The following is a 115,343-nucleotide window of genomic DNA, read 5'->3' as shown; positions in this document are numbered from 1 at the left end:
CATGGTTTCAATTTAAATTATGAAAATAAATTGTTTATAGGTATTGCAATGGGAATTTATGGATTATTACAGGCTATATTGCAAATTCCATTTGGTATGTTATCGGATATAATAGGAAGAAAACCTGTAATTATTTTATGTTTATTACTGTTTTTTTTTGGTAGTGTATTAGGAATATTTAGTGAATCTATTTTTCAATTTATTATAAGTCGTTCATTACAAGGTTCAGGAGCTATTTCTTCAACTATTATGGCTTGTTTCTCTGATATTGTATCTGAAAAAAATAGAACCAAAACAATGTTTTTTTTAGGTGTTTGTTTTGGAATATCTTTTTATTCATCTATGATTATAGGCCCATTAATTTTTAATTTATTTAATATTAGTGCCTTATATTGGTTAGTTTCAATACTATGTTTTATTTTGATATTGATGGTAATATTATTTTTTCCTTCAACTGTAAGTATAAAAAAGAACTTTTTTAATAGAGATTTTTTTAATAATTTTCGATTAAATATTAATGTATATACATGTAGTTTGTTTGTTAGTATTTTTTGTTTGCATTTAGTATTAATATTAAATTTTATGATTATTCCTAAAACAATGTTACTATTAGGAATAGAGTTATGTGATCATTGGAAAATTTATTGTTTTGCAATATTTTTATCTATGTTAATTTTTTTGTTGAATATGAACTATTTAGAAAAAAAAATTGTTAATAAATATTTATTGACATTTTTTATTGTTTTATTAATTATTTCAGAATTTTTATTACTATTATCGAATAATATTATTTCATTATTTTTGTCTATTCAAATATTTTTTATATCATTAACTTTTTTGGAATCTTTTATTCCTTCTATGTTGATTAAATCTATTTCTATTTCACATAGAGGAAGTATCATGGGGTTTTATTCTACAAGTCAATTTTTTGGATCAGCTGTAGGTAGTATACTTGGAGGTTGGATATTACATTTTTTTCAATTAAAAATAGTATTATATATTTTAATTTGTATTTGTTTTTTATGGTTAACATTTATATTAATATTTTTTAATAAAAAAAGTAAATGAAGGATTGATATTGTCATTATAAATATTTTTTTTTATTATATTATTTGTGAAATAATTAGTTAATTAATATAATTTTATGTAGTATAAATCAATAATTATATTTTAATTAAAAATAAAATATTATTAATTTTTAATTATTGAAATTTATTTTTTTTAAAAAAAAATTTTTATTATTTTTATAAAAATATATGTGTTTATTAAAAGTAATTTCATTAAATTTTATTTTTGTAAAATTTATATTTTATTCTATTATGGAATTATTATAATTATTTTTTTATATTTAATTAAGTATATATTATTAATAATAATTCATATTAAATTAATTAATTAATTAATAGTAATTTTATAATTTATTTAATATAAATAATATTATATGGAAATTCTATATATGAATAGTCTGTATTCTATACAGAATAAATTAATAATTTTAATACTGTGTATCATAAATTAATGATTTTAAACAAATAATACTTTAATTTATTAATGAATAATAATGTATAGTATGTATAATGTTAATTATTAAATGTATTTAGTATAAATATCTATTTTAAATTTTATTTTTTTTTATATTAAGTTCATATTTTATTTAATAATTAAAAATTAAATAAATTAAATTATTTTTATAATTTTTATGATATATATTAAATTTTTGATTATTAAATATATGTTAATACAACATATATTGTATTACACTTAATTTTAAATTTATTAAATATAGATATATAATATTTTTATATATATAAAAAAATGTATTTATTCATTATTTTTTAATAATTTTTATTATTGATATTTCTTGTATATATATTATCTTATTTAATAATAATTAAATATTATTAATTTTATTTATGGTTATGTATCCTATATTTTATTTATATAAATATCACAATACATAGAACTATTAATTTTATTTAAAATAATAAATATATTAATAGTTATTTTAAATTTAATTTGATATTAATTACTGCTTTGTCTAATACTCCATTAATGAATTTATGACTATCTTTAGATCCAAACATTTTAGCTAATTCGATACCTTCATTAATTGAAACTTTATAAGGAATGTCATTTCTTTTAAATAATTCATAAAAAGCAATACGTAGTATAGTTTTTTCTATTAAATCTAATTGTTTAGCTGTCCGAAATAAGTATGGTTGTATTTTTTTATCTATATATTGATAATTTTGTGAGACTCCTATAATTAAATTTTTAAAATATTCTAAGTCAACATTATTCATATTTTGTTCTTCTAAAAAATGAGATTCAATATTATTTATATTATTTCCAGAAGTTTGCCATGCATATAATGCTTGTATTGCTTTTTCACGTGCTTTTCTTCTAAACAAGGGTTTCATATAAATTTCCTATAATTAGTTAATATAAAAATGATTAATTGATTTAATTTTTATTATATATTTTTTTTGAAACATTAAATTTCAAAGTATATATTTTATGTATTATATTTTATTTGTATTGTGTAAATGAAATATTATAAGTTTTATTTTTTTTTAAAATAATTCTGATATCTGTATGTAATTTGTTAACTTGAGCAAAGTAAAATTGTTTGATTTGATTAATTTTAAACATTTTTTGTAATATAAACATAGGTTTAGCTGTTTGTCCTAGTATTTTAGGTGAAATATAAAGAATTAATTCATCAATTAAATTTTGTTCTATTAATGCTCCGGATAAAGTACCACCAGCTTCAATCCATATTGAATTAATGTTTTTTTTTCTTAGTAATAAAAATAATTGTAGTAAATTAATTTGTTTGTTTGATTCTAATGAAACGATTTGTTTTACATGATTAGGCCATTTTTGATTATCTTTATATAATCTAATCAACCATATATCTCCAGTATTTATTTTAATTGTTGGATGATTTGGTTTTATTCTATTTTTGCTATCTATAATTATTCTTATTGGTTGCTGATATTTTTTTATATTGTTTTTAGGATTGGTATTTATATATCTTATATTTAATGATGGATTATCTCGTATAATACTAATACTAGTACTCAATATTGCTTGATTTTGAGATCTGAAGTTATGAACATCTTTCCTTGATTCGTGAGAGGTAATCCATTTGCTATCTCCATTATGTAAAGCGATTCTTCCATCAATAGATATACCTAATTTTAGTTGTAACCAAGGAAGACCTGTTATCATTCTTTTAAAAAATCTTTGGTTAATATTTTGAGCTTCTTTTTCTAATATTCCGTAAGATACCAGAATTCCATTTTTTTTGAGAAATGTTATTCCCTTTCCAGATACTTCAGGATTAGGATCTATAGTAGCTATAACAATTTTTTTGATTTTAGAAATTAATAATTGTGGACAACAAGGAGGAGTGTTTCCATAGTGATTACAAGGTTCAAGTGTCAGATATACTGTTGATCCATGAGCAAGATCTCCAGCCATTTTCAGAGCAATAATTTCTGCATGTGAATCTCCTTGTTTTTTATGCCAACCTTTTCCTACAATTAATCCATCTTTTACAATAATACATCCTACATTTGGATTAGGATCTGTAGTTAATTTTCCTTTTACAGCTAATTGTAATGCTTTTTTCATATAAAACATATCATTCATATTTTCCTCTTTTATAAATATAATTAATATTATAAAAAAATGTTATATTTTTATTTTTCTTTTTTTATATATATTAAATATGGTTGATTAGTATCATATATAGATAATTAATAGTTTATTTCACTCTTATATTATTTATTAATTTTAATAAAATATATTAATTTGTTTAATAATATTAGTATTGATATTTATTAGAAATCAATACAAAAAAAATAAATTTATTATATTATATTTAAATAAAATTTAATTAATTATTATTAATATTAATATTTGTATATTTAAAAAATTATTTATTGATATATTTCAAATATTATTTTTAACATATACAAGATATTTTATTAATATGAAATATTTCAATAAAAATATTGATATATATATTTATAACAATTTTAAAAAATTAAATTTAAAAATATATATAGTTTAATACATATTAAATGAATATATATATTCAATTCTTTATCTTATTAGTATCATACAATATATATTTATATATATATATCAATTAAGTATTATTATTTTTTTATTAAAAATTAAATTAATACTGAAATTATTTTAATATAAAGTATATAAAATTTTATTTTTATTTTTAATAAATAGATTTATTAATTCATAAATAAATACTATAAATATATATTTTTTAAAAAAAAATCAGTTATATGATAATTTATTTTTATTAATACATATTTTTATTTGTACTATAAAATATAGTGTATATCATATATAATTTTAAATGATTTTTATAGTAGAATAAATTATTATTTATATAATAAAATTGTAAATTATTTATTTATGTATATTTTTTTTGATTAATTATTTTTAATAAATTAATCATTTCTAATGCACATAAAGCAGCTTCATGACCTTTGTTTCCCATTTTTAGACCTGCTCTTTCTATAGCTTGTTCTATATTATTGGTTATCAATAAACCACATGCAATAGGAATAGAATAGTCAATACTAATTTTTGTCAAATTACTACTAATTGCACTTGTAATATATTTAAAATGAGAAGTTTCTCCTTTAATAATTGTACCTAAAGTAATAATTGCTTTAAAATAATTAGTTTTAGCTATACTATTAGCAGTAATAGGTATTTCGTATGATCCTGGGACTTGAAAAATTTTAATTTGTTTTTCTTGTACTTGACCTAATCTTGTTAAAGTATCTATAGTCGATGATAATAAATTTTTGTTTATAAAATCGTTGAATCTTGAAATGATAATAGCAATTAATTCGTTTTGAACAGTAATTCCTGCTTGTATAACATTCATATATTTTCCTTTGTTAGTATGAGTAATAGAGATTCATATTTAATTTACATTAAAATTATGATTTTAAATTTGAACATAATATTTTATTATATACTAATAATGTATTTTGTTATGTATATAATATATCATTAATGGTATTGTACAATAAAAAAAAATTTAACATATAATTTTATTATTGATAAAAATAACTATTGCATTTATACATAATATATAGTATATATAAATGGCGGGGTGGAGCAGTCTGGTAGCTCGTCGGGCTCATAACCCGAAGGTCGGTGGTTCAAATCCGCCCCCCGCAACCAATTATTTTTATTTATTATATAATAAAAAATCCAAAATTTATTTTATTTTCATATTTTATTCATTTGTTGTTCATATACTTCTTTTTTTTTAATAATCCCTAATTCTTAAATTGTAAAATTATTTAATGTTTTAATATAGATTTTTTTTAGTAATAAAATTTTTATATTAAAAAGTATTAATACTATTTTATAGTAATTGACATATTTTTATTATTAAATGTAGGTATATTCATGAAAATCAGAAGTACAGAATTGGTACAAGGATTTCGTCATATTGTTCCATATATTAATATACATAGAGGAAAAATATTTGTAATTATGTTAGGAGGGGAAGCTATAAAACATGAAAATTTTTCGGAAATTATTAATGATATTGGATTATTACATAGTTTAGGTATTAATTTAATTGTTGTATACGGAGCATCTCCTCAAATTAATGGTAATTTATATAAATCTAATATGAAATCAGTTTACCATAAGTATACTCGTGTTACAGATATTCATTCTTTAGAATGTATTAAGCAAGAAGCTGGTAGATTACAATTAGAAATAACAGCTAGATTATCGATGAGTCTTAGTAACACTCCTTTACAAGGAGCTGATATTAGTGTAGTTAGTGGTAATTTTATTATTTCTCAACCTTTGGGAATTGATGATGGAGTAGATTATTGTCATAGTGGTCGAGTAAGAAGAATTAACAAAAGAGCAATATATAATCAATTAAGTAATCGTTCTATTGTGTTAATTGGTCCTGTCGCGGCATCAGTTACAGGAGAATGTTTTAATTTAACATCTGAAGACATCGCAACTCAATTAGCAATTCAATTAAATGCAGAAAAAATGATAGGATTTTGTAGTGAACAAGGAGTATTGGATAATAATAGTTGTATTATTTCTGAATTATTTCCTAATGAAGCTAAAGAAATAATACTCAATTTTGAAGAAAGAAATGATTTTTTTTCAAGTACAGTTCGTTTTTTACGTGGTGCAATTGAGGCATGTCAGAAAGGTGTAAAAAGAAGTCATTTAATTAGTTATAAAGAAAATGGAGCTTTGTTACAAGAATTGTTTTCTAGAGATGGTATAGGAACACAAATTGTTATGGAATCTACTGAAAAAATTAGATCTGCGACTATACATGATATTAGAGGCATTTTAGAATTAATTCGTCCGCTAGAAAAAAAAGGTATATTAATTCGGCGTTCTCGCAAACAAATAGAAGTAGAAATAGATAAATTTACTATTATTCAACAAGATAATTTAATTATTGGCTGTGTAGCATTGTATCCTTTTCAAAAAGAACAAATAGGAGAAATGGCTTGTCTAGTTGTTCATCCTGATTATCGTAGTTCTTCTAGAGGGGAAATATTACTAAAAAAAATTATATATAAAGCAAAAAAATTAAATTTAAATAAAATTTTTGTATTAACTATTAAAAGTGTTCATTGGTTTCAAGAACGTGGTTTTTCTCCAGTAGATATAAATTTACTACCTGAGAGTAAAAAGAAAATATATAATCATCAAAGAAAATCTAAAATTTTAATGTTAAATATTCTTGATTCGTAAAAATGATGAAATTTTATTAACATAAGAAAATATTTAATTTCATATAGTTATTTTTTTTTTATTTTTAAAATTTATTAATTAATATATAATATTTATGTTTAATATTTTTTTTAAACAATTGATTTAGATGAATTAATTAATATTTTTTGTCTAATTTGAGAATACCGATTGGTTTTTTTTATCATGGATTGTAAAAATATTTTTTGTGACGCATATATTACTAATGTTTTTCTTGATCTTGTAATTGCGGTATAAATTAGTTCTTTTGTTAAGATGGTACTCATAATATTAGGTAATATTAATATAGAATGTATAAATTCAGATCCTTGTGCTTTATGTATAGTCATAGTCCAAGCTGTGTTATGTTCTGGAAGAATATTTGCAGGAATTATTACAATTTTCTCATTAGCTATTTGAAAATAAGTAACTAAATTATTATTTTTATCTAATTTCATAATTCCAATATCACCATTCAGTAATCCTAATGTTTTGCTGTTTTTAGAAATAATAATTGGTTTTCCAATATATCCTTTGTATCCATTTCTAATTACGTAATTAATTAATCTTTTTTGTTTCATTAATTTTTCTATATTTTTATTAATTTCTTCCATTCCAAATATTCCATTTTTAATAGCTACTAATATTCTACAGTTATAAAATATTTTTATACAATTTTGTATTGGTTTATTTTGTAGAATTGCTTTCCAATAATCTTTGTATTGTTGAATAATATTCTGTAACATTCTTATATATTGATATTTTGAATGAATTGTATATAATTTGATATTTTTAAAATGTTTATTTTTTATTTTATAAAAAATTAATGGATCTTCTTTCATTAATGCTGTAGATAATTGATGAATTCCAGAATTATTTTCAAATCTATAATTTTTATTTAGTATACAAATGTGATTGTTAAAAAAATGGGAATTTACATTACTTACAATGTTATAATTAGTGATTTTATTTAATATTGGAATTATATTATTAAATGTATTATTCGCAATGTAACATATATCTTTTAATAAATTTCCATTTCCTATAGAAGGTAATTGATTAATATCACCAAAAAATATTACTTTAGTATGTTTTGGTAATGCATTTATTAATTTCTCCATTATAAATAAATCAATCATAGAACTTTCATCAATAATTAATAGATCCAGATCTAATACATTTGTTTTATTATAATATGTTAGTGATGAATCAGGTATAATTCCTATTAACTTATGAATAGTTACAGCTTTGTATATTTTTTTTTTATTATTTTCGTTTAATATTTTTTGTAATGATATATTTTTATTTAAAGATTGTGTTAAATGTGCTGCTGCTTTTCCAGTTGGAGCAGCTAATTTAATTTTAATTGGTTGTTTATGAATTTTAATCATAGTTATTAAAATTTTAGCAATGACAGTAGTTTTACCTGTACCTGGTCCTCCAATAATAAATGTTATTTTTTGAATAATTGCCATTGAAACGGCTATTTTTTGAAAATTTATAAAATTAGTAGAATCGAATAAGCTATTAATGACTAATTTACATTGTTTAATATCATAAATAAATTTTGGATTCTGAGAAAATATAAAATTTAGTACAAGATTTTCAGCTTTCCATGTTTTATATAGATATACACAATTATTAGAAAAAATTAATGGTCTTACTACAGTATCGTTTCCTATTATTTTACTTTTTAATAAAATTTGGTCCCAGATTTGATATGAATCTAGAAATTGAAATATTTCATGATATTTTGTTATTGTTTTTTTTAAATCTATAATGTATTTATATAAAATATTTATGGGTAAGCAAATATGTCCATTTCCAATTGCATAACTTGTAAAAGCTGCAGTAAGTGTAACAAGATAATGTTGTTTTTTTGAAATATACAAAGCGAAATTTAAATCAATGCATCTAATCTTGTTTTTTTTAACTGCTTGTTCTAAAATGTATTTTATTTTCATTTTAATTTTATATTTTTGTTGGAATTTTAAAATTATATTATTTTGTCTAATTGTTGTATTAATTTTATTGGTTGTGGTTGATAAAAAATACCATTATTTTTGTTATTTCCATCTGCTGATCTAATAAAGAAATAAAAAATTCCTCCAAAATGTGTTTCACATTTATAATTTTTTATTTTATTTTTTAAATATCTATGTAGAGCTACAGAATATATTTGATATTGTAAATCATATCTATTTTTAATTATTTCATTTTTAATATAAAATAAATTATAATATTCATTATTTTCTCCTAACCAATTAGATTTATAATCTAATATGTAATATTTTTTGTTCCAGGAAAATACTAAGTCAATAAATCCATTAATCATTCCTTGTTTATTGTAAAATTGTATTTTTGGTAATATTTTTGATAATGGATCTGATTTTATAGTAATACTATTTAATTTTATGGAGTTTAATATTGTTTTTATAGGTAAAAAGAATTCTAATTCTTTTATATATTCGTTTTTTTTTAAATTAGATAAAGAAAAATTTTTATTTTTAAATAGTTTGGTATGATAAATATCATATATCCAATTTGATAACATAGACAGTAATTGAGTACATAGATTATATTTTTCTATTTCTTTTTTAATTATTATTGGTTCTATTTTTTTTGAAAAATCAATTTTTCTTAATAAATTATGTAATATTATTCCTGCTAATTTTCCTGTAATAAAATTATGTGGGTTATTTGTAATATTATTTAATATTTTTTTTGTATTCAATTGAATATTAATTTGATTTTTTGTATTATTATTAATAATTTTATTTTCATGATTTAGTTTAGTATAATTTGTAATTTCTATTTTTTTATTAATGTTAATTTTTTTATACTTAATTTGGATATGATTATTATTAGTTGCATTAATTGTATGACTTTGGTTTAAATGTTCTTCTTCTTCAGTAATTTTAATTATTTTTTTTGTTTCTAATTTATATATTATATTATAAAATTGTTCTATATTTAATTGTTTTCCTGATTGTAGGATATATCCTAAAGCAGTATGATGTAAATTAGTTAAATTATTTTTTTTTTTTATTTTGATTTTGGAAGTAGATATTCCTACATAACAATGTACAATAGCTCTTGTTAGTGCTACATATAATAGTCTTATATCTTCTGCTAATCTTTCTTGTTCAGATTTTTTAAAACTATTATCATTATTTTTTAAATCTAGTATTACTTGATTATTTTTTTTATGAAATACAGGATTTTTAGATATTGTATAATTTGTAGTAAACGGTATACATACAATGAAAAATTCTAATCCTTTAGAAGTATGTATATTAATAATTCTAATAGAATTTTTATTTTTATGTTGTATTATTTCTTTTTTTGAAATGTTTTGTTGTTTATTTTGTATTTTTTCTTGTAACCACTGTATTAAATTATATTTGTTTTGTAATATTTGTTCTTGTTCTTGTAATAATTCTCCTAAATGTAAAATATTATTAATAGTATATTCATTTTGTATTAAATTTTGATTAGAAAATATAAATTGTTGATCTTTAATAATTTCTTTGAACATAATATAGATTCCATATTTGTCCCATTTTTCTATATATTGAGTAAATATATTGATCCATTTTAATCGATATTCATAATTTGTATTTATTTTATTTATTTTTTGGATACAATTATTCATAATATTCGTAGAGAGTGCTGTTAAAAAATTTTTTTCGTTATTTAAATTTATAATGGATTTTAAAATCCATAATATTTCATAAGCTTCTTTTGAATTATAAATAGATTTTTTTTCTGAAAGATATATAGAATTAATATTAATTTTTTCTAATGCCGTTTGAATTACTTTTGCTTCATTCTTATTTCTAACTAAAACTACTATATCTTCTTTTTTTACTAATCTGGTTTTATTGTTGATCATAATTGTAAATTTATGATCAGGAGAAATGTTAATCCAATTAGAAATATTAATTGCACATTGATCAGCAATCCAATTGTTATTTGGATTGACTTGTTTTATAGGTTCTACTATAAATTGTAAAGCTGGTATTAACAGTTCATTTTTTTTAAAGTATATATTTTGATTTGCATTATTAGATAAAATAGAAGTAAATGGTATATTATGGAATATAAAAGGATTTTTTATTTTAGAGAATAATATATTAAGACTATTAACCATATGAGATGATGAACGAAAGTTAGTTGTAAGATAATAATGTGATTTAATTTCAGATTTTGCTTGCATATATGTAAAGATATCAGCTCCTCTAAAATTGTATATAGCTTGTTTAGGATCACCAATAACAATCAACCCTGATTGATTAGAATCAGTATATATTGTTTTAAATATTTTATATTGTTCTGCATCAGTATCTTGAAATTCGTCAATAAATACAATTGGATATTTTTTTTTAATTATTTTAATAATTTTTTTGTTTTTAAGAGAGTTATTTAACATTGTAATTAAATCATGAAATTCATATAATAAATTTTTTTCTTTTTCTTTTTCAAGAATACTTGGTATAATCTTTAATGCATTAAATATAATAATTTCTTTAATGGAAAAGTTAGTTTTTAATAATTTTTGAATAATTTTGAAAATATATGGAATTTTTTTTATATTGTTCTTTATTTGTGATTTTATTTTAATATAAGAAAAATAATACATTTCTTTAGGGATTACATAATCAATTGTATTAGTTTTAGACCATGTAGTAATAATATTTATCCATCTATTTGTGTTGTTGATATTATAAATACTACGATTAATTATTATATCATTAATGTAAATAGTTATTCTTTTTTTATTTTTTAACCATATTTTTTTAAATTTAGTAATTTTTAGAATTAATATTCTATGATATGTTTTAATATTTTGTTTTTTTTTAAAAAATGTTTGTATTTTTAAAGATTTAATTTTTAATAATGGATAAATATTTTGTAAAAATTTTTCTTCATTTGTCCAATATTGATAAATTAATTTGGATATATCATACGATAATAAATGACAATATTTTTTCCAAAAAATTCTTGTCGCTCGTAAATATATATAGTAATCATTTTCTATAGGTTGATATTGATTTAAAAATTGATATTGATAACAGTAATTTTTTAATATTTTTTTACAAAATCCATGTATAGTATAAATTTCAATTAAATCTATTTCGTATTCTGCTTTTTCTAACAGATATATAGATTTTTTAAAATTTGTAATTTTTTTTATAATTTTCTTTAAACTATCTGTTTTAGTTGTATTATTAATACAAGCTATTTTTAATTTATAAATGTATTGTTTAATTCTTCTTTTAAGTTCTTCTGTAGCTGTTTTTGTAAATGTGACAATTAATATTTCTCGTACTGATAATGGTTTAGAAAAATTATTGTTACTTCCTATTCCTAATAGAAGTAATAAATACAAAATAATTATTGTAAATGTTTTTCCTGTTCCAGCTGATGCTTCAATTAATGTATTTTTATTAAATGGGAAACTAAAAATATCAATGGGAATAGATGTTTTTTTCATTTTATTTTTTATTATTTTTAATATTTGATTAATTAATGTAAAATAGTAAATATTAATAATATATTTTTCATTAATTATATTTTTATTGTAAATTATTTTTTTTATAATAATGTAAAATTGGTAAAAACCATTTTTTTGCTGTATTACATAATTTTAGAAATATGGATTGATCTAAATTAGGTATGATTTTATTAATATAAAAGTCTTGCTTTTCTCCATCATTGATAGTATTTCCATTCCATATGTTAAAAAATTGTTTATTACTTTTTTGATAATCTAGATTATTATTAAATATAATATTATTATTATTATTATATTGAGATAACAACCATGTTATTCCTGATTTAGTTAATAGTAAAGGTTGAGATATTCCTTTTATATAGCCTGTAATATACATATTTAAGTATTTTTTTGCAGTTTGAACTGATACTGTAGAAAATGAACAACTGTTTTTTGTTCCTAAAACATAGCTCATCCCATTTCCTTGTAAATAACAATATATTAAATGTTCAATCCAAAGAGATATTATATCTGGAATATAAATGATATTAGGTTTCCATCGTATTAATCCTATTTTATGTATTTCTGATAATTGATAATTTTGTAATTGATATGAATTAATTGTTATACATATTTTTTTTCTATTAGGTTTATCTCGTAATAGATATATTTTTTTATATAAATCATGCATTTCTATTATCATTTGTTCCCAAATATGTTTTCCAAAATTTCCGTATGGTAATATTCCTGATTGACTATATAATATATGTAAATAATTAATATTTTTTTTATAAATCAAAGAATCTAATATTTCTGATTTCATTTGATAAATGTGAATTGGATTAATGTAAAAATAGTTTAATTCAGATTCGTTTTTTTGAAGATAAGGTATTTTTACTTTTAATGTATGATTAAAGAAAAAACGTATAGGATGTTTCCAAAATTTAATTAAATCTTGTACATTAATTGTAGTATATATATTATTACAGGAATTATTATTAATATTGTTAATTTGGTTATATTTTTTTTCTATTATGACATCATGATCTAGTTTTTTATAATTTTTACAACAAAATAATTTATTATTTTTATTATATATAGTTATAGGATGAAAATGATATAAATGATTAATTATTTTTTTTTGGTTTTCTATTGTTGTTTCAGATTGTATTAAATTTATATCATGTGTCATTATTTTAAAATTGTTGATTATATATTTTTGTAGAATTTCGATTACTATGGATGAATTAATTGTATTACTATCGCTACTATGGTTATTAATATAACTAATATAAAAATATTGTTTTGCATTAAATAAACAATTATAAAACATATGAAAATCATACATTCTATAATTAATATCTCCTATTTTTAATTTATGTGTAATTAAATTGAAAAATTTTTCGTTTGTTTTTCTAGGGTATATATTTTCGTTTATTCCTAGTAAATATATCATTTTAAAAGAAATATTTTCTAATGTATCAATATTACAAAAATTAATTGAACCTATACATAAATTAGAGTGATAGTTTCTTTTTTGAACTTGTTTTAGAAATATATTTTTTAATATTTTTATATTGATTTTTTTTTTAAATTTTGATTTGATACCATCATTGATGATCTTATTCCAAGTATCTTGTAAAAATAATATAAATTCATGATGTAAATATTTTGTTGAAAAAAAATCTTTTATCATTTTTTTGAATTTTGTTTTCCATATTATAAGATTATTAGAATATAAAAATATTTTTTTCCATTTATTTAATAATATGATAAATTCTTGTATTTTTGCTATTAGTTCAGCATGTTCATGATGAAATTCATTATAAGATACGTTATTATTCCAAATAAAATTATTTTCATTAACAGAATATGATAATAACATATTGTTAATTCCAAAATTCCAATTATTATAATTAGTTTTAATATTAAATAATTCATATAAATGTTGTTTATTGATTCCTAATTTAATATTTGCTTTTTGGATCCATTGTTTTAGAATCTTAAATTCAATTTCATTAATATTAAATCGTTCTAATAAAATTGGAAATGATAAGAGTGACAAAATTTCTTCTTGGTTACATTCAATATTTATTATATTAAATAATTTATTCAATATCTGTAGTATTGAATTATTGATTATAGTTGATGAATTAGATATAGAAAATGGTATAAAATATTTTTTTGGTACAGAATTAAAAACAGATCGAATAAATGGTATATATATACTAATATTTGTCGATAATACAATGATATCTTTAGGATTAATTGTATTATTTTTATGAAATATATTTAGTAAATTATAGTGTAATATTTCTATTTCTTGTCGTATTGAATTACATATATGTATACTAATAGAATTATCTGTAGAATAAAAAATTTCACCATATTTATTATTGCATTGTTTTTGTTTGATATTTATGTTTGTTGAATAAAATAAAATTTTTTTTTGTATTTTTTGTAATAAATTATTTCCTTGAATTTTTGAAAATATGGTTTTATTTTTATGTTGAAAAGAATATAAGTATTGAATATGATTTAATATAATATTTTGACTATATGATAATAATGGATGATGATTTTTTGATATGTTTAATATAGACTTATTAGTAGATATAGTATTTTTTATGTTTAATATATATATTTTACATATTTTACTAATATGATTGAGTATTTCAATATAAGTATTAGGAATATAAATGGTATTAAAAATAAATATTCTAATAGGTAAGATTTGTTTTATAATACTTGTATTATTTGTAATTTTTTGTATAATTTTTTTTTTATATTAGAGAAATGATGTATATTTTGATTATTTTTTTTTGAATAGTATAAGATGGATCTCCATAGTTTTTTTTGCCATTTTTGTTCTTTAGATAAGTTCGGAATATTAGTATTATTATCCCATAATTCGATCCATTCTGGTCGATATATTAAATACTGATTAAAAATTTTAGACATTGTAAACGCAAATTGAAACTTTTCGTTTTTTGTATTACTGTTATGATTCATTAAATAATTGTTCAGTTTAGGTATAGATAATATTTTCCATAATATATGTAAATGTGTAAAACTATATTGATTTGTGTATTTTGGTAGTATATAAGTAAAAATTTTCCATATAAAATTTTCACATTGATCAAATTTAATGTTAGCGTATATACCTATATATTTAGCAATAAAAATTTTTATCCATTGTTCTATTGTTGTATTGTTAACTATGAATAATTCATTTTTCATTGGATTTGATAATGGTTTGTTTTTTATAATTTGGCATGCTTGTTTTAATAATGTTTCAAAATTATTAGATTGATATATGATTAACATTTTTTTATTTTTAATAATTGTTAGTAAAATAAGTACAAATAGTATTATTTATGTATTCATAAATAATGAATGTATATGTAATTAATTACATATATCATGACTAATATATTAATGATAAATTTTTATTTATTATATATAAATAACGATATATATATATATATTTATATATTAGTCACCTTTTATGAACATGATTATGTATTATTGTGATGTAGATATACATCCATTTTTGGATATGGAATATTAATGTTATTAATATCTAAAGCTTTTTTAAATTTTACCATTAAATCCCAATATACTATATTTAAATCATCAGTATTACTCCAACATCGAACTATAAAATTTAAAGAAGAAGGTGCTAATTCACTTAGTCCAATAATAACTCCTAATTCTTTTAATACTCTTTTTTCTGATTCTATAACATTTTTTAGTACTTTTATAACTAAATCAATATCAGAGTCATAGCTTACACTAATGATAAATTCATTTCTTCGTACTGGCTCACGAGAGTAATTAATAATATTTCCAGAAATAATTTTTCCATTTGGAACTACCACAAGTTTACCATCTAAAGTACGTAGAGTAGTATAAAAAATATGAACATTCAGTACTGTTCCAGAAACTGTACCTAAATCTACGTATTCTCCAGTTCTAAAAGGTCTAAGAGCTACTAATAACACACCTGCAGCAAAATTAGACAAAGAACCCTGTAATGCTAATCCAATAGCCATTCCTGCTGCACCTAATATTGCAATTACAGATGTAGTTTGTACTCCAATTCTACCTAATGAAGCAATTAATGTGAATGTAATAATAATATATCTGACTAAAGTAGATAAAAATCCAGAAATAGTAGCATCTATATGTCTAGTAATTAATATTTTATTCACGCCATTAGATATTATTCGTGCTATAAACATTCCAACAATTAAAATAACGATAGCAGATGTTAAATTAATTAAATAACTTAATAATAGTTCTTGATTTCGAATAATCCAATTCCCAGCATGATTAATATCATTCACGACATTTAAATCTTCCATTTTTGTTCCTAATAGTTAACAGTATTGTTGTTATATTTTTATGGTTTTTTTATTAATTAATATTATTTTTTATAATATGAATTATAATATGATATTATAATTCATATTATTAATATATTATTATTATTAAAATATATTGTTATATATATAATTACAAAATAAAATTTTTATAGAAAATAATGGATTTTAATTATAATTTTTTATTGTATATTAAAATTTATTTTGTAATATATAAAGTTTTTTTGTATATATAATGTATCATTACTAATATTTTTATTTTTATTTTTATAATACTATATCTATAGTAAAAATAGTACATGTTTTATATGTCTATAATATTAATTTATATTAATGTTTCATATTTAAATAAGAATATAAATTCTATTAATTGTATTTTATTTTTAAATAAAAAATTATGATTTACTTGAATTATTATGTAGCAAAGATATATTTAGATCTTAATATTTCAAAAGAATTTTGTAATCTAATTGACATAGAATGTTTAGCTGCATGGATCCAATTTCTTGGATCATAATATTTTTTGTTTGGAGCATGTATTCCATGAGGATTTCCTAGTTGACTATGTAGATAGTTTTTGTTTTTTTTATAAAAATTTAGAACTCCTTCCCAAGTAGCCCATTGCATATCAGTATCTAAATTCATTTTTACTATTCCATAGTCAATTGATTGTTGAATTTCACTATTTAATGATCCAGAACCACCATGGAATACAAAATTTAAAGGTTTAGAACAAGATAAATTATGTTTATTTTGAACAAATTGTTGTGATTTTTTTAAAATTGAAGGAGTTAAATGTACATTTCCTAATTTATATACTCCATGTACATTTCCAAAAGAAGCAGCTATAGTAAAATTTGAACTAATTGGATTTAATTGTTCATATGCATAGTTTACTTCTTCTGGTTTTGTATATAAAGATTGAATATTTAGAGTACTATTATCAACACCATCTTCTTCTCCTCCTGTACATCCTAGTTCTATTTCTAACATCATGTTTATATTTTTCATCTTTGTTAAATATTGACTACAAATATTAATGTTGTCTTTTAATTTTTCTTTAGATAAATCAATCATATGAGAAGTAAATAATGGTTTTCCATATTTTTTAAAAAAACGTTCTCCTTCTTCTATTAAGCTATCTATCCAAGGTAAAATATTTTTATGACAATGATCGGTATGAAGTATAACAGGTACATTATAATATTTTGCTAATAAATGTACATGTTGTGCTCCAGAAATTGATCCTAATATAGCTAGTTCTTGTTGATTTTGTTTTGTAATATTTGATCCAGCTATGAAAGCAGATCCTCCATAAGAAAATTGAATTATTACAGCAGATTTCATTAATGCAGCTGTTTCTAAGACTGTATTGATGGAATCATTTCCTATACAATTTACTGCTGGTAAAGCAAAACATTTTTTTTTTGCTAATTGAAACAATTTTTGTGCTTCATTAGCTGATAATACACCAGGTTTAAAATAATTAATATATTCAGACATGATCTTCCTATTTTAGTAAATCTGATAATTTTTTAAGTATTATATATATAATTTGTATATATAAAAAAAAAATTTTATTAGTTTTTATGTGTTTCTAACATAGCAATTGTAGGTAATTTTTTTCCTTCAATAAATTCTAGAAAAGCTCCTCCTCCTGTAGAAATATAAGAAATTTGATCTTTTATATTAAACATATCTATTACAGCTAAAGTATCTCCACCTCCAGCTATAGAAAAAGCTGTACTATTAGCTATAGTTGTTGCTATTTTTTCAGTTCCTGTTCTAAATTTAGAAATTTCAAAAACTCCTACGGGTCCATTCCATAAAATAGTTTTTGCTTTATTTATAACATGAGTTATATTTTTAATACTTTCTGTTCCAATATCCATAATTTCTTCATTTTGGTGTATGTCTGATATTTTTTTTATAGAAGATGTATTATTATTATAATCGATGACATGTGAATCAATAGGAATTAAAATATTTTTTTTATCTCGTAATGATTTAGCTAATGTAATGAATTCTGGTTCATGTAAGGATTTTCCTACATTATGATCAATAGCAATAAATGTATTTGCTATTCCTCCTCCAACAATTACAGTATCAGATAAATTAGAAAGTGAATTTAAAATATCAAATTTGGTTGATACTTTTGATCCTCCTATGATAGCAATCATAGGACGAATTGGGTTGGTTAAATATTTAGTTAAATTATTTATTTCATTTATTAATAATAAACCAGCACAAGATTGTTTAGCATATTTAATCACATTATGAGTAGAAGCTTGTTTTCTATGAGATGAACCGAAAGCATCCATTACAAAAATATCACATAAAGATGCATATTTTTTAGCAAGAGTATGACTATCTTTTTTTTCTCCTATATTAAATCTAACATTTTCGAGTACTAGTATTTCATCAAATTCTATTTTTTTATTATTTAAATATGTATTTGAAAATTGTATTTTATTGTTCGGTAATATTTTTTTTAAATATTGAAAAATTGGATATAGAGAAAACTTATTATTGATAACACCTTCCTTAGGTCTACCTAAGTGAGACATAATTATTACTTTTGCTTTTTTTTGGAGTGCATATTTAATAGTTGGTAGAGTTGCTATAATTCTTGTATAGGAAGTAATAGTTCCGTTGTTCATTGGTACATTTAAATCGGCTCTTATTAATACTGTTTTATTATAAAGATCGAGTTCAGATATACTTGTAATTGGCATGGTGTTTTACCTTTAAATATTAGTTTAAATTATATAAGATATTTTTCATATATTTATACATTCTATTTTTGAAATATATAAGATTTTTTTTTACAAGATTTCATATGATATTCTATTTTTATGTATTATATTAAATATATAAAATTAATTTTTTTAAATAATTATAAATATATACTCCTATATTATACATAGATTTTTTTTACTTCTTATTATAAAAATGAATTTTTTTATATATACAATAGAAATAACACATTAATTTTTAAACCAAGTTCTAATTCCTTCTAAAAACATTTGTGTAGATAACATAATTAAAATTAAACCCATAAGTCTCTCTAAAGTATCGATTCCTTTAGATCCAAATATTCGTAAAAAAAAACTAGATGACAATAATATTGTTACCGTAATAATCCATGCTATAAAAAGAGATGATGATAAATATAGTAGTTGAGTAGGATGTTGATGAGATAATAAAATCAATGTAGCTAATGAAGAAGGACCAGCTACTAAAGGAATAGCCAATGGTACTAAAAATGGTTCATTGTTAATGATTGTTTTATTTGTTCTTATATTTTCTTCTGATGGAAAAATCATTTTTATTGCAATTAAAAATAAAATAATTCCTCCAGATATGGATACAGTTTCTGTTCTTAAATTAAGTAATAATAATATTTTTTCACCTCCAAATAAAAATAGTAACATAATTAATAAAGCTATAATCATTTCTCTTAACAATAATAATTGTCTTCTTTTAGGTTCAATATTTTTTAAAAGTGACATAAAGATAGGAAGATTACCTATTGGATCCATAATAAAAGTCAGTAGTATAGTAGTAGAAATTATTTCATTCATTATTTTTTCCTGAAAGATATTAGTAATTATAATTAGATAATATCTATATGTATTTTTTATAAAATTTTGTTTTTAGTAATGTTACTATAATTTATTAAAACATTTTTTTTAATTTAAAAATAATTAAAATATATTGTTAACTATGATAAAAATAATATTTTTAAAGTAGAAATTAATAATTAATAGATACATGTTTAAAATAATTTTAAATATGGTATTATACATTAGTTGGTATGAATATTTATTTATTGTTTTTAAATGAAATTACTATAGTTATTGTATAGTATTATTTAAATTTATTATATAAAATATGTAAAAGTAATATACATAGCACAATATTTATTTATTTGAAATAAATATTTTTTTTTAAATTAATATTTTATGGTTGTTATTAGTATATTCAATTATAGATATTTATTAATATGTAATTAGATGATTTAATTTAAAACAATCATAAATATAGCACTATATTAATTTTTATAAAAAATTATTAAATTAATTATAATTTTAATTGTAATTATTTTTATATATATACTTTTTTTAAGTATAGATTAAATTATAGTTCAGTACATCTGTATTTTTTAGGTTGTAAATATAACATTTATATAATAACATATATTAAGGTGGTTAGTATTTAGCATGAATAGATCAGTTGGATTTGTTGGTTGGAGAGGAATGGTAGGTTCTGTTTTATTAATGAGAATGATTCAAGAACATGATTTGAATAATATTAATCTTACTTTTTTTTCTACTTCTAACATAGGAAATGTAGCTCCAACAATTAATAATATATCTTATGGTACATTGAAGAATGCTTATGATATTAATTTATTAATGGATCTGGATATTATTATTACTTGTCAAGGAACACAATATACTAATGATATATATTTTAAATTAAGAAGTTTATCTTGGTCTGGATATTGGATTGATGCTGCTTCAATATTACGAATGCAATCTAATGCAGTCATTGTTTTAGATCCTATTAATTATAAAATGATAGATTATGCTATACAAAATAATATTAAAACATTTGTTGGAGGTAATTGTACAGTTAGTTTAATGTTAATGGCATTGGGAGGATTATTTCAACATAAATTAATTGAATGGATTTCAGTATCTACATATCAAGCAGCTTCTGGAAGTGGATCTAGTCATATGATTGAATTACTATCTCAGATGGGAATAGTATACAATTCAGTTTCGAAAGATTTAACAAATCCATTAATTTCAATTTTAGATATTGATCGTAATGTATTAAATACAGTTAATTCTAGTCTTTTTCCTACTCTTAATTTTTCTGTTCCACTAGCTACTAATTTAATTCCTTGGATTGATAAAAAAATGAATAATGGACAAACTAGAGAGGAATGGAAAGGTCAAGTTGAAGCTAATAAAATTTTAGGTTATACAAAAAATAATGTAATTCCGATCGATGGGATATGTGTTCGTATAGGATCAATGAGATGTCATAGTCAATCTTTTACTATAAAATTAAATAAAGATATATCAATATTTGATATCGAATCAATATTGAAAGATAGTAATGAATGGGTAACTGTTATTCCTAATGATTATGAAGAAACGATTCAAAAACTGAGTCCGGTTGCAGTTTCAGGTACTTTAAATATTCCTGTTGGAAGAATTAAAAAAATGTCTATTGGTTCTAAGTATATTTCTGTTTTTAGTGTAGGAGATCAATTATTATGGGGAGCTGCTGAACCATTAAGGAGAACTTTAAGATTATTATTAGATTAACGTATTAATATATTTATTCTTAATTTATATTGATTTAATAATAAAATTATAAATTTTTTTATAGATTGTTTTTTTTTGTGTAATAAAATATTTTTATTCATATTTACTAATAAAATATTTTTATTTATTGATTATTGTAAAAATATTAATTTTAATTTTTTTTAATATATTTAAATATATAATTAAAACATGTTGTATAGTTGATAACTATTTATTAACAATATGAAAATGAATATCAAAATATTTATGAATACTAAATAGATTAGTATTAACATTTTTTAATTAAATATTCATATGGTTTCGTTTTGATATTTTTATTTAATAATTTATGTCCAATAAAATGACAAAAAATAGGAACATCTCGTTTAGTTGTTGGATCATCAGTTATTACTAATAGGATATCTTCTTTATTCATTTTTCTTAATTTTCTTCTTATAAATATTATAGGATCTGGACAAATTAATCCTTCCAGATTTATTTTAACATGATGTATTTTATTTTTCATTGTAGTATTGGTATTGTATAATTGTATTTTATAAATAGTTATTTAATATATATTGATTTAAATAGTAAATTTACTTGTTTATAAAATGGTTAGAATTAAATATTGTATATTAGTATATATAATTTTGATTTAAGTTAAATATAAAATATTAAATTTTTTATTAATTTGTATTAAAAAAAAAGATATATATTTTTTTTTATATTATAATATGTTTTAAAATTTATTATGGTATTCAAATTAATATAAAACTTACATGTTATTATAATTCATTTATAAGTTAAAAATTATTAATTATATTTTTATCATGTGTGTTTTTTTTATAAATAAAAAGTATTTACATTTTTTTACATAGAGTGTTCAATAATTATATATAAAATATAAATCACTATGATTAATTTAATACATTAATATAAGTTTAGTAAAATTAAATTTTATTTAATTTTAATTTATAATTGTTATTAATAATATTGAAATATTTTTAATAAATAATTTTTTTATTTATATATATATAAAATATATTATAAGTATTTTTTTTTATGTATGATATTTAGTTAGTATTAATGATAATGTTTTTAATTGAATCCATATGGAACATTTTTTATTTGTTTTAATTTTAATTTCTAAAAAAGTTAATATTTTAATAATTTTGTAAATTAAATGAATGTATTTTTTTTTATTATAATTTTCTAAAATTTGATTATTATTATTTATTTTTGTAATTTTTTTTTGTTCTGTTCTAATATTATGAGATTGATAAATAATTTTAATTAATATTTTTTGTAGTACTCGAATGAGTATCAATGGTTCATAATTATTTTTATGTAATAAATTTAATATTCTAATTGCTTGTATACCGTTTCCATTTAATACTGATTGTGCCCATTGGTAAGCGGTAAACAATCCTTCATCAGTAATAATATTACGAATATTTTCTATTTTAATTATAGAATTAAAGTAAATTAAAGATATTACCTCTAATATTTTTGATAATGAAAATAGATTATTTTCATAATATTGATATAATAGTTTTTTTGTTTTTTTATTCATTATTATTTTTAAATCATTGATTTTTCTTTCAAACCAGAGTATAAATTCAATTTTATTATTGATAACACAATTTACGATTGTTCCTAACATATACGTGTGATGAAGAAATATTTTATTTTTTTTAAAAAAATAATTTTCATAGCATTTTATTATTAATATAATATTTTTATTTATTCTTTTTAATAAAATTATTATATATTTATAATTATCGTTTTTAACATCATTAATAAATATAGTAATGATTAAAATAATCTTTTTAAGAAATATATTTTGCATTTGATAAATTAAAAATATATGTTTCCATTCTAGTTCATTAATAGGATAAAAATATTTTTTATTACTATATCCTTGTTTTTGTGCGTATATACAAATTATTTTTTCGCTTTCTTGACATAAAATTATTTCTTTACCTTGTAATATATATACAGATAATAATTGATTTTTTAAATTATTAATTAGATTGTCATAGAATGTATTCACTGTTTTTACAATTAATTTATGTTGATGAAATTATATAAATATATTTTATTTATTATAGCTATAAACTTTAAATTGAAAATAATTATTTTAATAAATATATTTAAATTATTTTTTATATATTTTTGTATTAATTAAATAGAACTAGGTTTAATAATTTATTTTTAACATAAATAATTTTTTCTATATTATTATTTTGAATATGTTTTTTAATTTTTGGTTCTTGTAATGCTATTAATATAATCTTTTGTTTTGATAAGTTTTCATCATCAACTTGAATAATATGTCTTTTTTTACCGTTAATTTGTAATACTATGTTATAGTTTATTTTTTTTATATTTGAATTATCGGCAACTGGCCAGGTAGCATAATCTATATTGTTTTTTTTTGTTATTTTTTCCCACATAAAAAAACATATATGTGGTGTAAATGGATATAACATTTTTATTATATTTGTTAAAGCGTAGTACATAAGATTTTTGTCTTGTGCATTATTTAATGGAAATTGATGTAATTTATTAACGAGTTTCATAATAGCAGCAATTGCAGTATTAAAAATTTTTCTTCTATCAATATCATCTGTTACTTTTGTAATGGTTTCGTTTATTTTTATATATAGATTTTGTTGAGAATTATTTAATTGTATCCAATTTAAATTAGTATATTCATGTTTTTGATTAATATAGATATAAGTTAGTTTCCATAATTTTGTTAAAAATTTATGAATTCCAGTAATTCCAGATTCTTTCCATTCTAAAGACATATCTATAGGTGCAGCAAACATGATGAATAAACGTAAAGTATCTGCACCATATTTTTTAATTATCACTTCTGGTTCAATTCCATTTTTTTTTGATTTTGACATTTTCATCATTCCGGCATGAACAATTTTTTTTCCATGATAGTTATGAATATAAATGATATCTCCTCTATTATTTTTTTTTATTTTTAATAATTTAGATGATATCCATACTGTGTTATTATTTTCATCTAAATAATAAAAAGCATCAGATAGTACCATACCTTGACATAATAAATTTTTTACTGGTTCATCACAATGTATTAGTCCAAAGTCACGTAGCAGTTTGTGATAGAATCTAAAATATATTAAATGCATGGTAGCATGTTCTATTCCTCCAATATATTGATCTACTGGTAACCAATATTTTGAAGCAATTGGATCAATCATACCTTCTTGATAATTAGGAGAAGTATAACGGGCATAGTACCATGAAGATTCAATAAATGTATCAAAAGTATCTATTTCTCTACATGCTTCATTATTTTCAATCGATATTTTTTCCCATATAGAAATTTCTTTTGGTAATAATCGATTTTCAATTTTATAATTGTAATTAATTTTAGGTAGTATTACAGGAAGTTCATGATCAGGTATGGTATGGATAATACCATCTTGGGTAGTAGCAATAGGTATAGGTGTTCCCCAATATCTTTGTCTTGATATTCCCCAATCTTTAATTTGAAAAATTATTTTTTTTTTTCCTATTTTTTTATTATTTAATTCTTTAAAAATTTCTACATATGCTTGTTGACTTGTTAAATTGTTATACTTTTGGGAATTGTATAGCAATCCTGGATATATAGTAGGTTTGTTTTGAAAATCTGATTTTTCTTTCTTTAACATATTTAAAATAACTGGTTTAATTAACAATTTATGATGTATAGCAAATGTCCATTCATTTTTATTGTGTGCAGGTGTACAAATGATAGCTGTTTCTTTATGTTGATTTAAAACAAAATTTGCAATCCAAATAGGGATTGTTTCATTAGTAAATGGATGTATTGCAAATTTTTCAGTATTTATTCCTCTTGTGTTAAATTCAATTGGATTATTTAAATAATCAATATTAGAACATGAATTATGAATGAAATTATTAATTTTTGAATTATTATGTTTTAGTTCTGTAGATAATTTATGAAAAGGAGAAATTGCTATATATGTAGCTCCCATTAATGTATCTAATCTATTAGTATAAACTTGTATTTTTTTATTGTTAGAATTATATAGATTTACAGTGATTTCTATAATTTCTGATTTTCCTATCCAATTTTTTTGCATTTGTTTTACTTTATTAGGCCATCCAGATAGTTGATCTAAATGATTTAATAATTCTTCAGCATAATTAGTTATTTTTAAAAACCATTGATTAATTTTTTTTTGAGTTACAATAGAATTGCATCTCCAACATTTTTTTTCTATTACTTGTTCGTTTGCTAATACCGTTTGATCTTTTGGACACCAGTTCACTAAAGCAAATTTTTTATATGCTAAATTTTTTTTATATAATCTTGTAAATAGCCATTGTTCCCAACGATAATATTCTGGTTTAGAAGTATTAATTTCTCTACTCCAATCATAACTAAAACCTAATGATAATAGTTGTTTTTTCATAAATTGAATATTTTTTTTAGTCCATTTTTCAGGTTCAATTTGATTTTGAATAGCTGCTTCTTCAGCTGGTAAACCAAAAGCATCCCATCCGATTGGTTGTAGTACATTTTTCCCCAGCATACGTTGATATCTAGAAATAACATCTCCAATTGTATAGTTTCTAACATGTCCCATATGTAGATTACCAGATGGGTAAGGAAGCATAGATAAACAATAAAATTTTTCTTTTTTTTTGTTTTCTGTTACTACAAAAGTATTGTTTTCTTTCCAATATTTTTGGATTATTTTTTCTATTTGTTCTGGATGATAAGTTTCTTTCATTGTTATTAATCTTTATTTAAATTATATAAATTTTGTATATTAATATTTTTTTGTTTTGTTTTATAATAATTGTTATTATTGAATATATTGCAACAAAATTATTAATATTTTTTTATGTAAGTATAATTGATTTATATGTTATTATTTTAATGTATATTTTAGTTATAATTAATTTAAAACTTTATTAGGTATATGTATACCATGACTATGTTTATCGTAATTATCATTAATACAATATACTATTTTAGTACTTATAATATGCAATATTTTTATAATAATATAAGTTGAATAATAAATATTATATTAGAATATAGTTTGAATATAAATAGAAATTTATATGTATAAATTAAATATAATTCAAATTAAATCTATTATTTATTAATAATATTTTTAATTTAAATTGTAATAGTTACTCATTTTTATTGTATTGTATACGTAATATACAAATATTAATTTAATTATTATTAAGAATGATTTGAGATATATTGTAAATCATGATAAATATTTAAAATATTTAATTTTATAATTAATAGTTGATTAATATATATATGTATTATTTATTTTTTTTATTTTTTATGAATATAATTGATTATTTTTGAAAATCAACTGTAACAATAATAATATAATTTTTAAATAATAAATAACAATTAATATCGTTTTATAATATAGAATTTTTTGTTAATTTAATTTTATATATGTATTTTATATTATTTATGTTTTGTATGTATTTTATTTGTTACAAATAAGTTGTTTAAGTATTTTACGATCATATTATACATTATTCTTTTTTCTTTATGTTATTAGTAGGAATAGTAACATGGATTTGTATTATTTTTCTATTATCAACAATAGATATTTTAAAGATATATCCTTGAATGTTAATGGATTCTCCTTTAGTTGGTAAACGACCTAGTTTAGTCATTACCAATCCGCCAATAGTATCTACTTCTTGATCATTAAAATTTGTGTTAAACATTTCATTAAATTCTTTAATTTCAGTTAATGCTGGAATAGCAAAAGAATATTTGTTAATTTGATGTACATTTAATACTTCATTAGTATCATATTCATCCTCTATATCTCCTACAATTAGTTCTAATATATCTTCAATAGTTACTAATCCTGAAATTGCTCCAAATTCATCTATAACTATTGCCATATGATAATGTTTTGATCGAAATTCTTTTAACATTCTATTGACATATTTACTTTCAGGTACTACAACAGAATTTCTTAATATTTTTTTAATAGAAAATGTATTTGTTTTTTGTTGAATAAAGGGTAATAAGTCTTTTACTATTAGAAAACCCTCTACATGGTTATTATCATTACTCATAACAGGATATCTAGAATGAGCTGATTGAATAATTGTATTAATACATGTATTAAGATCATAATTTAATTTTAGAGTGATCATTTGTGTTCTTGGTATCATAATGTCTCGTACTCTTTTTTTGGTAATATTAATAACTCCTTCTAACATGTCACTAGTATCATGATCAATAAGTTCATTTTTTTTGGATTGTTTTATAAGTAAAAGTAGTTCTTCACAATTTTTAGGTTCTTCTTGTCGAAGTTGATGAAGAAAATTAGAAAAAAAATTTTTTTTGTTTATCTTTTTAGTTTGTTCTGAATAGTCATCACTCATATTTTCATTATATATTTTATGCTAGTTAACTTGATGATTATAGTGAAATATTTTAATTTAAAATAATTTTAAAATAAATATTAATATTTGATATATGGATTAGAAAAACCAAGATTTTTTAAATAATTAATTTCTAATGATTCCATATTCATTTGATCAGTTTTATTAATATGATCATGACCTATTAAATGTAGAGTTCCATGTATGATCATATGTGCCCAATGAGCATTTATATTTTTTTTTTGTTTAATAGATTCTTCTTGAATTTTTTGACTACACAAGACTAATTCTCCAATTAAGTATGTGTGCATAAAATTTAAAATTTGATAAGGGAATGATAAAATATTAGTAACTTTATTTTTGTTTCGATATGTATAATTAAGAAATTTGATTTCAGTTTTATTGACAATACGTACAGTAATTTCAGTTTTAATTTTTAAATTATATAAAATAATGGACAACCATCTTTTTATATATATTTTTTTTGGTATATAACTGGAATTTGTACAAGCCAATTGTAGATTTAATTTTAATTTATTCATAAAAATAAAATTTATTTTATTTGGTGAAAATTTTTGTAATATATTTTAGTAAAATTTTATATTAGCTATAGTTTTTTTAAAATATTCAGTAAATTTCTGTTTTTTCTTAAAAAATAATTATAAGTAATTATATATAATTTAATTAATACAATAATTTTTGTGTTATTTATTTTAAATTGTATACTAATTTTAGATTATAGAAAATATATTGTATTTTTATTATAATTGCTATGTTAGGAAAATTTCTTTTTTATTTATTAACATTAATGTTATATATTTATTTGAATTCTTATATCTTTAATTACATAAAAAAATAATAGAATTTATTTTTTATTTACTAAAATACATTTTGTCATTGAAGATGAAATGATAATAAATATTTTTAAGATAATACAATAGTTCCATGTAATGAATAAGAATTAGTTTTAGTAATGCTAATATTTATAAAGTTACCTATTAATTTTTTTGGACCTTGAAACGTAACTATTCTATTATTTTCAGTTTTTCCACAGAGTTCTTGAGGATTGTTTTTAGAAACTTGTTCAACTAAAACTAATTGTTTAGTTCCTAACATTTTTTTACTCCAGTTTATTGTTTGTTTATTAATTTGTTTTTGTAAAATATACAGTCGTTCTTTTTTTTCTTCTAATTTTACAGTATCCATTAATTCTGATGCTGGAGTACCTGGTCTTTTAGAGTATATAAAACTAAAACTCATATCAAAATTAATATCTTTAACTAATTCTAATGTTTGTTCAAAATCTTTTTCTGTTTCTCCAGGAAAACCAACAATAAAATCAGAACTAATTTGAATATTTTTTCTTACTGAAGTTAATTTATTTATTATATTTTTGTATTCTGATATTGTATGTGATCTTTTCATTAATTTTAAAATTTTATCGGATCCACTTTGTACTGGTAAATGTAAGAAATTAACTATTTTAGGAGTATAATAATATGCATTGATGATATCATCTGTAAATTCAATAGGATTGCTGGTGGTAAATCTAATTCTTTCAATTCCATCAATTTCTGCAATTATTTGCAATAGTTCTGAAAATTTATATAATTTTCCATCTAATCCTTTTCCTAAATAGGCATTGACATTTTGTCCTAATAAATTTACTTCTTTAATGCCTTGATCAGACAACATGGCTATTTCATATAAAATATCTTCTAGAGGACGACTAATTTCTATACCTCTAGTATAAGGTACTATACAAAATGAACAAAATTTGTTGCAACCCTCCATAATAGAAATTAATGCAGTTGGTTTTTTTTGTAATAAAATAGGACTGGAACTAAATTTTTCAAATTCAGGAAAAGAAATATCAATTATTAGTTTTTTTAACTTTTTTGCCATTTTTATCATATTAGGTAATCTATGTAATGTTTGAGTTCCAAATATTATATCAATATAATTTGCTCTTTTATAGATTTCTTTCCCTTCTTGTGTAGCAACACATCCTCCTACAGCTATTATTATATTAGGATTTAATTTTTTTAATTTTTTCCATCTACCTAATTGATGAAAGAGTTTTTCTTGAGCTTTTTCTCGAATAGAACAAGTATTTAATATTAATATATCTGCTTCTTCTGGAATGGTAGTAATAATATATTGTTTTTTTTTTAATGTATCAAGAATTATAGAAGAGTCATATTCATTCATTTGACATCCCCATGTTTTAATAAACATTTTTTTATGCATGATTATATGCTCACTGTATATTTATATATAAATTAAGTTAGTATTGTTTTATAAATATTAATTTTATAATATTTGAATATATATATTATATAATGAAAAAAAAAAAAAATATGTTCTAAATAGCTATACTTGTTTTTATACTTGGATCGGGATAATAATTGATTATATTAAAATTTGTGATTTTATATTTAAATAATGATTTTGGATGACCATTTAATATTAATGTTGGTAATGGTTTGGGCTTTCTTTTTAGTTGTATATTAGCTGCACATAAATGGTTTTGATATAAATGAACATCTCCTCCTGTCCATAATAGTTCTCCAACTGTTAATTTACATTGTTGTGCTATCATATGAACCAGTAAAGCATAGCTAGCAATATTAAATGGTAACCCCAGAAATGTATCACATGATCTTTGATATACTTGACAACTTAATGTGTTATCGATAACATAAAATTGAAATAAAACATGACAAGGTGGTAAATGCATTTGATCTAGTTCTCCCACGTTCCAGCTAGTAACAATAATTCTTCTGGAATTAGGTTGATATTTTATTTTTTCTATAGCTAATTGTATTTGATCAATTGTATCTCCATTAGGTGTGGTCCAATTTCTCCATTGTTTTCCATAAATAGGTCCTAATTCTCCTAATTTATTAGCCCATGGATTCCAAATTGAAACATGATTATCATTAAGGTATTTTATGTTTGTATCTCCTTTAAGAAACCATAATAACTCATGAATAATAGATGGTATATGACATTTTTTAGTAGTGACGAGAGGGAATCCATGTTGTAAATTAAATTTTAAATGATAACCGAAAATAGATAATGTACCTATTTTAGTTCGATCTTGTTTTTTTTTTCCAGTTTTAATAATAGTTTGTAATAATTTTAGATATTGTTTCATATTATATTGAAATAATTTATTTTATTTTAGCATATATTAGAATTGTTATTCCAATAATTAGCATAGGAATAGATAATATTTGTCCCATAGTAATACAGTTGAGAAAATATCCAATATTTATATCAGGTTCACGAAATAATTCAAGTATTATTCGAATAATTGCATAACAGATTAGAAATAATCCTGATATAATTCCTGTTTTTTGATTAGTATATTTGAGATAATGAAATAAGATAAATAATAATAATCCTTCAAAAATAAATTCATAGATTTGTGAAGGATGTCTGGGTAAATTTCCAAATTTATCAAATATTAATTTTAATTGTATATTTTGTTGTGATGCTGCAAAATCTATTTTTTTAGCAGCTGGAAATAATATATAAATTGGATAATTAATAGATATTTTACCCCATAATTCTCCATTAATTAAATTACCTAATCTACCTAATCCTAAACTAAAAGGAACTAATGGTACGATAAAATCTGTAATTTCTAAAAATTTTTTTTTGTTTTTTTTAGAATATATTAGAATCATAACAATTATTCCGATTAATCCTCCATGGAAAGACATTCCTCCTTCCCAAATTTTAAAACATGATAGTATATTTTTAGAATAATATGGAAAGTTATAAAAAATAATATATCCTAATCTTCCTCCTATAATAATACTAACAAAACTAATATATGTTATATTAATTATTTCTTTTTTTAACCATTTTTGTTTAGTTTTTTTTGCAAAGTTTTTTCCATACCAAATAGAAAAATAAAATCCTATAAGATATAGTAATCCATACCAATGGATAGAAAACATTTCGCAAGAATAAGCGATAGGATTAAAATTAGGAAGTAATATAGAATATTTATTCATTTATGTATATAGTATTGATTTTAATTGTTAGAATATTTGTAAGTTATAATTTATATTATATATAGTAATGAGAAATATTATATCATTATTAATAATTATATATATAAATATATGAATTTGTTATTTTTATATAATTATATCAATAATATATATAAGATACAATTTTTATATTATGTATCTGTATTTTACAAGATTAATATCTTATTTTAAATTAATTCTAATTGCATCATTTCTTGATATGTTTGTCTTCTTCTAATTAATTTTGGTATTCCATTTTCTAATATAATTTCAGGAATTAATGGACGACTATTATAATTTGAAGACATTGATGCACCATAAGCTCCTGTATCATGAAAAATAATATAATCACCTATTTTTGTTTTTGGAAGTAATCTGGTTGTTAAAATATTATTACTATTTTGCGTAAAAATATCACCGGATTCACATAATGGTCCTCCTATAATAGTTTCTACTTGTTGATTTGAGTAAGTATTTGGATCGTTTTTATGAATAACAGATATATAATGGTAACTTCCATACATCGTTGGTCTTATTAAATCATTAAATCCTGCATTAACTAGAGTATAATGTTTCTTTCCCATAGTTTTAATAGCTCTGATTTCAGATACTAAGATTCCAGATTCTGCTACTAAAAATCTTCCTGGTTCGATTTCTAATTTAATTGAATGTCCTAAAAATTTTTCTATTTTTATTCTAGCTATATTCCATAAATTAAAATAATTTTTTATGTTAATATTTTTTTCTTCTAGTCTATAAGGAATAGGTAATCCTCCTCCTGCTGATATCCATTGTATATCTTTTTTTAAAGAATATATTGTATTAACCATAGCATTACATACTTTTTCTAAATATTCATTATTCACTCCAGATCCAATATGGATGTGTATTCCTATAAGTTTTAGTTTATATTTATTAATTATATCAATTGCTTCTAATATATTCCATATACCATGTTTACTATTTTCTCCTCCTGTATTTGTTTTTTCATGATGTCCATGTCCAAATTTTGGATTTACTCTTAACCATATAGCATGTTGAGGAGATAGTTTTCCTATTTGATGTAGCATATCAATAGATCCAATATTAACGGTAATATTTAATTCAATAATTCTTAATAACGTTTGATAGTCAAATAAATCTGCAGTAAATATGATTTCTTTTGGTGTAAATCCTGCAGTTAAAGCACGTTCTATTTCTCCTTGAGAAACAGCATCAACATGAATTTTATGTTCTTTCATTATTTTTAATATATTAATATTAGAACATGATTTTTGAGCAAATCGAATTCTATTAAATTGTTGTAATTGGATAATTTGTTTTTGAATGATGTTTTTATCATATATCCATAACGGAGTATTATATTTATTAATTAATTTGATTAGAGTATTTTTATCAAATTGATCTTTTTTATTATTGGTATGATTCATATTTATCTCTATCATTTATTTTTATAAAAATATACCTTACATGTGTATAATTTAAAATTGTACTTATTATATTTAAAATAAATAAAATATACTGTTATATAATTAATTAATATTTTTTAATATTTATTTTTTTTCTTTTATTTTCATTGTAGGAAATAAAATTACATCTCTAATACTAGTTTGATTAGTAAAAATCATAATTAATCGATCAATTCCAATTCCTAATCCTGCACTAGGAGGTAACCCATGTTCTAATGCACAAATATATTCTTCATCATAAAACATTGCTTCATCGTCTCCTAATTTTTGTTGTTTGATTTGTTCTTTAAATCGTTCTTTTTGATCTTCAGAATCATTAAGTTCAGAAAATCCATTAGCAATTTCATATCCACCTATAAAGAATTCAAATCTTTCTGCTACATTATTATTTAGATCATTTCGTTTTGATAAAGGTGATATTTCTATTGGATATTCAGTAATGAATGTAGGTTGTATTAGTTTTTTTTCTACACATTTTTCAAAAATTATACTAGTTAATTTTCCAATCCCCCAATGTTTTTCATATTTAATATTTAATGTGTTAAGAATGTTATTAATTTTTTTTATATTATTTAAGTCAGACAATTTAATATCAGGAACATATTTTAAAATTGCTTCTTGCATAGTTAGTTCTTCATACTCTTTAGATAAATCAAATATATGTTCTTGGTATTGTATTTTTTTATTATTGTTGATTTTCTTATTTATAGTAATTAATAATTTTTTAATTAGTTTCATCATATCTTTATAATCTGCATAAGCAATATATATTTCCATCATAGTAAATTCTGGATTATGTTTTGAAGATATACCTTCGTTTCTAAAATTTTTATTAATTTCAAATATTTTTTGAAATCCTCCAATAATTAAACGTTTGAGATATAATTCAGGAGCTATTCTTAAATACATATTTTTATCTAGTGTATTATGAAAAGTAATGAAAGGACGTGCTGTAGCTCCTCCTGGAATAGATTGAATAATGGGAGTTTCTACTTCTAAAAATTGATTTTTATTCATAAATTGTCTAATAATCATAATTATTGTAGATCTAGTTTGAAAAATTTGTTTGGTACATGGATTTATAATTAAATCAATATAACGTAAACGATAACGTAATTCCTGATTAGTTAAACCATGAAATTTACTTGGTAACGAACGAATTGCTTTTGTAAGTAATTGGATTTGTTTACAATTAATTGATAATTCTCCAGTATTGGTTTTAAATATTGTTCCTTCTACACCTAATATATCACCTAAATCTAGTTCTTTTATTTTAGTTTTATATTTATTAAGATTTATTAAATTATGTTCTTTAATATAAATTTGAATAATTTGATTTTGATCTTTTAAATTTATAAAAGTTGCTTTACCAATAATTCTTTTTTGAAGTATCCTACCTGCTATTTTAAATGTTATATTAATTTTTTTTAGTTCTTCTTTTGTCATAAAATTATATTTTAGATAAATTTCATTAGAATTATAATTTGGTTTAAAATTATTTGGAAATATAAAGCCTTGTTTTTTAATACTATTTAATTTTTTTAATCTAGTACAATATTCATTGTTATTTAAATTATTCTTAAATGACATATTTTTACCTTATATTCCAGCTTGTAAATTATCTAATATTAATGTTGTTAAGTTACCATCTAATATGTTATGTATATCTCGATATTCTATTCCTGTTCTTAAATCTTTAATTCTGGATTGATCTAATATATAAGAACGAATTTGTTTTCCCCATCCTATGTTAGATTTATTTTTTTCTAGTTTTTTTTTTTCTATATTTTTGTTTTTCATATTTAAATTGTACAATTTAGCTTTAATTTGCTTCATAGCTTGAGCTTTATTTTTATGTTGAGATCGATTATTTTGACATTGAGTAATAATACCTGTCGGTAAATGTGTAATTCGAACTGCAGATTCAGTTCTATTAACATGTTGACCTCCAGCTCCAGATGCTTTATAGACATCAATACGAATATCATTTGTATTAATATTGATTTCAATGTTTTGATTGATATCAGCATAGACAAATACAGAGCTAAAAGAAGTATGCCTACGATTACCTGTATTAAAAGGACTTTGACGAACTAATCTATGAATTCCACTTTCCGTTCTTAACCATCCAAATGCATATTTTCCAGATACTTGTATAGTAGCTGATTTAATTCCTTTAATTTCTCCTTCTGATAAGTGTAAAATTTCTGTTTTAAAACCTTGTTTTTCTGTCCATCTTAAATACATACGTAGTAATATATTAGTCCAATCTTGTGCTTCTATTCCTCCTGATCCAGATTGAAAATCAATATAACAATTTAAATAATCATTTTTATTTGAAAATATATAGCAGATTTCCATGTGATTAATTTTTTGTTCTATTTCATTTATATGAAATAGAATTTCAGATTCTATGTGATTATTATAACTTTCATACATAAGTTCTAAAAAAATTGTTATTTCTTGTATAAGATTATCGATTAATTGAAAATCTTTAATAGATTTTTCAAGATTAGATTTTTCTTTATTTAGTATTGCAACTTTGTTTTTATCATTCCAGGTTATCGATGAATTTAATTGTAAAATTGTTTCATTAAGTTTATCTTGTTTAGTTGCATATTCAAGATTTTTCCATAATTTATTTCTACGAATAGTAAATTCATTAATTTTATGTTTAATAAAATTGAGTTCTAACATGATTTTTTTTTCTCTACTATAGTAAATTAATTACATTTACAGTTGTATTACATATACTATATTTATTAATTAAAATAATTTTTTATTATTTTTACTTTTTTTTTAAATATATATAATGGAATTATAAATATTTATTAATATATATATATTAAATGTATGTATTTAAAATATATATTTATATACTATATTTATTAATTAATATATTGTTAACAATAAAAGTGGTATATATAAAATATTTATTTTTAGTAAATAAAAAAGTAAATTTTACTTTCAATTTTTATAGGATTTAATTGTGTGTCTAATATAACATTAACTGATCAATTTGTATGTTCAATAAATAATTTACATACAACTAGTATTATTTTAGATGATTTGTCCTGTATTTTTATAAAAGGTATAGATTTTAAACGATATTTGCAAGGTCAATTAACTATTGATGTTTTTTCTTTAAAAATTAATGAACATGTTATGACTGCACAATGTGATGTTAATGGTAAAGTTCGTAGTATTATTAGATTATTTTTTTATGATGATGGTGTTATGTGTATTGTCAGAAAAAGCTTGGTTCAGCAGACATTAATGACATTTAAAAAATATTCACTATTTTCTAAAGTTCAGATTTTCTTAGATGATCAAATTGTGTTGTTAGGAATGATTGGATTAGATATAAGAATTTTTTTAGAAAAATTTTTTATACTTTTGCCTAATAAAGATAATATAATTATACATATTAAAAACAAGATTAGCATTTTGTGGTTTAATGTACCAACAGAACGATTTTTATTATTAATGCCTTTATCATATGCAATTGATTTTCAAAAAAAAATTAAAAATTTAATACATGTATATGATAGAAAGTATTGGAAATATTTAGATATTGCTTCAGGTTTTCCTATTTTTGATAAAGAAATAAAATCAAAATTTATTCCGCAATCAGTTAATTTAGATTTATTTAACGGAATTAATTATCATAAAGGTTGTTATATTGGTCAAGAAATTATTGCAAAAATTTATTTCAGTCAAATTAATTATAAAAAAATGTATTGGTTAGTTGGAAATATTAATTATATTCCAGTGTTAGGTTCAATATTGAAAGTGAAAAATAATGATCATTTTATATATGTTGGTTTTATTTTATCAGTGGTAAGGATCAGTTCTGATTTAATTTGGATACAGGCAATACTTAAAGATAAAATATCTAAGGAAAGTATTTTATATTTAAATGAAGATGTAAATTATCCATTGTATATTAATGATTCTGTTTTTTATGGTAATTTTATAAAATAATTATATAGTAGTAATGTTATTTTAATTTCAGTGTATCTTATATTTTTTGTTTTTTTTTTGTTTGTATTTGTGTAATTTATGTATTATTTATTTAATATTATTAAATTTTTAATTTAATTGTTATTCACTTTTTGTTATTTTGAATTATTTCTTTTTTTTTTTTTAATTTTTTAATAATTATGACTAAAGGTATGCTTTTTATTGTTTCCGCTCCTAGTGGAACTGGGAAATCAAGTTTAATTACAGAATTATTAAATACCAAACAATTATGTAATATGAAGATTTCAATTTCTCATACTACTAGAACTATTCGTCCAGGTGAGCATCATGGTAAACATTATTATTTTGTTTCTAAGAGACAGTTTCGTAAAATGATACAAGATCAAGATTTTTTAGAGTATGCTAAAGTATTTAATCATTATTATGGTACTTCTAAAAAAGTTATTAATAAATTATTATCAAATGGTGATAACGTATTTTTAGATATTGATTGGCAAGGCGCGGAACAAATTCGAAGAACAGTCTTACAAACTTGTAGTATTTTTATACTACCTCCATCTAAATTAGAATTATATCAACGATTAAAGAAAAGAGGTCAAGATACTCATCTTGTTATTTCTAAAAGAATGGCACAAGCAGTATCAGAAATGAAACATTATTTAGATTATGATTATTTAATTATTAATGATAAATTTAATGTAGCAGTATCTGATTTAGAATTAATTATTCGAGCAAAACAATTAAGTACACATTTACAGAAAAATGTGTATTATAACTTAATTCATCAGTTAATTAATATAAAAAAATAATTTAATAATATTCTATTATTATAAAAAAAATTATCGTTTTCATATAAATAGTTTTTTTGATTAGTACTAATTAATGTATAATTATTTTATATATTTTGTTACAATTTTTGTGAGTTATTAATATTACTCAAATATATGTTTTTATATTTATTATGATTAGAAATACTAATATAATCCTATTAATTATATAGGATTATATTCTTTTATGCTTAATATTATTTGTGTTGATATTAAATTGATAATATTGAATTGAATAATTTTATTATTTATTTTTTTTTGAAATTTTTTTTTCTTTCATTTTCAGTTAAATATTGTTTTCTTAATCGAATATTATTAGGAGTTATTTCTATTAATTCATCATCATTAATAAATCCTAAAGCATCTTCTAAATTCATATTAATAGCTGTTGTTAATGAAATAGATTCATCAGTTCCTGAAGCTCTCATATTAGTTAATTTTTTTCCAGTTAAACAGTTAACTGTTAAATCATTAGATCGATTATGTACACCAATAATTTGACCTTCGTATACATTAGATCCATGTCCTAAAAATAATTTTCCTCTATCTTGTAAATTATACAAAGCGAAAGCTACGGCCATACCTGTACTATTTGATATAAGTACTCCATTTCTACGTTGTCCTATATTAGAATTTTGTATATTTCCATAATGACTAAATGAAGAATTAAATAATCCGGTTCCAGAAGTCATACTAATATATTCAGAACGAAAACCTATTAAAGCACGACTGGAAAGTATATATTCTAAACGTATTCGATTATTATTCATAGGTGTTATATTTATCATTTCTCCTTTTCTATTTCCTAGAAAGTTCATAATTATGCCTTGATATTTTATTTCGGTATCTAAAATAACATGTTCAAATGGCTCTTGTTTAATAGAATTTGCTTCTCGAAAAATGACTTTTGGACGTGATACTTCTAATTCAAATCCTTCTCTTCTCATGTTCTCAATTAAAATTGATAAATGTAATTCTCCTCTTCCAGAAACACAAAATGTATTAGAATTATTAGTTTCTTCCATATGTAAAGCAACATTATGAATTAGTTCTTTTTTTAATCTTTCTCCAATCTGACGAGAAGTAACATATTTTCCTTCTTTTCCTGCAAAAGGAGAACTGTTAACAGAGAAAAACATTTTAATCGTAGGTTCATCTATATTTAATTTGGGTAGTGGTTGAATGTATTCAGGATCACAAATTGTATCTGATATATTAATATTATTTAGTCCAGTAATAGCTACAATAGATCCTGAAATAGCTATATTAGTAGGAATACGTTTTAAACCAATATAGGTTAAAATTTGATTAATTTTCCCTATTTGTTTTTTTCCATTATTATTAGTAATAATTATGTTTTGATTTGATTTTGCTGTACCTTGTTTAATTCTTCCGATTCCGATAACTCCTAAGTAGTTATTATAGTCTAATTGAGAAATTTGCATTTGTAGTTTTTTATTATAATTTTTTTTTGGGGCTGGTACATACTTAATAATTGATTCATATAAAGCTGTCATATCAGTCTTCATATTTTTCAGATTAGTTCCAGAAATTCCAGTTAATGCTGAAGTATAAATAATAGGAAAATTAATTTGATCATCATTAGCGTTTAAATTAATAAATAAATCAAAAATCTGATCTATAACCCATTCAGGGCGAGCATTTATTCTATCAATTTTATTAATTACGACTATAGGATTCATTCCATAATTAAATGCTTTTTCTGTAACAAATCTAGTTTGTGGCATAGGTCCTTCTAAAGCATCTACAATTAGTAATACAGAATCTACCATAGATAAGATACGCTCAACTTCTCCACCAAAATCAGCATGTCCAGGGGTATCAACAATATTAATATGATATCCGTTCCATTTTATGGCAGTATTTTTTGATAGTATAGTAATACCTCTTTCTTTTTCTAAATCGTTAGAATCCATGATTCTTTCTGTTTGTACTTCATGTATATCAAAAGTTCCTGATTGTTGTAATAATTTATCAATTAAAGTAGTTTTTCCATGATCAACGTGCGCAATAATTGCTATATTTCTTATGTTTTGATTCATAACTTATCCTAATATGTTAATTGTAAAAATTAACAAGTATAGATTTTAATTGGTGGTAAAACGAGATTAAAATATGAAGTTTGATATTTTAGTATGATTAATATTTAGTTTATGTATCTATTAATAGAGTTTTTTAGCAATTGTTTATAAAATATTTAATTTTCATTAAATAATAATTCAATATATGCATATGTTTTTTATATTAAATTATACTATTTTTTTTAAAACCATACTAGTATTTTAAAAATGAACATGAAAATTAATGTTTATAAAATATAAATATGTTAGTGTCAATAAAAGATATTGTATAATTTTTTTAAATGATATTAAACAATTTTGTTTAAAATGTGATAAATAATTATATTTTAGTTTTAAATTAAAATATTAAATGTATAAATTATATATTTACTATTTTTTTTTAACTAATGCATAATTAATAATTTTATTATAAAAGGGGTATAATATGTTTTTAAATTATTATAAAGATACTTTTTTTTTAACTAGTATCGTTAATGTAGGGCAATTGTTAACTGTAGGAAAAGAAATTGCTTTTATTGGATATTCAAATGTAGGTAAATCTAGTGTGATTAATATGTTAACAGAAAAAAGAGGTTTATCTAAAATTAGTAAAACTCCTGGTAGAACTCAGATGATAAATATTTTTGAAATATCAACTGGTTATCGTTTAATTGATTTACCTGGTTATGGATATGCAAAAGTATCAAAAGAAAATAAAATGAATTTAAATCTTTTATTAAATCAATATTTATTACATAGTATTTGTTTAATTGGTGTATTTGTTTGTATGGATATTAGACATGTAATAAAAGAGTTAGATAAAAAATTTTTACATATCTTAATTCAAAAAAAAATTTCAATATGTATTATATTAACTAAATCAGATAAACTAAATCAAGATAAAAAAAAAAAAAGATACAGGTAATTAAAGAATATTTATCTAAATTTTATATCAAGATAGATTATATAGTATTTTCTTCTCATAAAAGTATTGGCATAGATAAATTAAAACAAAAAATTAATTTTTGGTTTACATAAGGATAATATGTTATGTATTTTAAAATAATTGTATTAATTTAAAATTATTTACATTTATATAGAATATGTTTTAATATATTTCATTCCAATTTATTCCAATTTTAGCATTCACTTTAATTGGTACGTTTAATAAAATACTATTTTCCATCAAATATTTGATTTTTTCTTTAATTATATTAATATATTGATGATGTACTTCAAATATTAGTTCATCATGTACTTGCATAATCATTTTTACATCAATAGGATAAAATTTGTTTAACCAATTTTCTATATTAATCATAGCTAATTTAATAATATCTGATGCTGTTCCTTGAATTGATCCATTAATTGCTGTTCTTTCAGAAGATTCTTGTATATATTTTGTAGTTGAATTAATATTTGGAATATATATTTTTCTACCTGTAATAGTAGATACATAACCTAATTTTTTTACATGTTTTTTAGTTTCATTTATATAGTTAACAATTCCTTTATGTTGATTAAAATATGTATGAATATATTTTTTTGCATCTTTATAATTAATTTTTAATTGTTCAGCTAATCCAAAAGCACTAATTCCATAAATTACAGCAAAATTAATACTTTTTGCATGATTTCTTTGTTCTATTGTTACTTCATTATAAGGTATATTAAAGATCTCAGTGGCAGTTAAAATATGTACATCTTGATTATTTGTAAAATATTGAGTTAGTTTTGGATCTTGAGAAAAATGAGCAAGTATTCTTAATTCAATCTGAGAGTAATCCAATGATAAAATAAAAAAATTTTTTTCTGGAATAAATGCTCGTCTTATTTTTTTTCCTATTTTTTGTTTAATAGGAATATTTTGTAAATTAGGGTTGCGCGATGATAATCTTCCCGTAATAGTACTAGTTTGATAATATGAACTATGAATTCTACCAGTATAACTATTTATCATTTTTGGCAATTTATTTAAGTATGTTGATTGTAATTTATATAAACTGCGATATTCTAGAATTATTTTAGGTAAAGGATGTAATAATGATAATTTATTTAAAGTTAATTTATTAGTTGATTTGTTTCCTGTTTTTGTTTTCATACTAATATTTAGTTGGTTTTTAAAATATAATATATTTTTTATTTGTTTATTTGAACATAAATTAAATGGTTCTCCAGCTAATTGATGCGCTTGTGATATTAATTTTAATAATTTATGTTTAATTAAATTAGATTGAATATGTAATTTTTCTTTATCAATTAAAACTCCATAATATTCTATTTTTGCAAGTATTTTTATAAGTGGAATATCAATAGTATGAAATATATGGGAAGTCGTTGAATCTTTTTTGATTTTATTCCACATAATATTATGTAATTGAAGTATAATGTATGCTTGTAATCCTAAATTTAATTGATCAGCTGATAATTGTTTGTTTTTTTCAGTGTTCTTGTTAATATATTCTAAAAATATATTTTCTAATTTTGCTTTAGTACATAAATTATAAAAATTTTCTGATTGATTAATAATATATGATTCTAATATCACATCAAATTTAGCACCATTTAAATTAATGTTATATTTTTTTAATGCATAATAATAGTTTTTAAAATTATATCCAATTTTTATTTTTTTTGGATCTTCAAGTATATATTTTAAGTAAGAAAAAACATTTTTGTGATTAAGTTTAGAAGTGTCTTTCTTGTCATAATTACAAAAATTAATATACATAGATTCTTGAGAATTAATTGCTATACCAATACCAATAATATTTCTATTAAAATTAATATCTTCTAAGTGTAAATAAAAAGAAAATATGGATAAAGTATCTAATTTTTTTATCCATTTTATTAGTATTTCAATAGATGTAATGTTACAGTTAGTAATTTGTTTATTGTTGATATGATTGTTAGTATTATTGTATTCTATTTGATTTTTAATATTAAAATTAATTAAATTATTAATATTTTTTTTCCATTTCTCCAATCCATGATGTTCAAATATTTTTAGTAATTTACTAATATATGGTGGTTTTATTTGTAATTGTATTGTATTAAAATTTATTGGTACATCTGTTTTGATTTTTGATAACATATATGACAAAAAAGCTATATTTCTATGAGTAATAATTTTAATTGCAATATTTTTTGCATTACGTATTGGTAGAGATGAAATTAAATTTGAATTTTTATAAATATTATCGATGGATCCAAAATTTTGTATTAACTTTATAGCTGTTTTTTTTCCAATCCCTGGTATTCCTGGAATGTTATCTGTTGTATCTCCCATTAAACCTAACAAATCTGGAATGAATTGAGATTGTACACCATATTTTAGTTCTATTTCTTTTGGACCTAAAATTTTATTATCATTATTAATTATTTTTATATTATTGGATACTAATTGTCCTAAATCTTTATCATTAGTACTAATTAAAACTAAATTGTTTTTTTGAGCATAGTAGTTAGATAAAGTTCCTATAACATCATCTGCTTCAAAATTTGGTATAATTATAGTGGATACACCTAGATATTTTATTATTTTATAAATTGAATTAATTTGTATTTTTAATTCGTCCGGTATGTTTTTTCGATTTTTTTTATATTCTGGGAATAACTGATGCCTAAAATTTTTACTAGGTGAATCAAATATAATAATCATATATTTTGGTTTATGATCATGTAAGATTTTTTTAATCATATTTATTATTCCATAAATCGCTCCAATAGGTTCTCCTAATGTATTAGTAAATAATGGTAAAGCATAATATGCACGATATAAATAATAAGTACCATCTATAAGTAATATAGATTTTTTTGTTATCATAAATTATTCTTGATTAAGTAATAAATAAAGTATATATGTTTTTCAATTAATATATTACGATTGTTATATAAATGAAATATTTATATATAAAATAATTATTTTAAATTATAAAATTTAATTTTGTTTTATTTTTAGTAATCATATATGTTATTTTTTATGAATTAAATATTTTATAATATTAATATATTGTGAAAAAAATATTGTTTTAGATGTAGTATAGAGAGATGTATTATTGAGAATATATTCTCCATTAATGATTGTTGTAGGTACATATTGTAAATAAATTTTATCAATATATTTTTGATTTTGAATGATTAAATTATAAACAGTATAACTATTCCATAGTAGATTATATTCTTTTTTGTTAATTTTTGTACATTGAATAAATATTGTTTCTATATTATTTTTATTTAAAACAGAATTTTTTTGATGAATTAATTCAAAAATTGGAATTATAATTTTTTTTTCAACATGTATAGCCTGTGCCATACACCAAATATGTGTTAAAATTTTTCCAATTTTGTTATTAATTATGTTAACATGACATATTTTTATTTCTTTCTTTAAATTATTGATATTATTTAATTTTTCATATAAATGATATTTTTTTTCTAATGTATAACAATGAGGACAAAAAAAAGAAAAATATTCTACTATTTTATGAATATTATTAATATGTTGAGGCAAACGTATATAATGTTTCCCTTCTACAAAGGATTGTGCAAATATATTAAATGAAAATATTATATTGACAATAGTAATAATTAATAATTTTTTCAATTTTTTTATTAATGGCATAGTTAGTAATTTACTATAATAATTAGATTATGATTATATTCACAATTTATTTTTTATATTTTTAATTCAATATATGTATATATTACCATTTTTATGATTTATTATATATATATTTTCATTAATTTTATTTTTTATATTTTATATAATATATATTATAATTAATTTTATTTATTATTTATCATTTATTATTTATATAGAACAAATAATTTTTATTATGATAAATAGTATTTTAAAATACACCAACAAATAATTAACTACATAAAGTTACTAATATTTTGTATTTTTTATTTATGAAAAATTTTAATAAAAATAATCAATCCATTGTTATTAATTCAAATAGTAAACATTCCCATACTCCGATGATTAAACAATATTTATTATTGAAAGAACAATATCCTAATATGTTGTTATTTTATCAGATGGGAGATTTTTATGAGCTTTTTTTTAATGATGCTAAACAAATTTCAAATTTATTAAATATTACATTAACTAAAAGGGGGTATATTAATAATAATGTACCTATGGCAGGTATTCCTTGTAATAATATTAATGTTTATGTATCAAAATTAGTAAAATTAGGTAAATCAGTTGTTATCTGTGATCAAATAGGAAATAAATTATTAAGAAAAGGGTTGTTAGAACGTAAAGTAGTAAAAGTAATAACACCAGGAACTATTACAGATGAAGATTTTTTATCAGAACATACAGATAATTTAGTAGCTTCTTTATATGAACAAGATAATATTTTTGGGTATGCTACATTAGATTTAGCTTCAGGTAGATTCTATGTTTCAGAATATTATAATCCAGAATTACTATTATCTCGAATTCAATGTACTAATCCTCAAGAATTGTTATATCCTGATAATTTTTCATATATGTATTTAATTAGTGATAGAAAAGGATTAAATAAACGTTCTAGTATAGATTTTTCAGCTTGTTCTTCTAAAAAAATATTAAAATTACATTTTGGTTCTGAAAAATATAAATTATTTGAAATTAATCAAGATGGAGCAGCGCTTTCTGCATCTGGTTGTTTGTTAAAATATGTAAAGTCTATGCATTATAATTATTTACATCACATACGTTGTATAAAAAAGTTAAATAATGAAGACTATATTTATATGAATGTAGCAACTATAAAACAACTTGATTTAGTAGAAAATATATCTGGTAATGTTTCTAACACGTTATATTTTGTTCTTAACCATACAGTAACGAGAATGGGTAGTAGAATGTTAAAAAGATGGTTATGTATGCCAATACGTAATCAATTAATTCTCCAAAATAGACAAAAAAGTATTTTAGAATTACAATCACATTATTTAGAATTACAAAAATTACTTATTCGCATTTCTGATTTAGAAAGAATTACTTCACGTTTATCATTAAGAACTGCTTTACCTAGAGATTGGTTATTGTTAAGAATTTCATTACGAATATTACCCAAAATTAACGATTTATTATTAAAATTAAAATCAAATAATTTAAAAAGTTTATCTTTATTAATTAATACTTATCCTGATTTAATAGATTTATTAGAAAAAGCTATAGCAGAGTTTCCTTCAAATTCTATTCGTGAAGGAAACGTAATTGCTGATCAGTATAATTTACAATTAGATCAATTAAGGACAATTAAAAGTTCAGCTCATGATGTTTTAATTAATATAGAAGTAGAAGAAAAAATTAAATATGGTATCAATACCTTAAAAATTAATTTTAATAGCTTAATTGGTTATTATATTCAAATTAGTAATAAATATTTACATTTAATTCCGAAAGAATACATAAAAAAGCAAACATTAAAACATTTTACTAGATATACTTTTCCATCATTACAACAATTTCAAGAAACTTTTTTAACAGCAGAATTTAGATCTGTTGAATTAGAAACTATATTATATGAAGAATTATTTGATTTAATTTTTCCTTATTTAGAAAAATTGCAAATGACTTCTAAAGCTTTATCTGAATTAGATGTATTAACAAATTTATCTGAACGATCTATAACATTAAATTATGTATGTCCAATTTTAACTGATAAAAAAGAAATAAGATTAAAGAAAAGTAGACACCCAGTCATAGAATTATTGCCTGACGTATCATTTGTAGCTAATGATATTAATTTAACACAGTTAAAAACAATAATGGTGATTACTGGTCCTAATATGGGAGGAAAAAGTACATATATGAGACAAATTGCTCTTATTGTAATTATGTCTAGTATTGGAAGTTTTGTTCCTGCTAAATATGCTCGAATAGGTATTATTGATAAAATATTTACTCGTATAGGATCTGCAGATAATGTATTTAAAAAACAGTCTACTTTTATGCTTGAAATGGTTGAGTTAACTAGTATTCTAAATTTTTCTACAGAAAATAGTTTGGTTTTAATAGATGAAATTGGAAGAGGTACTGCTACTAATGATGGTTTATCTTTAGCCTGGTCATGTTTAGAACATTTAGCTAAGAATATTAATTCTATGACTTTATTTGCTACTCATTATTTTGAATTAACTTATTTATCTAATATATTAAGTATGATAAAAAATTTATTTTTCAGTGTGTTAGAACAAGATGGAAAAATTATTTTTCTACATACTATTAAGCCAGGAGTTTCTAAAAAAAGTTATTCTTTGTCAGTTGCTGAATTAGCTGGATTACCTAATTCAATTATTTCTAGTGCTAAAAAAAAATTAAAAGAATTAGATATTAGATTATTAAAGAATAACAAATCTATTGATATAATTAATTTTATTTCATCAGTAGAACCTGATAAAATCTCTCCTAGAGAAGCATTAAATTATATTTATTTATTAAAAAACATGTTGTAACTTTAAATATAAAATTAATTAATCATAAAAATACATAATATAAAGTATACTAATAATATAATTAATTTCTTTATATAATTAAATTATTAGTATATATTTTATTTGAATATATATGTAAAATATATATTTTTAATAACGCATTATTATTACAATATAACTCTAATAGTAATGTGACTATCATATTTATGGATTGTTTTCATTAATCACGTATATAATAGATTTTATATTATTGATATAATTGCATTTTCATTTTTATTTTTTTTAAATATATATTTATAAATGGATATTTAATACAATGAAAAATAGTGAAATATCAAACTTTTTATTTCCAATGACTTCTGAATTATTATCATCTCTCAAAGTTGATGCTAGTCTTTTATCAAATTCTCAATTAATATGGTTATCCGGTTATTATTGGGGTAAAGCTCATAATAATGTAAAAGATAATAACTCTGTAGAAACTAATATTGATAAAGAAATGACTGAAATTGTGACAGTTGTTTCTGCTTCTCAAACTGGAAATGCTCAAGATTTATCAACAATTTTTTTTAATGAATTACAATTAAATAATATTCAATCACGATTAGTACAAGCTTGTGATTATTCATTTAAAAAAATTTCTAAAGAACAATTTTTAATAATTATTACTTCTACTCAAGGAGAAGGGGAACCTCCAGAAGAATCAATAGCTTTTTATAATTTCTTAAAATCATCAAAAGCTCCTGATTTAAAAAATCTATATTTTTCTGTATTTGGATTAGGTGATTCTTCTTATGATTTATTTTGTCAAGCAGGAAAAGATTTTGATAATCAGTTAAATAAATTAGGAGCTCAACGATTGATTGATAGGGTAGATGCGGATATTGAATATAGTGAAATAGCAAAAAAATGGCGTACTGAATTAATAAATATATTAAAAGTTAAATTAAACAACAGAAAGATAAACAAGAATGATTTTTCTATAACTAATATTCAACATCCATTATCAATTAAAACTAATCAATTAATTACAAAAGAAAATCCATATTCAGGAGAATTATTAGTTAATCAAAAAATTACTGGTCGTGATTCTGTTAAAGATATTAGACATATTGAAATTGGAGTATGTAATTCTAAGATTCAATATCAACCTGGTGATTCATTAGGAGTATGGTATGAGAATGATTCACAATTGGTAATTGATATTTTAAAAATATTTAATATTAATCGAAATGAATCAGTAATAGTTAATAAACATTGTATGAGTATATTTATTGCTTTATCAAAATATTTTGAATTAACAGTTAATACTAATCATATTGTTATTCAATATGCTCAAATTACAAATAATAATAATTTAAAAAAAATAATATTGGATAAAAAGAAATTAAGTTTTTATTCCAAAAATACTTCTATAGTAAATATGTTTTATGAATATCCATGTACATTAACTGCAGAACAAATGATTGGTTTTTTAAGACCTTTATTACCTAGATTTTATTCAATTTCTTCTTCTCAAAAATTATATAATGATGAAGTACATATTACAGTTGGAGTTGTTCAATATTTTTCAGCTAATCGTTTATGTCAAGGAGGAGCATCAAGTTATTTATCTTATCGGATATCGGAAGATAGTAAAATTCGATTATTTATTCAATCTAATAAAAATTTTCGATTACCTAAAGATGATAAAATTTCTATTATTATGATTGGTCCTGGTACAGGTATAGCACCATTTCGAGCTTTTATGCAAGAAAGAGATTATTTAAAAGCTCGTGGAAGAAATTGGCTTTTTTATGGAAATAATACTTTTACTGAAGATTTTTTATATCAAAGAGAATGGCAAAATTATTTTAATAAAGGATTATTAACTAAAATTGATTTAGCATGGTCTAGAGATACTCAAGAAAAAATTTATGTTCAATATAAATTATGGGAACAAGGAGAAGAAGTGTGGGATTGGATAGTTAATGGAGCGTATATTTATATTTGTGGAGATAAATTGAATATGGCCAAAGATGTGGAGTCAGTATTATTAAAAATTTTTATAAAGTATGGTTCTATGAATGAACAAGATTCATATGAATATTTAAACAATTTACGAATCAATAATCGATATCAAAGGGATGTTTATTAATGAGTAAAAATATAAAAATTAAATTACATAATGAAGTAAACAAATTATCTGATTTTGAACGTATTAAAGAAGAAAGTAATTATTTAAGAGGTACAATTGTTGATGATTTAAATGATACTTTAACTAATGGTTTTAAAGGAGATAATTATTCTCTTATTAGATTTCATGGTATGTATCAACAAGATGATCGTGATATTCGAATTGAACGGATGCAACAAAAGTTAGAACCAAAATATGCAATGATGCTACGTTGTCGTTTACCCGGAGGTGTAATTACACCTAAACAGTGGTTAAAGATCGATGATTTTGCTAGCAAACATACATTATATGGATCTATTCGTTTAACAAATCGTCAAACTTTTCAATTACATGGAATTTTAAAAAATAACTTGAGAAAAATTCATCAAATTTTACATGATGTAGGATTGGATTCTATAGGAACAGCTAATGATGTAAATAGAAATGTATTATGTACTTCTAATCCTGTTGAGTCTTTTTTACATTATGAAGTATATTCATGGGCAAAAAAAATATCTGAACATTTATTACCTAGAACAAAAGCTTATGCAGAAATTTGGTTAAATCAAAAAAAAATAATAACAACAGAGAATGAACCTATTCTGAGTAAAACATATTTACCTAGAAAATTTAAAACTGGAATACTTATTCCACCTCATAATGATATTGATTTACATGCTAATGATATGAATTTAATTGCAATAGCAAAAGAAGAAAAATTAATTGGTTTTAATGTGTTGGTTGGAGGTGGTTTATCTTTTGAACATGGGAATCATTCTACTTGGCCATCGTTATCTACAGAATTTGGTTTTATACCTTTAAACAATATATTAAATGTTGTAGAAGCAATAATTACTACTCAAAGAGATTGGGGTAATCGAGTTAATAGAAAAAACGCTAAAACTAGATATACATTACAAAAATATGGAATACAAAAATTTAAAAATGAAGTAGAAAATAGATCTAATGTGAAATTTTCATCAATTCGTCCTTATAAATTCTTGATGAGAGGAGATCAATTTGGGTGGAAAAAAGGAATTAATGGTAAATGGAATTTAACATTATTTATACCAGGAGGTAGATTACGGGATGATGTAAATCAACTTTTAAAATCAGGTTTAATAGAAATTGCAAAAATTCATACTGGCGAATTTCGTTTAACTGCTAATCAAAATATAATTGTTGCTAATATTGATAATGCTAATAAAACAATTATTGAAAATTTAGCTTCTCGTTATGGATTTATGGTTTTAAGATCACCATTAGAAGAAAATTCTATGGCTTGTGTTTCTTTTCCTACTTGCCCATTAGCTATGGCTGAATCTGAAAGAATTTTATTATCTTTTATTAAAAAACTTGAAAATATTATGATTAAGTATTCAGTAAATAATGAAAAAATTATATTTAGAATTTCTGGTTGTCCTAATGGATGTGGTAGATCATTATTAGCAGAAATTGGATTAGTTGGTAAATCTCTGAATCGCTATAATTTGTATTTAGGTGGAAATACTATTGGAACAAAATTAGCAAGTTTATATGCTGAAAATTTAAATGAATCTGAATTATTTGATAAATTAGATAATTTAATTCAATTATGGTCTAATAAACGTCAATTAAATGAAAATTTCGGTGATTTTTGTATTCGTTATAATATAGTAAAAGAAATCAAGAATTCTATATTAGATTTCTGGAATTAAAAAAGGAATAAATTATGTCAAAAATTAATTTAACAAATTTAAATAATTTAGATTTTTCTACAAAAAAATCTATATTACATGAATATAATATGTTATTTAAAGAATATGATATTAGTAAACGTATAAATTGGATTTTTAATAATTTACCTAATAATATTGTAATCACATCTAGTTTTGGTTTGCAATCTATAGCATTTTTACATCTTATAGTAACACATCAACCAAATATTCCTGTAATTTTAATTGATACTGGTTATTTATTTTCAGAGACATATTGTTATATTGATTTAATTACTGATTCTTTAAAATTAAATTTAAACATATTTCGTTCTTATCTTTCACCAGCATGGCAAGAATCACGTTATGGAAAATTGTGGAAGAAAGGTGTTGTAGGACTAAAACAATATAATGAAATGAATAAAATTGAACCAATGAAACGCGCATTAAAAGAACTATCAGTTATGACTTGGATTTCAGGACTAAGACATGATCAATCTAATTTTCGTTCAAATTTAGAATATTTTTCTATTCAACATAATGTATTAAAAGTTTTACCTATGATAGATTGGAATACAAAATTAGTAAATAAATATATAAAAAATAATAATTTATTGAATCATCCACTATGGAATAAAGGCTATTTATCTATAGGAGATATTCACACTACACATAAATATCAAGTTGGTATGTTACCAGAGGATACTCGTTTTTTTGGTTTAAAAAGAGAATGTGGTTTACACGATAAATTATAATAGTATTAAATTATTCATCAATAATAATTTATTTTTTTTTAACTATTCAATATTATTTAATTCATAATGTATATAAATATATTGTAGTATAAAATATATGATGTAATTATCAATTAATTGTTGTTATATTTATATGTCTTATATTTATGAATGTATATCATTTTTTATTAATTTTGTTTTTATTGTGATAGTAATTTTATATAATATAATATTTAAATTAAATATTTATTTTAATTAATACAATATAATTAATATATTAGTTATTATTGATAAGGAATATGTGAATTATCTTCCAGTTTTTGTAAATTTAAGATCTAAATTTGTTTTAGTAGTAGGTGGAGGGATAGTATCTGAACGTAAAATTCAATTATTATTGAAAGCAGGAGCAAAAGTTAATGTGTTATCTGATAATTTATCTCCAAATTTAATTTTATTAAAAGAACAAAATAAGATTATTTGGATTAATGATAAATTCCATGAAAAATACTTAAAAAAAATATATTTAGTAATTGCTGCTACTAATAATGAAATATTAAATCAAAAAATATTTGAAATAGCTAATAAAAAATTTATATTAGTTAATGTAGTTGATGATTTAGAAAAATGTTCATTTATTTTCCCTTCTATTGTAGATCGTTCACCAATTATTGTCGCAGTTTCTTCTAGTGGAACTGCTCCAGTATTATCACGTTTAATTAGAGAAAAAATAGAAGCTATATTACCTTTTAAATTAGGTAATGTTGCTAATTTAGCAGGAAAATTGCGTAATACAGTTAAAAATTTTTTTTTAAATTGTTCTGATCGTCGTTATTTTTGGGAAAAAATTTTTAATGGATCATTTGTTAATTATGTACTTCACAATAATTTAAAGTTAGCTATACAGAATTTTTATTCAGAAATGAAAAATGATTCTACTTTACATGGAGAATTAATTTTAGTAGGAGCAGGACCTGGAGATTTGGGGCTGTTAACTTTAAGAGGTTTTCAAGTTTTACAGCAAGCTGATGTGGTTTTATATGATTATTTAATTCAAAGAGATATGTTAAATTTAGTTCGTCGCGATGCTCAATGTATTTGTGTAGGAAAAAGAGTAAATGATAAAAAATCTTGGAATCAAAAAGATATTAATAATTTAATTGTAGAATTAGTCATGAAAGGTAAAAAAGTTGTTCGATTAAAAGGAGGAGATTCATTTATTTTTGGAAGAGGAGGAGAAGAGTTAGAAGCAATAAAAAAAATAGGTGGTAATTTTCAAGTAGTCCCAGGGGTAACAGCTGCTATTGGAGCAGCATCTTATGCTGGAATTCCCTTAACACATAGACAATATTCTCAAAATTTGTTTTTTGTTAATGCTTATTCACATGATTTTTCTAATGTTATTGCTTGTTTATCTTTATCTAAATTATCATATACAATAGTAATTTATATGGGAAGAACAAAATGTGAATTAATTGTTACAACTTTAAATAATCATAGTTTTTCGATAAAAACACCTATTGCTGTTATTTCTCAAGGTACTACTATGAAACAACAGGTTTTAATTGGTACTTTAAGTAATTTAGTAGAATTGATTAATCAATCAACTAGTCCAACTATATTAATTATAGGAAAAGTAGTATATTTTCATGATAAATTAAAATGGTTTAATGACATTAACAAATAATAATTACATTAAATATAAATTATTATTTAATATTTATGAAAGATAAAAGATTATGCAAAAACATCGTTTTACTTATTTACGTCAATTAGAATATGAAAGTATTTATATTTTTAGAGAAGTAGTTGCAGAATTTAATTACCCAGTAATGTTATATTCAATAGGAAAAGATTCTTCTGTCATGTTACATTTAGCTAAAAAAGCATTTTTTCCAGGAAGTTTACCGTTTCCATTGTTACATATTGATACTGGTTGGAAATTTCAGGAAATGTATACTTTTCGGGATAATATAATAAAAAAAAACAATGTAGAGTTAATTGTTTATATAAATCCGGAAGGAATTTCTTCTAATGTTACTCCTTTTACTTATACTAGTACACAATATACAGATATTATGAAAACTGAAGGATTAAAACAAGCTATAAATAAATATAAATTTGATGCTGCTTTCGGAGGTGCTCGTAGAGATGAAGAAAAATCTCGTTCAAAGGAACGAATTTACTCTTTTCGAGATGTTTTTCATCGATGGGATCCTAAAAGACAACGTCCTGAATTATGGAATAACTATAATGGTCAAATTAATTTAGGAGAAAGTATTCGTGTTTTTCCGCTCTCTAATTGGACTGAATTAGATATATGGGAGTATATTTTTTTAGAAAACATAGAAGTAGTACCTTTATATTTTGCAGCTAATCGTCCTGTTTTACAACGGGAAGAGAAATTGTTGGTTATTGAAGATAATACTAAAATTTGTATGCAAGCAGATGAATTAATTACTCCAAGAATGGTTCGTTTCCGTACTTTGGGATGTTGGCCTTTAACTAGTGCAATAGAATCTAATGCACAAACTTTACCTGAAATTATTAATGAAATGTTAAGTACTACAATGAGTGAACGTAGTGGAAGGATAATTGATCATGATCAACAAAATTCTATGGAATTAAAAAAACGGCAAGGATATTTTTAAGGATAATTTATACATGAACATTGTTGTTTCAAAAGATAAAAATAATATATTCGATAAATATTTTAATACTAAACAGAATAAAAGTTTATTAAAGTTTTTAACTTGTGGTAGTGTAGATGATGGTAAGAGTACTTTAATAGGTTGTTTATTACATGAAACTAAACATGTTTATGATGATCAATTGTTATCTTTATATCAAGATAGTAGACGTCATGGAACTCAAGGAAATGATGTAGATTTTGCATTATTAGTAGATGGATTACAAGCTGAACGAGAACAAGGAATTACTATTGATGTAGCTTATCGTTATTTTTCTACTAATAAAAGAAAATTTATTATTGCAGATACACCAGGACACATACAATATACTAGAAATATGGTTACAGGAGCTTCTAATTCTTCATTAGCAGTATTACTAATAGATGCTAGAAAAGGTATTTTAGAACAAACTAGAAGACATACTTTTATATCTAATTTACTTGGAATTAAGCATTTAATCATAATTATTAATAAAATGGATTTAGTAGATTATAATGAAATAGTTTTTAAAGAAATTTGTAAAAATTTTTGTGATTTTTTAAATAATACAAAATTTAAATTAGAAGTATGTTATATTCCAGTGTCTGCTTTATTAGGTGAAAATATTGTTGTAAAAAGTATAAATATGCCTTGGTATATTGGAGATACGTTGCTACAAATATTAGAAAATATTATTATTCCTGATGTTTCTGAGAGTAGTTCTTTAATTTTTCCAGTACAATATGTAAATAGACCAAATTTAGATTTCCGTGGTTATTCAGGTACTATTGCTTCAGGAACAATTCATGTTGGAAAAAAAGTTCAAATTTTACCTTCAGGACTGCATACTTCAATTAAAAAAATTATTACTTTTGATGGTAATTTAAGTATTGCTAAATCTAGTCAACCAATTTCTTTAGTATTAAACGATAACATAGATATTTCTCGTGGAGACGTTATTGTTGATGTTCATTCTATGTTAAAACCTGTAAGAGAAGTTTGTATAGATATTGTTTGGATGTCAGAGACACCATTATGTTTAAAAAAAAATTATTTAATAAAAGTAGCTGGAAAGAAATCGCGCGTATATATAAAAAATATTTTGTATAAGAGAGATATTAATACTTTTAAAAAACAATATGTGGAATCATTATATTTAAATGATATAGCTTGTGTTAATGTTATTTTTGATGAGTTATTGATTGTGGATACTTACAAAAGTAACGCAATCATGGGTGGTTTAATTTTTATTGATCCAATTAGCAACCATACTATTGCAGCAGGTATGATAAAAAATCTTATTGTATCTAAATATAATGATAATTATAAAAATATTGATTTTTTTAAATTAGAATTAAATTCTTTAATTTGTCGTTATTTTCCGGAATGGGAAACAAAAAGTTTGACAAATATGGAGGATAAAGATTAATGTGAAAGAATTTAATAATTTAAATATTAGTATACATAATCATATTATTAATCGTTATCAACGAGAAAATCTTCATGGTCATAAATCGCTAGTATTATGGTTTACTGGTTTATCAGGTTCTGGAAAATCTACAATTGCTAGTAAATTAGAAGAATTGTTATTTAAAAGAAAAGTAAGTACTTACTTATTAGATGGTGATAATTTAAGACATGGTATATGTCGAGATTTAGGATTTACCGAATTAGATCGTAAAGAAAATATCAGAAGAGTAGGAGAAATCGTGAAGTTGATGATTGATGCAGGATTATTAGTTATTACGGCATTAATATCTCCTTTTTCTAAAGATCGTAATATAATAAAAAATATTGTAGGTTGCAGTAATTTTTTAGAAATATTTGTTGATACTCCATTAGAAATTTGTGAAAGTAGAGATCCTAAGGGTTTATATAAAAAAGCTAGGTTAGGAGTAATATCTAATTTTACAGGTATTGATTCTCCTTATGAAAAACCAGATAATCCTGATATATATTTAAATGGAACTGTTTCCATAAAGATTATTATGGAAACAATTATAGATGAATTAAAAATTAGAAAGATTGTTGTTTAATTATTAACATTATTTGAATTATTATAAAAAATTTTGTTTTAACAAACTATTTATATTAAAAAATATAATATTTTATCTATATATAATTACAAATATAAAAATTTTATTAAATTTTTTATTTTGATAATAATTATTGATTTAGTTGCAGAAGTCCATATATCTATATATATGGACTTTAACATGATAAATAACATAATAATTAATATTTATTAAACACTATTTATATTTAATAAATAATATAAATATTAAAAAAAAAATTTAATATTTATATTTTCTAATTAATAATTATTTATAAATTTTATATATTAATATCATATAAATATTTATTTTTTTTTTTTAATCACAATTATTTTTTAAAATTAACTATTATATTTTAATTATTTTATTTTAGCTATAAATTATATGTGTTATATTTATATTTGTATGAACAATTCAATAAAAATTAATTATATATATTTTATTTTTAATATTTTATTAAAGATTATTCATTTGATTTAAATATTATTATTTAAACATATTTAATTTATTAATATATCGAATAAATATACTATTTATATTGATTGAAAATATTATTTTTACAATTATAAATATAATTAATATAAAATATTATATTTATTTTGAATTTAGAATTTATATTCTCAAACCAACAATATATAAATATATAAAAATCATCATATATTTTATGTTATTAAATGTGTTAATAATATTTATTAAATATTTTTAAAAATATATTCATTAGATTTATAATATTAATGACAATATTATTATAATATTTATATATAGAATTTTTAATTAAATGAAACTTATTAAAATTATTCTGTATATATATGTTGTTGCAAAATAATGAAGGATATTTCATATATAATAGTATATAAATATATGTATATAGAAAATTTAAAATGAATTTTAATCAAATCAATCGTATCAATTTAATTAATATCATTCGATACGATTGATTACATATATATAAATTTAATATTTCAATATTTTATTTTATTAATTATTTTTTATTTAAAATAATTTTATATAATTTTTCTTAGTTCTTTTTTCCCATAAAAAGGTGCTAGTTTTTCTCCTAATTTTTCTTCAATTCTCATCAATTGATTGTATTTTGCTAAACGATCTGATCTACTCATTGATCCTGTCTTAATTTGTCCAGATGCAGTACCTACAGCTAAATCAGAGATACTAGTGTCTTCTGTTTCTCCAGATCTATGTGAAATAATTGTAGCATAATTTGATTCTTTTGCTAATTTGATAGCAGATAAAGTTTCAGTTAGTGTTCCAATTTGATTAAATTTAATTAAAATTGCATTAGCAATGTTTTTTTTAATACCTATTTGAAAAATTTTTGTATTAGTAACAAACAAATCATCTCCTACTAATTGAATTTCTTTTCCTAATTTCATTGTTTGATATTCAAAACCATTCCAATCTAATTCTGATTGCCCATCTTCTATTGATACAATGGAATATTTTTCAGTCAAATATTCTAAATAATGTGTAAACTCTTTTGAAGAAAAACTTTTTTTTTCACCATGTAAATAATATTTTTTAGTATGTGTATCATATAATTCAGAAGCAGCACAGTCTAACGCTAAAGTGATATCTTTACCTAGAACATAGTCAGTTTCTAATATAGCTTGTTTAATCATTATTAAAGCTTCTTCATTAGAATTTAAATTAGGAGCATATCCACCTTCATCACCTACTGAAGTATTCATACCTTTTTTTTGTAATATTTTATGTAATTTATGAAATATTTCAGCTCCAATACGTATTGCTTCCTTGATATTTTTTGCACTAATTGGTTGAATCATAAATTCTTGAATATCAATGTTATTATTTGCATGTTTACCACCATTAATAATATTAATCATAGGTAATGGCATAGAAAACGTTCCAGGGTGATTATATAACTCTGAAATATATTGATATAAAGGTATTTTTTTTGAATAAGAAGCTGCTTTTGCTGTAGCAAGAGATACTGCTAAAATAGAGTTAGATCCTAATTTTGATTTATTATCAGTTCCATCTAATTTGATCATCATTTCATCAATATTTTTTTGATCAATTGCGTTTTGTTGGTGTAACAATTCATTAATATTATTATTAATTAATTTTACAGCATTTTTAACTCCTTTACCCAAAAAGTAAGATAATTCACCATCTCTTAATTCTAATGCTTCTCTTGTACCGGTAGAAGCACCAGATGGAACTGAAGCTAATCCTATTGATCCATCATTTAGATGAACTTCAGTTTCTACAGTAGGATATCCACGTGAATCAATTATTTCTCTAGCAATGATTTGTTTAATATTTGACATATTTTCCTCATTAATAATGATATAGATCATGTAAATAATGTATTTATTTAAATTATAATTTATCTTTTTTATTGATATTGTATTTATTAGATGCTTTAATAAAGTCGATAAATAAAGGGTGTCCCTCTCTTGGATTAGAAGTGAATTCAGGATGAAATTGACATGCAATAAACCAAGGATGGTTGTTTAATTCAATGATTTCAGCAAAATTATTTTTTATTGAGTAACCAGAAATTTTTAATTCAGATATATATATAGAATTTAATAGTTTATTATTAATTTTATATCTATGTCGATATCTTTCAATTATAGTATCTAATCCATAAATATTTCGAACTAAACTATTTTTTTCTAAAAAACAAGTTTTACTTCCCAGTCTCATAGTTCCTCCTAATTGTATTTTTTGCTCATTTTTATTAATTGTTTGTTTATTTCTTTGATTTTGTAATTGAACAATATTATTAATAATTATTGGATATGTACAATTAGAAGAAAATTCTGTAGAATTAGCATGCTTTATACCAATTACGTTTCTAAAGAATTCTATTACAGCAAGATGCATACCTAAACAAATTCCAAAATATGGTAATTTGTTTTCTCTAGCGTATTGAATTGATTTTAATTTTCCTTCTATTCCACGATTTCCAAATCCACCTGGAATCAATATTCCATCTAATTTTTTTAACAAGTAAATTCCATTTTGTTTTTCTATATTATTAGAGTCTATAAGTTTAATATTAATTATAGTACTAGTTTTTAAACCAGCGTGCTTTAAAGCTTCAATAATAGATTTATATGCATCAGGAAGAGATATATATTTACCTATAATTCCAATTGTAATATTATGTTTTCTATGAGATTCTTCATATATTACTTGTTCCCATTCTGATAAATTAGCTTCCGGTGCTGTAATGTTAAAATGTTTACAAATGTAACTGTCAACTCCTTGTGATTTTAATAAGTTAGGAATATGATAAATAGAATTAAGATCTTGTAGCGAAATTACTGCTTTTTTAGGAACATTACAAAATAAAGCAATTTTTTCTTTTTCGTGATTTGGAACTGGTTGTTCTGAACGACATATTAATATATCAGGTTGTATTCCTATGGATAATAGTTCTTTAACTGAATGTTGTGTAGGTTTTGTTTTGATTTCTTGTGATACTGCAATATAAGGTACTAATGTTAAATGTATATAAATTATATGTTTTTTATTCAAATCAGAAGACATCTGACGTATAGCTTCTAAAAATGGTAAAGATTCTATATCTCCTACAGTTCCTCCGATTTCTACTATAGCAATATGACTGTTGTCAGCACCTTGTATAATTCTTGCTTTTATGGCATTTGTAATATGAGGTATAACTTGGATAGTAGAACCTAAATAATCACCTCTTCTTTCTTTTTTTAATACTTCTGAATAAATACTTCCTGTTGTAAAGTTATTATTTTTTGTCATTTTTTTTCTAATAAATCTTTCATAATGTCCTAAATCTAAATCTGTTTCTGCTCCATCTTCAGTAACAAATACTTCTCCATGTTGAATAGGACTAATAGTGCCTGGATCTACATTAATATATGGATCTAATTTTATAATTGTAACGTTTAGACCGCGTGCTTCTAATACAGCAGCTAAAGATGCTGCAGCAATTCCTTTACCTAATGATGATACGACTCCACCAGTTATAAAAATATAGTTCGTTTTCATACTAAGCCAGCAATGTAAGATAAAATGAAAATAGAATAATAAAATATTTTTTTTGTTTTAAAATTATGTATTGTTAGTATTAATAATTATGTTATATAAACATATTTGTTTATAATATGGTTATTTTATTAAATATTATATAGATGAGATATATATTATCGTATATTACTTGATTACAAATAAATATCTTTAAATATATATTAGTAATATTATTTAAATCATATTAATTTTTTTATATATTGATACAAATTGTTATATATTTAATTAATTTTTTTATCATATATAAATTTATGTTTTTTTATTAATAATAAAGATTAATTTGAATATTAATATATTTATTAATGTGTGTCTCATATAAAAATTATATTTATTTTTTATGATTATGATCATTTTTGTTTTTATCTTTTAATGTAGTGATTTGATTAAATATTAAATTATTATCTTTTATTGATTCTATGTAAAAATATCCTTCTCTTTCAAATTGATATGTACAAGGTAAATTATTTTTATTTATGTTAGATTCAATAAATCCTTTTTTTATTATTAATGATGTTGTATTGATATAATTTAAAAATTTTTTTTCATTTTCAGGATTTTTAATATTAAATAATTTATTATATATACGAAATTCTGCCGTATAGGAATAAGTTAAAGAAACCCAATGAATAACTCCATTAATTATTCTATTTTTTGGTTGCTTTCCTAATGTACTATTATCGTATGTACAAAATATATTTATAATATTATCATTCGAATCTTTTTCTATTTTTTGTACTTTAATAATGTAAGCATATCGTAAACGCACTTCTTGATGTAAAGTTAATCGTTTATAATTTGGATTATCTTTTTCAGAAAAATCATTTCGATCTATATATAATTCTTGAGTAAATAATAATGTTCTTGTTCCTAATTCTGGTCTAGTAGGATGGTTAGGAACTATTAATTTTTCAACATGATTGATTGGAAAATTAATAATAACAACTTTAATTGGATTTAATACTGCCATACGTCTTGGTGCTGTATTATTTAATTCTTGACGAATACATGATTCTAGTAATGATAATTCTATTATATTTTCTTGTTTAGTTATTCCTATTTTTTCACAAAAATTAATTATTGATTGAGCAGTATAACCTCTTTTCCTTAGTCCAGAAATAGTTGGAATTCTGGGATCATCCCAGTTTTCAATAATTTTGTTATTAATTAAAATTTGTAATTTTCTTTTTGACAAAATTGAATATTCTAAATGCAATCTAGAATATTCATATTGATGAGGTACATGTTTGATGTTAAGATTTTTTATTATCCAATCGTAAATTTTTCTATTATCTGAAAATTCTAATGTACATAAAGAATGAGTAATGTTTTCAATAGCATCTGAAATACAATGACTAAAATCATATGTTGGATAAATATACCATGAATTTTTACTTGTTTCATGAGGAGTAAATATTATTCGATATAATACTGGATCTCTCATAATCATAGAATTAGAATTCATATCAATTTTTGCTCTCAAACAAGCACTTCCAGATTTAAATTGACCTTTTTTCATTTTTTCAAATAAAATTATATTTTTTTGAATTGTATGATTTCGATAAGGACTGTTTTTTCCAGGAAGTGTTAGTGTTCCACGGTATTCACGAATTTTTGTTTTATCTAATAAGTCGACATAAGCTAAGTTTTTATTAATTAATTGAATAGCATATTCATATAATATTTCAAAATATTCTGAAGTATAACGAGTTTTACCATTCCATTTAAACCCTAGCCATTGTATGTCTGATTTTATCGATTTAATATATTTTATTTTTGTTTTGTCTGGATTTGTATCATCAAATCTAAGATTACAGTGACCTTGATAATCACGTGCTATTCCAAAATTTAAACAAATTGCTTTAGCGTGACCTAGGTGCAAGTAACCATTTGGTTCTGGAGGAAATCTTGTTTTTATATAAGTAAATTTTTTTGTTTTTAGATCATGAGTAATAATTTTTTTTATAAAATTGTTTTTATTTTTTTTTATCATATTATTATTATTTAATTTTTTTTAGAGTGTGTTATATTTTTTCTTATTATATATAATTTTCAAATAAAATTTAAATTTTATATATATATATATAAATATGTATATTTTCAGTATTATTTGTATAAGAAGAGTATACATCTATTGATGTAATAATAAAAATATAGTATGATATTTAAAATATTTTTAGAATATTAGAATATAAATTTTAATTTAAAAAATTAAAAATATTTAGGCTATGTAGCTCAGTTTGGTTAGAGCACAGCACTCATAACGCTGGAGTCATGGGTTCAAATCCCATCATAGCCATGATATTATGTAAAATATAATCATGTAATACTAATTTAGCGGAAGTGGCGGAATTGGTAAACGCACCAGATTTAGGATCTGGCATCGAAAGATTTGCGAGTTCAAGTCTCGCCTTCCGTATAAAAATAAATAACAATAAATTATTTCCTCTAATGGGACATAGCCAAGTGGTAAGGCACCGGTTTTTGATACCGGCATTCCCTGGTTCGAATCCAGGTGTCCCAGCCATATATATAATAATATATTACAGTTTGTATTTATATATAGAATCTGATTAATTAATATACTTATTTCAATCTCTTAATTTACTTTTTTGGTTTAAAAATAATTATTTTATGGTTTTTTACTTAATAATATTTTATTAATTAAATTATATAAAAGTAATGTTTGATAATAATAAAATATAATTTATAGATATTTAATTTAATTAAATTTTTATAATTTATTAATATTATTATTTTGTAAGAAAAAAATTCTAATTATGTTTTATATCATTAATAAAAATATAAAATTGATAAAACATTACTTTTTATAAATATTATAAATAACCAGGTTCACAAATTATGATTATTGATCAATTAAAACAATCTGTTGCATGTGCTGCTTTAAATTATATTTCTCCAAATACTATTATAGGTATAGGAACTGGTAGTACAATTGATTATTTTATTCAATCTTTAGATCGCATTAAACATTTAATTCGAGGAGCTGTTTCAAGTTCTTCTTCTACAACAAGATATTTAAATCGTATAGGTATACCAATATTTGATTTGAATGAAGTAGGTTCTGTTGTGTTATATGTAGATGGAGCTGATGAAGTGAATGAAAATTTACAAATGATAAAAGGTGGTGGAGAAGCATTAACGAAAGAAAAAATTTTAGCTGCTGCTTCTAAACAGTTTATTTGTATTGTAGATGAATCTAAACAAGTGCAAGTATTAGGGAAATTTCCTTTACCTATTGAAATTATACCTATGGCTTGTGCTTATATTATTACTGAACTGAATAAATTAGGAGGAGAATCTAAAGTACGAAAAAATGTACTTACTGATAATGGAAATATAATTATTGATGTATATAATTTAAATATTCATGATCCTATAGCAATGGAAAAAATAATAAATGCATTACCAGGTGTAGTTACTGTTGGTTTATTTGCTAAAAGAAAAGCAGATATTTTGCTTGTAGGAACTACTAATGGAGTAAAAAAGATTATAAACACTAGTTAAAATACTATTTTTAGTGTATTAATTTATTTTTATTTTAAATAAATTTTTATAGAGAACAGTTTTCATAATAATTAAATAATAATTTTCATTTTTTTAGATTAAATATGATTAATATATAATAAATATTATTTGTATATTAGTAATATTTTATTTTATTATTGTTTTTTTTATATATTTTTATACTTAATTATAAATATCATTCTATAAATAAAATATATAAAATTATTTTTTCATAATTTTATATATTTTATTTATAGAATGATATTTAAATATATATATTAAAAAATATTTATTACTATATTAAATAGAATATAACAATAATAATTTTTTTTAATGATTCATTGTTACTATATAGGATTTTTATGTTAGATAATCAAGAGATAAGAAGAAAATTAAGACGTTATCGAAATAGTATTTCTATAACAACCAAAGATTATAATGCTATTAAATTATCTAGTATTGCTTTGACAATTGATCATATTTATACAGCTGATAATATTGGAATTTTTTTATCTTTTGATGGAGAAATTAATACAAATATATTAATTTCTCAACTATGGTTACATAAAAAAAATGTTTTTTTACCAATCATTCATAATTATGAATGTAAAAAGTTATTATTTTGTAAATATGATTTGCATACTGTACTTGTATCAAATTTATTTGGTATTTTAGAACCTGAAATTAATATTAAATATATGTGTACAATTGATAATTTAGATATTGTATTTATACCTTTCGTTGCATGTAATAATATTGGTTATCGATTAGGAATGGGAAAAGGATTTTATGATAATACTTTAAAATTATGGAAAAAAAAAAAATATATTCCTATAGGATTAGGATATGATTTTCAATTGTCTAGTAATTTTGTAACACATAAATTTGATGTACCTTTATTTTCTGTTTTAACTCCTACTAGATATATAATTTTTTAATATTTAATTAATATTATTATTCATAATTAATATTAATTGATTGTATGAATATATTTATTAAAAACATTTTTTTTAAAAAAAATAATTTTTTATTTATAATAAAATTATTTTTTAGTATAAAAGTCAATAATAATTATATTTGTAAGTGATTTATATATATAAATAATATATTATTGTTGTTAATAATTAAAATTTTACTAAAATTATTAATATTTATATTATTGTTAGTTAAAAAATTTCACTTTCTTTTAAATATAATATTTGTAATGTATATATAAAAACTATTTTTAATATTCAATTCTATAATTAATTAATCGATTTTTTTTTTTGAGGTAATAATGTAATGACTAAATATCTTTTTACTTCAGAATCTGTTTCGGAAGGTCATCCGGATAAAATTGCTGATCAAATATCAGATGCATTACTTGATTCGATTTTAGATCAAGATCCCCTTGCTCATGTTGCCTGTGAAACATATGTTAAAACTGGAATGGTATTAATTGGAGGAGAAATTAATACTAGTGCATGGGTAGATGTAGAAGAAATTACTAGATCAACTATAAGGAATATTGGTTACGTACATTCAGATTCAGGATTTAATGCAAATTCTTGTGCTGTATTAAGTACTATAGGTAAGCAATCACCTGATATTAGGAAAGGTATACATCGTTCATCTAATCCTCTAGAACAAGGAGCTGGTGATCAAGGTATTGTATTTGGTTATGCAACTAATGAAACAGAAGTATTAATGCCTGCACCAATCACTTATGCTCATAGATTAGTCCAGAAACAATCTGAATTAAGAAAAAATGGAACGTTGTCATGGTTACGTCCCGATGCTAAAAGTCAAGTTACTTTTCAATATGATTCTGGTCATATTATTTCTATTGACACTGTAGTAATATCTACTCAACATGCAGAAGAAATTTCTTATAAAGAGATACAAGAATCTATTATGGAAGAAATTATTAAACCTGTATTACCAATAGAATGGTTAAATTCTAATACAAAATTTTTTATTAATCCTACTGGAAGATTTGTAATAGGAGGTCCTATGGCAGATTGTGGTTTAACAGGAAGAAAAATTATTGTAGATACTTATGGAGGAATGTCTCGTCATGGAGGAGGAGCTTTTTCAGGTAAAGATCCTTCAAAAGTAGATCGTTCAGCAGCATATGCTGCTCGTTATGTTGCAAAAAATATTGTTGCTTCTGGTTTAGCAGATCGTTGTGAAATTCAATTATCTTATGCAATAGGTATAGCTAATCCCACTTCTATTATGGTAGAAACATTTGGAACTGGAAAAATCAGTAATAAAAAAATTATTTATTTAATAAAGAAATGTTTTGATTTAAGACCTTATGCTATTATTCATATGTTAGATTTACTTAATCCAATTTATTTTAAAACTTCTGTATATGGTCATTTTGGAAGGGAAAATTTTCCTTGGGAAAAAATTGATAAATCAATAGAACTACGTGTAGAATCAGGTTTATCTCTATAATTTTATTATTTATATTTGTACACAAATAAGTAAAATATTAATTTTATATAATTTGATTATTATTAACAATGTAATATGTTTAAAATTAATAATTAAATATAGTGATATAATTAATTTTTAATATTTTATTTAATATATATTATATGAGTATGATTTATTAAATTTGTATAATTATTATACATAAGATTGATTTATTGTTCTAGATGATTTTGTTTTCTTATAGATAGAAAAGATTCTTTGAATAATTTTTTATTTATAATTGGGTTTAATTTTTTAATTTTAAATTGATTATAATATTGATTAGATAATTTTAATCCTGTTTCTTGAATTCCATTTTCAATTATAATATTCAATATTTTTGAAGAATATGTTAGATCAGGATGATCAAAATATTTAATTAATTTTTTACATACATTATAATAATCATTATTTTTATAATTTTTATCTAATATTTCAGCTATTTTAAATAAATCATAAAATATCATTTTACTAATTGTTACTAATGATACATTTTTTTTAGTTGAATTAATTATAATAGATTGATTTGGTTTTCTTCCTTCAAAAATAATTCGATTCCAGTTTTCTTTTGTTATGTTAAGTTCTGTTAAAGTCATTGTAGGTGATTTTATTAATGAGCACCAAATTAGAAACAAATCTAATAACAGTATTTCTGTTTTACTAATTCCAATTGGAGAAAATGGATTTACGTCTAATGAACGTACTTCAATATATTCTATTCCCTTTTGATATAAGGCTTCTAAATAGGATTCTTTATGTTTTAGTACTCTTTTAGGTCGGATAGGTGTATAAAACTCATTTTCCATTTGTAATATATTAGTATTAATTTGATTATACATTCCAAATGAGTTTTTTAAACCTATTTTAACAAATTTTGGAAAAGGAGTATTTATAGCATATTTTAAAGTATTTAAATATTCATCTAAATAATTAAATGTTATGTTTAAATTAGTATTTGATTGGTTTTGGTATCCTATTGGACTTAATCTTAGAGATGTAGACCATGGTGCATAAAAACCTGTTTTTTTGGTTTTTTTTAGATGTTTTATGTTCTTTTTATTTTTTAATAAATTAGAACATATGGTTGGAGATGATCCAAATAAATATGGTATAATCCATCCAAATCGATGATAATTTCTAATAATGTGAAAATATCCAGAAGAAATATAATTTGTTTCATATTGTTTGTTTTGACATTGTTTCCATATTTTCCAAAATTTTTCAGGTAGTGAAAAATTATAATGTACTCCTGAAATCATATTCATAGATGATCCATATCTATTTCGTAGTCCATTTCGGTATATTGATTTTATTATTCCAACAGGAGACGAACCGTATTGAGCTATTGGAATAAGATTTTCATTAATAGGTAAATTTGGAGGCATGCTTAGTGGCCACATTCTTTCATTTATAATATTTTGAGTAACAAAATGATAAGTATTTTTTAAAAATTGTAAGATATAGTTGATATTATTACAACTAGGAGTGATGAATTCTAATGAACTTTCAGAAAAATCAGTGGTAATCCATTTATGAGTTAAAGCAGATCCTAAAAAATTTGGATGAGGTGTGTATGATAATTGACCATCTAAATTTATTCGTATAGTTTCTCGTTCTATTCCTCTTTTAATATTTTTTAGAATAGTAGGATTATCTTGAATCCATTGTATTTTATTGGACAAATTGCTAATCAAAATAAAATCCTTAAAATATTAAATTTAGTTTTATCAGTATTGTCTTTAATTTAAGACTAAATTTTATTTTGTATCTTGTATTATGATAGTATTTATTACAAGTAATTATTATTATTTTTTAAATTGATTTCAGTGATTTAATATTAAATATTATATGTAATTCTATTATAATAAAATAGTTATTATTAATAAAAAAATAATTATTAATTAAAAAATTAGTGATTATTTATATTTATTTAAACATAATAATAAAAATTAATTAAAAGTTAATTATATATATATATATATTTTTTTTTTTTTTTTTTTTTTGCATCCGGAAGGATTCGAACCTCCGACCGCTCGGTTCGTAGCCGAGTACTCTATCCATCTGAGCTACGGATGCAAATTATTATTGTTTTATTTACGGTGAGAGAGGGATTCGAACCCTCGATGCTAGAAAAAACATACTCCCTTAGCAGGGGAGCGCCTTAAACCACTCGGCCATCTCACCATATTATAAATTTTAGTTATGGTAATTATTATTACTATGAATATTCAATTCTACTTTCTTTTTTTTGATAAATCAAATATTTTTTTGTAATTAATAATAGGAATAATTCTATTACAAAATTATTTAATTTAGATTTTTTACATAAGTAAAAAATATAATTTTTATTAATTATATTAAATTAACGTAAAATAAGTATATTAATTTTTATTAAATAATTAATTTTGATAATTAAATATAAATGTTAATTATGTGTCATAGTTTTTATTATTTTTAATAATATATATTCTAAATATAAAAAAATAATACGTCTTACAATTTTTTTAAAATGCAAGACGTATTTTAAATTAATGATTAGATTCTTTCTTTTTTTCTGCTTGAATCCTTTGGTATATTTCTTCACGATGTACTGAAATTTCTTTTGGTGCATTGACGCCTAGTCTGACTTGATTACCTTTAACACCGAGTACTGTAACAGTTATTTCGTCTCCAATTACTAGTGTTTCTCCAACTCTTCGAGTTAGAATTAACATGCCTTGCTCCTTGCAAACATAAAATTCATATAGTTAATTTATTTTCTATATTATATTTTAAATAAATTATTTTTTATTTGTTAATTAAAAAAAATAATATAAATTAAATGATATAAATGAAATAGTATATATAATTAACTAATTTTTGAAATTGATATATTATATCATAATAATTCGAATTTTTTTTTAATCCATGACTGAATATTATTTAAAGTTATTGATAAAAGTTCTACTTTAGTTCCTCCTCCTCCTTCTGATAAATGAGACTTTCCACCTCCTTTCCCTCCTATATTGTTTATTATTTTTTTTGCAATATAATTTGCTTGTATATCGTTTGTTAAATTTTTACTTATTTTAATAATAAAATAAATTTTTTTTTCTATGATAGTAGTAATAATTATAATTGCAGAATGTAATTTTTTTTGAATTATATCAATTACATTTCGTAATAAATTTGAATTGCTAATATTAATATTTTCAATTAATAAATTTATATTATTTATATGTATAACTTTTTTTAGCAATTGTTTTGTTATTTCTATTAATTCTCTTTTTATAAAAATATCAATGTTATTTTTTAATTTATGTATTGTGTTAGTTAATACATGAATTTTTTTAGAAATGTTATCTTCATTGGTATTTAATATATTCATAATATGGTTGAGTTTAGTTTCTTTATTATGAATAAATAAAATTGCTTTGTTTCCAGTGACTGCTTCTATTCTTTTTATTCCAGATCCTATACTTTTTTCATTTATTATTTTAAAAAATCCAATTGATCCAGTTTGATTTGTGTGTGTTCCTCCACATAATTCTATGGAATAGTCATTTATTGAAACAATTCGAACAATATCATTATATTTTTCGTTAAATAAAGCTATTGCTCCTGTTTTTTGAGCATTATTAAATGTATCTATTGTAGTATTTATAATCGAATTTTGTATAATATATTCATTGACAATATATTCTATTTTATGTATTTTTTCATTTGTTATTTTTTCATTGCATGAAAAATCAAATCTTAATGATAAATTTGTAATTAAAGATCCTTTCTGAATAGTATTATTTCCAAATATATTTCTTAAAGCAGAATGTAATAGATGTGTGGCTGAATGATTATTTTGAATATTTTTTCTATATTTTATATTAATTTTAGCTTGAATTTCTTGATTAACTGATAGCTTACCTGATAATATTTTTCCGAAATGTATAATTCCAATTCCATATTTTTTTGTATTTTCGACTTTGAAAATATTTTGTTTATTATTTATTTCACCTATGTCTCCTATTTGTCCTCCAGATTCAGGATAAAAAGGTGTATTATCCAATATTATTATTCCACTTTCTCCGCAGTTAAGTTGATTAGTTGTTTTACCATTAATAAAAATTTGTTTAATTATAGATGTTGTTTCATATGTATTATATCCTTTAAAAATAGAATGGTTTTTTATGGTAAGAACAGGATCATATTGTTTTGCGAATTGATTTGCTATTTTAGTTTGTTTTTTTTGTTTATTCATTTCTTTCATGAAACCGATTGAATCAATTTGTAAATTTTGTTCTTTACAAAAATCGGCTGTCAAATCTACTGGAAAACCAAAAGTATCATATAATTTAAAAATTATTTTTCCATGTAAGATATTTCCTTTTAATTTTTTAATTTGATCTTCTAATAATTTTATTCCTCGATGAATAGTATAATTGAATTGTATTTCTTCTTGTTTAAGAACTTCTTGTACTTTTTTTATATTATTTTTAATTAAATTCGATTCTTCTCCCATTACTTCAATTAGGGTTGGAATTAATTTAAAAAAAAATAATTTATTCATACCACTTGTATGAGCGTGTCTTAATGCTCTTCTAATAATTCTTCTTAAAACATATCCACGACCTTCGTTAGAAGGAAATATATTTTCGGCTATCAAAAATGCTGAAGATCTAATGTGATCTGCAATTATATAAATAGATTTTTTTTTATTAGAATAAATATTTTTATTGAATTGAAAAATTGATTTTATTAATTGATCGAAAATATCAATTTCATAATTTGATTTTTTATTTTGTAAAATTCTAGAAATACGTTCTAATCCCATTCCAGTATCTACAGATTTGTTAGGTAATGGAATTAATTCTCCATCAAGTGTACGATTGTATTCCATAAATACAATATTCCAAATTTCTATTTGGGTGTCTTGATTATTTTTAAAATATTCTCCAGAATGTTGCAAAAAGTTTTCTGTTGGATCATAAAAAATTTCTGTAGAAGGTCCGCAAGGACCATTTTCTCCCATACTCCAAAAATTATCAGATAGAGAATTAGAATTTTTCTTATTTCCAACATAAATTACTCTTTCTGGATTTAATCCAATAATATTAATCCATATTTGATATGTTTCTTGATCTTTATAATATACTGTAACCCATAGTCTATTTTTATTTAAATTAAACCATTGTATAGAAGTTAATAATTCCCAAGCATATGAAATAGCTTCTTTTTTAAAATAATCTCCGAAACTAAAATTACCTAACATTTCAAAAAATGTATGATGATTATCACTGTAACCAATATTGTCTAAATCATTATATTTTCCTCCAGTACGTAAACATTTTTGAATAGTTACAACTTTAGAAAATTTAGGTTTATTATTACCTAAAAATATTTCTTTAAATTGATTCATACCAGCATTTGTAAATAATAAAGAAGGATCATTATTTGGAATTAATGAACTGCTAGGTATTATTTTATGATCTTTTTTTTTGAAAAAAGATAAAAACATTGTTCTTATTTGATTGGTAGTTATATTCATTTATTATATTTTAACGTTAAATTATATTTTGCATAATTAAATTTAAATAATAAAATCTTTAATTTTATTACGATTTAATTATTATATGTGGTATAAAATTTATATTGGATTTAATCTATTAATCGTTGTGAATTATTTAATTATGGATTGTAAAAAAATTTTATATAATTAAGATATTTATTATTTAATAAATTATCAATAATATTTATTGAATAAATTTATAGTAATATATATGTTTTTTATTAATAGATAGATTAATAATATTAATTTCTATTATGAAATAAATGCTATTCAATAAATTTTCATTATAATAAATATGATATTTATATTGTATGAATAACTATTCTATTAAAATATTATTATTATCTGTATTTTTTTGGATTTTTAGTATTTTTTATTATTTTTTAATTCTATATATGTTAAAATTTAATATAAATATATTAAATTCATTTATTATTATAGATTTTATTTATAATAATTTTTTATATAATAATTTTTTTTTAAATAAATGTAAATATAATAGTTATATTAATATTTTTTTTTAATATTTTATATATATTCATATTTTTATTAAAATTATTATATAGGAACATAATATATTTATTTGAAATATACATAATCATTTTGAATAAGCGATTAAATAATGAAGAAAATAACATTATATTCGTTAGTTCCAGATCAGCATGGTAAAAAAAAAAGACTAGATCATATATTAGTTAAAATATTTTTTCAGTATTCTCGAGAAATATTAAGAAAGTGGATTATAAATAATCAAGTTTTAGTTAATCAAACTATAATTAATAAGCCTTCAAAAAAAATAGTTGGAGGTGAGTATATTTTTATTCAAACAGAAATTATTTCTTCTAATTTTTACCAACCTGAAAATATTAAAATTAATGTTATTTATGAAGATAAAGATATTTTTATAATTAATAAATCGTCCAATTTAGTAGTGCATCCAGCACCTGGTCATAATAGTGGAACATTATTAAATGCTTTACTTTTTATTGATAATAACTTGAAATTTTTACCTCGTGCAGGTATAGTTCATCGTTTAGATAAAAACACAACAGGATTAATGGTTGTTGCTAGAAATATAGAGGCATATAATCATCTTGTTACGTTAATTTCACATAGAAAAGTATTTCGTGAATATAAAGCTATTGTGTTAGGTTCAATGCTTTCTGGAGGTACAATTAATGAATCAATTAGTAGACATCCAATTAATAGAAAAAAAATGATGGTAAATCATACAGGAAAAAATTCTGTTACACATTATAGAATTATTAAAAAATTTAAATGCTATACTTACATACGTGTCATATTGGAAACTGGTAGAACTCATCAAATTCGTGTACATATGTCATATATTAATCATCCTATTGTAGGAGATAAATTATATATGATAAAAAGAAAAAATCTTATTTCTTCCAGTATGAATAAAAAATTCAATACGTTATTTTCATCTTTCCCAAGACAAGCTTTACATGCAACTCAATTATGTTTTATTCATCCTACTACTAATAAAGTTATGAATTGGAAAATAGATGTTCCAAAAGATATGAAAGAATTATTATGTGTTTTATATTCATTAAAAATGTAATTGAAGAATATATATTAGAATATAAATTCTTCAATTAAATAAAAATTATATAAATAATATATTAAATTTGTACAAAATATGTTTTGTATTAGTATGATTAAATAATAGTTTTATATTAGTTTGTTTGAAAATTATAATATTAATTCAATAATTATTTAAATATATGTAATATTAATTAAACTTTATTTTTTAAACGATTTACAGCTGTTTCTAAAGCCCAAAAATACCCATCAATTCCAAAACCAGAAATAATTCCTTTAGATATATCTGAAAACCAAGAATGAGTTCTAAAACTTTCTCTAGCATAAATATTAGAAATATGTACTTCAATAAAAGGAATAGAAATACCTAGTAAAGCATCTCTTAAAGCTATACTTGTATGTGTAAAAGCCGCAGGATTAATTATAATATAATGAAATTTATTTTGAGCTTTATGTATTTTTTGAATTAATTCATGTTCTGCATTAGATTGAAAATGTTTTAATTGTACGTTTAGTTGTTTTGATTTTTTATGTAGTTGAGATATTAATGTTTCTATTGTGATATTTCCATAAATATGTGGTTCTCTATTTCCTAAGAGATTTATATTGGGTCCGTTTAATAACAAAATGTTAAATATGTTCGTCATCATAGTATTTATTAAAATTTTTTTTATTTATTTTATTAGTATATCAAATTATTTATTATTAGTTATTATATTATAACTATTTAATTGTATATTATGAATATTAAATTAATAATATAATTTTTTTATTAATTTAAAGTTATAATATTTTAATTTAATATGTTATTTTTTTATTTTGATGTTAATAATTATTGTATGTAATAAGAAAAATTATATAAATTGTATATTTTTTTTTATGGTATGAAAATTATTTTTTTTTTTATTATTAAAATCTGTTTTAGTTTTTTTTAACAATAGCATTAAACAGTATATATATGTTTTATATATAATTATTTCCATATAATAAGTGGGTTTTCATGGTACTTAAATTAGTTACAGATCAATTGTTGACAATAAATAATATTGATTATAAAGATTTACTTTTTCTTCTTACCGATTTATCTAATCATAAAATAGATTATGGAGAGTTATATTTTCAGTCTCAATATTATGAAAATTGGATATTAGAAGATGGAAAAATTAAAAATACTCATTATCATCTTGATAATGGTGTTGGTGTTAGAGCAATTCATAATCAAAGTACTGGATTTTCTTATTCGAATACAATTACATTAGAAATGTTAAAAAAAAATGTACAAACAGTTAAAAATGTAATTAATAATAATAATAATTATAAGGTAAAGTCTACGACTGTTAATCAACTGCATTCTTTGACTAATTCTAATTTATATACTATTAATAATCCATTATTAACTGTAAGTAATCAAGAAAAAATAGATCTTTTATATAGGATTAATAATCTGGCACGAAAAATAGATAATCGTATTGTAAAAGTAAATGCTAGTTTAACAGGTATGTATGAATATATTTTAATAACATCTACAGATGGAATTTTAGCTGCTGACATTCGTCCTTTAGTTCATTTATCTATTAACGTATTAGCGGAATCCAATCACAATAGAGAAAGAGGAAATAGTGGCGGAGGTGGTCGTTATGATTACAATTTTTTTTATCAAGAGCATAAAAATGGAGAAACATGGTTAGAATATTTAACACAAGAAGCAGTTAGATTAGCATTAATAAATTTATCTGCAGTATCAGCACCTGCTGGAATGTATCCTGTAGTGTTAGGTAATGGTTGGCCAGGAATTTTATTGCATGAAGCTGTAGGACATGGTTTAGAAGGAGATTTTAATCGTCGTGAAACTTCTATTTTTAGTAATAAAATTGGAAATAAAGTGGCTTCTAATTTATGTACCGTAGTTGATGATGGTACTATGAAAAATAGAAGAGGTTCATTAACTATAGATGATGAAGGAACTCCTAGTCAATATAATATATTAATCAAAAATGGTATTTTACAATTATATCTTCAAGATAAATTTAATGCTAAATTAATGAATTTAGTATCTACTGGAAATGCAAGAAGAGAATCTTATTCTCATTTACCGATTCCTAGAATGACAAATACATATTTATTAGCAGGTGACTCTACTCCTACTGATATTATTAATAGTATAGATTATGGTTTGTATGCATTAAATTTTTCTGGAGGACAAGTAGACATTACTTCTGGGCAGTTTGTTTTTTCTACTTCTGAAGCTTATATTATAAAAAATGGAAAAATTACTTTTCCAGTTAAAGGAGTAACTTTAATAGGATCAGGAATAGAAGTTATGAATATGATTTCAATGGTTGGAAATGATTTAAATATGGATACAGGAGTAGGTATATGTGTAAAAGATGGTCAAAGTATTCCTGTTGGAGTAGGACAACCTACAATTAAAGTGGATCAACTTACTATTGGAGGGACAGGATAGATAATTAAAAGTATGGAATACGATTAATTAATAGTCTTTTATTATTGCTTTTATATATCGTTTTTTTTAATAATAATGGTATTATTTATAATACAATTTAAAATAATAATTTATAATGCAGTCAAACATAAAATAAGCTGACCGCATTATGAATTACAGCATAAATAAATATATTATTTTACATTTATTTTTTCTTTAATTCTTGCTGCTTTTCCTATTCTTGATCTTAGGTAGTATAATTTGGATTGACGAACATCTCCTTTTCTTTTTATTAAAATAGTTTCAATTATTGGAGAATAAGTTTGAAAAACTCTTTCAATTCCTTCACCATTTGATATTTTTCTTACACAAAAAGAAGAATTTAATTTTCTATTTTTAACTGCAATTACAATACCTTCAAACGCTTGTAAACGTTTTTTGGAACCCTCAACTACCCATACTTTAACTTCTACAGTATCTCCTGATCGAAATTTTGGTATTGTTTTAGTCATTTGTTCTTGTTCAAGAATTTGAATAATATTTTGCATCTTATTTTTTAATTTTCCTTGTTAATATTAATTTCAATATATATATATTATTTATGTTTTATTGTTTTCTTTCTTTAATGAATTAACTAATAGAATTTCATTATTTGTTAAATTTTTTTTAAATAATTGTGGATGTTTTTTCCATGTTTGTTTAATTGCTTCTTTTTCTCTCCATTGTTTTATTTTTTCATGATTACCAGATAATAAAATTTCAGGTACAGTTTTCCCTTCTACTAGATATGGTCTAGTGTAATTTGGGTAATCGAGACGATTATTAAAAAATGAATCTGATTCAAAAGATTGTGTTGTATTTAATACACCTGGTTTAATGCGAACTAAGGAATCAATAAATATCATTGCTGCCAATTCTCCTCCACTTATTACAAAGTGACCAATAGAATATTCTTCATCTACTTCTAAGTCTATTACTCTTTGATCAATTCCTTTATATCGACCGCAAATTAAAATTATTTTAGAATTTTTTGATAGTGTAAGAATATTTTTTTGTGTCAATATTTTACCTTGTGGAGATAAATAAATTGTTTTTGTTGTTCCTGAATTTGGGTACAATTTTGCATGTTTTATTGCTTTTATTAATGGAGGAGCAGTCATAACCATACCAGGTCCTCCACCATATGGTTTATCATCTATATTACAACGTTTACTAGAAGTATAATTTCTAGGGTTCCAGCATTTTATTTGTATAAGATTATTTTTTAATGCTTTTGCAATAACCCCATAATTTTTTAAAATTTGAAACATTTCTGGAAAAATACTAATTATATTAATCCATAATACAGAATGTTCTTGTTTTTCTAATGATTGATATCCCATTCTATTTTAATTACCTTGTGAATTAAATTAACATTTTTTATTACTTGATTCATAATGAATGGAATTAATATATCTGTATGAATTTTTTTATTATTATTTTTAACAATAAGAATATCATTTGCTCCAGTATTAATTACGTTTTTTACTGTTCCAAGGTAAGTATTAAAATTAATAATATTACAATTTATTAAATCTTTCCAATAATATTCGTATATTGGTAAAATTGGCAATTGACTTTTATGAATCATGATATTTTTATTACTGAATTTTTCAGCAGTGTTTCGATCATTAATAGTTTCACATTTTACCAACAAATTTTTTTTTTTATTCCAAAGTAATAATTTAATAATTTCTAATTTATTATTGATAGTAATATACCATGGAGTGTAATAAACTATATTATTTATATTTTCTGTAAATGAAATAATTTTTATCCAACCTAACAATCCATATGGAGCAATAAATTTACCTACAATAATAAAATTAGATTTTTTGTACATTTTTTTCTTGTGTTTGGTTTTTAATTAAATATTTTACTCTATTAGATAATTGAGCTCCTTTTTGTATCCAATATTTTACTCTTTGAATATTAATAAATAAGTTTTGTTCTTTACCTGCTGCAATAGGATTAAAAAATCCAATTTTTTCAATAAATCGACCATCTCTGCGAAAACGGCTATCTGCAATAACTATTTTAAAAAATGGTCTTTTTTTTACTCCATGTCTAGCTAAACGAATTTTAACCATAATTATTCTCTATATCTAATTAAATATTATTAAGTAATTGAAGTTATATTGTATTGTACTTATTTTTAAAATCAACTATACATTTTAAATATTTAAAATACAAAAGATTTTTTGTTAGAAAATATTGTTTTTTAAAATACTATTTTTTATGTTTTTGAGTACAGTATGAATACCTTTATGTTTTATTTTTTTTATCATTTTTTTCATTTCTTCAAATTTTTTTAAAATATTATTAATTTCATATATTGGTATTCCTGAACCTGTTGCTATTCTTTTTTTTCTAGAACCTTTTATAATATCAGGTGTATTTCTTTCTTTTGGAGTCATAGAATTAATTATAGATTCTACTTTGATTATTATTTTTTTATTAAAGTATGAATCAAAATTTTTAATAATCATTTGATTATTAGGTAGTTTTTTTAGTAAATCTACCATGTTATCCATATTATTAATTTGTTTAATTTGTATTAAAAAATCATTTAAATTAAATTTATCACCTTTATTAATATTTGTAGTTATATTTTTAACTTGTTTTGTATCAACTTTTTCTTCAATTTCTTTTATTACAGATAACATATCGTGCATTCCTAGAATACGAGACGCTATTTGTTCTGGATTAAATATTTGTAATTTATTTAATTGTTCTCCATTTCCGATTAGTTTAATAGGTATATTTGTTAAATAACGAATAGATAATGCAATTCCTCCTCTTGCATCACCATCTATTTTTGTTAATATTACTCCTGTTATTGGTATAGAATTATTAAAAATGTTTATCATATTGATTGAATCTTGTCCCATCATCGAATCAACAACCAATAGCGTTTCAATTGGGTTAATTATTTGGTGTATATTTTTTATTTCGTTCATCATTGTTATATTTGTATGCAAACGACCAGCTGTATCAATTATTAATATGTCATACAGTTTGGATTTAGTGTACTCTAATGCTTGTTGTGCTATTTTTAATGGTTCGTTTGTAATATCAGTAGAAAAATAGTCAATATTAATTTTTTTAGATAAAATTTGAAGTTGTTTTATTGCTGCTAATCTATATACGTCAGTAGATGTTATTAATATTTTTTTTTTCTTGTTTTCTTTAATAAATTTTCCTAATTTTGCTACTGTAGTAGTTTTTCCTACTCCTTGTAGTCCTATTACTAATATTATAGCTGGTGGAGTAGTAGATAAATTAATTTTACTATTATTATTTCCCATAATGATAATAAGTTCTTGTTTAATAATTTTTAAAAATTCTTGACCAGGGGTTAAACTTTTGTTAACAATTGAACCTATAAATTTTTTTTTGATAGAAGAAATAAAATTTTGTATAACTGATAAAGATACATCAGCTTCCAATAATGCTTTTCTTATTTCTCTTAAAATTTTTTGAATATTTGTTTCTGTAATTCTACCTTGATTTGATATATTTTTAATTATGTGAGTTAAACTTTCAGTTAATTTATTAAACATAAGAATAATCCTTATAAAATGTAATAATGAAATAAATTATTAATTAAATTAGATCATTTTTAAATATTGTTCAATTTAAATGAATAGAATATATAATATAGTATTAATGTATAACTATAATATATTTTAATAATACTAAAGAATTAACAAAATTAATCTAATAAAATATTAATTTTGTTAATTATATTACTTAATAATATAAATATTATTTTTTAATATATTTTAATAATGTAATGAAATCGATGTTTATATCAACATATTGGTTTAATAAAATAATTTTTATATGGATAAATATATTCAGATTATACTTTTAATTTTTTTTTGAATATATTTGTATATATTTTCATAAAAATATTATAATTTTTAATTGTATTATTTTTATTACTTATTCTATAGAACGTGATTGTTATAATATTTGAATAAATATTATTTATTTATATAGCATCCTAATATTTTTATTTTTACTGCAATGTTATTTAAATTGTTTAAAATATTTTTATGTGTTTCTAAATATAAATTTGCAAGTACAGTGATATAAATTACTTTTAATGATGGGTCGTTAATGTTAGGACGAGATATTAATTTAATAATTTTTAATTTTAGTTTTGTAAAAATTAATTTTATATTATTAATATAATTAGAATATGGTTTTACATATAATATTAATTTTGTACGAACGTTATTTTGTTCTTTAATTATATTTAATTTATTATTTAAAATAATGAAACATGTTTTATTATTAATTTGATTGTTAATGTTTTTTTTTAGGATTTGTAAACAATAAACTTTTCCACTTTTTTCATTTCCTAACGCAGCATATTTTATATTTTGATGGTTTAAAATTGATTGCATGGCATCAGAACTGCTATTTGTATATTTTATTTTCCAATGTGGATATAATTGAATAAATTTATTAGATTGTATTAATGGTTGTTGATGAGTATAAATGGTTGTAATATCTTCAATTTTAGAATTTTTTAATCCTAATAAACAATGATTAATTTTTATATTTATTTTATCAATAATAAATAAATTAGTATTTTGTAATATGTCGTATATTTCATGAATAGAACCTGAACATGTGTTTTCAATTGGAAGAATAGCATAGGAGTTTGGATTACTTTCTGTTTTATTTATTACATCTATAAAAGTTGTACATGCATACATCATATAATTTTTAAGATATATTGTAGTATATTTTATAGCTGCAATATGAGAATATGATCCTTCAGGTCCAAGATAAAACAATTTATTGCAATTATATCGATTATTTTTTTTTAAAAATAATTCTTGAATTAAAACAGAATGCTTTACAATTATTTTGAAAATATTCAAAATCATTTGATCATTTAATTTTCTTTCTTTGGCTAATGTAATTACATTGTCTAATAATTGTTTTTCTCGATTTATATCTTTAACTGGTTTTTGGTTTTCTTGTTTTATCTTTGCTATTTCAATTGATATTAGTTCTCTTTTTTTTATTAAATCGATTATTTTTTTATCGATAGAGTTAATAATCGTACGTAGTTTTTGTAAAGGATCGATTGTATTCATCATAATTACCTATCAAAAATTTCGTGTTGTATTATGTAGCGTAACACAAAAACATTGTTTTATTTTGATTATATTGAAATAATTTTTTTTTATATATAATTGTTGTAAGTAGATTAATTGTAATTATATTTAATTATAAATGGTTATACAGTTTTGATGTGTATATAAAAATTTTTATTATTTAAAATAGTTAGATGTTTTATAGTTTTTACTAAAAATTATTTTTATTATCATTTCAATTGAAATTAGTAATAAATTTGTATATTCATAATTATTGATTAATATGATTTTGATCATAGATGATTTAATTTAATGTTTTATTCAATTATTGTAAATATTTTATATTATAAGTTGAAAACTTAATGTATGAATTATATATATATAAATTTAAATTTTATTAAGATATTTATTTTGTTATAATAGATAATATTTAATTAATAAAATAGTAATTTATTTAAAGAAATTACTTCAATCAAATGCATATAAATTATTTTTTAAATTACATTAATAATTTTTTAAGTTATACGTCGTTATTTTTTTTAAGTGTTGAAAAAATATTAATATTTCCATATTATTTTTATAGTTACGATTTGAATTATATATGTTATATGTAATTAATGTTTTTCAATGAATGTGTAAATTTAACACTATGTATAATATAATTAGTTATTATTATTTTATTCTGATTTTATCATAATAATATTTATATATTTTTTAGTACTAATTTAGGTGGTATTTATGAAAACTTTTTCTGCTAAACAAAATACTATACAAAGAAAATGGTATTATATTGACGCAAGTGAAAAAATATTAGGTCGTTTGTCTACAGAATTAGCAAGAAGATTACGTGGTAAACATAAAGTAGAATACACTCCTCATGTTGATGTAGGAGATTATTTAATTGTAATTAATGCAAGTAAAATAGTAGTAACAGGAAAAAAATATAAAAATAAATTATATTATCATCATACAGGTTATGTTGGAGGCATTAAGAAAATCAATTTTCAAGAAATGATATTAAAATATCCTGAAAGAATTATTGAAATAGCAGTAAAAGGTATGTTACCTAAAGGTCCATTAGGTAAAGTTATGATAAGTAAATTAAAAGTATATTCTAATAATATTCATAATCATATGGCTCAACAACCAAAATTTTTAGATTTTTAAAATAAAGAGGTGCAAATAAATATTATGAATCAAATAATGAATTATGGTACCGGAAGAAGAAAAAGTTCTTCTGCAAGAGTATTTCTTAAATTAGGAACAGGGAAAATTATGGTAAATAAAAGATCATTAGAGGAATATTTTGGACGTAAAACTTCTTGTATGGTCGTTAGACAACCATTAGAATTAGTTAATGTAAATCAAAAATTTGATTTATATATTACTGTTAAAGGTGGAGGAGTATCTGGTCAAGCCGGAGCGGTTCGTCAAGGAATTACGAAAGCGTTAATACAATATGATGCAATATTTCGATCTGAATTAAGAAATGCTGGATTTGTTACTCGTGATGCTAGAAAAGTAGAACGTAAAAAAGTAGGTTTAAGAAAAGCTAGATGTCGTCCTCAATTTTCTAAACGTTAATATCATAATTTTAATATATTTAATATTAAATCCCGGTATGATATTATCAAGCCGGGTTGTGAATTTCATATTATTTTTTTTTATATTATTAATATTAATTTATTTTTCTTAATTTCTATAATTTTTCATTTAATTTTAAAAATTCAAAAAGATCTATACATAATTTTTTAGTACCTATCTGATTTAAAGATGAAATTAAATAAATTTTATTGATAGGATTAATTAATAATTTTAAAATATTATTAATTTTTTCTTTTTGTTGTTTATGAGTTAATAAATCAATTTTATTGAATATTAGCCATCTTGTTTTGTTATATAAGTATATGTTGTATATTTTTATTTCATGTTCGATATCTTGTATATTTTTAGCAATAGTAGAACTACTATCAGATGCTATATCTACTATATGTAATAAAATTTTACATCGTTCTAAATGTTTTAAAAATTGTATTCCTAAGCCTATACCTTTTGATGCACCTTGAATTACACCAGGAATATCGGCTACAACAAAATTATTTTTTCTTATTTGTACTACTCCTAATATTGGTATTAGCGTAGTAAATGGGTATTCTGCTATTTTAGGTTTAGCAGATGATATTGATTGTATTAATGTAGATTTTCCAGCATTAGGTAATCCTAATGTACCTACGTCTGCTAATAATATTAATTCTAATTTTAAGTTTAATACTTCTCCTTTAGTTCCTTTTGTTCTTTGATATGGAGTTCTATTAGTAGAAGATTTAAATCGTGTATTCCCTAATCCATGCCAACCTCCACGAGCTATTAATATTTTTGAGTTATGTATGTTCATATCAATGATAATTTCATTGGTATAGTTATTAATTACTCTAGTTCCAATAGGAACATATAATATGAGGTCGTTTCCTTTTTTTCCTGATCGATTATTTGATTTTCCATTATCTCCATTAATAGCTGTAAATATTTTTTTAAATTTAAAGTGAAATAATGTATTTAAATTTCTAGATGTTTCTAACCATATATTTCCACCATTTCCTCCGTCTCCACCATTAGGTCCTCCTTTTGGTATGTATTTTTCTCTTCTAAAACTAATACATCCATCTCCTCCTTTTCCAGCTTGTACTTGAATAATAGCTTCATCTATAAATTGCATATTATATTTCCGTTTTTAAATTGATTCTAATTTCAATTAATTTTTTTTTTAAAATAGTAATTTATTGCTATAAATTACTATTAATTAAAATATAACTAATGTATATGTATTTAAAATAATCAATTTTTTAAATTATGTCGCTTTTTATATATAAATATAATTTATAGTATAATACTTATGTATAAGTACATCTGTGTTATTGTAGAAGAAAATGATATATATTATTAATTATAATTGATTAAATCAGTTTTGTTAGCAAATCACATTCGTTATAGAGGTAAACAATAAATATTTTATATTATTTAATGTTTTGGTATTATATTAATATATTTTTTTTGAATCTGTCCTTTAGTAACAAATTGTACATATCCATCAATTTTTGCAAATAAAGTATAATCTTTTCCGCAACCTATATTATTACCAGGATGAAATTTTGTTCCTCTTTGTTTGACAATAATATTACCTGATACAACTAACTCTCCTCCAAACTTTTTGATTCCTAATCTTTTGGAGTGAGAATCTCTACCATTCCTTGTAGATCCACCTGCTTTTTTATGTGCCATAAATAATGTTCCTTATGTTATATTTGTAATTTCTTGTATTTTTACAAGTGTAAATGATTGTCTGTGACCTTGTTGTTTTTTATAATGTTTTCTTCTTTTAAATTTGATAATATTAATTTTTTTATGTTTTCCTTGATTAATTATATGTGCTTTGATTACACTATTAGTAAGGTATGGTTTTCCAATTTTTAGAATATTATTATTAGAAATCATTAAAATTTGTGTAAATTGAACTTGTTCTCCAATATTTTTATTTAATTTCTCTATTTGAATTATCTGTCCTGGTTTAACTAAATATTGTTTGCCACCATTGTTAAAAATCGCATACATAATAAACTCCAGTTTTATACACTATGTTTAATTATTATTTATGAATAAAAATATATACATATATTATAATTAAGTAATGATGTAAATAATAAATTGTATAATATATTTTAATATAAAGAATAAATATAGTATAATTTTTTTTAAAAAAGTAAGATTTTAATCTATGTATGTATAAGTTAATTTATCTTAAAATATATTATTAGATAATTGATTAAGATTAATAAATTAATTGTCTAATATATATTAGATATTAATTTATTTATTTATTACTTGTTTTGTATATTTAATAATAAATATTATTTATTATTTGTATTGTTGTTATGTTCATAATAATAAAAGATGTATATTTTATCAAAAACAAAATAATAATAATTTCCTATTAAGGTATATTATTCATTCTTTTTTTTTTTACATATATATGTTAATAACGATATATAGACTAATCATAAATTTATGTTTTTTCAATTATAACAAATCGATTATCAAAAATTATTTCAATAAATATATTACTAGTAATAATATATATTTAAACTTATATTTAGTGTATCAAATATTTTTTTAATAAATTAATAATTTATTTTTTGCATATGTAATAGAATGATATGTATGTATAATGTAATGAGTTTTAGTTAATATATAAGTAGATAATTAAGATTTTTATATGGTATTTTGTATAATTAATTAAAATATATTTAATTATTAGTAATAAATGGTATATATTTTTTGATTGCATGAACATATTTTTTTTTTTACATTTAATATATGAATTTAAATATATTTTTTTTTTTATATATTATTTTTTTTATCCCATTCTATAGGTGTAAAAGTTTTAATAGATACAGCATGAATTTCTTGATTAGCAAAATACTTCATTAAGGGAACATAAATAGTTTGTTGTCGTTTTACATTATTCATTCCTAAAAAAATTTTTCCAATTGCTATAATTTCTATATGATTATGATCACCTGTAATATTCACTTGTTGTAAAGAAATTGATTTCATTAATATTGATTTAATTTTATTATGTTCCATAATTTTTAATTTAATTGAAAAGTGAGTAATAAATATTTTATATTTTTATGTGAATTAATATAAATTAGCTGATAAGAAATATATGTATATTGCTTTAAATTTGTTATTTAATTTAATTAAATAATATCATAAATTAGGTTTAATTAAAATAATGTTTTATACATTGATATTGAAATTTTAATTGATTTAAATTATTAAATGTAATTGATATTACAAAACATTTTTTTTAGAAAATCAAGTAGTAGAATTATTTTACTATTGTTTTAAATTGGAAGCAATAATTAGATTATTGAATTATTTTTTTTTTTTCAACATTTATTAAAATTTAAATATTAAATTTAATTTTAATAATATATAAAAGTTATTTGATTAAAATAATTAATAATATTAATGGTATATATGCGATTGTATTTTTATGATGTTACAAAATAATATTGACTATTAGTATTATTTTTATTTAAAAAATTATTCCAGTAAGGATAAATAATTTATATAATATCAACATATATCTTAATATTTATAGTTTATGATTATAAAATATGTCTTTTTGATAAATGGAATTATTTTTAATGTAACTTAATTATATAAATTTATATATTGTAGATTTTTTATAATTAATATTAGAATAAATTATTTATGTGTTAATTCTAGAGGTGTACAGTATGATAAATAATAAGTTTCCAATGACGGTTAAAGGAGCTGAGAAATTGCAAAATGAGCTTATAAATTTAAAAAATATTAAACGTCCGAATATCATTGCTGCAATTGCAGAAGCAAGAGAACATGGTGACTTAAAAGAAAATTCTGAATATCATATAGCAAGAGAAGAACAAAGTTTCTGTGAAGGTAGAATTAAGGATATAGAAAATAAGTTATTTAATGCTCAGATTATAGATATAAAAAAGATTGCTAATACCGGAAAAGTAATTTTTGGGGTTACTGTTAGTATTATGGATATAACAAACAAAAATATTTTTAAATATTGCATTGTAGGTGATGATGAATCAGATTATAAAAAAAAATTAATTTCTATTAATTCTCCAATAGCAAGAGGATTAATTGGAAAAAGTTTAAATGATATTGTATATATTAAAACTCCTGGTGGAAGCGTTCAGTATAAAATTATTCAAGTAGAACATATTTAATAAATAGTTCATATATGAAATATTTCTTTTAATAATTATATATGTCAAACAAAATATTTTTTATAATTAAAAAAATCCTAAATAAATTATTATAAATATTATAAAGAATAAATTAAATTAAAGTATGGTTATTTTTTTTATTTTAATTTTATGATTTATATTATATATAGTACTAATTCATTGTTAATTAATCTTATGTTTCTTAAAAAAAAAAATGGTAGTTCTAAAAAATGGTTAAATGAACATTTTCAAGATAAATATGTTAAACAAGCAAAAAAAAACAAACTACGTTCTAGAGCATGGTTTAAATTAGAACAAATTGATAATAAATATAAATTGCTTCATGTAGGAATGAATATAATTGATTTAGGTTCTTCTCCAGGTAGTTGGTTAGAATATTCTGTTAACAAAATTGGAGATACAGGGACAATTATTGCTTGTGATATTTTACCTATGAAAAATATTAATAATGTAAATTTTATTCAAGGTGATCTACGTGATAATATGGTATTAAATAAATTATTTTTTTTTTGTAAAAATAAAAAATTTAATTTAGTTATGTCAGATATGTCACCTAATATAAGTGGATATACTCTAATAGATTTACCTAGGATATTTTTTTTGAATGAATTAGCTTTATTTATAGCTAATAAAGTATTAATTCACAATGGTATATTTTTAGTAAAATCATTTTTAGGAAAAGGTTTTGATAGTTTCTTAAAGAAGTTACATACAGTTTTTTTACAAGTAAAAACTTATAAACCAGATTCTTCAAGAAGTCGCTCTAGAGAAATTTTTATTTTAGCTATAGGGCTAAAATATTAATGAATTATTTTTTTGTTAACAAAAATATGAGGTTAATTCATTGAATGACATGGCTAAAAACCTGGTTCTTTGGTTAGTTATTTCAGCAATTTTAATATCTGTTTTTCATAATTTAGGTTCTGAAAACGATAATTATCATAAAATAGATTATTCAACTTTTTTATCTGAAGTAAATCAAAACCAGGTTCGTGAAGCACATATTAATGGTCGTGAAATTAGTGTCACTAAAAAAGATAGCAGTAAATATATGACTTTCATTCCTATTCGTGATCCTAAGTTACTTGATAATCTTTTAATGAGAAATGTGAAAGTTACAGGAGATATTCCTGAACCTCCTAGTCTTATTGCATCTATATTTATTTCATGGTTTCCTACATTATTATTAATTGGAGTATGGATTTTTTTCATGAGACAAATTCAATTAGGTAGTGGAAAAGGTGCAATGTCTTTTGGAAAAAGTAAAGCAAGGATGTTAAAAGATAATCAAATTAAAATTACTTTTTCTGATGTAGCAGGATGTGATGAGGCTAAAGAAGAAGTAAAAGAACTAGTAGAATATTTAAAAGAACCTTCTAAATTTCAAAAATTAGGTGGAAAAATTCCTAAAGGATTACTAATGGTAGGCCCACCTGGTACAGGAAAAACTTTACTTGCTAAAGCAATTGCTGGTGAAGCAAAAGTTCCATTTTTTACGATTTCTGGATCAGATTTTGTAGAAATGTTTGTTGGAGTTGGAGCATCTAGAGTGCGTGATATGTTTGAACATTCTAGAAAGTCATCTCCATGTATAATATTTATTGATGAAATTGATGCTGTAGGTAGGCAAAGAGGTACAGGTTTAGGAGGAGGACATGATGAAAGAGAGCAAACTTTAAATCAAATGTTAGTTGAAATGGATGGATTTGAAGGAAATGAAGGTGTTATTTTGATTGCTGCTACAAATCGACCAGATGTATTAGATCCAGCTTTATTAAGACCCGGTCGTTTTGATCGTCAAGTGATTGTTCCTTTACCAGATTTAAGAGGTAGAGAACAAATTCTTAAAGTACACATGAAAAAAGTTCCTTTATCAAAGAATGTAGTTCCAATGATTATAGCAAGAGGAACACCTGGTTTTTCTGGTGCTGATTTAGCTAATTTAGTTAATGAAGCAGCTCTATATGCTGCCAGATCTAATCAATTAGTAGTATCTATGATAGAATTGGAGAAAGCGAAAGATAAAATAATGATGGGATCTGAAAGAAAATCAATGATTATGACAGATATGCAAAAAGAATCGACTGCTTATCATGAAGCAGGTCACGTAATTATTGGTCAATTAGTTCCAGAGCATGATCCAGTACATAAAGTAACAATTATACCTAGAGGACAAGCTTTGGGAATTACATTTTTCCTTCCCAAAGAAGATTTTTTTAGTATTAGTCGACAAAAATTAGAAAGTCAAATATCAACTTTATATGGTGGTCGTTTAGCTGAAGAAATAATTTATGGTTTAGATAGAGTTTCTACTGGTGCAGCAAATGATATTAAAATAGCTACTAATTTAGCTAGAAAAATGATTACACAATGGGGGTTTTCAGATAAATTAGGACCATTATTATATTCAGAAGATGAAGGAGAAATTTTTTTAGGAAAAACTGTAGTAAAATCTAAATATATATCTAATGAAACCACTAGAATTGTTGACGAAGAAGTAAAATTATTGATAGAAAAAAATTATTTTAGAGCTAAAAAAATATTAAATGAAAATATAGACATATTACATTTAATGAAAGATGCATTAATAAAATATGAGACAATTGATTCTATGCAAATCAGTGATTTAATGAATAGAAAACCAGTTCGTCCACCGGAATTTTGGTCTGATAAAAATATTGATCATACTATTATTTAATTTTTTATAATTACTAATTTTATATTAATAATTTACAAATATTTTTTTTATTAGTATATTTATAATGTTATCTAGAATTCTATTCTCATTATTATTTAAATGTATGTTAATAACAAAATAATTTCAATATTTTATTTTGTTTTCATAATAATCGTATGAATTATAACATTTTTATTTATTATAGAAATGACGATAATTATTAATAATTAAAATCTCATTTTTTTTTTAATGTTTAATTTTATTTTAATTATGTGAATTAATCAGGATGTGATAATATATGTATGATTTTTTTTTATATTTTTTATTGTAATATCATTTTTATTAATTTTTTTAATTATGATTCAATCAGAAAAAAATACGAATGTTAATTCTATAGAAGAAAATGGGATAAATAGTATATTTAATTCATATAGAAAAAATAATATAGTAATAGTTACGAGTTGTATAGCAGCTGTTTTTTTTATTGTTGCATTAATATTATGCCGAATTATTATTTATGAAGAAACTCAACATTTAATATTAGATGATAATCAAAAAGAACTAGTTCATATGAATAAAAATACTAAAAATAAAATAATTTTTAATGGAGATATTCCTAGATAATATAGAGTATTAAAGTATAGTTTAAAACATTTATTATTTGCCGAAGTGGTGAAATTGGTAGACACGCTACTTTGAGGTAGTAGTGCTGTAATTTAGGCGTACGGGTTCAATTCCCGTCTTCGGCATTAAATTAATTAAAGTCATTCATAATATAATGTAAAAAAAATATTTTTTGTAATGTATATTATTACTAATTAAATTGTTATTTATATAACAAATAATATATATATATATAAAATATATAACACTATATATAATATATTCAATTTTTTATTGCTATTGTAATTTATTAATTGTTATATATTTTTTTTTAGGGTGACAAATATGTAAAACCCCGAATTTAATCGGGGTTTTTTATTATTTATGTAATATTATATAAATTTATTACAATATAACATTGAAATGTTATTTTTAAATTTATACAAAATAATCATTTGTTAATTATTAAAATATTATCAATTAAAAATTAATTTTTAATTATGAAATTATAAACTTCTACATAGGATAAATAAAATTTTATTAATAAATATTAAATATTAATAATTAATTACATTAAATGTTGTAATATTGTTATATTGATATAAATATAAGTACATGTTTATTGTAAGTTGTATTACAGTATTTAATTTAATTATACACTTATATATTTTGTATTAATTTTAAACTAAATACATATGTATTTTGTTATATTTTATTTAAAAATTTATATTTTAAATATAATTGTTAATTAATGGTGATTTTAAAAAAAATAATATAATTAAAATTATTAATAAAAATAAAAATAGTATATTAAATTAATAGTTTATTGAAAAATATATTAAGGTTAATTAAGATGAATAAAGAAATCTTAGCTGTTGCAGAAGCAGTTGCTAATGAAAAATCTTTACCTCGAGAAAAAATTTTTGAAGCTTTAGAAATAGCATTAGCTACAGCAACAAAAAAAAAATATGATAAAGACATTGATATTCGAGTGAGTATTGATCGAAAAACAGGGTATTTTACTACTTTTAGAAGATGGTTGGTCGTACATGAAGTGACACAACCAACAAAAGAAATTACAGTAGAAGCAGCTTGTTTTGAAAATAAAATAATTCAAGTTAATGATTATATTGAAGATAAAATACCATCAGTAGTATTTGATAGAATTACTACTCAAACAGCTAAACAAGTTATTGTACAAAAGGTTCGTGAAGCAGAACGAGCTATGATTGTTGCACAATTCCGTCTCCGATTAGGTGAAATTGTTGCTGGAATAGTAAAAAAAAATAATCGAGACAATATTATTTTAGATTTAGGTAACAATGCAGAAGCTTTAATTATGCGTGAAGATATGTTACCTAGAGAAAATTTTAGACCAGGAGATCGGATTAGAGGAGTATTATATGCAGTACAACCTGAATCTAGAGGAGCACAACTATTAGTTAGTAGATCAAAAGATGCAATGCTTATAGAATTGTTTCGAATAGAAGTTCCAGAAATAGGAGAAGAAGTTATTGAAATTAAATCTACAGCTAGAGATCCTGGTTCCCGTGCTAAAATAGCTGTTAAAACTAATGATAAAAGAATTGATCCAGTAGGAGCATGTGTAGGTATGCGTGGAGCAAGAGTACAAGCGGTTTCTAGTGAATTATGTGGAGAAAGAATTGACGTTGTATTATGGGATGAAAATTATCCACAATTTGTAATTAATGCCATGTCTCCAGCAGAAGTTGCTTCTATTATTGTTGATGAAGATTCTCATACTATGGATATTGCTGTAGAAAGTAGTAATTTAGCACAAGCTATTGGAAGAAATGGACAAAATGTTCGTTTAGCATCTCAATTAACAGGATGGGAATTGAATGTTATGACAGTAGAAGAATCAGGAATAAAACATAAAAAAGATTCTAGTAATATTTTTCGTTTATTTAAAAATACTCTATGTATTAATGATACTTTGGCTCAAATTTTAATTGATGAAGGATTCACTAAAATAGAAGAATTAGTTTATATTTCATTTGAAGAATTATTAAATATAAAAGGTTTTGATGTTGCTTCAGTAAAAAATATTCGTAAAAAAGCAAAAAATGCATTGATTCATTTTAAGCTAGAAAACAAAAATAGTATGGAACAACATGAAATAATTGATACTCATTTATTAAATTTACGTGGTATGACACAATCTGTAGCTTTTGAATTATCAAAAAAAAAAATATTTACTTTAGAAAATTTAGCTGAACAAAGTATCAATGATTTAATTGATATAAAAGAATTAAATGTAGTTCAAGCTGGTGAATTAATTATGGAAGCAAGAAATATCTGTTGGTTTAATAACGAATGTAAATAATAGGAAAATTATAGTATGATTGATCGTGTTAATTTAAAATTACTTGCTGAAGCGATAAATATTCCTATAAATCAATTGATTGAAAAATTATCGGAAATAGGTATAGTAAAAACAAAACTTGATTTTATCACTGATGATGAAAAAGTTATTTTATTAAAAAAATTAAACATTAATACAAAAATTAATTTAAATACATTTATCTTACAAAGAAAAAAACATAGTACTTTAAATATTTCTACTGCTAATGGTAAACATAAAATCATTCCAGTTGAAGTTCGAAAAAAACATGTATATTTAAAAAATAAAATAGAAGACAGTATAAATATTAATTCTCATACAAATAAATTATATGAGAATGATAATTTGATATTAAATACTAAAAAACAAGAAATTAATTCTCTTGCTCAATGTATGCAAAAGGTAAATGGTTCATTGAATAAAAAAAATAAATTTTCGTTTAAAAATTCTATAAAAAATGAATCTAATCATGTGTCTGTAAATAATTCAGTAAAAGAATCTAAAATAAAAGATAAAAAACGTAGATCTGAAATATTTTCTCGATCTATAGTTGAAAAAAAAGAAAAATTACATGATAAATTAAAAAATTGGGTTATGGAAAATAACAATAAAAAAGAGTTTGTATCTAAAAAAAAATGTTTTGTTAATGTTTTAGAGGAAAACAAACATGATAATTTAGAAAAAAAGTATCGGGAAAATATTTATAAGAATAAAATTCATAAACAGCAAAAAAAAAATAATAATTTTGTTTTAAGTAAAATAGATCAAGAAGATAAAAATTATCTTATAAAGTACAGTAAAAAAAACAACAAAAATTGTTTATTATTACAGCAACGTTTTCAAAAACCAGTTAAAAACATTAATAGAAACATAGTTATTGGAGAAACTATCACAGTATCAGAATTAGCTAAAAAAATGGCAGTTAAGACTAATGAAATAATTAAAACTATGAATATTATAGGAGGTGTGGCTACTTCTGATCAAATATTAGAACAAGATATGGCACAATTAATAGCAGAAGAAATGGGTCATAAAGTTACTATATATTGTGAAAATAAATTAGAACAAACTGTCATGAAAGATCGAAAACAAGGATTAATGCATCAAGTAAATCGAGCTCCTATTGTCACTGTTATGGGACATGTAGATCATGGTAAAACATCATTATTAGATTATATTCGTTCAACTAATGTAGTTTCTAAAGAATCAGGTGGAATTACACAGCATATTGGTGCATATCATGTAAAAACTAAAAATGGAATTATTACATTTTTAGATACTCCTGGTCATTCAGCTTTCACTGCTATGAGAGCTAGAGGAGTGCATGCTACTGATATAGTAGTCTTAGTAGTAGCTGCAGACGATGGTGTAAAACCTCAAACTATTGAAGCTATTCAGCATGCTCAAGCAGCAAAAGTTCCAGTGATAGTAGCAATTAATAAAATTGATAAAAAAGAATCTGATACAGAAATAATTAAAAATCAATTGACTAAATATGGAATTGTTCCAGAAAACTGGGGTGGTGAAAATATATTTGTTCATATTTCTGCAAAGACAGGAGAAGGTATCAATGATTTATTACATTCAATTTTATTACAAGCTGAATTATTAGAATTGTATTCTAGTTCTGATGGAATGGCTTCTGGAGTTGTAATTGAATCTTCTTTAGATAAAAGAAGAGGTCCAATTGCTACAGTATTAGTAAAAGAAGGTAAATTAAGTAAAGGTAATATTGTATTATGTGGATGTGAATATGGTCGTGTAAGAGCTTTATTAGATGAAAAAGGGAAAGATGTAACAACAGCTGGTCCATCAATTCCAGTTCAAATATTAGGTTTATCTGGAGTTCCAAATGCTGGAAACGTGATGACTGTAGTTAGAAATGAAAAACAAGCTAGAGAAGTGGCTATATATAGAAAAAATCAATTTCGAGCATCAAAAATATCTATTCAAAGAACAGCAAATATTGAAAATATGTTTAGTAATATTATTACTAAACATAATACTGAATTAAATATTATAATAAAAACAGATGTTCAAGGTTCATTAGAAGCTATTTCGGATTCATTATTGAATATTTCTAATAAAGAAATATTAATTAAAATAGTTAGTTCTGGTGTTGGTGGAATTACAGAGACTGACGTATTATTAGCATCGGCTTCAAAAGCAATTATTTTGGGTTTTAATGTTCGTGCAGATAATACTGCTCGTAAAATGGTTATATTAGAAAATATAGATTTACGTTATTATTCTGTAATATATAATTTAATTAGTGAAGTAAAAGAGCTAATGTCTGGTATGTTAGAACCTAAATATAAACATGAAATTATAGGATTAGCAGAAGTACGAAATATATTTAAATCTCCTAAATTTGGAGATGTTGCAGGATGTATGGTTATAGAAGGAATAATTAAAAAAAATAAACCTATTAGAATATTGAGAAATCATATAGTACTATATGAAGGTGAATTAGAGTCATTACGACGTTTTAAAGATGACGTAAATGAAGTTAGAAATGGATTAGAATGTGGAATAGGAGTAAAAAATTATAATGACATTCGTATAAATGACATTATAGAAGTTAGTAATACAATTTCTATTAAGCGTATAATTTAATATTATTATAGTTTCTTTAAGTATTTAAAGTTCAAGGATATTATAATTTGAAAAAAAATAATTATAGAATAATTCAAATCGGTCAAGAAATTAAAAAATGCATTGCTTTTATTTTAAAAAAAAATATTAATGATCCAAGAATAAGCTTAAATATTTCTATATTAGATGTATTAGTATCTGCAGATTGCTCTTTAGCTAAAGTATTTTTTAGTCTGTTAAGAGAAAAAGAAGTAAAAGATATAATTAAAATATTAAATCATGCTTCTAGTTATATTAGAAAAAAATTGAGTCAATATTTGTATTTACGAGTAGTACCAGTATTAAATTTTATTTACGATGATTCTTTTTTAAAAGGTATAGCTATTAGTAAAATTATTAATCATGCATTAATAATAGATTCTAATTGTAAAATAATTAAGCATAGGAATATAATTTAAATTTATGAAATTTAGGTATCACATTAATGGAGTTTTATTAATAGATAAACCTAAAGGAATATCTTCTGCGCAAGTTGTAAAACAAGTAAAAAATATTTTTCAAGTATCAAAAGTAGGACATACAGGTGCTTTAGATCCATTAGCTACTGGTATATTACCTATTTGTTTTGGTGAATCTACAAAATTTTCTAATTATTTATTAAATTCGAATAAACGTTATTTAGTAATAGCTAAATTAGGAATAAAAACTGATACTTCTGATGCAGAAGGAAAAATTATTAAAGAGAGAAAAATTAATTTCACTAATTATCAGTTGCAATTAATTTTAAAAAAATTTATTGGTAATATAGATCAACAACCTTCAATGTATTCAGCTATAAAATATAGAGGTATTCCATTATACAAATATGCTAGAGAAGGAATTACAATCAACCGAGAGACTAGAAAAATTATAATCTATGAGTTAAACTATATTATACATAATAAAAAATTTATAAAATTAGAAATATATTGTTCTAAAGGAACATATATTCGTACTCTTATAGATGATTTGGGAGAAGAGTTAGGATGTGGTGCTCATGTTGTATTTTTACGTCGTATACAAGTTGGATTTTATAATTTAACTAATTTAGTTAATCTTGAAAAATTAAATAATTTAAAAATTTACTATCATGAGAATAATTTAATATATTCTAAATATATAAAAAAACTATTATATCCTATTGATAGTCCTATTTCTCATTTATCCAAAATCAATCTCAATGAAGATGAATCGAAAAAAATAATTCAAGGACAAGCTATAAAATTAAGTCGTATCTATATATTTCCACGTAAAACTGTTCGTATTATTAATATTCATACTAAATTATTTATAGGTATCGGGAAAATTAATCAAGATAATTTTCTCATTCCAATAAGATTAATTTCAATATGTTTATAAATAATAATTTTTAATTATTATTTATTTTTTTATGTGATTAATATAATAATGAATATAAGAGGTCTAATATGTTTCTAGAATCAAAAATAAAAGATTTAATTAAAAAATATGGTAAAAATAAAATGGATACTGGGGTATCTGAAGTACAAATTTCTTTGCTAACATATAAAATTAATCATTTACAAAAACATTTTATGCAGCATAAAAAAGATCATTGCGGTAGAAGAGGTCTTTTACAAATGGTAGCTAAACGTAGAAAATTGTTAAATTATTTAAAAATAAATAATATTTCCAGATATTTTAATATAATTAATGATTTAAGTTTAAGAAGATAGTTTTTTAAATATATATTTTTTGAAAAATCATTGTAATTATTGGTAATTAAGTATTATAAATACATATATTTAAAAATATTTTTTTTTCATTATTAAATAATAAAATTATAATATGTATTATAATGTATTATATTAAATATATGTATGTATTGTTTTATTATCAATAAATTTTATTATATTCACTATAATCAAGTGGTATTTTTTCATATATGTGACACAATTAACTGTATCTTAAGGATGTAATTTTGCTAAATCCGATTGTACGTAAATTTCAATATGGTCGACATACTATTACAATAGAAACAGGTATATTGGCAAGACAGGCTACTGCAGCTGTCATGGTTAGTATGGATGATACAGCTGTTCTTGTTACAGTTGTAGCAGATAAGAAAGTATCATCAAATCAAAAATATTTCCCTTTGACTGTTAATTATCAAGAACGTTCCTATTCTGCAGGTAGAATTCCTGGAGGTTTTTTTCGTAGAGAAGGCCGTCCTAGTGAAAATGAAATATTGATAGGAAGACTAATTGATAGACCTATAAGACCACTTTTTCCTAAACATTTTACTAATAATGTTCAAATAATAGCTACAGTTGTTTCTTTTAATCCTAAAGTTAATCCAGATATTGTAGCGATCATTGGAGCGTCAGCAGCATTATCGATTTCTGGATTGCCATTTCGTGGTCCTATAGCTGCATCAAGAGTAGGATATATACATAACCAATATGTTTTAAATCCTTCTAATGATGATATGAAAGATAGTAAATTAGATTTAATTGTATCAGGAACTAAAAATGCTGTTCTCATGGTTGAATCAGAATCTGATATATTAAATGAAGAAGAAATATTAAATGCTATTGTTTTTGGACATAAAGCTCAGCAGGTAATTATCGATAATATTATATCTTTAACTAATGAAGTTGAACCAAAAATTTGGGAAATTACTCATAAATCTTATAATCCAATTTTGTTTTTTCGTGTTGCATCATTGTCAGAATATCGAATTAGTAATGCATATCAAATTATTGAAAAAAAAAATAGGCATGATGAACTTAATTTGATTAAAGAAGAAGTAATTTCTACTTTATTTGATGAACATTTCATTTCGAATGATTGGGAAATTGATGATATTTTTTATGAAATTGAAAGGAATATAGTTCGTAATAGAATATTAAATGGAAAATTAAGAATCGATGGTAGAGAACCCGATATGATTCGTGCCTTGGATGTAAGAACAGGAGTATTACCAAGAACACATGGTTCTTCTTTATTTACCAGAGGTGAAACACAAGCTTTAGTTTCTGTTACTTTAGGAACTTCTCGAGATGCTCAAAATGTAGATGAATTATTTGGCGATCGATTAGAAAATTTTTTATTCCATTATAATTTTCCACCTTATGCAGTTGGTGAAATTGGTATGATTAGTTCTCCTAAAAGAAGAGAAATAGGACATGGTAGATTAGCAAAGAGAAGTTTGTTATCAGTAATGCCAAGTATAGATATTTTTCCATATACTATTAGAATTGTTTCAGAAATTACAGAATCTAATGGATCTTCTTCTATGGCATCAGTTTGTGGAGCTTCATTAGCATTAATGGATGCTGGAGTACCAATTTCTTCTTCTATTGCTGGTATAGCTATGGGATTAATCAAAGAAGGTGATCATTATATAATTTTATCAGATATTTTAGGAGATGAAGATCATTTAGGTGATATGGATTTTAAAGTAGCTGGAAGTAAATCAGGTATTACTTGTTTACAGATGGATATGAAGATAGAAGGAATTACTAGTGAAATTATTAGATGTGCTTTAGTACAAGCTAAATATGCTAGACTACATATTTTAAATGTTATGGAAAAAGCATTACATTATCCTAGAGGAGACATTTCTGAATTTGCACCAAGAATTTATACTATTAAAATTAATCCAGAAAAAATTAAAGATTTAATTGGTAAAGGTGGATCGGTTATTCGTCTATTAACTGAAGAAACTGGTACAACTATTGAAATAGAAGATACTGGAATAGTTAAAATTTCTGCAGTAATTAAGGAACAAGCAAAAATTGCTATTCGTAGAGTTAAAGAGATTACTTCTGAAGTAGAAGTAGGGAAGATATATTTAGGAAAAGTAACTAGAATTGTTGATTTTGGAGCTTTTGTATCAATTGGAATAGGTAAAGAAGGATTAGTTCATATTTCTCAAATTGCTGATAAACGTGTAGAAAAAGTAACAGATTATCTGAAAATTGATCAGAAAGTATCAGTAAAAGTATTAGAAGTAGATCGACAAGGTCGTTTGCGTTTAAGTATGAAAGAAATACAAGAAAAATAATTTTTATTAAATATTTAACAGTATAAATATATTTTATTGAAAATATACATATATTTTGAATTTTTTTTAAAAATATAAATATTTTTTAAAAAAAATTTATAAATTATAGTTATTAATTATTTTAAATTTATATTTTGATATTATAGATTTATAATTTATAAATAATTAAGCACATTCGTGATGGATAACATAAAAATCATATTATAGTTTAATTTTTTTTACGACATAAAGTATGTTATAAATTTTAATTAATACATAATTATGTTTTTATAAAAATATTACTTTTTACCAGAAACAATTTTGGTGTGAGAGATGAAAATATAGTAAATTTTGAATCCATTATATTTTTTAATTTGGGCTGGTTGACATTTTCTAATGATAATACTAATTAAATATTTTCATAATAAGTTATGTAGACTAGCTTTTGTTACTTAAGAGGCACATGTACTACATGACTTATATTGAAACTACATTTTCTATTTTTGGATTAAAACCTTCAATAATACAAGCATTAAATGAAATGGGATATATTAAACCATCTCCTATCCAAGAGACTTGTATTCCTCATCTTTTAGAAGGAAAAGATGTATTAGGTATGGCACAAACTGGAAGTGGAAAAACGGCTGCTTTTGCTTTACCGTTACTGAATAATATTACTATTAATTTAAAGTTTCCTCAAATTTTAGTTTTGGCACCGACTAGAGAATTAGCAGTTCAAGTAGCAGAGGCATTTTCCGATTTTTCTAAACATATTTTTGGAATTCATGTGTTGGCTTTATACGGAGGTCAAAGATATGAATTACAACTTAAATCTTTAAAAAAAGGTCCTCAAATTGTAGTTGGAACACCAGGTCGTTTATTAGATCATTTAAAAAGAGGTACTTTAAATTTATCTCATTTACGAGGTTTGGTATTGGATGAAGCAGATGAAATGCTTAGAATGGGATTTATTGAAGATGTTGAAGAAATTATGAATCAAATACCTAAAAACCATCAAACGGCTTTGTTTTCTGCTACTATGCCTGAAGTCATTCGTCGTATTTCTCGTAGATTTATGAAAGATCCAAAAGAAATTAAGATTCAATCCAATATTAAAACCAGACCTAATATTAAACAAAGCTTTTGGATAGTAACTGGTAGAAAAACAGATGGTTTAATTAGATTTTTAGAAGTTGAAGATTTTTCTGCAACAATTATTTTTGTTCGAACAAAAAGTGCTACTTTAGAAGTATCTGAAGCTTTAGAACGAAATGGTTATAATAGTGCAGCTTTAAATGGTGATATGAATCAAGCATTACGTGAACAGACATTAGAAAAATTAAAAGACGGACGTTTAGATATTTTAATAGCTACTGATGTAGCAGCTAGAGGATTAGATGTAGATAGAATTAGTTTTGTAATAAATTATGATATACCTATGGATGCTGAATCTTATGTACATCGTATTGGTCGTACTGGTAGAGCTGGTAGAACAGGTAAAGCTTTATTGTTTGTAGAAAATAGAGAACGTCGTTTATTACGTAATATTGAAAGAATTGTAAAAATAAATATTCAAGAAATTAAATTACCAAATTTAGAATTATTAAGTGAGCGTCGGTTAAAAAAATTTTCTGAAAAAGTAAAAATTCAATTAAATAGTACTGATTTACATGAATATTGTTCTTTACTACCTAAAATACAGCCAGAAAATGAATTAAATATAGAAAAATTAGCTGCTGCTTTATTAAAAATGGCTCAAGGTGAGAGACCATTAATTATTAAATCCGATTTATTTTTAAAACAATATAATCAAGAAATTCGTTATATAGATGAAACCAATCGTTATACAGATAAAAATAAAAATTTTCGTGTTCGTAAAGATCGTAAAGATTATTTAGAAATGGATGTATATAAAATTGAAGTTGGTCGAAATGATGGAGTAGAAGTTAGACATATAGTGGGTGCGATAGCCAATGAAGGAGATATTAGTAGTCGTAATATTGGACATGTGAATGTTTTTTCTTCTTATTCTACTGTTGAATTACCTAAATCTTTATCTAATAATTTATTAAAAACTTTTTCTCGTACTCGTATTTTAAACAAACAAATTAATATGAAAATTTTTAATGAAGAAAAATTGAAAGAACGTCGTGTTTTTTCTAAACCTATGAAAAAAAAAATAGATCGTACAATAATTCGTCGTTTTTCAGATCGTCGTGTATATCAATCAAATATGACTAATACATCTAGAAATCAAGAGTAATTATTTTAATTACAAAATATAAAAACATTTTTTATTTTTATTTATATTTTTTAGTGTGGTAGAATTTAATTTCTACCACTTAATAAAATTAATAATTAATCATGTTTATATGCTATTGCTTCGATTTCAATTTTAACTTTTTTAGGTAAAGATTGAACTTCTATACATGATCTTGCCGGAAAGTATGTTGTATTATTTTCTAGAAAAAATTTTTTGTATACTGTATTAATTTTATCTATATCTTCCATATTAACTATATATATTGTAGTTTTAATAATATTTTTTACTTCAAAATTAGAAGATAATAATATAGATTTAATATTAGATAATGTAAGATAGGTTTGTTTTATAATATCTTCTGGAATTTGATTAGATTGTGCATCTATTGGTATTTGTCCAGATGTAATTAGATAATTATTTATTTGTATAGCTTGAGAATATGGACCTATAGGTTCTGGTGCATTTTTTGTATATATATTATGAAACATATAAAATCCTATTTTTTTTTTTTAATTTATATATTATTAGATTTATGTGATATAAAATGTTTTATTATATTCTGAGTTTTGTACATTTATGGATTAGTACCATAATTTACTTTTATTAAAATTTATATGTATATATTTTCATTAATTTTTATTACAATTTTATAAAATTTATAAAGTAATAGTACTGTATAACCTATATTAAATATATAGAATAAAACATTCTTATTGATAATAATAAAATTTTAAAATTAATAGTTATTGATTATATTACATGAATAATATATTATAAATTATTGATTATTATAAGTATTAATTCAATGATTTTTAATTTATCTATATCAATTATTTTATTATAAGCTTGTTTATTATTATAAATAACTCATATATTACTTATATATATAATTATTTAGATAATCAATTAATCAATTTTTATTGTTCGTTTGTTATAAAAATAGATTTATTACTATACAAATTATTCTGGTAGTAATGTAGATATAATTAATGCTTTTATTGTATGTAGTCTGTTTTCAGCTTGTTGAAGAATTATATTATTATGTAATTTGAAGATTTCATTAGTAATTTCTATTCCATCTTTTAATTGAAAGGTATTTAATATTTTTTTTCCTATTTCTGTTTGATTATCATGTAGAGCTGGTAAACAATGTAAAACTTTTATATTTGGATTATTAGTCAACTCTAACATAGAGTGATTAATCTGATATTTTTTTAATAATGCAATTTTTTCTTTCCATGTATTTTTTGGTTCTCCCATTGATATCCAAACATCAGTATAAATGAAATCTACATTGTTTACTCCTTCTTTAATATCTTCAGTACATAAAATATATTTTTTATATTCTGCAATTTTTTTTTGACAGACATTCAGAAAACTATTTTTTGGCCAATATTTTTTAGGTGACACTATTCTTAAATTAAAACCCATTATCGAAGCTGCTTCAATAATAGTAGATCCCATATTATTTCTTGCATCTCCTACATATGACAATGTAATTTCTGAAAAATCTTTTTTTTCTTTTATAATTTCTTGAATAGTTAATAAATCAGCTAACCCTTGTGTGGGGTGAAAACTATTAGTTAAACCATTCCATACTGGTACTTTTGAATATTTTGCTAATATTTCTATATTTTTATGATCATGTCCACGATATTGAATACCATCATATAATTTACAAAGTATTTGTGCAGTATCTTGAATAGATTCTTTATTTCCTAAATGTGTATTTCCTGGTCCTAAATATGTTACTCGAGCTCCTTGATCAAATGCAGAAACTTCAAAAGAACATCTAGTTCTTGTTGATTCTTTTTCAAAAATTAATACTATATTTTTTTTTTTTAAATATTGTGTTTCATTGTTGTCTTTTTTTTGATTTTTCAAAATTTTTGAGAAATTAATTAAATTATTAATTTCAAATTTCGTTAAATCAAATAATCTTAATAAATTTTTTTTATATAAATTATTCATTTGTATACTCTAAATTAATTAATATATAATTTAATTATTTATATAACAATTACTATTACATATTTTATATGTTGAAATAATATTTTTATATAAAAATATTATAAATTATGTGATTGTTATTAATTTTAAGATTGTAGATAATCTTTTTTATTATATTTTGTTTTTCTTTACTGTAAAACTAATTTTTAAATAGGTAATGAATATGTATATTGTATTAATTATAGTGTAATTATTTTTTTTTATAATGTACAAATCTTTTTAATAATATATATATTTTTTTTTATTTATTAAAAATAATCATTTTGTATATATGTAATATATTTATAATAATATATTATATAGATATAACTCAATTGATATTTATAGAAAATAGTAGAAAATTTAATATAAAATATACATATAAATTTTTTATATACATATATATGTATATATAATACACTTTATTATAAAGTAAAATGATTATTTTATTTATTTTTATTTGATATTTTATATTTAGAATAGATGATTAATTTTCAGTATTACAATTTATTAAACGAAAAAATTATATATAAATATTGTTAATATTATTTTTTTTATTTGTAGTGTTTTATTAAAAAAATATTAATTTCAGATATGTTATTAGTAGATTTATTAATAAAAAATATTTTTATACAGTATTAAATAAAATTTTACTTATATATAATATAACTGATTTAAAGATGAACACAAGTTTTATTAATTAATTTAATTTGAATTTTAATAAATTTTAATTTATAACTCTGTAGAGTTATTATTAATATTTTTTAATAGTATTATTAATTAATATAAAATATAATATATATTTTAATAAAAAAAATTTTTAAAATATAATAATATATGTAAAAAAAGTAAAATTATTTTTTAATATGTATAAATATATTTATATATATATTAGAGAATATATAATAAAATATTATAAATTACTATTATTATTGATAAAAATTAGAATTTATTTCTACGAATGTGTTAATTAAAATATGATAAAATTATTTATTTAATATATTTTTATGATTTTTTTTTTAGAGTATATAGTTTATTCAATTTATTTTTAATATATTCTGTAAAGTTAAACTGAAATTTTAAATTTATTATCACATTTTTCAAATTATTAATATTGTATAAAAAAATATATCAATTAATATGGTACTAAAAAATATAATTAAGTAATATGTATTTATTTTTACTCAGAAATGAAAAATTACATGATTTATTTTTATTATATTAGTTATGAATCTTTATAATATTCATAGAAATTAAAATAATTAAAATATAGTTTTAATATTAAAAAAATTATATTTGATTTAATAGTGAGTTTTTTATTCAATTTCACAATTAAGTATTTCATATAAATTAAATATATACATATTACTATTATAATTTATAAATTTTAATTGTTTAAAATAGCATCATTAATTAATAAATAAATAAATAAATTTTAAAATATTTTATTTTTTTAGGTAAAATATTTTTTTTAATATATGAAGTGTCATTTTTATTAAAATTTTTATACTAGTAAGTATTAATATTAAAAGTATATTATTATATGCAATATGAATTTAGGTTGAAGCAATTTTATTTTAGCTTCAATATATATAGTAATACTAATTGTTTTTATATATATTTTATATAGTGATCAATTAATTAGATTTATATATAATATAAGTTGTTCTAATAATTATTAATTAATTTATATTAGTGATATTAATAATAAAATATAACAACATTTTTTTTATAAATATTAATTTAATTTAAATTTGATTATAGATCATTCAATTAATATTAGAATTATTTTATAACTTGTATATAATTATATCTATTTTTTATTTTATTGTATTTATAATAATAAACAAATTTGTTTAAATGTTGTTGTATTAGAGTATTTATTAGAAAATAATAAAATTGTAATAGCTAATCTTGCATCATTACTAATAAAATTAATATTAAATATTATACATGAATAATCAAATTTCTATTAATATAAAAATTTAATTTTAATTTTATTATTATGAATGATTTATTTACCAAGTAAGAAAATTAAAATAATATGAAAATAAAATATGATCCAAAAAATATTGAAAGAGAATTATATTCTTTTTGGGAAAAAAATGGTTTTTTTAAACCTAATTCTAATGTACATAGAAAAAATTTTTGTATGGTTATACCACCTCCAAATATTACTGGAAATTTACATATGGGACATGCTTTTCAGCAAACAATTATGGATATAATTGTTCGGTATCAAAGAATGAAAGGAAAAAATACATTATGGAAAGTAGGTACTGATCATGCTGGAATTGCTACTCAAATATTATTAGAAAAACAATTAGAGATAAAAGAAGGAAAAAAAAGAATACAATATACTAGAGAAGAATTTATAAAAAAAATATGGGATTGGAAAATAGAATTAAATCATTCTATCACTAATCAAATGAAACGATTAGGTAATTCTGTTGATTGGGATAGTTCCAGATTTACTTTAGACAAAGGTATGTCGATTGCGGTTAAAGAAGCATTTATTCGTTTATATAAAAAAAAATTGATTTATCAAAGAAAAAAAATATCTAATTGGGATATACAGTTAAAAACTGTAATTTCAGATTTAGAAGTAGAACATCGAGAGGTACATGGTTATCTTTATCAAATAAAATATTTAATTTTGAATAAAAATAATTTAGTTGATAAAAAATTTTTTTTATTAGTAGAGACTACTAGACCAGAAACATTATTAGGAGATGTAGCTGTTGCAGTCCATCCAGAAGATGTAAGATATAAAAAATATATTGGATTATCTGTATTAGTCCCAATAATTAATCGTTCTATTCCTATTATTACAGATTTGATGGTTGATCCAAATAAAGGAACGGGTTGTGTTAAAATAACTCCAGCTCATGATTTTAAGGATTATGATGTAGCTGTACGTCATAATTTACCGATGATTAATATTTTTACATTGAATGGAACTATTAGAAATAAATTACAAATTTTTGATTCATATGGAAACCAATCTATCATATATAATTCTTTTGTTCCAAGAGAATTACAAGCATTAAGTCGTGATGTTTCAAGAGAATGTGTTATTGATAATTTAATTAAATTGAATTTATTAAATAATAAAAAATCTGAAGTATTAATCTTACCGTATGGAGATCGTAGTGGTACAATAATTGAACCAATGTTAACTAATCAATGGTATTTACGTACTAAGGACTTATCGAAAGTAGCAATACAAGCAGTAAAAGATGGTGATATTCAATTTATACCGAAAAAATATGAAAAAATTTATTTTGATTGGATGAAAAATATTGAAGATTGGTGTATTTCTCGTCAGTTATGGTGGGGACATCAAATTCCTGTTTGGAAAGATAAATATAAAAATATTTTTGTTGGTCATAATGAAAAAGAAATTAGAATTAAATATAATTTATCTCAAGAGACAGTATTAATTCAAGAAGAAGATGTATTAGATACATGGTTTTCTTCAGGTATATGGACTTTTGGTTCTTTAGGTTGGCCTAATGATTCTTTTTTTATTCAAAAATTTCATCCTACGGATATTATAGTAACTGGTTTTGATATTATTTTTTTTTGGATATCTAGAATGATTATGTTAACTATGTGTTTAGTTAAAGATAAAAATGGACAACGTCATATTCCTTTTAAAAAAGTATTAATCACTGGATTGATTCGAGATGAAACAGGAAAAAAAATGTCTAAATCAAAAGGAAATGTTTTAGATCCACTAGATATGATTAATGGTATTAGTTTAAGCAAATTAATTAAGAAACGGACTGAAAATATAATTATACCAGAATTATCACATGTAGTAGCTAATCGAACTAAATTATCTTTTCCTAACGGTATTATAGAATCCGGAGCAGATGCTTTAAGATTTACATTTGCATCTTTATCTGCTCCTAATAAAGATATTAATTGGGATCATAGTCGTTTAATAAGTTATCGTAATTTTTGTAATAAGTTATGGAATGCTAGTCGTTTTGTATTAATTTATACTAAAGATATTAATATTAATTTAATTAATTTTAAAGATAATTTATCTTTACCTGATAAATGGATTTGTTTAGAGTTAAATCGTTCAATACAATTATATCGTATTGCTTTAGATACCTATCGTTTTGATATTGCAGCAAACATTTTATATGATTTTGTATGGAATAAATTTTGTGATTGGTATTTAGAATTTGCTAAAATTATTTTAAATAGTTATTTAGAAGAAAATAAAAAACGAACAAAATTAACGTTATACTGGGTTTTAGAGAAAATATTGAGAGTGGCACATCCTATTATTCCATATATTACTGAAAGTATTTGGAAACAAATGCAAGTACTAAACAATAATATTAATTGTAGTATTATGATTCAGAATTTTCCAGATGTAGAAAATTTTGAATGGGATGATAAATCTATATTACAAGATATGATTTGGATTCAAGAAACAGTTAGTTTATTAAGAAATATAAAAGTGACAACATATGTAAATCATATAAAATCATTAAAATTATTTATTAAAAATATTAATTCAGAATTACAAAGATATTTAAATCAATATGGTCAATTATTAATGAAATTATCTAAAATAGATGATTATGTTATTTTAAATAAGAATGATATGTTTCCTATTGGTATAATAGTATATATTTCTGGAGTAGAATGTATTGTTGGAAATAATAATTTTTCTAAAAATAATATTGATATACGTACTACACGAAATTTAACTGTTAAATTAGATTCTTTAAAAAAACAAATCTTAATTTCTGAAAAAAAATTATCTAATATTAATTTTTTACAAAAGGCTCCAAAACATATAATAAAAAAAGAACAAAATCGATTATCAGAATTACAAAAAAAAGAATATATCTTAAAAAAATTATAGTTATTATTATATATATAAAATATATTTTTATATTTAAATTAAATATATTTTTATGTTGTGATATTTCTATAAATGTAGAGATAATAATTAGTGAACTTAGATATAATGTTATTAGATAAATTTTATACAATAATATTGTATATATATAAATAATAATATTTATATTTAATAATTATTTTAATTCAATGAAATAGGATATAGAATTTATGTTCAATTTATTCAATACTACTTCTAATAATAAATTACAAGAAAAAATGATAAATGATAACACTTCTAGAATAACACTTTCTTTTTATAAATATTTTTATATTCGTAATCCTTTATTATTTCGTAATAATTTATATATTTTATTTTATTCTTTAAATATATTAGGTAGAGTATATGTTTCTAAAGAAGGTGTGAATGCTCAAATTAGCATTCCTAAAGATATTTCATCTTACTTTAAAAATATATTATTAAATTTTTCTAATGAATTTAATAATATTATCATTAATGAATCTATTGATAATAATAATTTTTCTTTTTGGGTTCTTAGGATTAAAGTTCGAAATAAATTAGTATCGGATGGAATTGAAGATAAAAATTTTAATCCTTATATTGTTGGAACTTATTTAAATGCAGATTTAGTAAATGTTATGTTTAATGAAAGAAAATCTATTTTTGTAGACATGAGAAATAATTATGAATATGCCATAGGTCATTTTGATACAGCAATTAATATTAATAGAAGTAGATTTCGTGATCAATTAAAAATAATTGTTAAAGAATTAGAACCATATCGAAATAATAATATTATATTGTATTGTACTGGTGGAATTAGATGTGAAAAATCTACTGCTTGGTTAAAATATCATGGATTTAAACATATTTATCATATTAAAAATGGAATTATAGGATATGTTAATGAAGCAAGAAAAAAAAATTTGCCAATTTATTTTAAAGGAAAAAACTTTGTATTTGATGCAAGATTAACTGAAAAAATTTCTGAAGATATTTTATCTTTTTGTCAACAATGCAATAATCCTTGTGATACATACGTTAATTGTAGTTATTCTAAATGTCATTTATTATTTATTCAATGTACAAAATGTTCACATATTTTTAATTATTGTTGTTCTTCTATATGTCAAAGAAAAATAAATATATAATTAAATTAATGATTATTAATGTAAATATATTTTTTTAATTAAATTATATTAATTACAATATTTTAATGTAAATAAATATGTATAAAAATTATTTTTTATATAAACAATATTATTTAATTTTTATTAAAATATATATATTAAAAGAAATTGTTATTTTTTTATTATTTTAATTAATATTTTTCTCAAAGATTAAAAAATAAATTATTTATTTTAATAAATATGTATTTTATTAATGATATAATAATGTATATTTATATTAATTTAATTATTATATTGATTTTTTTATCATTTCTAATAAAATAATTAATAAAATATATTTTTCTGAAAAATTGAAAAAAAAAAATGTATTAACTTTTTATATCTTATTTATTTAATTAAATTTTAAAAATAATATTTTTTATTGAAATATATAATTTATTATTTCGATATTAAAAAAATATATAAATATTTTAATTAAAATTATATTCTAAAATTTTTCTTTTTTTAGAAAGATTATGTTTATATGAAACAATAATCATATAGTGTAAAATAAAGAAGTGTTAATTAAAGGTTTATTATATACTAAATTATATAGTTGTATATTATTTATTAATGTTAGAAATATTAAATGAAATTTATTTGTTTTTTAAAATTGTTTAAATAAAAAAAATTAAATTAAATAAAAATAGAATCAATAAATATTTATAGTTTTATTGATAATGTAAAATATTGATAAAAATATTAATTATTTATATTTTTGTATTTATAAACATAAAATTTATATTGTATATTTTTAATGTTAATTAAATTTATTTAATTAAACACAAATAGTAAATATGAAATTATAAATTTATTTAAACATAGTAATTATATTATCACTATAATAACATTTTATGAATAATTATTTATTTTTTTTTAATGGATAGATAGAATTAATAAAAATTAATTATCATTATTTGTAATATAAATTTTATTTTTCTGTAATTAGAAATCTGGAAATTATGTTTTTATATAGATTTTTAAAATTTTTATATTATTAATATGAAATTAGTTGAATAAAATAAATAAAATATTGAATTAATTAATTTAATAAATGTTTTTTTTTAAATTTATTATAAGATAATATTAAATATATTTAATATCTTTTATAAATAATAGAAATATAAAATTTTTTATTATATTATTAATATAATATATATAATAATTAATGTAAATATATTAAATTTCTTATTAATTATTATTAATTTTTATTTATTTTTAATTTTTCTAAAAGATTCCATTTTTCGTATGCAGATTGTAATTCTGTTTCTTTATTATTTAGTTCTTTTATTTTTAAAGATATATTTTTTGAATTTTGAATAAAAAATTTTTTTTCTTGTATAATTGTTTGTAAATTAAAAATTTCATTTTCTAATTTTTCTATATTAGAAGGGAAATTATTAAGTTCTTTTTGTAAATGATAACTTAATTTTATATTTTTTTTTAAAATTGATGGATTTAAATTGATATTATTTTTTAATTTTTTGGATGTATAATTTAAATTGTTTTTATTAAATTTATGATATAAAAATTCAGAATATCCCCCAATATGTGTGTAAATATTTCCTTTATTATTTAAATACCAACATTTGGAAACTATATTATTAATAAATTTTCTATCGTGACTCACTAATATTACTGTTCCTGGATAATTAATAATAGCATTTTCTAATAATTTCATCGTTTCTATATCTAAATTGTTTGTTGGTTCGTCTAAAATTAATAAATTACTAGGCATTAAAAAAATTTTAGCAAGTAATAACCTACTTTTTTCACCTCCAGATAGTTTATTAATTGGAGAAAGAATTTGATTCTTAGAAAAAAGAAAATCTTGTAAATAACTTATTATTCCTTTTTGTTTACCATTAAACATAATTTCGTATTTTCCATATGTTAAATTTTCTAAAATAGTTTGATTCATATTTAACATGGAACATTCTTGATCAAAATAAGCAATATTTAAATTTGCACTTAATTTAATTGTTCCTGTATTTGGAATTAATTGACCTAGAATAGTTTTTATCATAGTGCTTTTACCGGATCCATTGTTTCCAATTAATGCAATTTTATCACCATTAATAATCGTATCTGAAAAATTATTAAAGATATTTTTTTGATTTATAGAAAGGGTAATATTTCTTATTTTACAAATGATTTTTTTATTATATGAAGAATAATTAATATTAATATTACATGTGTTTTCATTACGATTGTTATTAATATAAATATTTTGATTTACTTTAAATTTTTTAACTCTTCCTTCATTTCTTCTACATCTTGCTTTTACACTTTGTTTTAACCATTTCTGTTCTTGATCTAATTTTTTTTTAAATTTTTTATTTTGTGTTATATTTATTTTCGAATCATTATTTTTAAATTCAATAAAATGATTATAATTTTTAAAAAATTCAAGAATTTTTCCATGTTCTAAATTAACAATTCTAGTAGCAATATTTTCAATGAAAATGCGATCATGAGAAATAAATAATATACTTCCAGAAAAATTTTTACAAAAATTTTCTAACCATATTATTGTCTGTAGATCTAAATGATTAGTAGGTTCATCTAGTAATAATAAATCCGGATTATTTAATATAACTTTTGCTAATTTAATTTTTTGTAAGTTACCTCTTGATAAATTAGATAATTTTTCATATTTATTTAAATTTAATTCATTTATTATTTTGTCAATTTTATATTTTGTATTAAATATATTAGATTCAAAATTATTATTCGTTAATAATTTATTATTTAGAATTATATTTTTTTTTATATTTAATTTATTAATATGATTTATTATATTTTGATTTTTAAAATTATCTTTAGTATTATTGTAAGTAGAAATATAATTATATATAGTTTGTTGTAAATTAATTTTTATGTTTTGTTGCAGATAAGAGATACTTAATTCATTTCTATAATTAATGATTCCCTGATCTAATTGTTTACGTTTAGAAATGACTTCTAATAATGTGGATTTTCCAACACCATTTTTTCCAGTTAAACAAATTCTTTCTTTTTTTTTAACTTTAAGTTCTGCATTGTTAAGTATTATTAATGTATTCAATGACAAATAAGCATTTTTAAAATTTATGACATTCATAATTTATATTCCTGAAATTTTTAATTTTGTATATGTTATTTATTTTATAAAATAGATTAAATAAAAAGAATATAATCTAATGTATTCAATTTTAATTATATTATTAACAAATAATGTAATAGTTTGTATATATAAATAATATGTATATATTATGTTTATAAATCAATGTTTAATTACATAATATTTTTCTTAATTATTAATCACTTAATATATTTTTTTAAATATATTATTATTAATAATGTTAATATTAAATAAAATTGAATAAAAAATTAAAATTATTAATAAAAAATTTTAATTGTTGTATAATTTTAAATTGTATTAAATTTATAAAAATTTTTTTATCAGTTATAAGAATTATTTAATTTTTATATAGATTATGTTTAATATTAATTAATTAAATCTAGTTATATATTTAAAAAAAATATTTTTATTTTTTAGTTATATAAATATATTATTTATTATTCATAATATAATTATATTTAAATATATGTATATAAAAATTCATTTTTTACTTAATTATATTTTTATATATTTTATATTATTAAAAATTTATAAAAGAATAGAATAAATTTTTTTTATTATTAATATAATAATCTATTTTATTTTTTAAACAAGTATCATACAGTAAAATATTTATAAATAATTTAATATTTTAATTATAATTATTTATATTTTTTTAATAGTGTTAATATAATATGATTTTTTATGAGAATATATTATGAATTTTATGAAATGTTAAAAATTAAATGAATATATTATATATAAATAAATAAAACAGTAAAATGAAACTTTTATTTTATTTTAAATTATTTTATTAAATATTCATTGCAAGATTATTTTAAATATTATTTATTTTTTATATCTTGATAGAATAATATTAATTATTATATTTTTATGTAAAAATATAATTTATTAATATGATATATAGAACTTGTAGAATAAATTGTATTTAAATAATATATACTTTAATTTTAAATAGAAATAAAATACATACATTATTTTTTATTCTAGTGTAAATTAATCAATAATTTATTAAAATTATTTCTTTTTTATTTTTTAATTAATATTTAGTATGAATGTTACATATTTTTAAATATATATTTTTAATTTTATAAAAATTTTTTTTATAAGAAATATTCTTTCACTTATTGTTGAATTAATTTTTATGTATTATTAAATTTTATGGTATTGAGATATTATCTTAAGAACTATAATTAATTTAAATAAATAATAATTTATATTAAATTATTTATAAATAATCAATTTTATTAGCTGTATATATTTTTATTAAAAAAAATAATTTATAAATAATTCATTGTATAAAAAACATTATAAGTAATTAATTTTATTAATTATTAAACTTAAATTATATTTTTATGTCTTTTATTAAAATAAAAATAAGAATATATAAATAATTATAAATAAATAATAAATTTTTAAATATTATTATTATCAATTTTGTATTTCAATTTATTTATTATTTATTAATAATTAGTAGTAATTAATATTATTTTTTTTTT

Annotated in this window: 79 protein-coding genes, 7 tRNA genes and 1 pseudogene (1 of these 87 only partly in view); 40 read left to right on the top strand and 47 right to left on the bottom strand. The window is 21.4% G+C overall.

Annotated features, from left to right (window positions below):
• Positions 1-1,068 carry the 3' portion of an MFS transporter gene (locus AB4W75_RS02060; RefSeq protein WP_367679311.1) on the top strand. It extends 111 nt beyond the left edge of the window, so only the last 1,068 of its 1,179 coding nucleotides appear in the window; the start codon falls outside the window, past its left edge; its stop codon occupies positions 1,066-1,068.
• 932 nt (positions 1,069-2,000) lie between these two features.
• Here the strand turns inward: AB4W75_RS02060 and nusB are convergent.
• The 3 genes from nusB to ribE form a co-directional block, all read right to left on the bottom strand.
• The gene (gene nusB, locus AB4W75_RS02055) at positions 2,001-2,420 is read right to left on the bottom strand and encodes a transcription antitermination factor NusB (protein ID WP_367679310.1); all 420 of its coding nucleotides are present in this window, start codon (positions 2,418-2,420) and stop codon (positions 2,001-2,003) included.
• A gap of 109 nt (positions 2,421-2,529) precedes the next feature.
• Complete coding sequence (ribD, locus tag AB4W75_RS02050) at positions 2,530-3,657, bottom strand: bifunctional diaminohydroxyphosphoribosylaminopyrimidine deaminase/5-amino-6-(5-phosphoribosylamino)uracil reductase RibD (protein WP_367679309.1); 1,128 nt, start codon at positions 3,655-3,657, stop codon at positions 2,530-2,532.
• Positions 3,658-4,444: 787 nt separating this feature from the next.
• Entirely contained in the window at positions 4,445-4,927 is a 483-nt protein-coding gene (gene ribE / locus AB4W75_RS02045; protein ID WP_367679308.1) for a 6,7-dimethyl-8-ribityllumazine synthase, read from the bottom strand.
• Positions 4,928-5,151: 224 nt separating this feature from the next.
• Between ribE and AB4W75_RS02040 the strand changes: the two genes are divergently transcribed.
• Positions 5,152-5,229 (top strand) — tRNA-Met (locus AB4W75_RS02040).
• A 231-nt stretch (positions 5,230-5,460) separates the two neighbouring features.
• Positions 5,461-6,795: an amino-acid N-acetyltransferase gene (gene argA, locus AB4W75_RS02035; protein WP_367679307.1), complete on the top strand. Its 1,335-nt coding sequence runs from the start codon at positions 5,461-5,463 to the stop codon at positions 6,793-6,795.
• Positions 6,796-6,905: 110 nt separating this feature from the next.
• On the opposite strand, the gene recD is transcribed toward argA, so the two are convergent.
• From recD to AB4W75_RS02020, 3 genes are all read right to left on the bottom strand, one after another.
• Positions 6,906-8,756, bottom strand: a complete 1,851-nt coding sequence (recD, locus tag AB4W75_RS02030; protein ID WP_367679306.1) for an exodeoxyribonuclease V subunit alpha — start codon at positions 8,754-8,756, stop codon at positions 6,906-6,908.
• A gap of 32 nt (positions 8,757-8,788) precedes the next feature.
• Positions 8,789-12,289, bottom strand: coding sequence for an exodeoxyribonuclease V subunit beta (recB, locus tag AB4W75_RS02025; RefSeq protein WP_367679305.1), 3,501 nt, complete (start codon positions 12,287-12,289; stop codon positions 8,789-8,791).
• A gap of 82 nt (positions 12,290-12,371) precedes the next feature.
• Positions 12,372-14,354, bottom strand: coding sequence for a hypothetical protein (locus AB4W75_RS02020; protein ID WP_367679679.1), 1,983 nt, complete (start codon positions 14,352-14,354; stop codon positions 12,372-12,374).
• 70 nt (positions 14,355-14,424) lie between these two features.
• Between AB4W75_RS02020 and AB4W75_RS02015 the strand changes: the two genes are divergently transcribed.
• Positions 14,425-14,574, top strand: coding sequence for a hypothetical protein (locus AB4W75_RS02015; protein WP_367679686.1), 150 nt, complete (start codon positions 14,425-14,427; stop codon positions 14,572-14,574).
• Between the two features lie 209 nt (positions 14,575-14,783).
• On the opposite strand, the pseudogene AB4W75_RS02010 reads toward AB4W75_RS02015, so the two are convergent.
• The 5 genes and pseudogenes from AB4W75_RS02010 to AB4W75_RS01990 form a co-directional block, all read right to left on the bottom strand.
• A pseudogene (locus AB4W75_RS02010) lies at positions 14,784-15,616 on the bottom strand (exodeoxyribonuclease V subunit gamma); the annotation flags it as partial.
• A gap of 191 nt (positions 15,617-15,807) precedes the next feature.
• Complete coding sequence (gene mscS / locus AB4W75_RS02005; protein ID WP_367679304.1) at positions 15,808-16,656, bottom strand: small-conductance mechanosensitive channel MscS; 849 nt, start codon at positions 16,654-16,656, stop codon at positions 15,808-15,810.
• A 432-nt stretch (positions 16,657-17,088) separates the two neighbouring features.
• On the bottom strand, positions 17,089-18,177 hold the full coding sequence (fbaA, locus tag AB4W75_RS02000) for a class II fructose-bisphosphate aldolase (protein WP_367679303.1): 1,089 nt from the start codon (positions 18,175-18,177) through the stop codon (positions 17,089-17,091).
• Between the two features lie 77 nt (positions 18,178-18,254).
• Complete coding sequence (locus tag AB4W75_RS01995; RefSeq protein WP_367679302.1) at positions 18,255-19,409, bottom strand: phosphoglycerate kinase; 1,155 nt, start codon at positions 19,407-19,409, stop codon at positions 18,255-18,257.
• A gap of 252 nt (positions 19,410-19,661) precedes the next feature.
• A complete protein-coding gene (locus AB4W75_RS01990; RefSeq protein WP_367679301.1) occupies positions 19,662-20,258 on the bottom strand; it encodes a YhgN family NAAT transporter in 597 nt (198 codons plus the stop codon).
• Positions 20,259-20,897: 639 nt separating this feature from the next.
• Here AB4W75_RS01990 and asd point away from each other — a divergent pair.
• Positions 20,898-22,016 carry an aspartate-semialdehyde dehydrogenase gene (asd, locus tag AB4W75_RS01985; protein ID WP_367679300.1) on the top strand — a complete coding sequence of 373 codons (1,119 nt, stop codon included), beginning with the start codon at positions 20,898-20,900 and terminating at the stop codon, positions 22,014-22,016.
• A gap of 268 nt (positions 22,017-22,284) precedes the next feature.
• Here asd and tusA read toward each other — a convergent pair whose 3' ends face one another.
• From tusA to prfB, 11 genes are all read right to left on the bottom strand, one after another.
• Complete coding sequence (tusA, locus tag AB4W75_RS01980) at positions 22,285-22,521, bottom strand: sulfurtransferase TusA (RefSeq protein WP_367679299.1); 237 nt, start codon at positions 22,519-22,521, stop codon at positions 22,285-22,287.
• A gap of 534 nt (positions 22,522-23,055) precedes the next feature.
• Entirely contained in the window at positions 23,056-24,048 is a 993-nt protein-coding gene (locus AB4W75_RS01975) for a hypothetical protein (protein ID WP_367679298.1), read from the bottom strand.
• 127 nt (positions 24,049-24,175) lie between these two features.
• A complete protein-coding gene (gene leuS, locus AB4W75_RS01970) occupies positions 24,176-26,779 on the bottom strand; it encodes a leucine--tRNA ligase (RefSeq protein ID WP_367679297.1) in 2,604 nt (867 codons plus the stop codon).
• Between the two features lie 778 nt (positions 26,780-27,557).
• Positions 27,558-28,427: a CNNM family magnesium/cobalt transport protein CorC gene (gene corC, locus AB4W75_RS01965; RefSeq protein ID WP_367679296.1), complete on the bottom strand. Its 870-nt coding sequence runs from the start codon at positions 28,425-28,427 to the stop codon at positions 27,558-27,560.
• A gap of 80 nt (positions 28,428-28,507) precedes the next feature.
• Positions 28,508-28,969 carry an rRNA maturation RNase YbeY gene (gene ybeY / locus AB4W75_RS01960; RefSeq protein ID WP_367679295.1) on the bottom strand — a complete coding sequence of 154 codons (462 nt, stop codon included), beginning with the start codon at positions 28,967-28,969 and terminating at the stop codon, positions 28,508-28,510.
• Positions 28,970-29,351: 382 nt separating this feature from the next.
• On the bottom strand, positions 29,352-30,677 hold the full coding sequence (gene miaB, locus AB4W75_RS01955; protein ID WP_367679294.1) for a tRNA (N6-isopentenyl adenosine(37)-C2)-methylthiotransferase MiaB: 1,326 nt from the start codon (positions 30,675-30,677) through the stop codon (positions 29,352-29,354).
• A 115-nt stretch (positions 30,678-30,792) separates the two neighbouring features.
• The gene (gene thyA / locus AB4W75_RS01950) at positions 30,793-31,587 is read right to left on the bottom strand and encodes a thymidylate synthase (protein WP_367679293.1); all 795 of its coding nucleotides are present in this window, start codon (positions 31,585-31,587) and stop codon (positions 30,793-30,795) included.
• Between the two features lie 16 nt (positions 31,588-31,603).
• On the bottom strand, positions 31,604-32,455 hold the full coding sequence (gene lgt, locus AB4W75_RS01945) for a prolipoprotein diacylglyceryl transferase (RefSeq protein ID WP_367679292.1): 852 nt from the start codon (positions 32,453-32,455) through the stop codon (positions 31,604-31,606).
• Positions 32,456-32,661: 206 nt separating this feature from the next.
• On the bottom strand, positions 32,662-33,903 hold the full coding sequence (lysA, locus tag AB4W75_RS01940; protein ID WP_367679291.1) for a diaminopimelate decarboxylase: 1,242 nt from the start codon (positions 33,901-33,903) through the stop codon (positions 32,662-32,664).
• A gap of 123 nt (positions 33,904-34,026) precedes the next feature.
• Complete coding sequence (gene lysS / locus AB4W75_RS01935) at positions 34,027-35,532, bottom strand: lysine--tRNA ligase (protein ID WP_367679290.1); 1,506 nt, start codon at positions 35,530-35,532, stop codon at positions 34,027-34,029.
• 9 nt (positions 35,533-35,541) lie between these two features.
• Positions 35,542-36,639 carry a peptide chain release factor 2 gene (gene prfB, locus AB4W75_RS01930; RefSeq protein WP_367679289.1) on the bottom strand — a complete coding sequence of 366 codons (1,098 nt, stop codon included), beginning with the start codon at positions 36,637-36,639 and terminating at the stop codon, positions 35,542-35,544.
• A gap of 294 nt (positions 36,640-36,933) precedes the next feature.
• On the opposite strand from prfB, the gene ygfZ reads away from it, so the two are divergent.
• Positions 36,934-37,926, top strand: a complete 993-nt coding sequence (gene ygfZ, locus AB4W75_RS01925) for a tRNA-modifying protein YgfZ (RefSeq protein WP_367679288.1) — start codon at positions 36,934-36,936, stop codon at positions 37,924-37,926.
• 179 nt (positions 37,927-38,105) lie between these two features.
• Positions 38,106-38,735, top strand: a complete 630-nt coding sequence (gene gmk / locus AB4W75_RS01920; RefSeq protein WP_367679287.1) for a guanylate kinase — start codon at positions 38,106-38,108, stop codon at positions 38,733-38,735.
• 266 nt (positions 38,736-39,001) lie between these two features.
• On the opposite strand, the gene typA is transcribed toward gmk, so the two are convergent.
• Positions 39,002-40,816 carry a translational GTPase TypA gene (typA, locus tag AB4W75_RS01915; protein ID WP_367679286.1) on the bottom strand — a complete coding sequence of 605 codons (1,815 nt, stop codon included), beginning with the start codon at positions 40,814-40,816 and terminating at the stop codon, positions 39,002-39,004.
• A 463-nt stretch (positions 40,817-41,279) separates the two neighbouring features.
• Here typA and yihA point away from each other — a divergent pair, with 463 nt between their 5' ends.
• Positions 41,280-41,759, top strand: coding sequence for a ribosome biogenesis GTP-binding protein YihA/YsxC (gene yihA / locus AB4W75_RS01910; RefSeq protein WP_367679285.1), 480 nt, complete (start codon positions 41,280-41,282; stop codon positions 41,757-41,759).
• A 183-nt stretch (positions 41,760-41,942) separates the two neighbouring features.
• Here yihA and polA read toward each other — a convergent pair whose 3' ends face one another.
• Entirely contained in the window at positions 41,943-44,660 is a 2,718-nt protein-coding gene (polA, locus tag AB4W75_RS01905; protein WP_367679284.1) for a DNA polymerase I, read from the bottom strand.
• A gap of 147 nt (positions 44,661-44,807) precedes the next feature.
• Complete coding sequence (locus AB4W75_RS01900; RefSeq protein WP_367679283.1) at positions 44,808-45,458, bottom strand: DsbA family protein; 651 nt, start codon at positions 45,456-45,458, stop codon at positions 44,808-44,810.
• Between the two features lie 290 nt (positions 45,459-45,748).
• On the opposite strand from AB4W75_RS01900, the gene mutS reads away from it, so the two are divergent.
• The 8 genes from mutS (at position 45,749) to cysC (ending at position 57,556) form a co-directional block, all read left to right on the top strand.
• Positions 45,749-48,292 (top strand): DNA mismatch repair protein MutS, encoded by a 2,544-nt coding sequence (gene mutS, locus AB4W75_RS01895; protein WP_367679282.1) that lies wholly within the window; start codon positions 45,749-45,751, stop codon positions 48,290-48,292.
• Between the two features lie 295 nt (positions 48,293-48,587).
• Positions 48,588-50,408, top strand: coding sequence for an assimilatory sulfite reductase (NADPH) flavoprotein subunit (locus AB4W75_RS01890; protein ID WP_367679281.1), 1,821 nt, complete (start codon positions 48,588-48,590; stop codon positions 50,406-50,408).
• Positions 50,408-52,123 (top strand): assimilatory sulfite reductase (NADPH) hemoprotein subunit, encoded by a 1,716-nt coding sequence (gene cysI, locus AB4W75_RS01885; RefSeq protein ID WP_367679280.1) that lies wholly within the window; start codon positions 50,408-50,410, stop codon positions 52,121-52,123. Before AB4W75_RS01890 ends, cysI begins: the two co-directional genes overlap by 1 nt.
• Positions 52,124-52,137: 14 nt before the next feature.
• Positions 52,138-52,875: a phosphoadenylyl-sulfate reductase gene (locus AB4W75_RS01880; protein WP_367679279.1), complete on the top strand. Its 738-nt coding sequence runs from the start codon at positions 52,138-52,140 to the stop codon at positions 52,873-52,875.
• Between the two features lie 280 nt (positions 52,876-53,155).
• The gene (cysG, locus tag AB4W75_RS01875) at positions 53,156-54,538 is read left to right on the top strand and encodes a siroheme synthase CysG (RefSeq protein WP_367679278.1); all 1,383 of its coding nucleotides are present in this window, start codon (positions 53,156-53,158) and stop codon (positions 54,536-54,538) included.
• Positions 54,539-54,590: 52 nt separating this feature from the next.
• Positions 54,591-55,502: a sulfate adenylyltransferase subunit CysD gene (gene cysD, locus AB4W75_RS01870; RefSeq protein WP_367679277.1), complete on the top strand. Its 912-nt coding sequence runs from the start codon at positions 54,591-54,593 to the stop codon at positions 55,500-55,502.
• 13 nt (positions 55,503-55,515) lie between these two features.
• Complete coding sequence (gene cysN, locus AB4W75_RS01865) at positions 55,516-56,949, top strand: sulfate adenylyltransferase subunit CysN (RefSeq protein ID WP_367679276.1); 1,434 nt, start codon at positions 55,516-55,518, stop codon at positions 56,947-56,949.
• 1 nt (position 56,950) lies between these two features.
• Positions 56,951-57,556 (top strand): adenylyl-sulfate kinase, encoded by a 606-nt coding sequence (gene cysC / locus AB4W75_RS01860; protein WP_367679275.1) that lies wholly within the window; start codon positions 56,951-56,953, stop codon positions 57,554-57,556.
• A gap of 1,022 nt (positions 57,557-58,578) precedes the next feature.
• Here cysC and eno read toward each other — a convergent pair.
• The 3 genes from eno to glnS all read right to left on the bottom strand — a co-directional run bounded on the left by eno (position 58,579) and on the right by glnS (position 63,620).
• Entirely contained in the window at positions 58,579-59,883 is a 1,305-nt protein-coding gene (eno, locus tag AB4W75_RS01855) for a phosphopyruvate hydratase (protein ID WP_367679274.1), read from the bottom strand.
• 52 nt (positions 59,884-59,935) lie between these two features.
• On the bottom strand, positions 59,936-61,591 hold the full coding sequence (locus AB4W75_RS01850) for a CTP synthase (protein WP_367679273.1): 1,656 nt from the start codon (positions 61,589-61,591) through the stop codon (positions 59,936-59,938).
• Positions 61,592-61,958: 367 nt separating this feature from the next.
• Complete coding sequence (gene glnS / locus AB4W75_RS01845) at positions 61,959-63,620, bottom strand: glutamine--tRNA ligase (protein ID WP_367679272.1); 1,662 nt, start codon at positions 63,618-63,620, stop codon at positions 61,959-61,961.
• 231 nt (positions 63,621-63,851) lie between these two features.
• On the opposite strand from glnS, the gene AB4W75_RS01840 reads away from it, so the two are divergent.
• From AB4W75_RS01840 to metK, 6 genes are all read left to right on the top strand, one after another.
• Positions 63,852-63,926 (top strand) — tRNA-Met (locus tag AB4W75_RS01840).
• Positions 63,927-63,964: 38 nt separating this feature from the next.
• Positions 63,965-64,046: transfer RNA gene (locus tag AB4W75_RS01835), tRNA-Leu, on the top strand.
• Positions 64,047-64,079: 33 nt separating this feature from the next.
• Positions 64,080-64,154 (top strand) — tRNA-Gln (locus AB4W75_RS01830).
• Positions 64,155-64,489: 335 nt separating this feature from the next.
• Positions 64,490-65,155, top strand: a complete 666-nt coding sequence (gene rpiA / locus AB4W75_RS01825) for a ribose-5-phosphate isomerase RpiA (protein ID WP_367679271.1) — start codon at positions 64,490-64,492, stop codon at positions 65,153-65,155.
• 362 nt (positions 65,156-65,517) lie between these two features.
• Entirely contained in the window at positions 65,518-66,093 is a 576-nt protein-coding gene (locus tag AB4W75_RS01820) for a 5-formyltetrahydrofolate cyclo-ligase (RefSeq protein WP_367679270.1), read from the top strand.
• A gap of 343 nt (positions 66,094-66,436) precedes the next feature.
• Positions 66,437-67,597: a methionine adenosyltransferase gene (gene metK / locus AB4W75_RS01815; RefSeq protein WP_367679269.1), complete on the top strand. Its 1,161-nt coding sequence runs from the start codon at positions 66,437-66,439 to the stop codon at positions 67,595-67,597.
• Positions 67,598-67,788: 191 nt separating this feature from the next.
• Here metK and gshA read toward each other — a convergent pair whose 3' ends face one another.
• The 5 genes from gshA to alaS all read right to left on the bottom strand — a co-directional run bounded on the left by gshA (position 67,789) and on the right by alaS (position 73,136).
• Positions 67,789-69,309: a glutamate--cysteine ligase gene (gshA, locus tag AB4W75_RS01810; RefSeq protein ID WP_367679268.1), complete on the bottom strand. Its 1,521-nt coding sequence runs from the start codon at positions 69,307-69,309 to the stop codon at positions 67,789-67,791.
• A 308-nt stretch (positions 69,310-69,617) separates the two neighbouring features.
• A tRNA-Arg gene (locus tag AB4W75_RS01805) sits at positions 69,618-69,691 on the bottom strand.
• A gap of 21 nt (positions 69,692-69,712) precedes the next feature.
• Positions 69,713-69,799, bottom strand: a tRNA-Ser gene (locus AB4W75_RS01800).
• A gap of 344 nt (positions 69,800-70,143) precedes the next feature.
• Positions 70,144-70,329 (bottom strand): carbon storage regulator CsrA, encoded by a 186-nt coding sequence (gene csrA, locus AB4W75_RS01795; protein WP_367679267.1) that lies wholly within the window; start codon positions 70,327-70,329, stop codon positions 70,144-70,146.
• Positions 70,330-70,493: 164 nt separating this feature from the next.
• On the bottom strand, positions 70,494-73,136 hold the full coding sequence (gene alaS, locus AB4W75_RS01790) for an alanine--tRNA ligase (protein ID WP_367679266.1): 2,643 nt from the start codon (positions 73,134-73,136) through the stop codon (positions 70,494-70,496).
• A 643-nt stretch (positions 73,137-73,779) separates the two neighbouring features.
• On the opposite strand from alaS, the gene rluD reads away from it, so the two are divergent.
• The gene (gene rluD / locus AB4W75_RS01785) at positions 73,780-74,739 is read left to right on the top strand and encodes a 23S rRNA pseudouridine(1911/1915/1917) synthase RluD (protein WP_367679265.1); all 960 of its coding nucleotides are present in this window, start codon (positions 73,780-73,782) and stop codon (positions 74,737-74,739) included.
• Between the two features lie 175 nt (positions 74,740-74,914).
• Here rluD and aroQ read toward each other — a convergent pair whose 3' ends face one another.
• The gene (gene aroQ, locus AB4W75_RS01780) at positions 74,915-75,367 is read right to left on the bottom strand and encodes a type II 3-dehydroquinate dehydratase (protein ID WP_367679264.1); all 453 of its coding nucleotides are present in this window, start codon (positions 75,365-75,367) and stop codon (positions 74,915-74,917) included.
• Between the two features lie 353 nt (positions 75,368-75,720).
• Here aroQ and tldD point away from each other — a divergent pair, with 353 nt between their 5' ends.
• Complete coding sequence (gene tldD / locus AB4W75_RS01775; RefSeq protein ID WP_367679263.1) at positions 75,721-77,184, top strand: metalloprotease TldD; 1,464 nt, start codon at positions 75,721-75,723, stop codon at positions 77,182-77,184.
• Positions 77,185-77,357: 173 nt separating this feature from the next.
• Here tldD and rplS read toward each other — a convergent pair whose 3' ends face one another.
• The 6 genes from rplS to AB4W75_RS01745 form a co-directional block, all read right to left on the bottom strand.
• Complete coding sequence (gene rplS / locus AB4W75_RS01770; protein ID WP_367679262.1) at positions 77,358-77,711, bottom strand: 50S ribosomal protein L19; 354 nt, start codon at positions 77,709-77,711, stop codon at positions 77,358-77,360.
• 51 nt (positions 77,712-77,762) lie between these two features.
• Positions 77,763-78,545, bottom strand: a complete 783-nt coding sequence (gene trmD, locus AB4W75_RS01765) for a tRNA (guanosine(37)-N1)-methyltransferase TrmD (protein WP_367679261.1) — start codon at positions 78,543-78,545, stop codon at positions 77,763-77,765.
• The gene (gene rimM, locus AB4W75_RS01760) at positions 78,527-79,045 is read right to left on the bottom strand and encodes a ribosome maturation factor RimM (protein ID WP_367679260.1); all 519 of its coding nucleotides are present in this window, start codon (positions 79,043-79,045) and stop codon (positions 78,527-78,529) included. Before rimM ends, trmD begins: the two co-directional genes overlap by 19 nt.
• The gene (gene rpsP, locus AB4W75_RS01755; protein WP_367679259.1) at positions 79,029-79,292 is read right to left on the bottom strand and encodes a 30S ribosomal protein S16; all 264 of its coding nucleotides are present in this window, start codon (positions 79,290-79,292) and stop codon (positions 79,029-79,031) included. The genes rimM and rpsP overlap by 17 nt, the downstream gene beginning before the upstream one ends.
• A 114-nt stretch (positions 79,293-79,406) precedes the next feature.
• Positions 79,407-80,765 carry a signal recognition particle protein gene (ffh, locus tag AB4W75_RS01750; protein ID WP_367679258.1) on the bottom strand — a complete coding sequence of 453 codons (1,359 nt, stop codon included), beginning with the start codon at positions 80,763-80,765 and terminating at the stop codon, positions 79,407-79,409.
• A 426-nt stretch (positions 80,766-81,191) separates the two neighbouring features.
• Positions 81,192-82,319 (bottom strand): prephenate dehydratase domain-containing protein, encoded by a 1,128-nt coding sequence (locus AB4W75_RS01745; protein WP_367679257.1) that lies wholly within the window; start codon positions 82,317-82,319, stop codon positions 81,192-81,194.
• 738 nt (positions 82,320-83,057) lie between these two features.
• Here AB4W75_RS01745 and rplM point away from each other — a divergent pair.
• Positions 83,058-83,486, top strand: a complete 429-nt coding sequence (gene rplM, locus AB4W75_RS01740) for a 50S ribosomal protein L13 (RefSeq protein WP_367679256.1) — start codon at positions 83,058-83,060, stop codon at positions 83,484-83,486.
• Between the two features lie 24 nt (positions 83,487-83,510).
• Positions 83,511-83,903 (top strand): 30S ribosomal protein S9, encoded by a 393-nt coding sequence (gene rpsI / locus AB4W75_RS01735; RefSeq protein WP_367679255.1) that lies wholly within the window; start codon positions 83,511-83,513, stop codon positions 83,901-83,903.
• A 115-nt stretch (positions 83,904-84,018) separates the two neighbouring features.
• On the opposite strand, the gene cgtA is transcribed toward rpsI, so the two are convergent.
• The 4 genes from cgtA to AB4W75_RS01715 all read right to left on the bottom strand — a co-directional run bounded on the left by cgtA (position 84,019) and on the right by AB4W75_RS01715 (position 86,960).
• A complete protein-coding gene (cgtA, locus tag AB4W75_RS01730; protein WP_367679254.1) occupies positions 84,019-85,035 on the bottom strand; it encodes an Obg family GTPase CgtA in 1,017 nt (338 codons plus the stop codon).
• Positions 85,036-85,337: 302 nt separating this feature from the next.
• The gene (rpmA, locus tag AB4W75_RS01725) at positions 85,338-85,598 is read right to left on the bottom strand and encodes a 50S ribosomal protein L27 (protein ID WP_367679253.1); all 261 of its coding nucleotides are present in this window, start codon (positions 85,596-85,598) and stop codon (positions 85,338-85,340) included.
• A 12-nt stretch (positions 85,599-85,610) separates the two neighbouring features.
• Positions 85,611-85,928 carry a 50S ribosomal protein L21 gene (gene rplU, locus AB4W75_RS01720; RefSeq protein WP_367679252.1) on the bottom strand — a complete coding sequence of 106 codons (318 nt, stop codon included), beginning with the start codon at positions 85,926-85,928 and terminating at the stop codon, positions 85,611-85,613.
• Between the two features lie 786 nt (positions 85,929-86,714).
• Positions 86,715-86,960: a BolA family protein gene (locus AB4W75_RS01715; RefSeq protein ID WP_367679251.1), complete on the bottom strand. Its 246-nt coding sequence runs from the start codon at positions 86,958-86,960 to the stop codon at positions 86,715-86,717.
• A 662-nt stretch (positions 86,961-87,622) separates the two neighbouring features.
• Here AB4W75_RS01715 and greA point away from each other — a divergent pair.
• The 12 genes from greA to AB4W75_RS01655 all read left to right on the top strand — a co-directional run bounded on the left by greA (position 87,623) and on the right by AB4W75_RS01655 (position 102,674).
• Positions 87,623-88,105, top strand: a complete 483-nt coding sequence (greA, locus tag AB4W75_RS01710; RefSeq protein WP_367679250.1) for a transcription elongation factor GreA — start codon at positions 87,623-87,625, stop codon at positions 88,103-88,105.
• A gap of 195 nt (positions 88,106-88,300) precedes the next feature.
• Positions 88,301-88,930, top strand: a complete 630-nt coding sequence (rlmE, locus tag AB4W75_RS01705) for a 23S rRNA (uridine(2552)-2'-O)-methyltransferase RlmE (protein ID WP_367679249.1) — start codon at positions 88,301-88,303, stop codon at positions 88,928-88,930.
• Positions 88,931-88,979: 49 nt separating this feature from the next.
• Positions 88,980-90,824 carry an ATP-dependent zinc metalloprotease FtsH gene (gene ftsH / locus AB4W75_RS01700; RefSeq protein WP_367679678.1) on the top strand — a complete coding sequence of 615 codons (1,845 nt, stop codon included), beginning with the start codon at positions 88,980-88,982 and terminating at the stop codon, positions 90,822-90,824.
• Positions 90,825-91,118: 294 nt separating this feature from the next.
• Positions 91,119-91,427: a preprotein translocase subunit SecG gene (gene secG, locus AB4W75_RS01695; RefSeq protein WP_367679677.1), complete on the top strand. Its 309-nt coding sequence runs from the start codon at positions 91,119-91,121 to the stop codon at positions 91,425-91,427.
• Positions 91,428-91,466: 39 nt separating this feature from the next.
• Positions 91,467-91,552: transfer RNA gene (locus tag AB4W75_RS01690), tRNA-Leu, on the top strand.
• Positions 91,553-92,259: 707 nt separating this feature from the next.
• Positions 92,260-93,753 carry a transcription termination factor NusA gene (gene nusA / locus AB4W75_RS01685; protein WP_367679248.1) on the top strand — a complete coding sequence of 498 codons (1,494 nt, stop codon included), beginning with the start codon at positions 92,260-92,262 and terminating at the stop codon, positions 93,751-93,753.
• Positions 93,754-93,771: 18 nt separating this feature from the next.
• Positions 93,772-96,387, top strand: a complete 2,616-nt coding sequence (gene infB / locus AB4W75_RS01680; RefSeq protein ID WP_367679676.1) for a translation initiation factor IF-2 — start codon at positions 93,772-93,774, stop codon at positions 96,385-96,387.
• Between the two features lie 47 nt (positions 96,388-96,434).
• Positions 96,435-96,824, top strand: coding sequence for a 30S ribosome-binding factor RbfA (rbfA, locus tag AB4W75_RS01675; protein ID WP_367679247.1), 390 nt, complete (start codon positions 96,435-96,437; stop codon positions 96,822-96,824).
• Between the two features lie 4 nt (positions 96,825-96,828).
• Positions 96,829-97,764: a tRNA pseudouridine(55) synthase TruB gene (truB, locus tag AB4W75_RS01670; protein ID WP_367679246.1), complete on the top strand. Its 936-nt coding sequence runs from the start codon at positions 96,829-96,831 to the stop codon at positions 97,762-97,764.
• A gap of 68 nt (positions 97,765-97,832) precedes the next feature.
• On the top strand, positions 97,833-98,099 hold the full coding sequence (rpsO, locus tag AB4W75_RS01665) for a 30S ribosomal protein S15 (RefSeq protein ID WP_367679245.1): 267 nt from the start codon (positions 97,833-97,835) through the stop codon (positions 98,097-98,099).
• A 245-nt stretch (positions 98,100-98,344) separates the two neighbouring features.
• Positions 98,345-100,432 carry a polyribonucleotide nucleotidyltransferase gene (gene pnp, locus AB4W75_RS01660; RefSeq protein WP_367679244.1) on the top strand — a complete coding sequence of 696 codons (2,088 nt, stop codon included), beginning with the start codon at positions 98,345-98,347 and terminating at the stop codon, positions 100,430-100,432.
• Between the two features lie 451 nt (positions 100,433-100,883).
• Positions 100,884-102,674: a DEAD/DEAH box helicase gene (locus tag AB4W75_RS01655; protein ID WP_367679675.1), complete on the top strand. Its 1,791-nt coding sequence runs from the start codon at positions 100,884-100,886 to the stop codon at positions 102,672-102,674.
• Positions 102,675-102,769: 95 nt separating this feature from the next.
• Here the strand turns inward: AB4W75_RS01655 and AB4W75_RS01650 are convergent, their stop codons facing one another.
• Both AB4W75_RS01650 and argF read right to left on the bottom strand, forming a co-directional pair.
• Positions 102,770-103,162 (bottom strand): RidA family protein, encoded by a 393-nt coding sequence (locus AB4W75_RS01650; protein ID WP_367679243.1) that lies wholly within the window; start codon positions 103,160-103,162, stop codon positions 102,770-102,772.
• A 472-nt stretch (positions 103,163-103,634) separates the two neighbouring features.
• The gene (gene argF / locus AB4W75_RS01645) at positions 103,635-104,645 is read right to left on the bottom strand and encodes an ornithine carbamoyltransferase (RefSeq protein ID WP_367679242.1); all 1,011 of its coding nucleotides are present in this window, start codon (positions 104,643-104,645) and stop codon (positions 103,635-103,637) included.
• A gap of 2,062 nt (positions 104,646-106,707) precedes the next feature.
• Here argF and AB4W75_RS01640 point away from each other — a divergent pair.
• Together AB4W75_RS01640 and AB4W75_RS01635 are read left to right on the top strand one after the other, a co-directional pair.
• Positions 106,708-109,554: a valine--tRNA ligase gene (locus tag AB4W75_RS01640; RefSeq protein ID WP_367679241.1), complete on the top strand. Its 2,847-nt coding sequence runs from the start codon at positions 106,708-106,710 to the stop codon at positions 109,552-109,554.
• 206 nt (positions 109,555-109,760) lie between these two features.
• On the top strand, positions 109,761-110,702 hold the full coding sequence (locus AB4W75_RS01635; protein ID WP_367679240.1) for a rhodanese-related sulfurtransferase: 942 nt from the start codon (positions 109,761-109,763) through the stop codon (positions 110,700-110,702).
• 1,219 nt (positions 110,703-111,921) lie between these two features.
• On the opposite strand, the gene AB4W75_RS01630 is transcribed toward AB4W75_RS01635, so the two are convergent.
• Positions 111,922-113,823, bottom strand: a complete 1,902-nt coding sequence (locus AB4W75_RS01630) for an ATP-binding cassette domain-containing protein (protein ID WP_367679239.1) — start codon at positions 113,821-113,823, stop codon at positions 111,922-111,924.
• Between the last annotated feature and the right edge of the window lie 1,520 nt (positions 113,824-115,343).

It is taken from the genome of Buchnera aphidicola (Eriosoma lanigerum), from assembly GCF_964059125.1.
Classification (GTDB): domain Bacteria; phylum Pseudomonadota; class Gammaproteobacteria; order Enterobacterales; family Enterobacteriaceae; genus Buchnera_D; species Buchnera_D aphidicola_C.
Note: the sequence above shows the minus strand (reverse complement) of the source record. Positions and strands in the feature narration are given on the sequence as shown.

Coding starts and splice junctions, on each gene's coding strand:
- nusB (WP_367679310.1), bottom strand. CDS start 2,420: ATGAAACCCTTGTTTAGAAGAAAAGCACGTGAAAAAGCAATACAAGCA.
- ribD (WP_367679309.1), bottom strand. CDS start 3,657: ATGAATGATATGTTTTATATGAAAAAAGCATTACAATTAGCTGTAAAA.
- ribE (WP_367679308.1), bottom strand. CDS start 4,927: ATGAATGTTATACAAGCAGGAATTACTGTTCAAAACGAATTAATTGCT.
- argA (WP_367679307.1), top strand. CDS start 5,461: ATGAAAATCAGAAGTACAGAATTGGTACAAGGATTTCGTCATATTGTT.
- recD (WP_367679306.1), bottom strand. CDS start 8,756: ATGAAAATAAAATACATTTTAGAACAAGCAGTTAAAAAAAACAAGATT.
- recB (WP_367679305.1), bottom strand. CDS start 12,289: ATGAAAAAAACATCTATTCCCATTGATATTTTTAGTTTCCCATTTAAT.
- mscS (WP_367679304.1), bottom strand. CDS start 16,656: ATGGAAGATTTAAATGTCGTGAATGATATTAATCATGCTGGGAATTGG.
- fbaA (WP_367679303.1), bottom strand. CDS start 18,177: ATGTCTGAATATATTAATTATTTTAAACCTGGTGTATTATCAGCTAAT.
- AB4W75_RS01995 (WP_367679302.1), bottom strand. CDS start 19,409: ATGCCAATTACAAGTATATCTGAACTCGATCTTTATAATAAAACAGTA.
- AB4W75_RS01990 (WP_367679301.1), bottom strand. CDS start 20,258: ATGAATGAAATAATTTCTACTACTATACTACTGACTTTTATTATGGAT.
- asd (WP_367679300.1), top strand. CDS start 20,898: ATGAATAGATCAGTTGGATTTGTTGGTTGGAGAGGAATGGTAGGTTCT.
- tusA (WP_367679299.1), bottom strand. CDS start 22,521: ATGAAAAATAAAATACATCATGTTAAAATAAATCTGGAAGGATTAATT.
- leuS (WP_367679297.1), bottom strand. CDS start 26,779: ATGAAAGAAACTTATCATCCAGAACAAATAGAAAAAATAATCCAAAAA.
- corC (WP_367679296.1), bottom strand. CDS start 28,427: ATGAGTGATGACTATTCAGAACAAACTAAAAAGATAAACAAAAAAAAT.
- ybeY (WP_367679295.1), bottom strand. CDS start 28,969: ATGAATAAATTAAAATTAAATCTACAATTGGCTTGTACAAATTCCAGT.
- miaB (WP_367679294.1), bottom strand. CDS start 30,677: ATGCATAAAAAAATGTTTATTAAAACATGGGGATGTCAAATGAATGAA.
- thyA (WP_367679293.1), bottom strand. CDS start 31,587: ATGAAACAATATCTAAAATTATTACAAACTATTATTAAAACTGGAAAA.
- lgt (WP_367679292.1), bottom strand. CDS start 32,455: ATGAATAAATATTCTATATTACTTCCTAATTTTAATCCTATCGCTTAT.
- lysA (WP_367679291.1), bottom strand. CDS start 33,903: ATGAATCATACCAATAATAAAAAAGATCAATTTGATAAAAATACTCTA.
- lysS (WP_367679290.1), bottom strand. CDS start 35,532: ATGTCATTTAAGAATAATTTAAATAACAATGAATATTGTACTAGATTA.
- prfB (WP_367679289.1), bottom strand. CDS start 36,639: ATGTTAGAACTCAATTTTATTAAACATAAAATTAATGAATTTACTATT.
- gmk (WP_367679287.1), top strand. CDS start 38,106: ATGACTAAAGGTATGCTTTTTATTGTTTCCGCTCCTAGTGGAACTGGG.
- typA (WP_367679286.1), bottom strand. CDS start 40,816: ATGAATCAAAACATAAGAAATATAGCAATTATTGCGCACGTTGATCAT.
- yihA (WP_367679285.1), top strand. CDS start 41,280: ATGTTTTTAAATTATTATAAAGATACTTTTTTTTTAACTAGTATCGTT.
- polA (WP_367679284.1), bottom strand. CDS start 44,660: ATGATAACAAAAAAATCTATATTACTTATAGATGGTACTTATTATTTA.
- AB4W75_RS01900 (WP_367679283.1), bottom strand. CDS start 45,458: ATGCCATTAATAAAAAAATTGAAAAAATTATTAATTATTACTATTGTC.
- mutS (WP_367679282.1), top strand. CDS start 45,749: ATGAAAAATTTTAATAAAAATAATCAATCCATTGTTATTAATTCAAAT.
- AB4W75_RS01890 (WP_367679281.1), top strand. CDS start 48,588: ATGAAAAATAGTGAAATATCAAACTTTTTATTTCCAATGACTTCTGAA.
- cysI (WP_367679280.1), top strand. CDS start 50,408: ATGAGTAAAAATATAAAAATTAAATTACATAATGAAGTAAACAAATTA.
- AB4W75_RS01880 (WP_367679279.1), top strand. CDS start 52,138: ATGTCAAAAATTAATTTAACAAATTTAAATAATTTAGATTTTTCTACA.
- cysD (WP_367679277.1), top strand. CDS start 54,591: ATGCAAAAACATCGTTTTACTTATTTACGTCAATTAGAATATGAAAGT.
- cysN (WP_367679276.1), top strand. CDS start 55,516: ATGAACATTGTTGTTTCAAAAGATAAAAATAATATATTCGATAAATAT.
- eno (WP_367679274.1), bottom strand. CDS start 59,883: ATGTCAAATATTAAACAAATCATTGCTAGAGAAATAATTGATTCACGT.
- AB4W75_RS01850 (WP_367679273.1), bottom strand. CDS start 61,591: ATGAAAACGAACTATATTTTTATAACTGGTGGAGTCGTATCATCATTA.
- glnS (WP_367679272.1), bottom strand. CDS start 63,620: ATGATAAAAAAAAATAAAAACAATTTTATAAAAAAAATTATTACTCAT.
- rpiA (WP_367679271.1), top strand. CDS start 64,490: ATGATTATTGATCAATTAAAACAATCTGTTGCATGTGCTGCTTTAAAT.
- AB4W75_RS01820 (WP_367679270.1), top strand. CDS start 65,518: ATGTTAGATAATCAAGAGATAAGAAGAAAATTAAGACGTTATCGAAAT.
- metK (WP_367679269.1), top strand. CDS start 66,437: ATGACTAAATATCTTTTTACTTCAGAATCTGTTTCGGAAGGTCATCCG.
- csrA (WP_367679267.1), bottom strand. CDS start 70,329: ATGTTAATTCTAACTCGAAGAGTTGGAGAAACACTAGTAATTGGAGAC.
- alaS (WP_367679266.1), bottom strand. CDS start 73,136: ATGAATATAACTACCAATCAAATAAGAACAATGTTTTTATCTTTTTTC.
- rluD (WP_367679265.1), top strand. CDS start 73,780: ATGAAGAAAATAACATTATATTCGTTAGTTCCAGATCAGCATGGTAAA.
- aroQ (WP_367679264.1), bottom strand. CDS start 75,367: ATGACGAACATATTTAACATTTTGTTATTAAACGGACCCAATATAAAT.
- tldD (WP_367679263.1), top strand. CDS start 75,721: ATGGTACTTAAATTAGTTACAGATCAATTGTTGACAATAAATAATATT.
- rplS (WP_367679262.1), bottom strand. CDS start 77,711: ATGCAAAATATTATTCAAATTCTTGAACAAGAACAAATGACTAAAACA.
- trmD (WP_367679261.1), bottom strand. CDS start 78,545: ATGGGATATCAATCATTAGAAAAACAAGAACATTCTGTATTATGGATT.
- rimM (WP_367679260.1), bottom strand. CDS start 79,045: ATGTACAAAAAATCTAATTTTATTATTGTAGGTAAATTTATTGCTCCA.
- rpsP (WP_367679259.1), bottom strand. CDS start 79,292: ATGGTTAAAATTCGTTTAGCTAGACATGGAGTAAAAAAAAGACCATTT.
- ffh (WP_367679258.1), bottom strand. CDS start 80,765: ATGTTTAATAAATTAACTGAAAGTTTAACTCACATAATTAAAAATATA.
- AB4W75_RS01745 (WP_367679257.1), bottom strand. CDS start 82,319: ATGAATACAATCGATCCTTTACAAAAACTACGTACGATTATTAACTCT.
- rplM (WP_367679256.1), top strand. CDS start 83,058: ATGAAAACTTTTTCTGCTAAACAAAATACTATACAAAGAAAATGGTAT.
- rpsI (WP_367679255.1), top strand. CDS start 83,511: ATGAATCAAATAATGAATTATGGTACCGGAAGAAGAAAAAGTTCTTCT.
- cgtA (WP_367679254.1), bottom strand. CDS start 85,035: ATGCAATTTATAGATGAAGCTATTATTCAAGTACAAGCTGGAAAAGGA.
- rpmA (WP_367679253.1), bottom strand. CDS start 85,598: ATGGCACATAAAAAAGCAGGTGGATCTACAAGGAATGGTAGAGATTCT.
- rplU (WP_367679252.1), bottom strand. CDS start 85,928: ATGTATGCGATTTTTAACAATGGTGGCAAACAATATTTAGTTAAACCA.
- AB4W75_RS01715 (WP_367679251.1), bottom strand. CDS start 86,960: ATGGAACATAATAAAATTAAATCAATATTAATGAAATCAATTTCTTTA.
- greA (WP_367679250.1), top strand. CDS start 87,623: ATGATAAATAATAAGTTTCCAATGACGGTTAAAGGAGCTGAGAAATTG.
- rlmE (WP_367679249.1), top strand. CDS start 88,301: ATGTTTCTTAAAAAAAAAAATGGTAGTTCTAAAAAATGGTTAAATGAA.
- ftsH (WP_367679678.1), top strand. CDS start 88,980: ATGGCTAAAAACCTGGTTCTTTGGTTAGTTATTTCAGCAATTTTAATA.
- nusA (WP_367679248.1), top strand. CDS start 92,260: ATGAATAAAGAAATCTTAGCTGTTGCAGAAGCAGTTGCTAATGAAAAA.
- truB (WP_367679246.1), top strand. CDS start 96,829: ATGAAATTTAGGTATCACATTAATGGAGTTTTATTAATAGATAAACCT.
- rpsO (WP_367679245.1), top strand. CDS start 97,833: ATGTTTCTAGAATCAAAAATAAAAGATTTAATTAAAAAATATGGTAAA.
- AB4W75_RS01655 (WP_367679675.1), top strand. CDS start 100,884: ATGACTTATATTGAAACTACATTTTCTATTTTTGGATTAAAACCTTCA.
- AB4W75_RS01650 (WP_367679243.1), bottom strand. CDS start 103,162: ATGTTTCATAATATATATACAAAAAATGCACCAGAACCTATAGGTCCA.
- argF (WP_367679242.1), bottom strand. CDS start 104,645: ATGAATAATTTATATAAAAAAAATTTATTAAGATTATTTGATTTAACG.
- AB4W75_RS01640 (WP_367679241.1), top strand. CDS start 106,708: ATGAAAATAAAATATGATCCAAAAAATATTGAAAGAGAATTATATTCT.
- AB4W75_RS01635 (WP_367679240.1), top strand. CDS start 109,761: ATGTTCAATTTATTCAATACTACTTCTAATAATAAATTACAAGAAAAA.
- AB4W75_RS01630 (WP_367679239.1), bottom strand. CDS start 113,823: ATGAATGTCATAAATTTTAAAAATGCTTATTTGTCATTGAATACATTA.